84 protein-coding genes and 5 tRNA genes are annotated in these 92,767 nt (G+C 72.5%); 74 read left to right on the top strand and 15 right to left on the bottom strand.

Features of this window, described 5'->3' with window-relative positions:
• From AB0P03_RS28180 to AB0P03_RS28155, 6 genes are all read left to right on the top strand, one after another.
• On the top strand, positions 1-184 hold a 184-nt coding region (locus AB0P03_RS28180), incomplete at its 5' end, for a hypothetical protein (protein WP_363631493.1).
• Positions 185-295: 111 nt separating this feature from the next.
• Positions 296-367 (top strand) — tRNA-Gln (locus AB0P03_RS28175).
• Positions 368-404: 37 nt separating this feature from the next.
• Positions 405-477 (top strand) — tRNA-Glu (locus AB0P03_RS28170).
• Positions 478-504: 27 nt separating this feature from the next.
• Positions 505-577 (top strand) — tRNA-Glu (locus tag AB0P03_RS28165).
• Between the two features lie 26 nt (positions 578-603).
• A tRNA-Glu gene (locus tag AB0P03_RS28160) sits at positions 604-676 on the top strand.
• A 49-nt stretch (positions 677-725) separates the two neighbouring features.
• A tRNA-Gln gene (locus tag AB0P03_RS28155) sits at positions 726-800 on the top strand.
• Between the two features lie 104 nt (positions 801-904).
• Here AB0P03_RS28155 and AB0P03_RS28150 read toward each other — a convergent pair.
• Entirely contained in the window at positions 905-1,618 is a 714-nt protein-coding gene (locus AB0P03_RS28150) for an IclR family transcriptional regulator (RefSeq protein WP_063347714.1), read from the bottom strand.
• A gap of 232 nt (positions 1,619-1,850) precedes the next feature.
• Here AB0P03_RS28150 and leuC point away from each other — a divergent pair, with 232 nt between their 5' ends.
• From leuC to AB0P03_RS28130, 4 genes are all read left to right on the top strand, one after another.
• Complete coding sequence (leuC, locus tag AB0P03_RS28145) at positions 1,851-3,287, top strand: 3-isopropylmalate dehydratase large subunit (protein ID WP_363585715.1); 1,437 nt, start codon at positions 1,851-1,853, stop codon at positions 3,285-3,287.
• A 5-nt stretch (positions 3,288-3,292) separates the two neighbouring features.
• A complete protein-coding gene (gene leuD, locus AB0P03_RS28140; protein ID WP_363585716.1) occupies positions 3,293-3,889 on the top strand; it encodes a 3-isopropylmalate dehydratase small subunit in 597 nt (198 codons plus the stop codon).
• A 340-nt stretch (positions 3,890-4,229) separates the two neighbouring features.
• The gene (locus tag AB0P03_RS28135) at positions 4,230-4,418 is read left to right on the top strand and encodes a hypothetical protein (protein ID WP_079135607.1); all 189 of its coding nucleotides are present in this window, start codon (positions 4,230-4,232) and stop codon (positions 4,416-4,418) included.
• Between the two features lie 133 nt (positions 4,419-4,551).
• Positions 4,552-5,265 carry an HU family DNA-binding protein gene (locus AB0P03_RS28130; RefSeq protein WP_350882962.1) on the top strand — a complete coding sequence of 238 codons (714 nt, stop codon included), beginning with the start codon at positions 4,552-4,554 and terminating at the stop codon, positions 5,263-5,265.
• Between the two features lie 207 nt (positions 5,266-5,472).
• Here AB0P03_RS28130 and AB0P03_RS28125 read toward each other — a convergent pair whose 3' ends face one another.
• Together AB0P03_RS28125 and cofC are read right to left on the bottom strand one after the other, a co-directional pair.
• Positions 5,473-5,694, bottom strand: a complete 222-nt coding sequence (locus tag AB0P03_RS28125) for a hypothetical protein (RefSeq protein ID WP_063347710.1) — start codon at positions 5,692-5,694, stop codon at positions 5,473-5,475.
• A gap of 56 nt (positions 5,695-5,750) precedes the next feature.
• Positions 5,751-6,434, bottom strand: coding sequence for a 2-phospho-L-lactate guanylyltransferase (gene cofC, locus AB0P03_RS28120; protein WP_363585717.1), 684 nt, complete (start codon positions 6,432-6,434; stop codon positions 5,751-5,753).
• A 232-nt stretch (positions 6,435-6,666) separates the two neighbouring features.
• Here cofC and AB0P03_RS28115 point away from each other — a divergent pair, with 232 nt between their 5' ends.
• From AB0P03_RS28115 to AB0P03_RS28105, 3 genes are all read left to right on the top strand, one after another.
• On the top strand, positions 6,667-7,491 hold the full coding sequence (locus tag AB0P03_RS28115; RefSeq protein ID WP_350882958.1) for a lysophospholipid acyltransferase family protein: 825 nt from the start codon (positions 6,667-6,669) through the stop codon (positions 7,489-7,491).
• Positions 7,492-7,505: 14 nt separating this feature from the next.
• Positions 7,506-8,489, top strand: a complete 984-nt coding sequence (locus tag AB0P03_RS28110; RefSeq protein ID WP_079135606.1) for an NAD(P)H-dependent glycerol-3-phosphate dehydrogenase — start codon at positions 7,506-7,508, stop codon at positions 8,487-8,489.
• Between the two features lie 110 nt (positions 8,490-8,599).
• Positions 8,600-9,745, top strand: a complete 1,146-nt coding sequence (locus AB0P03_RS28105) for a D-alanine--D-alanine ligase family protein (RefSeq protein WP_350882957.1) — start codon at positions 8,600-8,602, stop codon at positions 9,743-9,745.
• Between the two features lie 67 nt (positions 9,746-9,812).
• Here the strand turns inward: AB0P03_RS28105 and AB0P03_RS28100 are convergent, their stop codons facing one another.
• Both AB0P03_RS28100 and AB0P03_RS28095 read right to left on the bottom strand, forming a co-directional pair.
• Positions 9,813-10,331, bottom strand: coding sequence for a DUF3515 domain-containing protein (locus AB0P03_RS28100; RefSeq protein WP_363375955.1), 519 nt, complete (start codon positions 10,329-10,331; stop codon positions 9,813-9,815).
• Positions 10,332-10,351: 20 nt separating this feature from the next.
• Positions 10,352-10,585: an Lrp/AsnC ligand binding domain-containing protein gene (locus AB0P03_RS28095; RefSeq protein ID WP_363375953.1), complete on the bottom strand. Its 234-nt coding sequence runs from the start codon at positions 10,583-10,585 to the stop codon at positions 10,352-10,354.
• Positions 10,586-10,790: 205 nt separating this feature from the next.
• On the opposite strand from AB0P03_RS28095, the gene AB0P03_RS28090 reads away from it, so the two are divergent.
• From AB0P03_RS28090 to thiD, 3 genes are all read left to right on the top strand, one after another.
• On the top strand, positions 10,791-11,756 hold the full coding sequence (locus AB0P03_RS28090) for a thiamine-phosphate kinase (RefSeq protein WP_363585718.1): 966 nt from the start codon (positions 10,791-10,793) through the stop codon (positions 11,754-11,756).
• A 196-nt stretch (positions 11,757-11,952) separates the two neighbouring features.
• A complete protein-coding gene (locus AB0P03_RS28085; RefSeq protein ID WP_363626126.1) occupies positions 11,953-12,978 on the top strand; it encodes an ATP-dependent 6-phosphofructokinase in 1,026 nt (341 codons plus the stop codon).
• A gap of 65 nt (positions 12,979-13,043) precedes the next feature.
• The gene (thiD, locus tag AB0P03_RS28080; RefSeq protein ID WP_363585720.1) at positions 13,044-13,889 is read left to right on the top strand and encodes a bifunctional hydroxymethylpyrimidine kinase/phosphomethylpyrimidine kinase; all 846 of its coding nucleotides are present in this window, start codon (positions 13,044-13,046) and stop codon (positions 13,887-13,889) included.
• 177 nt (positions 13,890-14,066) lie between these two features.
• Here the strand turns inward: thiD and rpmB are convergent, their stop codons facing one another.
• The gene (gene rpmB / locus AB0P03_RS28075) at positions 14,067-14,252 is read right to left on the bottom strand and encodes a 50S ribosomal protein L28 (protein WP_014138233.1); all 186 of its coding nucleotides are present in this window, start codon (positions 14,250-14,252) and stop codon (positions 14,067-14,069) included.
• 299 nt (positions 14,253-14,551) lie between these two features.
• Here rpmB and AB0P03_RS28070 point away from each other — a divergent pair, with 299 nt between their 5' ends.
• From AB0P03_RS28070 to mutM, 10 genes are all read left to right on the top strand, one after another.
• Positions 14,552-16,183 carry a DAK2 domain-containing protein gene (locus AB0P03_RS28070; protein WP_363624916.1) on the top strand — a complete coding sequence of 544 codons (1,632 nt, stop codon included), beginning with the start codon at positions 14,552-14,554 and terminating at the stop codon, positions 16,181-16,183.
• Between the two features lie 51 nt (positions 16,184-16,234).
• Positions 16,235-18,451 carry an ATP-dependent DNA helicase RecG gene (gene recG, locus AB0P03_RS28065; RefSeq protein WP_363624914.1) on the top strand — a complete coding sequence of 739 codons (2,217 nt, stop codon included), beginning with the start codon at positions 16,235-16,237 and terminating at the stop codon, positions 18,449-18,451.
• Between the two features lie 105 nt (positions 18,452-18,556).
• On the top strand, positions 18,557-19,090 hold the full coding sequence (locus tag AB0P03_RS28060; RefSeq protein WP_363585723.1) for a hypothetical protein: 534 nt from the start codon (positions 18,557-18,559) through the stop codon (positions 19,088-19,090).
• Positions 19,091-19,222: 132 nt separating this feature from the next.
• Positions 19,223-19,807: a 16S rRNA (guanine(966)-N(2))-methyltransferase RsmD gene (gene rsmD / locus AB0P03_RS28055; RefSeq protein WP_363585724.1), complete on the top strand. Its 585-nt coding sequence runs from the start codon at positions 19,223-19,225 to the stop codon at positions 19,805-19,807.
• Between the two features lie 49 nt (positions 19,808-19,856).
• On the top strand, positions 19,857-20,348 hold the full coding sequence (coaD, locus tag AB0P03_RS28050) for a pantetheine-phosphate adenylyltransferase (RefSeq protein ID WP_363585725.1): 492 nt from the start codon (positions 19,857-19,859) through the stop codon (positions 20,346-20,348).
• Between the two features lie 206 nt (positions 20,349-20,554).
• Positions 20,555-21,766, top strand: a complete 1,212-nt coding sequence (locus AB0P03_RS28045; RefSeq protein ID WP_363585726.1) for a cell division initiation protein — start codon at positions 20,555-20,557, stop codon at positions 21,764-21,766.
• Between the two features lie 172 nt (positions 21,767-21,938).
• Positions 21,939-22,583 carry a DUF177 domain-containing protein gene (locus AB0P03_RS28040; protein WP_063347695.1) on the top strand — a complete coding sequence of 215 codons (645 nt, stop codon included), beginning with the start codon at positions 21,939-21,941 and terminating at the stop codon, positions 22,581-22,583.
• Positions 22,584-22,585: 2 nt separating this feature from the next.
• Positions 22,586-22,759 (top strand): 50S ribosomal protein L32, encoded by a 174-nt coding sequence (gene rpmF / locus AB0P03_RS28035; protein WP_030056747.1) that lies wholly within the window; start codon positions 22,586-22,588, stop codon positions 22,757-22,759.
• Between the two features lie 20 nt (positions 22,760-22,779).
• A complete protein-coding gene (gene rnc / locus AB0P03_RS28030; protein ID WP_350882931.1) occupies positions 22,780-23,571 on the top strand; it encodes a ribonuclease III in 792 nt (263 codons plus the stop codon).
• 51 nt (positions 23,572-23,622) lie between these two features.
• A complete protein-coding gene (gene mutM, locus AB0P03_RS28025; protein WP_363631492.1) occupies positions 23,623-24,501 on the top strand; it encodes a bifunctional DNA-formamidopyrimidine glycosylase/DNA-(apurinic or apyrimidinic site) lyase in 879 nt (292 codons plus the stop codon).
• A 31-nt stretch (positions 24,502-24,532) separates the two neighbouring features.
• Here mutM and AB0P03_RS28020 read toward each other — a convergent pair whose 3' ends face one another.
• Positions 24,533-25,453: a hypothetical protein gene (locus tag AB0P03_RS28020; RefSeq protein WP_363585728.1), complete on the bottom strand. Its 921-nt coding sequence runs from the start codon at positions 25,451-25,453 to the stop codon at positions 24,533-24,535.
• A 293-nt stretch (positions 25,454-25,746) separates the two neighbouring features.
• On the opposite strand from AB0P03_RS28020, the gene AB0P03_RS28015 reads away from it, so the two are divergent.
• From AB0P03_RS28015 to ftsY, 5 genes are all read left to right on the top strand, one after another.
• On the top strand, positions 25,747-27,090 hold the full coding sequence (locus AB0P03_RS28015) for a hypothetical protein (protein WP_363631491.1): 1,344 nt from the start codon (positions 25,747-25,749) through the stop codon (positions 27,088-27,090).
• 121 nt (positions 27,091-27,211) lie between these two features.
• Positions 27,212-27,511 carry an acylphosphatase gene (locus AB0P03_RS28010; protein WP_350882923.1) on the top strand — a complete coding sequence of 100 codons (300 nt, stop codon included), beginning with the start codon at positions 27,212-27,214 and terminating at the stop codon, positions 27,509-27,511.
• A 402-nt stretch (positions 27,512-27,913) separates the two neighbouring features.
• The gene (locus AB0P03_RS28005; RefSeq protein WP_063347689.1) at positions 27,914-28,117 is read left to right on the top strand and encodes a hypothetical protein; all 204 of its coding nucleotides are present in this window, start codon (positions 27,914-27,916) and stop codon (positions 28,115-28,117) included.
• Positions 28,118-28,307: 190 nt separating this feature from the next.
• Positions 28,308-31,958: a chromosome segregation protein SMC gene (smc, locus tag AB0P03_RS28000; protein ID WP_363631490.1), complete on the top strand. Its 3,651-nt coding sequence runs from the start codon at positions 28,308-28,310 to the stop codon at positions 31,956-31,958.
• Positions 31,959-32,197: 239 nt separating this feature from the next.
• On the top strand, positions 32,198-33,436 hold the full coding sequence (gene ftsY, locus AB0P03_RS27995; RefSeq protein ID WP_363631488.1) for a signal recognition particle-docking protein FtsY: 1,239 nt from the start codon (positions 32,198-32,200) through the stop codon (positions 33,434-33,436).
• Positions 33,437-33,613: 177 nt separating this feature from the next.
• Here ftsY and AB0P03_RS27990 read toward each other — a convergent pair whose 3' ends face one another.
• A complete protein-coding gene (locus AB0P03_RS27990; RefSeq protein ID WP_363585732.1) occupies positions 33,614-34,291 on the bottom strand; it encodes a bifunctional DNA primase/polymerase in 678 nt (225 codons plus the stop codon).
• Positions 34,292-34,895: 604 nt separating this feature from the next.
• Here AB0P03_RS27990 and AB0P03_RS27985 point away from each other — a divergent pair.
• From AB0P03_RS27985 to ftsH, 7 genes are all read left to right on the top strand, one after another.
• Positions 34,896-36,350, top strand: coding sequence for a hypothetical protein (locus AB0P03_RS27985; RefSeq protein ID WP_350882914.1), 1,455 nt, complete (start codon positions 34,896-34,898; stop codon positions 36,348-36,350).
• Positions 36,351-36,659: 309 nt separating this feature from the next.
• On the top strand, positions 36,660-38,096 hold the full coding sequence (locus AB0P03_RS27980; RefSeq protein WP_363631486.1) for an ammonium transporter: 1,437 nt from the start codon (positions 36,660-36,662) through the stop codon (positions 38,094-38,096).
• Positions 38,093-38,431, top strand: a complete 339-nt coding sequence (locus tag AB0P03_RS27975) for a P-II family nitrogen regulator (RefSeq protein WP_363631485.1) — start codon at positions 38,093-38,095, stop codon at positions 38,429-38,431. Before AB0P03_RS27980 ends, AB0P03_RS27975 begins: the two co-directional genes overlap by 4 nt.
• A 189-nt stretch (positions 38,432-38,620) precedes the next feature.
• On the top strand, positions 38,621-41,044 hold the full coding sequence (locus AB0P03_RS27970; RefSeq protein WP_363631483.1) for a [protein-PII] uridylyltransferase: 2,424 nt from the start codon (positions 38,621-38,623) through the stop codon (positions 41,042-41,044).
• A 222-nt stretch (positions 41,045-41,266) separates the two neighbouring features.
• On the top strand, positions 41,267-42,832 hold the full coding sequence (gene ffh / locus AB0P03_RS27965; RefSeq protein WP_350882982.1) for a signal recognition particle protein: 1,566 nt from the start codon (positions 41,267-41,269) through the stop codon (positions 42,830-42,832).
• A gap of 59 nt (positions 42,833-42,891) precedes the next feature.
• A complete protein-coding gene (locus AB0P03_RS27960; protein ID WP_363375916.1) occupies positions 42,892-43,434 on the top strand; it encodes a GNAT family protein in 543 nt (180 codons plus the stop codon).
• 195 nt (positions 43,435-43,629) lie between these two features.
• Positions 43,630-45,573, top strand: coding sequence for an ATP-dependent zinc metalloprotease FtsH (gene ftsH / locus AB0P03_RS27955; protein ID WP_363585735.1), 1,944 nt, complete (start codon positions 43,630-43,632; stop codon positions 45,571-45,573).
• A 185-nt stretch (positions 45,574-45,758) separates the two neighbouring features.
• Here ftsH and AB0P03_RS27950 read toward each other — a convergent pair whose 3' ends face one another.
• On the bottom strand, positions 45,759-46,463 hold the full coding sequence (locus tag AB0P03_RS27950) for a methyltransferase domain-containing protein (protein ID WP_363585736.1): 705 nt from the start codon (positions 46,461-46,463) through the stop codon (positions 45,759-45,761).
• A 394-nt stretch (positions 46,464-46,857) separates the two neighbouring features.
• Here AB0P03_RS27950 and proS point away from each other — a divergent pair, with 394 nt between their 5' ends.
• From proS to AB0P03_RS27860, 18 genes are all read left to right on the top strand, one after another.
• Entirely contained in the window at positions 46,858-48,270 is a 1,413-nt protein-coding gene (proS, locus tag AB0P03_RS27945; RefSeq protein WP_363585737.1) for a proline--tRNA ligase, read from the top strand.
• Positions 48,271-48,668: 398 nt separating this feature from the next.
• Positions 48,669-49,247 carry a hypothetical protein gene (locus AB0P03_RS27940; protein WP_063347677.1) on the top strand — a complete coding sequence of 193 codons (579 nt, stop codon included), beginning with the start codon at positions 48,669-48,671 and terminating at the stop codon, positions 49,245-49,247.
• A 469-nt stretch (positions 49,248-49,716) separates the two neighbouring features.
• Positions 49,717-50,145 (top strand): 30S ribosomal protein S16, encoded by a 429-nt coding sequence (rpsP, locus tag AB0P03_RS27935; RefSeq protein WP_063347676.1) that lies wholly within the window; start codon positions 49,717-49,719, stop codon positions 50,143-50,145.
• Positions 50,146-50,147: 2 nt separating this feature from the next.
• Positions 50,148-50,387 carry an RNA-binding protein gene (locus tag AB0P03_RS27930; protein WP_030056773.1) on the top strand — a complete coding sequence of 80 codons (240 nt, stop codon included), beginning with the start codon at positions 50,148-50,150 and terminating at the stop codon, positions 50,385-50,387.
• A 129-nt stretch (positions 50,388-50,516) separates the two neighbouring features.
• The gene (gene rimM / locus AB0P03_RS27925) at positions 50,517-51,158 is read left to right on the top strand and encodes a ribosome maturation factor RimM (RefSeq protein ID WP_363631482.1); all 642 of its coding nucleotides are present in this window, start codon (positions 50,517-50,519) and stop codon (positions 51,156-51,158) included.
• A gap of 35 nt (positions 51,159-51,193) precedes the next feature.
• Positions 51,194-52,012, top strand: a complete 819-nt coding sequence (gene trmD / locus AB0P03_RS27920; protein WP_063351119.1) for a tRNA (guanosine(37)-N1)-methyltransferase TrmD — start codon at positions 51,194-51,196, stop codon at positions 52,010-52,012.
• A gap of 154 nt (positions 52,013-52,166) precedes the next feature.
• Positions 52,167-52,517 carry a 50S ribosomal protein L19 gene (gene rplS / locus AB0P03_RS27915; RefSeq protein ID WP_063347674.1) on the top strand — a complete coding sequence of 117 codons (351 nt, stop codon included), beginning with the start codon at positions 52,167-52,169 and terminating at the stop codon, positions 52,515-52,517.
• Positions 52,518-52,840: 323 nt separating this feature from the next.
• Positions 52,841-53,557 carry a signal peptidase I gene (gene lepB / locus AB0P03_RS27910; protein ID WP_363631480.1) on the top strand — a complete coding sequence of 239 codons (717 nt, stop codon included), beginning with the start codon at positions 52,841-52,843 and terminating at the stop codon, positions 53,555-53,557.
• Positions 53,558-53,768: 211 nt separating this feature from the next.
• Complete coding sequence (lepB, locus tag AB0P03_RS27905; protein ID WP_363585740.1) at positions 53,769-54,626, top strand: signal peptidase I; 858 nt, start codon at positions 53,769-53,771, stop codon at positions 54,624-54,626.
• 240 nt (positions 54,627-54,866) lie between these two features.
• Positions 54,867-55,883, top strand: coding sequence for a signal peptidase I (lepB, locus tag AB0P03_RS27900; RefSeq protein WP_363631478.1), 1,017 nt, complete (start codon positions 54,867-54,869; stop codon positions 55,881-55,883).
• Between the two features lie 145 nt (positions 55,884-56,028).
• Positions 56,029-56,784 carry a signal peptidase I gene (gene lepB, locus AB0P03_RS27895; protein ID WP_363585742.1) on the top strand — a complete coding sequence of 252 codons (756 nt, stop codon included), beginning with the start codon at positions 56,029-56,031 and terminating at the stop codon, positions 56,782-56,784.
• A 112-nt stretch (positions 56,785-56,896) separates the two neighbouring features.
• Positions 56,897-57,370, top strand: coding sequence for an NUDIX domain-containing protein (locus AB0P03_RS27890; protein ID WP_363585743.1), 474 nt, complete (start codon positions 56,897-56,899; stop codon positions 57,368-57,370).
• Positions 57,371-57,425: 55 nt separating this feature from the next.
• Positions 57,426-57,752: a DUF2469 domain-containing protein gene (locus tag AB0P03_RS27885; RefSeq protein ID WP_030056781.1), complete on the top strand. Its 327-nt coding sequence runs from the start codon at positions 57,426-57,428 to the stop codon at positions 57,750-57,752.
• A gap of 168 nt (positions 57,753-57,920) precedes the next feature.
• A complete protein-coding gene (locus AB0P03_RS27880; protein WP_363631477.1) occupies positions 57,921-58,490 on the top strand; it encodes a YraN family protein in 570 nt (189 codons plus the stop codon).
• A gap of 1 nt (position 58,491) precedes the next feature.
• The gene (locus AB0P03_RS27875; protein ID WP_363631475.1) at positions 58,492-60,345 is read left to right on the top strand and encodes a YifB family Mg chelatase-like AAA ATPase; all 1,854 of its coding nucleotides are present in this window, start codon (positions 58,492-58,494) and stop codon (positions 60,343-60,345) included.
• 8 nt (positions 60,346-60,353) lie between these two features.
• Positions 60,354-61,520, top strand: coding sequence for a DNA-processing protein DprA (dprA, locus tag AB0P03_RS27870; RefSeq protein ID WP_363631474.1), 1,167 nt, complete (start codon positions 60,354-60,356; stop codon positions 61,518-61,520).
• Positions 61,521-61,825: 305 nt separating this feature from the next.
• A complete protein-coding gene (gene whiG, locus AB0P03_RS27865; protein ID WP_363631472.1) occupies positions 61,826-62,803 on the top strand; it encodes an RNA polymerase sigma factor WhiG in 978 nt (325 codons plus the stop codon).
• A gap of 272 nt (positions 62,804-63,075) precedes the next feature.
• Positions 63,076-63,660 carry a helix-turn-helix domain-containing protein gene (locus tag AB0P03_RS27860; protein ID WP_363631495.1) on the top strand — a complete coding sequence of 195 codons (585 nt, stop codon included), beginning with the start codon at positions 63,076-63,078 and terminating at the stop codon, positions 63,658-63,660.
• A gap of 48 nt (positions 63,661-63,708) precedes the next feature.
• On the opposite strand, the gene AB0P03_RS27855 is transcribed toward AB0P03_RS27860, so the two are convergent.
• Complete coding sequence (locus tag AB0P03_RS27855; protein ID WP_363631470.1) at positions 63,709-64,284, bottom strand: M23 family metallopeptidase; 576 nt, start codon at positions 64,282-64,284, stop codon at positions 63,709-63,711.
• A 663-nt stretch (positions 64,285-64,947) separates the two neighbouring features.
• On the opposite strand from AB0P03_RS27855, the gene rpsB reads away from it, so the two are divergent.
• The 6 genes from rpsB (at position 64,948) to rlmN (ending at position 71,212) form a co-directional block, all read left to right on the top strand.
• Complete coding sequence (gene rpsB / locus AB0P03_RS27850; RefSeq protein WP_363631468.1) at positions 64,948-65,880, top strand: 30S ribosomal protein S2; 933 nt, start codon at positions 64,948-64,950, stop codon at positions 65,878-65,880.
• Between the two features lie 129 nt (positions 65,881-66,009).
• Positions 66,010-66,849: a translation elongation factor Ts gene (gene tsf, locus AB0P03_RS27845; RefSeq protein ID WP_363585748.1), complete on the top strand. Its 840-nt coding sequence runs from the start codon at positions 66,010-66,012 to the stop codon at positions 66,847-66,849.
• 261 nt (positions 66,850-67,110) lie between these two features.
• Positions 67,111-67,875, top strand: coding sequence for a UMP kinase (pyrH, locus tag AB0P03_RS27840; protein WP_030056790.1), 765 nt, complete (start codon positions 67,111-67,113; stop codon positions 67,873-67,875).
• A 98-nt stretch (positions 67,876-67,973) separates the two neighbouring features.
• Positions 67,974-68,531, top strand: a complete 558-nt coding sequence (gene frr / locus AB0P03_RS27835) for a ribosome recycling factor (RefSeq protein WP_063347665.1) — start codon at positions 67,974-67,976, stop codon at positions 68,529-68,531.
• A gap of 263 nt (positions 68,532-68,794) precedes the next feature.
• Positions 68,795-69,979 carry a phosphatidate cytidylyltransferase gene (locus AB0P03_RS27830; protein ID WP_363631494.1) on the top strand — a complete coding sequence of 395 codons (1,185 nt, stop codon included), beginning with the start codon at positions 68,795-68,797 and terminating at the stop codon, positions 69,977-69,979.
• Positions 69,980-70,111: 132 nt separating this feature from the next.
• Positions 70,112-71,212, top strand: coding sequence for a 23S rRNA (adenine(2503)-C(2))-methyltransferase RlmN (rlmN, locus tag AB0P03_RS27825; RefSeq protein WP_363585749.1), 1,101 nt, complete (start codon positions 70,112-70,114; stop codon positions 71,210-71,212).
• Between the two features lie 58 nt (positions 71,213-71,270).
• On the opposite strand, the gene AB0P03_RS27820 is transcribed toward rlmN, so the two are convergent.
• From AB0P03_RS27820 to AB0P03_RS27805, 4 genes are all read right to left on the bottom strand, one after another.
• Complete coding sequence (locus tag AB0P03_RS27820; protein ID WP_363585750.1) at positions 71,271-72,422, bottom strand: hypothetical protein; 1,152 nt, start codon at positions 72,420-72,422, stop codon at positions 71,271-71,273.
• 27 nt (positions 72,423-72,449) lie between these two features.
• Entirely contained in the window at positions 72,450-73,205 is a 756-nt protein-coding gene (locus AB0P03_RS27815; protein WP_363631467.1) for an ATP-binding cassette domain-containing protein, read from the bottom strand.
• 211 nt (positions 73,206-73,416) lie between these two features.
• Positions 73,417-74,811 (bottom strand): aspartate aminotransferase family protein, encoded by a 1,395-nt coding sequence (locus AB0P03_RS27810; protein WP_350882875.1) that lies wholly within the window; start codon positions 74,809-74,811, stop codon positions 73,417-73,419.
• Positions 74,808-75,281 carry an Lrp/AsnC family transcriptional regulator gene (locus tag AB0P03_RS27805; RefSeq protein WP_030243538.1) on the bottom strand — a complete coding sequence of 158 codons (474 nt, stop codon included), beginning with the start codon at positions 75,279-75,281 and terminating at the stop codon, positions 74,808-74,810. The genes AB0P03_RS27810 and AB0P03_RS27805 overlap by 4 nt, the downstream gene beginning before the upstream one ends.
• A gap of 301 nt (positions 75,282-75,582) precedes the next feature.
• Between AB0P03_RS27805 and AB0P03_RS27800 the strand changes: the two genes are divergently transcribed.
• The 3 genes from AB0P03_RS27800 to AB0P03_RS27790 all read left to right on the top strand — a co-directional run bounded on the left by AB0P03_RS27800 (position 75,583) and on the right by AB0P03_RS27790 (position 79,914).
• Entirely contained in the window at positions 75,583-77,028 is a 1,446-nt protein-coding gene (locus tag AB0P03_RS27800; protein WP_363585752.1) for a gamma-aminobutyraldehyde dehydrogenase, read from the top strand.
• Positions 77,029-77,287: 259 nt separating this feature from the next.
• Positions 77,288-78,646: an aspartate aminotransferase family protein gene (locus AB0P03_RS27795; protein WP_363585753.1), complete on the top strand. Its 1,359-nt coding sequence runs from the start codon at positions 77,288-77,290 to the stop codon at positions 78,644-78,646.
• Positions 78,647-78,714: 68 nt separating this feature from the next.
• Positions 78,715-79,914: a spermidine/putrescine ABC transporter substrate-binding protein gene (locus AB0P03_RS27790; RefSeq protein WP_063347658.1), complete on the top strand. Its 1,200-nt coding sequence runs from the start codon at positions 78,715-78,717 to the stop codon at positions 79,912-79,914.
• Between the two features lie 18 nt (positions 79,915-79,932).
• Here AB0P03_RS27790 and AB0P03_RS27785 read toward each other — a convergent pair whose 3' ends face one another.
• On the bottom strand, positions 79,933-81,588 hold the full coding sequence (locus AB0P03_RS27785) for a PucR family transcriptional regulator (RefSeq protein ID WP_363631465.1): 1,656 nt from the start codon (positions 81,586-81,588) through the stop codon (positions 79,933-79,935).
• A gap of 356 nt (positions 81,589-81,944) precedes the next feature.
• Here AB0P03_RS27785 and AB0P03_RS27780 point away from each other — a divergent pair, with 356 nt between their 5' ends.
• The 9 genes from AB0P03_RS27780 to AB0P03_RS27740 all read left to right on the top strand — a co-directional run bounded on the left by AB0P03_RS27780 (position 81,945) and on the right by AB0P03_RS27740 (position 92,470).
• Positions 81,945-83,456, top strand: coding sequence for a gamma-aminobutyraldehyde dehydrogenase (locus AB0P03_RS27780; protein WP_363585754.1), 1,512 nt, complete (start codon positions 81,945-81,947; stop codon positions 83,454-83,456).
• A gap of 67 nt (positions 83,457-83,523) precedes the next feature.
• Positions 83,524-84,774 (top strand): spermidine/putrescine ABC transporter substrate-binding protein, encoded by a 1,251-nt coding sequence (locus AB0P03_RS27775; protein ID WP_363585755.1) that lies wholly within the window; start codon positions 83,524-83,526, stop codon positions 84,772-84,774.
• Between the two features lie 46 nt (positions 84,775-84,820).
• Positions 84,821-85,963 (top strand): ABC transporter ATP-binding protein, encoded by a 1,143-nt coding sequence (locus tag AB0P03_RS27770; RefSeq protein ID WP_363585756.1) that lies wholly within the window; start codon positions 84,821-84,823, stop codon positions 85,961-85,963.
• Positions 85,960-86,889 carry an ABC transporter permease gene (locus AB0P03_RS27765; RefSeq protein WP_350882859.1) on the top strand — a complete coding sequence of 310 codons (930 nt, stop codon included), beginning with the start codon at positions 85,960-85,962 and terminating at the stop codon, positions 86,887-86,889. Before AB0P03_RS27770 ends, AB0P03_RS27765 begins: the two co-directional genes overlap by 4 nt.
• Positions 86,889-87,692 (top strand): ABC transporter permease, encoded by an 804-nt coding sequence (locus AB0P03_RS27760; RefSeq protein ID WP_363585757.1) that lies wholly within the window; start codon positions 86,889-86,891, stop codon positions 87,690-87,692. Before AB0P03_RS27765 ends, AB0P03_RS27760 begins: the two co-directional genes overlap by 1 nt.
• Before the next feature lie 63 nt (positions 87,693-87,755).
• Positions 87,756-89,150, top strand: coding sequence for an FAD-dependent oxidoreductase (locus AB0P03_RS27755; RefSeq protein ID WP_363585758.1), 1,395 nt, complete (start codon positions 87,756-87,758; stop codon positions 89,148-89,150).
• A gap of 152 nt (positions 89,151-89,302) precedes the next feature.
• On the top strand, positions 89,303-89,734 hold the full coding sequence (locus AB0P03_RS27750) for a hypothetical protein (protein WP_363585759.1): 432 nt from the start codon (positions 89,303-89,305) through the stop codon (positions 89,732-89,734).
• Between the two features lie 70 nt (positions 89,735-89,804).
• The gene (locus AB0P03_RS27745) at positions 89,805-90,617 is read left to right on the top strand and encodes a nucleotidyl transferase AbiEii/AbiGii toxin family protein (RefSeq protein WP_363631463.1); all 813 of its coding nucleotides are present in this window, start codon (positions 89,805-89,807) and stop codon (positions 90,615-90,617) included.
• A 329-nt stretch (positions 90,618-90,946) separates the two neighbouring features.
• Positions 90,947-92,470: a CoA-acylating methylmalonate-semialdehyde dehydrogenase gene (locus AB0P03_RS27740; RefSeq protein WP_350882849.1), complete on the top strand. Its 1,524-nt coding sequence runs from the start codon at positions 90,947-90,949 to the stop codon at positions 92,468-92,470.
• Positions 92,471-92,767 lie beyond the last annotated feature (297 nt).

Raw genomic sequence — 92,767 nt, 5'->3', positions numbered from 1 at the left:
CCCGCGTCCTGCTGGACATCCCTCCCTGCGCGCCGTGCTGGCGGCCCACCTCACCGACCCCCACTTCGACGCCCGCCTCGAAGCCGCCGCAGCTGCCCGGACGTCACCGCCCGGACGTCACTGCCAGGACGCCCGGCCGCTGCCTGGGGTTATCGATTTTGGAGCCGGGGCCGGCGTCGGGTAATGTTCTTTCTGCGCCGCCCGGGAGGGAACGGACGAGGGAGCGAAACCCTCCACCCGGCCCCGAACGAGAGGCGCAACGCCTGAGAAGGCCCCGACAGGGGTTCAACTCTGGTGGGGTATGGTGTAATTGGCAGCACGAGTGATTCTGGTTCATTTAGTCTAGGTTCGAGTCCTGGTACCCCAGCGCAGTACGCAAGTCCAGCAGTACAAGTGAAGAACAAGCCCCCGTTGTGTAGCGGCCTAGCACGCTGCCCTCTCACGGCAGTAGCGCCGGTTCGAATCCGGTCGGGGGTACCGATCCCGCAAGGGATCACCTGGAAAGCCCCCGTTGTGTAGCGGCCTAGCACGCTGCCCTCTCACGGCAGTAGCGCCGGTTCGAATCCGGTCGGGGGTACTGATCCCGCAAGGGATCGCCAGGAAGCCCCCGTTGTGTAGCGGCCTAGCACGCTGCCCTCTCACGGCAGTAGCGCCGGTTCGAATCCGGTCGGGGGTACTCCAGAGCATGAAGCCGGTGGGTTATCCCATCGGCGCTTGCTTTGTGTTGGGGTATGGTGTAATTGGCAGCACGAGTGATTCTGGTTCATTTAGTCTAGGTTCGAGTCCTGGTACCCCAGCCAGAAATTGGAAGGCCCCGGTTTCCGGGGTCTTTTTTGCATTTCCCGGAGCATTCCGAAGGGCCCCGCGCGGTGGTGCTGCGCGGGGCCCTTTCCGGGTGCGGCGGTCAGCCGCGGCGGAGGGCCTCGGTGAGCCGGTTCGCGGCCTCGATGATGGCCTGGGCGTGCAGGCGGCCCGGGTGGCGGGTCAGCCGCTCGATCGGGCCGGAGACGGAGACGGAGGCCACCACGCGGTTGGAGGGGCCGCGCACGGGAGCGGAGACGGACGCGACGCCCGGCTCGCGCTCGCCGATCGACTGGGCCCAGCCGCGGCGGCGGACGCCGCTGAGCGCGGTGGCGGTGAAGCGGGCGCCCTGGAGGCCGCGGTGCAGCCGCTCGGGCTCCTCCCAGGCCAGCAGGACCTGGGCGGCCGAGCCGGCCTTCATCGGCAGGGTGCTGCCGACCGGGACGGTGTCCCGCAGACCGGAGAGCCGCTCGGCGGCGGCTACGCAGATCCGCATCTCGCCCTGGCGGCGGTAGAGCTGTGCGCTCTCGCCGGTGACGTCGCGCAGGTGGGTCAGAACCGGGCCCGCGGTGGCGAGCAGCCGGTCCTCGCCCGCCGCGGCGGAGAGTTCGGACAGACGGGGGCCGAGGATGAATCGCCCCTGCATGTCCCTGGTGACCAGACGGTGGTGTTCGAGTGCGACGGCGAGCCGGTGGGCCGTGGGGCGCGCCAGACCGGTGGCGGCGACCAGCCCCGCCAACGTGGCGGGGCCCGACTCCAGTGCGCTCAGCACCAGAGCGGCCTTGTCGAGAACGCCGACGCCGCTAGAGTTGTCCATGCGCTAAGACTGCAGTCTCATTCCGCGAGACGCAAGTTCAATCTTCCGGGAAAAGCGCCACTCTGGATGCAGCAGCCCGGGAGGCATCCAGGATGCGACCTCACCAGAGTGTCCGCATCGTGGACAGCGATCCGGCGTGCAGGTCGCGAGAACGCGCCCGCCACAGGGCGGCGGGAGCTCCGACCTCGACGACACGAGAAGGCCGGCAACGCGGCCGGCTGGAGGGAATCCGATGGGACGGACACTCGCAGAGAAGGTCTGGGACGACCACGTCGTGCGGCGCGCGGAGGGAGAGCCCGACCTGCTCTTCATCGACCTCCACCTGCTCCACGAGGTGACCAGCCCGCAGGCCTTCGACGGGCTGCGGCTGGCCGGCCGGACGGTCCGCCGCACCGATCTGACGATCGCCACCGAGGACCACAACACCCCCACCGTGGACATCGACAAGCCGATCGCCGACCCGGTGTCCAAGGTGCAGCTGGAGACGCTGCGCCGCAACGCCGCCGAGTTCGGTGTCCGGATCCACTCGCTCGGCGACATCGAGCAGGGCGTCGTGCACGTGGTCGGCCCGCAGCTGGGCCTGACCCAGCCCGGCATGACCGTGGTCTGCGGCGACTCCCACACCTCGACCCACGGCGCCTTCGGCGCACTGGCGTTCGGCATCGGCACCAGCCAGGTCGAGCACGTGCTGGCCACCCAGACGCTGCCGCTGGCGCCGTTCCGGACCATGGCCGTCACGGTCGAGGGCGAGCTGCCCGAGGGCGTCACCGCCAAGGACCTGATCCTGGCCGTGATCGCCAAGATCGGCACCGGCGGCGGCCAGGGATACGTCCTGGAGTACCGCGGTTCGGCGATCCGGGGCCTGTCCATGGAGGCCCGGATGACCATCTGCAACATGTCCATCGAGGCCGGCGCCCGGGCGGGCATGATCGCCCCGGACGAGACCACCTTCGGCTACCTCAAGGGCCGTCCGCACGCCCCGCAGGGCGAGGACTGGGACGCCGCCGTCGCGTACTGGTCGACCCTGGGCACCGACGAGGACGCGGTCTTCGACCACGAGATCTTCGTCGACGCGGCCGCGCTGACCCCGTTCGTCACCTGGGGCACCAACCCCGGCCAGGGCGCCCCGCTGGGCTCCGACGTGCCGGACCCGGCCTCCTTCGCCGACCCGCAGGAGCGCGCGGCCGCCGAGAACGCCCTCGCCTACATGGGCCTGGAGGCCGGCACCCCGCTGCGCGAGGTCACCGTCGACGCCGTCTTCGTCGGCTCCTGCACCAACGGCCGGATCGAGGACCTGCGCGCCGCCGCCGCCGTCGTGGAGGGCCGCCGGATCGCCGACGGCGTACGGATGCTCGTCGTCCCCGGCTCCGTCCGGGTCGCCCTGCAAGCCGTGGAGGAGGGCCTGGACAAGGTGTTCACCGCGGCCGGCGCCGAGTGGCGCCACGCGGGCTGCTCGATGTGCCTGGGCATGAACCCCGACCAGCTCGCCCCCGGGGAGCGCTGCGCCTCCACCTCGAACCGCAACTTCGAGGGCCGGCAGGGCAAGGGTGGCCGGACCCACCTGGTGTCCCCGCAGGTCGCCGCCGCGACCGCCGTCCTGGGCCGTCTGGCCGCACCGTCCGATCTGCCCTCCGACCTGGCGGACACCAACGTGGCTGTGGAGGCCTGAGAACCATGGAGAAGTTCACCACCCACACCGGCCGGGCCGTTCCGCTGCGGCGCTCGAACGTGGACACCGACCAGATCATCCCGGCCCACTGGCTCAAGAAGGTCACCCGTTCCGGTTTCGAGGGCGGCCTTTTCGAGGCCTGGCGCAAGGACGAGTCGTTCATCCTCAACCAGCCCGAGCGGCAGGGCGCCACGGTCCTGGTGGCCGGCCCGGAGTTCGGCACCGGCTCCTCCCGCGAGCACGCCGTCTGGGCGCTGCAGAACTACGGCTTCCACGCGGTCATCTCGTCGCGCTTCGCGGACATCTTCCGTGGGAATTCCCTGAAGAACGGACTGCTGACGGTCGTCCTGCCGCAAGAGACCGTGGAACAGCTCTGGGCGCTCACCGAGAGTAACCCTTCGGCCGAGATCACCGTTGATCTGGAAGCCCGCGAAGTCCGGGCCGAGGGCGTCACCGCGTCTTTCGAACTGGACGACAACGTCCGGTGGCGGCTGCTCAACGGGCTGGACGACATCAGCATCACCCTGCGGAACGAGGCCGACATCGCGGCCTTCGAAGCGACCCGTCCGACCTTCAAGCCCCGTACTCTGCCGGTTGCCTGAGATCCCCTCAGAACAAGCATTCTGGCGATCCACCGGATGGCCCGCCTCCCCTTCGGGGGGGCGGGCCATCCGCCGTTCCGGAGCACGAGTTAGCGCCGCGGCCCACCCCGGATTGCCCATTTGGCTTTGCCGGAGAGGGCCCCGCGCAAGTACAACTGCGGGTAGATGGCACAATCAGTACATGCACCGGCACCATGAACCTCCGTACGCGGGCGGCGAACCCGCGGCTCCGGAGTCCGTGGGCCGGGGATCCGAACGCCGAATTGACGATCGGCCGGACGTCGCCTCCGCACCAGCTGAGGGGCCGGACGACCAGGAAGTCGCAGCGCTCTACGCGCTTGTGGCCGAGCGGTTGAAGCAAGCTCACGCCCGCGTGCATGCGCTGAACGTGTCTGCCGATGCAAAGACCGCTCTCTCCCGTCAACTCCTCATCGTCACCGAGACCGCCAAGCGCGATCTTCCGGAGGCGGCAAGGCGGTTGAGTCGCTTTGTACATGACCTCGACGAGGGGCGCCCGCCCGTCGCCTGAGGTCGCCGACGCGCAAATCCATTGCGACACTAGGGTGATTCGCGCGTTTGGTAATTGAAAGTCCGCAGATACATACCTAACGTGCGAAAAGAACGGATGGAATCATCCGGCGCCCGTTTCCGAAGGGGAAGACGTGAACAAGGCTCAGCTTGTCGAAGCGGTGGCCGAGCAGCTGGGCGGTCGCAAGGCTGCCGCAGAGGCCGTCGACGCAGTGCTCGACACCATGGTCCGTGCCGTTGTGGCCGGTGACCGGGTTTCGGTCACTGGTTTCGGCACCTTCGAGAAGGTGGAGCGCTCCGCGCGCTTCGCCCGCAACCCGCAGACCGGCGAGAAGGTCAAGGTCAAGAAGACCTCGGTGCCCCGCTTCCGTCCCGGCCAGGGCTTCAAGGACCTGGTCAGCGGCAGCAAGAAGCTGCCGAAGGAAGGCCCCTCGGTGAAGAAGGCCCCCAAGGGCTCCCTCACCCCGGGCAAGAGCGGCGTCGCCGCCACCCCGGCCGCCAAGCGCGCCGCCACCAAGCGTGCCGCCACGGCCGCCGCCGCCGCTCCGGCCAAGAAGGCCGCCGCCAAGAAGACGGCGACCACGGCCGCGGCCAAGAAGGCGACCACCACCGCCGCCGCGAAGAAGGCGACCGCCACCAAGAAGGCGACCACCACCGCCGCCGCGAAGAAGACCACCGCGACCGCGACCAAGAAGACGGCCGCCGCCGCCAAGAAGGCGACCACCACCGCCGCCGCCAAGAAGACCACCGCGACCGCCAAGAAGGCGACCGCGACGGCCAAGAAGACGGCTCCGGCGAAGAAGACCGCCACCCGCAAGACCACCGCGCGCAAGACCTCTGCCAAGTAGTCCCGCGCAGCGGTCCTCGGACGGCCTTCGGCAGAGAGCCGCGGCACCCCCCCTCCGTGAATTGCGGAGACCGGGTCGCCGCGGCTCTTTCGATTTCCGGGCGCTTAGTCAGGATTCTGCGACCGACGGTGACCAGGCACGGAACGCGGCGGCGGGCGTGCCGGACGGCGGGGGAGGACCAGCGGGGGGACGGTCAGCGGAGGACGGTCAGCCCGCGGCCGGGTCGGGGAAGGTCTGCAGCGTCACGAAGACCACCCGGCGGGCCTCGCCGGCGCCCTCGGTGCGGATCCGCACCCGCTGGCCCGGTCGCAGCAGCCGCAGACCGCCGGCGTCGAAGGCGGCCGCGTCGAACGGCACCGGGGTCCCGTCGTCGAGCAGCACGGAGCCGGCCCGGGTGGCGGGGTCGAAGGTGAACGCGGTGGCCTGCATGGCAGCAGCATAGCGAGCGGCCCCGGCCGACCGGGCGGCGTCCCGCGGGGCGCCGGTCAGGCCCGCGCCAGCCGGGCGAACAGGACGCTGGTGTACGGGCCGAGGCCGAGCGCCGCGGCCTCGCCGAGGTCCGCGCCGGTGTCGACGTCCCGGCGCACCGACTCCACGTCCGCCAGGCGAAGTTCGAGTGCTCCGCCGGCCGCGTGCCGGGCCCGCGAGCCGTCCCCGAAGGCGGGCGAGAGCGGGCGGCCGGGGGTACAGGCGAGCAGCGTGGTGCCGAGGCCTGGGGAGTCCGGCAGGAAGGCCCGGCCGTCCGGCGGCACCGCGCCCAGCACCCGGGCCAGTTCGACCGGGCGCAGGGCCGGCAGGTCCGCCGAGAGGGCGGCCAGCGGCGAGCGCGGGGCGAGCGCCAGGGCGGCCGCCGTGCCGTGCACCAGCGCCTCGTTGAGGCCCTCGCCGGGTTCGTCGGCGACCACCACCGCGCCCAGTGCCGCCAGCCGGGCGCCGGCCGCCGCGTCCCGGGTGACCACCAGGACCCGGGCGACGCCCGGGGTGGCCAGTGCGGCGGTGGCGGTGTCGAGCGCGAAGGACAGCGCGAGGTCCGCCCGGTGCGGCCCGGCGTACGGGGCCAGTCGGCTCTTCGCGAGGGCGAGCGGCTTGAGCGGCAGCACCAGCGACCAGTCGGTGGCGGGTGCGGGGGGCGCGACGGGCCCGTTGGGGCGTACGGTGTCCTGGGTCATCGGCGTCATTGTGACGCCGGTCCCGGAGCCCTCGCCAGGCCGTCCGATCTGTGCGGACGTGCGTTTGATCACGCCTGCCGGGCGGGTTGGTGCGGTCGCTCGACAGCCGGTGAGCAGCCGGGCGAGACTGTTCCGCGCCCGTCACCCGGGCACCGGTCCCGTACCGGTGCGCGGCACCGGGAGGTTATGACCGCGGCACCCCACGTGCCGCTTCGGATGAGGAGGACCTGGGGTGGCCCGCCGCTCGTACGCCAAGTTCGGCAACGCCGACTACGGCATCTGGTACCGCTTCGCGGCCGTGCTGGTGAAGCCGGTGACGACCGCGCTGGTGAAGCCCGACTGGCGGGGCTGGGAGCACCTTCCGAAGGAAGGCGGCTTCATCGCCGCGGTGAACCACAATTCGATCATCGACCCGGTGATCTACGCGCACTGGCAGTACAACAGCGGCCGTCCGCCGCGCATTCTCGGCAAGTCCTCGCTGTTCTCGATTCCCTTCATCGGATTCATGCTGCGCAAGACCGGCCAGATTCCGGTGTTCCGCGAGTCCACCGATGCCGCGCAGGCTTTCCGGGCCGCTATCGACGCCGTCAACGGCGGCCAGTGCGTGCAGTTCTACCCGGAGGGCACACTCACCCGGGACCCGGACCTGTGGCCGATGACCGGCAAGAGCGGCGTCGCCCGGGTCGCGCTGATGACCGGCGCGCCGGTCATCCCGGTCGCACACTGGGGAGCGCACGAGATCATCCCGCCGTACGGCCGTCCGGGCTTCGGGAAGGGCAAGTTCAACCTCTTCCCGCGCCACCGGGTCACCGTGGCGGCGGGGCCCGCGGTGGACCTGAGCAAGTACCGGGGCCAGGAGCTCACCGCCCAGGTGCTCAACGACGCCACCGAGGACATCATGACGGCGATCACCGCCGTGCTGGCCGACGTCCGCGGCGAGGAGCCGCCGGCCGAGCGCTACGACATGCGCAAGGCCGCCCGGAACCGCGCCGCCGCGGCCGCCGCCGAACGCCGGCGCGCCAAGGGCGGCAACGACGACGAGGAGGGCGGCCGGTGACCCGCTGCGCAGTGATGGGGACGGGCTCCTGGGGCACCGCCTTCGCGATGGTGCTGGCCGACGCGGGCAGCGACGTCGTCCTGTGGGCCCGCCGCCAGGAACTCGTCGACGCCATCAACACCACGCACGAGAACCCGGACTACCTGCCGGGCGTGCCGCTGCCGGGCTCCGTCCGGGCCACCACCGACGCCGCCGAGGCGCTGGCCGGCGCCGACTTCGCCGTCCTGGTGGTGCCCTCGCAGACGCTGCGCGACAACCTGGCCGCCTGGACGCCGCTGATCGAGCCGCAGACCGTGCTGGTGAGCCTGATGAAGGGCATCGAACTCGGCACGGCCAAGCGGATGAGCGAGGTGATCGACGAGGTCACCAAGGTCGGCCCGGAGCGCGTCGCGGTGGTCAGCGGGCCCAACCTGGCCCGGGAGATCGCCAACCGGCAGCCCGCCGCCAGCGTCGTCGCCTGCGCGGACGAGGCGGTCGCCAAGCGGCTCCAGGCGGCCTGCCACACGCCGTACTTCCGCCCGTACACCAACACCGACGTGCTGGGCTGCGAGCTCGGCGGGGCGGTCAAGAACGTGATCGGCCTGGCGGTCGGCATGGCGGCCGGCATGGGACTCGGCGACAACACCAAGGCGACGCTGATCACCCGCGGGCTGGCCGAGACCACCCGGCTCGGCGAGGTGCTCGGCGCCGACCCGCACACCTTCGCCGGGCTCGCCGGGATGGGCGACCTGGTCGCCACCTGCTCCTCGCCGCTGTCGCGCAACAACACCTTCGGCATGAACCTGGGCCGGGGCATGTCGCTCGCGGAGACCATCGCGGCGACCCGGCAGACCGCGGAGGGCGTCAAGTCCTGCGAGTCGGTGCTCGACCTGGCCCGGCGCAACGGCGTCGACATGCCGATCGTCGAGGCGGTGGTGGATGTCGTGCACAACGGGCGGCCCACCCAGGAGGCGCTCCAGGCCCTGATGTCCCGTTCGGCGAAGGCCGAGCGGCGCTGAGCGGTGCCGAGTGGTGCCGAGCGGCGCTGACGGCGAGGCGGTGGTCCGGGGCGGTGGTCGGGGGCGGCTGACGCCCCGGAAACCCTTCGCACGGTAGTCTCAAACCCGATATGAGCATCGAACAGTCCTCCCCGAACCCGTCCGCTGCGAAGCCGCGCGTCGCGCTGGTCTTCGGCGGACGCAGCTCCGAGCACGGCGTCTCGGTGGTCACCGCCGGCAGCGTGCTCAAGGCGATCGACCGCGAGAAGTACGAGGTGCTCCCGATCGGGATCACCCCCGAGGGCCGCTGGGCGCTGGTCAGCGACGAGCCCGCCCGGATGGCGATCACCGACGGCCGGATGCCGGACGTCCCGGGCGTCGCCGAGTCCGTGGACGGGCAGGTCGCGTTGCCGATCGCCCCGGGCGACCGGGAGGTCGTCCTGAGCGAGCCGGGGAGCACCCCCAAGGCCCTCGGCGAGGTCGACGTGGTGTTCCCGCTGCTGCACGGCCCCTGGGGAGAGGACGGCACCCTGCAAGGCCTGCTGGAGCTGTCCGGCGTGCCCTACGTCGGCAACGGCGTGCTGTCCAGCGCGGTCGGCATGGACAAGGAGTTCACCAAGCGGATCCTGGCCTCGCACGGCCTGGGCGTCGGCCGGTACACCATCGTGCGGCCGCGCGACTGGGAGAGCGAGGCCGGCCGCGCCGCGGTGCGCGAGCGGGCCGCCGAGCTCGGCCTGCCGCTGTTCGTGAAGCCCTGCCGGGCCGGCTCCAGCATGGGCATCACCAAGGTCAAGGACCTCGCCGACCTCGACGCCGCGATCGAGGAGGCCCGCCGGCACGACCCCAAGCTGATCATCGAGGCCGGCGTGAGCGGCCGCGAGATCGAGTGCGGCGTGCTGGAGACCGAGGACGGCCCGAAGGCCAGCCTCCCGGCCGAGGTGCTGGTCGGCGACGGCTTCGACTTCTACGACTTCGAGGCCAAGTACATCGACTCGTCCGAGGTGCAGATCCCGGCGAAGCTCGACGACGAGCAGACCGCCGAGATCCGCCGCCAGGCGGTGGCCGCGTTCGACGCGCTCGGCTGCGAGGGCCTGGCCCGGGTGGACTTCTTCCTGCTGGAGGACGGCACCTGGATGGTCAACGAGATCAACACCATGCCCGGCTTCACCCCGATCTCGGCCTACCCGAAGATGTGGGAGGCCACCGGGCTGTCCTACCCGGAGCTGATCGACCGGCTGCTCCAGGCGGCGCTGCGCCGCTCGACCGGCCTGCGGTAGCCGCGCGCGAACGACGGAGGGCGGGCCGGGAAGCTCCCGGCCCGCCCTCCTCGGCGCGCTCGCGGGCTCAGCCCGGGACGGTGGCCTTCACCGCGCCGGTGAGGGCGGCGGCCGGGTCGAAGGGGTTGGCCGCAGCACCGGCCGGGACGGTCACCTCGACGTAGGCGGCGCGCATGGTCGTCACGAAGCGGTAGCCGCCGTCGGTGAGCTTCTGCGACCACCAGGTGACGTCGTCCACGGTCGGCGACCAGTCCTTGGCGTGCTCGCCGTCCAGTTCCTCCGGACGGTCGATGCCGCAACGCAGCACCGTGCGGGGCGAGCTGGCCCACGCGGCCACGTACGGCGAGGCGGGCGACGGGTCCTTGCGGGCGTGGCCGAGCAGCTCCTGCGGCAGGGCCGCGGCCAGCGCGCGGCAGTACTCGGCCGCCTTGCCGCCCGGCCGGGGGGCCGCCACCGATTCGTCGGCGGAGCCCCAACTGCCGAGCAGCACGACGACCGTGCAGGTCAGGGCGAGCGGCAGGGCCAGCCAGCGGACGGGCGCCGGCAGTGCCGTCAGCGCCCGGGGGATTCGGAGTTCTCTGGCCACCCGCCGATGGTAGCCGGGTCTTACAGGTGCACCACCGGACAGGTGAGGGTGCGGGTGATGCCCTCGACCTGCTGGACCTTGGCCACCACCAGGCGGCCCAGGTCGTCCACGGTGTCGGCCTCGGCCCGGACGATGACGTCGTACGGGCCGGTGACGTCCTCGGCCTGGAGGACGCCGGGAATCTCGGAGATCGACTGGGCCACGGCGGTGGCCTTGCCGACCTCGGTCTGGATCAGGATGTATGCCTGTACCACGGGGACCTCCGGCGGCCGGTTACGGGGATCGCCGCCGTGATCGCCCGGACGGTCGTCGGGGTGGGAACGGGCTCACCGGCAGTCTGATCACCACGCTACCGCGCGGTGGGCCGGGGAGGGGAGACCCCGACACCCCGGAAGGGCGTACGCTGCGCGCGGGGGCGCGACGGGGACGAGTTCAGATGGACATGCGAGAGGACGGCAGATGCAGGGGACCGTGGGCGAGCTCGGCGAGTTCGGTCTCATCAGGGAGCTGACCGCCCGGGTGCCGCTCACCGACGCGGTGGACCTCGGCCCCGGTGACGACGCCGCGGTGGTGAAGGCCCCGGACGGCCGGGTGGTGGCCACCACGGACGTCCTGATCGAGAACCGGCACTTCCGCCGGGACTGGTCCACCGCCTACGACGTGGGCCGCAAGGCCGCCGCCCAGAACCTCGCCGACGTGGCCGCCATGGGAGCGGTGCCCACCGCGATACTGCTCGGCCTGGTCGCCCCCGCCGACCTGCCCACCACCTGGGCCACCGAGCTGATGGACGGGCTGCGCGACGAGTGCCAGGTGGCCGGGGCGACGGTGGTCGGCGGCGACGTGGTGCGCGGCGACACCGTCACGCTGGCCATCACGGCGCTCGGGGACCTCCAGGGGCGCGCGCCGGTGACGCGCGCCGGCGCGCAGGTCGGCGACGTGGTCGCGGTGACCGGCTGGCTCGGCTGGTCGGCCGCCGGACTCACCGTGCTGCAACGCGGCTTCCGCTCCCCGCGCGCCTTCGTCGAGGCGCACCGCCGGCCCGAGCCGCCGTACCACGCGGGCCCGGGCGGCGCCGAGTTGGGCGCGACCTCGATGATCGACGTGAGCGACGGACTGGTCGCCGACCTCGGCCACGTGGCCCGGGCCAGCGCGGTGGACATCGACCTGAAGGCCGCCGACTTCGACGTCCCGGCGCAGATGGCCGACATCGGACAGGCGGTCGGGGTGGACCCGCTCGTCTGGGTGCTGTCCGGCGGCGAGGACCACGCGATCGTGGCGACCTTCCCGCGCGGGGTCCAACTCCCGGCCCGCTGGCGGGTGGTGGGCGAGGTGACCGGCCGCCCCCGGGGCAGCCGCAGCGGCCGGGTGACGGTGGACGGCGCGCCCTGGGACCGGGTCGGCGGCTGGGACCACTTCGCCGAGTGACGGGCGGCCGCGCCGATTGTCGTACGGCACACGGCGGGTGACCCCCGGACACCGGCGCGCGGCGGGCGGCGCGTGACCCCCGGACTCGCGGCGCACGGGCTTCGCGGGTCCGTTTTGCGTAGGCTGGCGACAACCGAGCCCGCCCGCCGTCTGGTGTGGGTGGTCTGAACCACTGCGAGCGGGAGCGCACCCAGTCATGCGTATCGGTGTACTGACCAGCGGCGGCGACTGCCCCGGCCTCAACGCGGTGATCCGCTCCGTCGTGCACCGGGGCACGGACGTGCACGGCGACGAGATCGTCGGCATCCTGGACGGCTTCCTCGGCCTGATCGAAGGCCGCACCCGGCCGGTCTCGCACGACGACGTCACCGGCCTGCTCACCCTCGGCGGCACCGTCCTGGGCTCCGCCCGGGTGCAGCGCGAGCGGATCTCCTGGGCGGTGGAGAACGCGAGGACGCTGGCCCGGGACATCGGCATCGACGCGCTCATCGCGATCGGCGGCGAGGGCACGCTGACCGCCGCCAGGCTGTTCAGCGACGCCGGACTGCCGGTCGTCGGGGTGCCCAAGACCATCGACAACGACATCAACGCCACCGACGCCACCTTCGGCTTCGACACCGCGGTGCACGTCGCGACCGAGGCGATCGACCGGCTCAAGACCACCGCGGAATCCCACCAGCGCGTCATGGTCGTCGAGTTGATGGGCCGTCACACCGGCTGGATCACCCTCACCGCGGGCATGGCCGGCGGCGCGCACGGCATCCTCATCCCGGAGAAGCCCTTCGACATCGAGGCGGTGGCCCGGATGGTCGACGACCGCTTCGACCGCGGCAAGAAGTTCGCCATCATCGCCGTCGCGGAGGGCGCCGCCCCGATGCCCGGCACCATGCGCTTCGACCACGGCGAGGTCGACCAGTACGGCCACCGGACCTTCGGCGGGATCGGCAACCGGCTCGCCCACGAACTGGAGAACCTGCTCGGCAAGGAGGCCCGCCCGGTCATCCTCGGGCACACCCAGCGCGGCGGCACCCCGACCGCCCGGGACCGCGTGCTCGCCACCCGCTTCGGCTGGCACGCCGTCGAGGCCGTCCACCAGGGCGCGTTCGGCCACTTCACCGCGCTGCGCCGGACCGGGATCGAGCTGGTGCCGATCGCCGACGCGGTGACCAGGCTGAAGACGGTGCCGGAGGACCGTTGGGTGGAGTCCGAGGCCGTGCTCTGAGGCCGTGCTCTGGTCGCGCGCAGGTAGGGTGCCGCGCTCCGAACGCGCGCAGGTAGGTTGACCTCATGGCCCACCCGTCTCCCACCCCCGCCCCTGGCCGACGCGCTGCGCGCGGCCCCTCCACCGCCCCTCCCCGCGTGCTCACCGTCGCCGGCTCCGACTCCGGCGGTGGCGCCGGCATCCAGGCCGACCTCAAGGCGATGCTCGCTCTCGGCGTCCACGGCATGAGCGTGATCACCGCCGTCACCGCGCAGAACTCGCTCGGCGTCCAGGGCTACTGGGAGCTGCCCGCCGAGGCCGTCCGGGCGCAGTTCCGCAGCGTGGTCGACGACATCGGGGTGCAGGCCGTGAAGACCGGCATGCTCGCCTCGATCGAACTGGTCGAGACCGTCTCCGAACTGCTGGCCGGGGTGGACGCCCCGGTGGTCGTCGACCCGGTCGGCGTCTCCAAGCACGGGGACGCCCTGCTGGCCGCCGAGGCCGTCGCCACCGTCCGCGAACGGCTGCTGCCGGTCGCCACCCTGGCCACCCCCAACCTGCACGAAGTGACCCAGCTCACCGGCCGGACGGTCGAGGACGAGGGGCAGATGCTGGACGCCGCCAAGGCGTTGCTCGACCTCGGGCCGCGCTGGGCGCTGGTCAAGGGCGGCCACCTGGAGGGTGAGGCCGCGGACCTGCTCTACGGCGGGCCCGGCGAGGTGCACTGGTACCGGGCGCCGCGCTACGACAACCGGCACACCCACGGCACCGGTTGCACCCTGGCCAGCGCGATCGCGGCCGGGCTGGCCAAGGGCGAGTCGCTGCCGGAGGCGGTCGGCTCGGCCAAGGCCTACATCACCGGCGCGATCGCCGGCGGCTTCGCGCTCGGTGCCGGGATCGGCCCGGTCGACCACGCCTGGCGCTGGCGCTGACCCGGCCGGTGGGCGGGCCCCCGGGCCCGCCCACCACCACGGATGTGGCGGGGAACACGGGTGCGGCGGGAAGCCGGCCGGAAATCAGCGGCCGGAAAGCGCGGCGGAAAAACAGTGAAGCCGGTTCATCCGAGGATGAACCGGCTTCACTGGAGGACCGGCATGCCGGTCTGCGCGTCAGCGCGAGACCTTACCGGCCTTGATGCACGAGGTGCAGACGTTGAGCCGCTTCGGCGTCCGCCCAATCACAGCGCGCACCGTCTGAATGTTGGGGTTCCAACGACGGGGGGTACGGCGGTGCGAGTGGGAGATGCTGTTGCCGAAGCCCGGCCCCTTGCCGCAGACGTCGCAGTTGGCAGCCACAGGAGTCACTCCAAGACTTCAGATCATTTACGTTCGACAACCCCGCTGGACCAGCGGAGCACTCGCGTGAACCTGACCGGACCGAGGGGTGAGCCTGGATTGTTCCAGGCAACCGGAAGAGCATACAACGCCTGTTCCGGTTCAACGAAACTACCATGTCCGGCAGGGTGATCGCTCCGGTCGCCGGTCCGGGCGACCCTCCCCGGCCCCCGATAACCTGCCGGTATCACCCCTCGCCGCGGCCTTGGCCGTGCTGCTGCCCCGCAGGCCGTCGCGGCGTCCCACCCGGAGGAGACCTGGTGCTGCACACGCTCGACGCCCCGGCCGTGCGCACCTGGTGCCAGCTCGCCCTGCGTGCGCTCGGCCAGGCCCGCGAGGAGATCGACGCGCTCAACGTCTATCCCGTCCCGGACGGTGACACCGGCACCAACCTCTACCTGACCGTCGAGTCCGCCGCCGCCGAGGTGGAGAGCCGCTTCGCCGACCCCGCCGCCGACCCGGCCCCCGGCCTGGCCGACACCGCACGGGCGATGGCCCGCGGCGCGCTGGTCGGCGCCCGCGGCAACTCCGGGGTGATCCTCGCCCAATGGCTGCGCGGCACCGCCGAGACGCTCGCCGAGGGCGGCGGCGCCGACCAGCTGCGGGCCGCCCTGCAACGGGCCGCCGACTCCGCCTACCAGGCCGTCGCGGAGCCCGTCGAGGGCACCCTGCTGACCGTCGCCCGGGTCGCCGCCCGGGAGGCCGTCCGGGCCGGGGACGGGCTCGCGCAGGTCGCCGACACCGCCTACCGGGCCGCCCGGGACGCGCTGCGGCACACCCCCGAACAGCTCGCCGTGCTGGCCGAGAACGGGGTCGTGGACGCCGGCGGACGCGGCCTGGTCGCCGTGCTCGGCGCGCTCGCCGACGCCGTCGCCGGGCAGCAGCCGATGGGCCCGGTCGCGCTGCGCGGGGACGTCCGGGAGGTCGACAGCTGCGCGGTGCACCTGAGGCCGCCGGGCCCCGGCCACCCCGCGTTCGAGGTGATCTACCTGCTCGACGCGCCCGACGAGGCCCTGCCCGCGCTGCGCGAGCGGCTCGGCGCGCTCGGCGACTCCCTGGTGGTCGGCGGCGGCGACGGCCTGTGGAACGTGCACGTCCACGTGGACGACGCGGGCGCCGCCGTCGAGGCCGGGGTCGAGGCCGGGCGGCCGCACCAGATCCGGATCACGCACTTCGCCGAGGCCGCCGCCCGGGCCGGCAGCGCCGCCGAGCGCGGCGAACGCCGGGACCGGGCCCGCGCGGTGCTCTGCGTGGTGTCCGGCGGGGGACTGGCCGAGTTGTGCGAGCAGGCCGGCGCCGTCGCCCTGCACGCCGACCCGGACCGCCCGCCGGCCAGTGCCGAACTCGCCGCCGCCGTGCGCCGCTCGGCCGCCCGCGAGGTCGTCCTGCTGCTCAACGACCCCGAACTGCGCGCCGCCGCCGGGGCCGCCGCCGACCAGCTGCGCGAGGAGGGCGTGCGGATCGCCGTGCTGCCGACCCGCTCGCCGGTGCAGGGCCTGGCGGCGCTCGCGGTGCACGAGGGCGGGCGCCGCTTCGACGAGGACGTGGTCGCCATGACCTCCGCGGCAGGTGCCACCCGGTACGCCGAACTCGCCGTGGCCGAGGGGGAGTCCTGGACGATGGCCGGGGTCTGCCAGGCCGGGGACGTGCTCGGCCTGATCGACGGCGACGTCGCGGTGATCGGCACCGGGCTGGCCGAGGTCGGGGCGAGCGTGCTGGACCGGATGCTCGGCGCGGGCGGCGAACTCGTCACCCTGGTCCTCGGCGAGGGCGCCGACGAGGCGCTCGCCGACCGCCTGGTGGCACACGCCCGGCACCGGCGGCCCGAGGTCGACGCGGTGGTCTTCCACGGCGGCCAGGAGTCCGCGCCGCTGCTCATCGGGGTGGAGTAGGGCACGCCGCGGAGCCCGGAATGTCGGCCCCGTGGTGTAAACAGGGGCCTGATGGGCGCTCTCGATGAACCACTGACCAAACTCGTCGGCGACCGCACCGCGAAGGTGCTCGCCGACAGCCTCAAGCTGCGCACGGTCGGGGACCTGCTGCACCACTATCCGCGCCGCTACGTCGAGCGCGGCCAGCTCACCAGCCTGGACGAGCTGGAGATCGACGAGCACGTCACCGTGCTGGCCCGGATCGAGAAGGTCACCCTGATCCCGTTCCGCGGCCGCAAGGGCGACCGGCTGGAGGTCGTCGTCACCGACGGCCGCAGCCGGCTCTCGCTGGTCTTCTTCAACCAGGGCTGGCGGCAGAAGGAGCTCAAGTCCGGCGCCCAGGGCCTGTTCGCGGGCAAGGTCGGGGTCTTCAACCGCAGCCGCCAGCTGGTCTCGCCGGACTACCAGCTGCTCGACGAGGAGGCCGGGTCGGACGCCGCCCGGCAGTTCGCCGGTCGGCTGATCCCGGTCTACGGCGCCAGCGCGCAGATGCCCAGCTGGAAGCTGTCGATCTGCGTCGAGACGGCCCTCACCAAGCACCTGGGCGACGTCGGCGAGCCACTGCCCGCCGAACTGCGCGAGCGGCACGGGCTGATCCCGCTGCCCGAGGCGCTGGAGCTGATCCACCGCCCGCGCGGCCAGGCCGACCGCGAGCTCGCCCAGAGCCGGCTGCGCTGGGACGAGGCCTTCGTCCTCCAGGTCGCCCTGGCCCAGCGCCGGGCCGCCGAGTCCGCGCTGCCCGCCGTCCCGCGCAGGGCCCGCGCGGGCGGCCTGCTGGACGCCTTCGACGCCCGGCTGCCGTTCACCCTCACCGAGGGCCAGCAGAAGGTGTCCGCCGAGATCGCCGCCGATCTCGCGAGCGAGCACCCGATGCACCGGCTGCTCCAGGGCGAGGTCGGCTCCGGCAAGACCCTGGTCGCGCTGCGCGCCATGCTCGCCGTGGTCGACGCGGGCGGCCAGGCCGTGCTGCTCGCGCCCACCGAGGTGCTGGCCCAGCAGCACCACCGCTCGATCGTCGAGATGATGGGCGACCTGGCGGAGGGCGGCATGCTCGGCGGCTCCGACCTCGGCACCCGGGTGGTGCTGCTGACCGGCTCCATGGGCGTCCCGGCCCGCCGCCAGGCGCTGCTCGACATGGCCTGCGGAGACGCGGGCATCGCCATCGGCACCCACGCGCTGATCGAGGACAAGGTCCAGTTCCAGGACCTCGGCCTGGTCGTGGTCGACGAGCAGCACCGCTTCGGCGTCGAACAGCGGGACGCCCTGCGCGCCAAGGGCGAACAGCCGCCGCACCTGCTGGTGATGACCGCCACCCCGATCCCGCGCACCGTCGCGATGACCGTCTTCGGGGACTTGGAGACCTCCGTCCTCGACCAGCTGCCGGCCGGCCGCTCGCCGATCTCCACCCACGTCGTCCCCGCGCTGGAGAAGCCCAACTTCCTCACCCGGGCCTGGGAGCGCGTACGCGAGGAGGTCGCCAAGGGCCACCAGGCGTACGTGGTCTGCCCCCGGATCGGGGACGAGGAGCCCGCCGCCGAGCCGAAGAAGAAGCGGAAGGCGGCCGAGGAGGACCTGGAGGACGTCTCCGACGCCGGTGCCGGGAGCGACGAACGGCGGCCCCCGCTCTCGGTGGTGGAGACCGCCGGGAAGCTGGTCGGGGGGCCGTTGCAGGGCCTGCGGGTGGAGATCCTGCACGGCCGGCTGGCCCCGGAGGCCAAGGACGAGGTGATGCGCCGCTTCACGGCCGGCGAGGTGGACGTGCTGGTCGCCACCACCGTCATCGAGGTCGGCGTCAACGTCCCCAACTCCACCGCGATGGTCATCATGGACGCCGACCGCTTCGGTGTCTCCCAGCTCCACCAGCTGCGCGGCCGGGTCGGCCGCGGCAGCGCCGCGGGCCTGTGCCTGCTGGTCAGCGACATGCCCGCGGGCAGCGCCGCCCGGGCCCGGCTGGACGCGGTGGCCGGCACCCTGGACGGCTTCGAGCTGTCCCGGATCGACCTCGAACAGCGCCGCGAGGGCGACGTGCTGGGCCAGGCGCAGTCCGGGGTGAAGTCCTCGCTCAAGGTGCTCTCGGTGCTGGAGGACGAGGAGGTCATCCTCACCGCCCGGACGGAGGCCACCCGGCTGGTCGCCGAGGACCGCGAGCTGACCGCCCACCCGGAGCTGCGCACCGCGCTGGAGAGCCTGCTCGACGAGGACCGCGCGGCCTACATGGAGAAGGGCTGAGCGGCCGCCGCCGGCCCCGGAATTGTCAGACCCCCGCGAGAGAATGAAGGTGTTCAGGGCGCACCCCCAAGGTGCGTACCTGGCACGACATTTGGGGGTCCTGCCATGGCATTCCGTCATCTCAACGAGCTCCCGCTGGGCGACAAGGTCTTCCGGATCGAACTCGCCAGCGACGACGACCGCGAGGTCACCCTCACCCTGACCGGCTGGCGCGAGGGGGCGGCCGCCCAGCCGCTCGCCTCGGGCAAGCTCCGCCTGCCGGTCGAGGACGTCGCCTCGCTGCGGATCGCGCTCAACCGCGCGCTGCGGGCGCTGGCGATCGTCGCCGACGTCTCCGAGCCCATCCCCGACCGTGACGTGCTGCGCGAGCTGTACCCCGGCCACGGCGCCCCCTGGGTCCCGCAGCACGAGGAGGAGCTGGTCCGGCGCTTCCACGACGGCGAGACCGTCGCCCGGATCGCCGCCCGCTTCGGCCGCACCCCCGACTCCGTCCGCACCAAGCTGCGCGAGCTCGGGCACGACCCGCGCCGCCCCGAGTTCTGCCCGCCCGACGGCTGCCTGTCCTGGTCCCGCTACGCCTCGCCGGCGCTGCTCGGCGCGGCCGTCCCGACCCCGCCGGCGGGCTCCGAGGCGAGCTGAGACGCGCCCCGGGGCCGGCTGAGGCGGGCTCCGGGGCGGGCTGAGCCGTGACCCGGGGGCCCCACCGATCCGTCGGTGGGGCCTCGACCCGTATAGCGTGGTCGGGCAGCGACGAAAGGACCTTCCCCCACCATGACCCGCGTGATCGCCGGGCTGGCCGGCGGCCGCCGGCTGGCCGTACCGCCAGGCCGGGGCACCCGCCCGACCTCCGACAAGGCCCGTGAGGCGATGTTCTCCACCCTGGAGGCGCTGCGCGGCACCCTGCACGGGATCCGGATGCTCGACCTGTTCGGTGGATCGGGCGCGGTCGGCCTGGAAGCGCTGTCGCGCGGCGCCGAGCACGTCCTGCTGGTCGAGGCGGACGGCCAGGCGGCCCGGGTGATCCGGGAGAACGTCCGCACGATCGGCCTGCCGGGCGTGGAGGTGAAGGCCGCCAGGGCCGAGCAGGTGATCGCGGGCCCGCCCCCGCAGACCCCGTACGACCTGGTCTTCCTCGACCCGCCGTACGCCGTGACGGACGACGAGCTGCGCGAGATGCTGATCACACTCCTGGCCGGGGGCTGGCTCGCGGAGGACGCACTCGTCACCGTGGAGCGCAGCACCCGTGGCGGCGACTTCGGCTGGCCCGAGGGCTTCGAGGTGCTGCGCTCGCGCCGCTACGGCGAGGGCACGCTCTGGTACGGTCGCGCCGCCGCCGAGACCAGTCAGCACGAGTAGCGGGCCGAGGCCCGCAGCAGCCGTCACCCCACGAGGGAGCACCCACGCCATGCGCCGCGCCGTCTGTCCCGGTTCGTTCGACCCGATCACCAACGGTCATCTCGACATCATCGGGCGGGCCTCGAAGCTGTACGACGTCGTGCATGTCACGGTCCTGATCAACCGCAACAAGCAGGGCATGTTCAGCGTCGAGGAGCGGATGGGCCTGATCGAGGAGGTCACCGCGGACTTCGGGAACGTGGTGGTCGAGTCGTACCACGGCCTGCTGGTGGACTTCTGCCGGGAGCGCGGGATCCCCGCGATCATCAAGGGCCTGCGCGCGGTCAGCGACTTCGACTACGAGTTGCAGATGGCCCAGATGAACCACGGCCTGTCCGGGGTGGAGACGCTGTTCGTGCCGACCTCCCCGACGTACAGCTTCCTCTCCTCGACGCTGGTCAAGGAGGTCGCCTCGTACGGCGGGGACGTCTCCCACCTGCTGCCGGAGACGGTGCACCGGCGGCTGGTCGAGCGGATCGCGGAGCGCAGGGCCCAGCAGTAGGCGGGAGCGTCGGCATCGCGGGGCGGGCGTCCGTTTCTGCTGGTTCGTCATGACTTGTCCGATGCCCGGTCGACCGGTTCGGCTCGGGCGTTGTGACCACGCCGCGCGGTGGCCGTACAGTCTGTATTCCTGCCCCTGCGGTGAGGTTCACCGCGTCGGGCCTGCCTCCGCCGGACCGTCGGCGGCACACGGAAAGACGAAGCCCCGTGGACGTGCAGAACAAGGTCGACGAGATCGTCGCGGCGGTCGAGAACGCCCGCTCGATGCCGATGTCGGCCTCCTGCGTGGTGAACCGGGCCGAACTGATCGGCCTGCTCAACGCCCTCAAGGCGGAGCTGCCCGCCGAACTCGCCCAGGCCCAGTCGATGATGGCCGACCACGAGCAGGTGGTGGCCGGGGCCCAGGCCGAGGCCGACCGGATCATCCAGGGTGCGCACGCCGAGCGCGGCTCGCTGATCTCGGACACCGAGGTGGTCCGCCGGGCCCAGGCCGAGGCCGACCGGATCCTCGCCGAGGCCCGTGGCGAGACCGAGGCCAAGCGTGCCGAGGCCGACGACTACGTGGACAGCAAGCTCGCCAACTTCGAGGTCGTGCTGACCAAGACGCTCGGCGCCGTCGGCCGCGGCCGGACCAAGCTGCGCGGTGACTCCAGCGTCTTCGAGACCGAATTCGACGGCGAGACGGACGGCGAGGAGTTCCAGCCGCAGCGGATCACCCCCAGCCCCGAGGTCGACGAGTACGTCGATGTGAAGCTCGCCACGCTGGAGAACGTCCTCAGCGCCACCCTGGAGGCCGTCGGCAAGGGCCGCGACAAGCTGCTCGGCAAGCGGCCGATCGACGAGCTGGGCGCCTACCTGGCCGCAGCCGACGAGGCGCAGCAGGCCAAGGAGCGCGCCGAGGCGGTGGCCGCCGGCTTCGCCACCGACGCCGAAGCCAACGGCGACGACATCGCCTGGTACCGCGAGGACGTCCCGCAGCAGCAGACCTGGCCGGAGCAGACTCCGGCCGCGGCGGGCTGGCAGGCCCCCGGCGTCGACCAGTACGCGGCCGCCCAGCAGCAGGGCGGGCAGCAGCAGGGGCAGTACGCCGAGGTGTACGCCGGCGGCTACGACCCGGCCGGCCAGGGCGACCCGTACGGTGCCCAGTGGGGGCACCAGCAGCAGGGCGCCGCGGACGGCTACCCGCAGCAGCAGCACCCGGACTACGCGGCCCAGCAGCAGCACGGGGACTACGGCTATCCGCAGCAGCAGCAGCCGGGTTACGGCGCGCAGCAGTACGACGCCTACACCTACCCGCAGCAGCCCGCCGCCCCGCCGGCGGTGCCGCAACAGCAGCAGCAGCCGGGTCTGGACGAGACCAGCTTCTTCGACACCAGCATGATCGACATGACCCGGCTCCGGGAGCTGGGCGGCCGCTGAGCCGGCCCCGCGCGGGCCCGGCGGAAGCTCCTGACGGGAGCGAAGTTGGGCCTGGCGGGAGACTCCGGTAGGCTGACCACTCCGGCCTTTTCGTGTCGGACTGTCGGCTTGCCCGCGCACCGTTGGTGCGGTGGCACCGCGATCGAAGATTCCCCATGGAAGTCAGGACACCTTGAACCGCCTCGACCACCGCGACCCCCTCGTGTTCGACACGCACGAGCTGGGACGTCGCCCGGGCTCGCTGCGCAAGGTGTCCCGCACTCTGGAGGCCCCCGCGGGCCTGGGGATCATCGACGTGATCGGCGTCCCCGAGAAGAGCGAGCTCCGGCTGGAGCTCCGCCTGGAGTCCGTGGTCGAGGGCGTGCTGGTCACCGGCACCGCCGAGGCCCAGGTCGAGGGCGAGTGCGCCCGGTGCCTGGAGCCCGTCGAGGACGACCTCGACGTCGACTTCCAGGAGCTGTACTACTACCCGGAGTCCGACGAGCGTCACCGCGCCCGGACCGCCGGGGCCGAGGACCTCGACGAGGACTCGGAAGAAGATACTTACCGCCTGGAGGGCGACTTCTTCGACCTCCAGCCGGTGCTGCGTGACGCGGTGGTGCTCGCACTGCCGCTGCAGCCGGTGTGCCAGGAAGACTGCCTGGGTCTGTGCTCCGAGTGCGGAGCGCGCCTGAGCGACGACCCGACGCACCACCACGACGCCGCCGACCCCCGGTGGGCGGCTCTGCAGGGACTCTCCGCCGCCCCCGGCGACGAGGGTGACGGGATCAAGAACAGCGACACCCGTGAGGGTCTCGCCGAGAACCAGGAGAAGTAGCCGTGGCTGTTCCGAAGCGGAAGATGTCGCGCAGCAACACGCGCCACCGTCGGTCCAACTGGAAGGCCGTTGTTCCGGCCCTCGTGGCGTGCGACCGCTGCCACGAGCCGAAGCTGGGTCACATCGCGTGCCCGAGCTGCGGCACGTACAACCGTCGCCAGGTCCTCTCGGTCTGATCGGCGGGGTGCACGGATCGATGTCGGACGGTAACTCCACCCGCAAGGCGTCCTCCGCCCCGAAGGGTTCCTCTTCGGGCGGTGGCAAGGCCGGTGGGCCGGCTTCGACCGAATACGACGTCCTGGAAGGGCGCCTCGGGTACACACTCGAGCGCGCCCTTCTGGTGCGTGCCCTGACCCACCGCTCGTACGCGTACGAGAACGGGGGTCTGCCCACCAACGAGCGCCTGGAGTTCCTCGGCGACTCGGTGCTGGGCCTCGTGGTGACCGACACCCTCTACCGCGTCCACCCGGACGTGCCGGAGGGCACGCTCGCCAAGCTGCGCGCCGCGGTGGTGAACTCCCGCGCGCTCGCGGACGTCGGCCGGGGCCTGGAACTCGGCACGTTCATCCGGCTCGGCAAAGGCGAGGAGGGCACCGGCGGCCGCGACAAGTCGTCGATCCTCGCCGACACGGTCGAGGCCGTGATCGGGGCCGTCTACCTGGACCAGGGTCTGGACGCGGCCACCGAGTTCGTCCACCGGCTGTTCGACCCGCTGATCGAGGAGTCCTCCCAGCTGGGCGCCGGCCTGGACTGGAAGACCAGCCTCCAGGAGCTCACCGCCTCGGTGGGCATCGGGGTGCCCGAGTACGTGGTCATGGAGTCCGGTCCGGACCACGAGAAGACCTTCACCGCGGCGGCCCGGGTGGCCGGCGAGGACTTCGGCAGCGGCGTCGGCCGCTCGAAGAAGGAGGCCGAGCAGAAGGCCGCCGAGAGCGCCTGGCGGGCGATCAAGGAGAAGTACGCCGACCGGCTGCCCGCCGGGGCGTGAGGGAGCAGTAGCCTTCCTCCTGCTGATCCCTTCCGCAGGAGGCCTGTTCCCGTGCCCGAACTTCCCGAGGTCGAGGTCGTCCGCCGCGGTCTGGCGAACTGGGTCGCCGGGCGGACCGTCGCCGACGTCCAGGTGCTGCACCCGCGCGCGGTGCGCCGCCAGCCCGCTGGCGCCGCGGACTTCGCCGCCCGGCTGACCGGCACCACCCTCGGCACCGCGCAGCGGCGCGGCAAGTACCTGTGGGTGCCGCTGGCGGGGTCCGGCGCGGGCTTCTCGCTGATCGGCCACCTCGGCATGAGCGGCCAACTCCTCGTCCAGGACCCGTCCGTACCCGACGAGACGCACCTGCGGGTGCGGCTGCGGTTCACCGACGGCGGGCGCGAACTGCGCTTCGTCGACCAGCGGACCTTCGGCGGCCTCGCGGTCGAGGAGGCCGAGGACGGCGACCCGGAGGGCACGCCGCTCTCCATCGCGCACATCGCCCGCGACCCGCTCGACCCGCGCTTCGACGACACCGCCTTCGCGGCCGCGCTGCGGGCCAAGCGCACCACCGTGAAGCGGGCGCTGCTCGACCAGACGCTGATCAGCGGGGTCGGCAACATCTACGCCGACGAGGCGCTCTGGCGCTCCCGGCTGCACTACGACCGCCCGACCGCGACGCTCACCCGCCCGCAGGCCGCCGAACTGCTGGCGAACGCCCGCGAGGTGATGACGGCGGCGCTCGCCGTCGGCGGCACCAGCTTCGACAGCCTGTACGTCAACGTGAACGGCGAGAGCGGCTACTTCTCCCGCGACCTCGACGCGTACGGCCGCGAGCACGAGCCCTGCCGCCGCTGCGGCACCCCGATCCGGCGGGCCGCCTGGATGAACCGCTCCAGCTACTTCTGCCCCCGCTGCCAGCGGGTGCCGCGGGCCCGCAGCGGGGGCTGACAGCGAGGGCTGGAAGCGGGGGCCGGGGAGCTCAGTGCTTGGCGAGTTCCGGCTGGTCGGCGGCCGCCTCGCCGGGGGAGCCGTGGGTGTCCTGGCCGAAGTAGGCGACCCCGACCGCGGACACCACCGCGAGCAGGAAGCCGACCACGCCGAGCCAGCCCAGGCCGGACTTGGAGGAGTCGCCGAGCCAGAGCACGCCGATCGCGCCGGGCAGCACCGTCTCGCCGACCACCAGCGCCGCCGTCGCGCCGTTCACCGAGCCGATCTGCAGCGCCACGGTGTGCACGTACATGCCGCCGAGGCCGCCGACCAGGATCGCGTACAGCGCCGGGTCGGAGAGCAGCTTGGCGACGTCGAACGGGTCGATGCCGTTCAGGATGCGCACGCCGACGCCCAGCGCGCCGAAGCCCAGGCCGGAGAGCAGGCCGGCGACGATCGCGCCCTTGGAGCCCATCCGCCGCACCAGCAGGCCGCCGCCGACCAGCAGCACGGTGGTGACCAGCAGCAGGCCCCAGTGGAAGGACATCGACGCGTGGTGGCCGCCCTCCGGGCCGGCCGAGACGGCCAGCAGCACCAGCGCCGAGCAGAGCACGCCGATCGAGGCCCACTCCAGTTGCTTGAGCCGGATGCCGAGCAGCTTGATGCTCAGCACCGCGGTGATCACCAGGTTGGCGCTGATGATGGTCTGCGAGAGGAACAGCGGCAGCAGCCGCGCGGCCAGCGCGCCCAGCCCGAAGCCGATCAGGTCGAGCACCGTGCCGACGATGAACTCCCAGGTGACGGCAGCCTTCGCGGTGGAGGACAGGCTCGGCCCGCCGTGCTCGGTGGTGGCGCCGGCGGCGCCCTTGGCGGCCTCCTCGCGCGCGGAACGACGGGATCCGACGGCCTGGAGGACTGAGCCGGTGCCGTAGCAGGCGGATGCCGCCACGGCGGTGACGAGGCCGATGATCACCGGGTGCTCCGATCGGGAGATGGGTCAAGAACAGGTAATGGGACCAGTGGTCCGGGACCACTATGCCCGTCCGCGCGGTACGGTCGGCGCACCGCCCGGAACACCCTGGGCCCGCCGGGACGTACGTCCGGGCGCCGGCCGCAGTTCCCGCGCACCACCCGCATCAGGGGCGAGTGGGGGAAACATCATCCCCGAGGAGGGGCGCGGCCCCGGCGGTCGGCGGGGAATCCTGTCACTACCAGTATGCGAAGGGTATGCCGTGCCTCGACGCCCGTCGGGGTAGCGTCGAGGGCATGAGAACCCTTGCACGACGTTCCCGGGGCGCCGGGCCGCTTGCCCTGGTGGCGGCGCTGCTGGGGCTGCTGCTCCTGCTCGCACCGACGGCCTCGGCCGCGGGCGGGCTGGACGACGCGGCCTCCACCCTGAAGCAGGGTCGGGTCTACGTCGACCCGGCGATGACCAGCCGATTCAGCCAGAGCCAGGCCGACGCCCTGACCGAGAAGATCAAGAAGGCCGACAAGCCGATCTTCGTCGCGGTCGTCCCGGCCAGCGCCCCCTACGGCGAGCGGACCGTCTTCAACGACCTGCGCACCAAGGTCGGCATCGACGGTGCCTACGCGATCTGGCGCGGTGACCAGTTCGCGGCCAAGGCAGACCGCGGCGCGATGTCGCAGGGCAGTGCCGAGCGGATCGCCGGCGCCGCCTTCCGCTCCCACAACGGCGACATCGACGCCACCCTGAACGAGTTCGTCGACAGCGCCGCCCCGCAGGCCAAGGGCACCGGGGTGAACCACAGCACCTCGATCGCCTGGGTGGTCATCCCGGTCGTGCTGCTCGCGCTGGCCGGTGCCGGCGTCTTCCTCCTCTTCCGCCGCGCCAAGACGCGCAAGGAGGAGCAGGCCCGGGCCGAGCTGGAGCAACTGCGCCGGGTGGTCGACGAGGACATCACCGCCTTCGGCGAGGAACTGGACCGGCTCGACTTCAACCCGGCCGCGACCGGCGCCGACGACACCCAGCGCACCGACTACACCCACGCCCTGGACTCGTACGAGAAGGCCAAGCGGCTGATGGACGAGGCCAAGCGGCCGGACGACGTCAAGCCGGTCACCGAGGCGCTGGAGGACGGCCGGTTCGCGCTGGCCACCCTGGCCGCCCGGCGGGAGAAGCGCCCGGTGCCCGAGCGCCGTCCCCCGTGCTTCTTCGACCCGCGCCACGGCCCGTCGGTCAAGGACGTCGATTGGGCCCCGGCCGACGGCGCCGCCCGCACCGTCCCGGTCTGCCGGTCCGACGCGGACCGGCTGGCCTCCGGCCTCGACCCGGCCATCCGTACCGTCGAGACCGAGCACGGCCCGCAGCCGTACTGGAACGCCGGCCCGGCCTACGCCCCCTGGGCGGGCGGTTACTTCGGCGGATTCGGCGGCGGCCTGCTGCCGGGCCTGCTGGTCGGCACCATGCTCGGCTCGATGATCAGCAGCCCGGCCTACGCCGCGGCGCCGATGATGGACCAGGGCTACCAGGACCAGCACGAGGGCGGCGACTTCACCGGCGCCGACTTCAACTCCTCCGACTTCAGCGGCGGCTTCGGCGACGGCGGCGGATTCGGTGGCGGGGACTTCGGTGGCGGCGGCGACTGGTGACCCGCTGAGCCCCACCGCGACACCCCTGCGGCCCCGCCGGACCTCCTCCGGCGGGGCCGCTCCGCGTGGTCGACGGCCCCGTGGACCTGTGACCGTCCGTCGCGTTGGTTAGGCTCGGGGCATGCACGGTCGCGACGCCCACAGTGAGGAACCGGTCCGGGTGACCGCCTGGGTCCGGGGGAAGGTCCAGCAGGTCGGGTTCCGCTGGTGGACCAGGGCACGGGCGCTGGAGACCGGCCTGACCGGCTACGCGAGCAACCTCGGGGACGGCCGGGTGCAGGTGGTCGCCGAGGGCCTGGCCGCCGACTGCGAACTGCTGCTGGACCTGCTGCGCGGCCCGGACACCCCGGGCGAGGTCAGCGGCGTCACCGAGATCTGGACGGCCGTGGGCCCCGGCTACGAGGGCTTCGAGATCCGCTGAGCCCGGCCACACCCGCGCGGGCCGGAACTGATCCGCAACTGCCGGTGTCATGCGGTTGCCATTCGGGCAGACTCGTGGTTGACTCCGCATCGAACGATGATCCACGAGCAGCTGGTGGACCCGGCCCGAGGCCCCCAGGCGTGACGACACCGCCAGGCAGGTGACAGGGTCGCGGTAGCGTGCGGTGATCGTGTTGACCCTTTCCGTCTTTGGTGAGACGCTGGAAACCCGCGCACACGACCGCGTTTTCCCGGCAGGCGTCTGCCCTCGTGAGCCCAGCTCACGATGGTTGTGCCGTAAGTGCCCAGCCAGCACTACCGGTGACGCGCCGCGCGTGCGTCCCCCTTCCCCCTAGACCTGTACCGTTCCGGTTCGGTCACTCAGCGTGGAGGACCATTCATCATGGCAAAGGCGCTTCTCGGGTACGTCGGCGGCCCCGACCCGCGAATGCTCTCCGAGATGCGACGGCTTCAGCAGCGCGTCCAGGACCTTGAATCCGAGCTCCTTCGGATGCAGGCCGAGAACGACGCGCTCGCCGCTGTCGCTGACGGGCACTCGCTGCTCAACAGCATCGATCTGGATCAGCGGGAGCCGGCTCTCACCTGAGTCCCGCCCGGTCCTCGCAGATCGACGCCGCTGTGCACTGAGCCGCTCCGAAAGGGACGCAGCTTGCAAGGGACGCCCGGTTGTGGCGTCCCTTCGTCGTGTCCGGGCCCGGGGCTCGCGGCCCGCCGGGGATACAGTCGCCGTTGACGACAGGCCCTGGGCCCTGGCGAGCGACGAGGAGACCGGCCGCGTGCACCTGAAGAGTCTGACGCTGCGCGGGTTCAAGTCCTTCGCCTCCAGCACCACCCTGCGCTTCGAGCCCGGCATCACCTGCGTGGTCGGCCCGAACGGCTCCGGCAAGTCGAACGTCGTCGACGCGCTGTCCTGGGTGATGGGGGAGCAGGGCGCCAAGTCGCTGCGCGGCGGCAAGATGGAGGACGTCATCTTCGCCGGGACCAGCGGGCGCGCCCCGCTCGGCCGGGCCGAGGTCAGCCTCACCATCGACAACGCCGACGGCGCCCTGCCGATCGACTACTCCGAGGTGACCATCACCCGGACCATGTTCCGCAACGGCGGCAGCGAGTACGCGCTCAACGGCGAGACCTGCCGCCTGCTGGACATCCAGGAGCTCCTCTCCGACTCCGGCATCGGCCGCGAGATGCACGTCATCGTCGGCCAGGGCCAGCTGGACTCCGTCCTGCACGCCGACCCGATGGGCCGCCGCGCCTTCATCGAGGAGGCGGCCGGCGTCCTCAAGCACCGCAAGCGCAAGGAGAAGGCGCTGCGGAAACTGGACGCGATGCAGGTCAACCTCAACCGCGTCCAGGACCTGGTGGCCGAACTGCGCCGCCAGCTGGGACCGCTCGGCCGGCAGGCCAGGATCGCCCGCCGCGCCGCCGGCATCCAGGCCGACCTGCGCGACGCCCGGCTGCGGCTGCTCGCCGACGACCTGCTGGCCCTCCGGCAGGCCGTCGAGGCCGAGATCGCCGACGAGCTGGCACTGCGGCTGCGCCGCACCACCGTCGAGCAGGAGCTGGCCGGTGTCGTCCAGCGCGAGGCCGTGCTGGAGGCACAGGTCCAGCAGCTCGGCCCGAGCCTGGAGGGCGCCCGGCAGACCTGGTACCGGCTCTCCGCGCTCGCCGAGCGCACCCGCGGCACCATCGGGCTGGCCGAGGCCCGCGCCCGGCACGCCGCCGCGGGCGGGCAGGCCGAGGAGCGGCGCGGCCGCGATCCCGAGGAACTGGAGCGGGAGGCCGCGCGGGTCCGCGAGGACGAGGCCGCGCTGGCCGAGGCGCTGGAGGAGGCGCAGTACGCGCTGGCCGAGGCGGTCGAACGCAGGAGTGGACTGGAGCGCGGGCTGGCCACCGAGGAACGTCGGCTGCGGGACGCCGCCCGGGCCATCGCGGACCGCCGGGAGGGCCTGGCCCGGTTGCAGGGGCAGGCCGCCGCCGCCCGCTCCAAGGCGGCCTCCGCCGAAGCCGAGATCGGCCGGCTGACCGAGGCCGGCGGCGAGGCACTGCTGCGGGCCGAGGCCGCGCAGGCCGAGTACGAGGAGCTCCAGCGGCAAGTCGGCGGCCCCGCCGGGGACGACGAGCGGGCCGAGGCCGCCCACCAGGAGGCCCGGGAGCGGCTCGCCGCCGTCGAACGCGACCTCGCCGCCGCCCGGGAGTCGGCCGGCGCCGCCGAGCGCGAACGGGCCGGGCTCACCGCGCGGCACGAGGCGCTCTCCCTCGGACTGCGCCGCAAGGACGGCACCGGCGCCCTGCTCGACGCGGGGGAGCGGCTGAGCGGACTGCGGGGCCCCGCGGCCGCGCTGCTGCGGATCGCCCCCGGGTACGAGGTGCCGGTGGCGGCGGCGCTCGGTGCGGCCGCCGACGCGATCGCCGTCGACTCGCCCGGCACCGCCGCCGAGGCGCTGCGGCTGCTGCGTGCCGAGGACGCCGGCCGGGCCGCGCTGCTGATCGAGGGTGCCGGCCGGGCCGCGCTGCCGATCGGGGGTGCCGGTGAACCGCTCGCCGGCGTCGGAGAGTTGCCGGAAGGAGCCCGCTGGGCCGCCGAACTCGTCGACGGGCCGGCCGGGTTGGTCGGTGCCGTGCGGGGCCTGCTGGCCCGGGTGGCGGTCGTCGGCACCCTCGACGAGGCGCTGCGGCTGGTCGCCGACCACCCCGGGCTGACCGCCGTCACCGCCGCCGGGGACCGGCTCGGCGCCGACTTCGCGCAGGGCGGCTCCGACGGTGTGCCGAGCCTGCTGGAGATCCGGGCGGCGGTCGAGGAGACCGCCCGGGCGATCACCGAACTCGCCCTCCGTTGCACCGAGTCGGCCGCACGCCTGGCCGAACTCGCCGAGCAGCGGCGGGAGTCGGACGCCGCCGTGGAGCAACTCGCCGAGCAGCGGCGGCGGCAGGAGAAGGAGCGCGCCCAGGTGGCGGGCACGCTCGGCCGCCTCGGCGGGCAGGCCAGGGCCGCCGCCGGCGAGGCCGATCGGCTGTCCGCCGCCGCCGCGCGGGCCGACCAGGGCCTGGCGGAACTCCTCGCCACCGCGGAGGAGTTGGCCGAACGCCTGGCCGCGGCCGAGGACTCGCAGGACTCCGGAGAGGACGAGCCGGACACCGCCGAGCAGCAGCGGCTGGCCGAGGCCGCCACCGGCTCCCGGCAGGCCGAGCTGGAGGCCAGGCTCGCGGTGCGCACCCACGAGGAGCGGGTCCGCGCGCTCGCCGGCCGGGCGGACCAGCTGGACCGGGCCGCCCGCGCCGAGCGCGAGGCGCGTGCCCGGGCCGCCGAGCGCCGCCGACGCGCCGAGCACGACGCCGGGGTGGCGAACGCCGTCGCGGCGGGCGCCCGACAGCTGCTGGCCTGCCTGGAGGTGTCGCTGTCCCGCGCGGACGCCGGGCGGGCGGCGGTCGAGCAGGCGCGCGCCGAGCGCGAGACCGAACTGCGGGCGCACCGCGAGCACGGACGCGGTCTCAAGGAGGAACTGGACAAACTGGTCGACGCCGGCCACCGGGACGAGGTGCTGCGGGCCGAGAAGCGGCTGCGGATCGAGCAGCTGGAGGCCCGGGCGCTGGAGGAGTTCGGCATCGACGGCGGCGAACTGCTCGCCACCTACGGGCCGGACCAGCCCGTCCCGCCGTCGACCCCGGAAGAAGGACGGGAGCCGGGCGAGCCGCGCCCGTACGACCGGGCCGAGCAGGAGAAGCGGCTCAGGGCGGCCGAGAAGGCGTACCAGCAACTGGGCAAGGTCAACCCGCTGGCGCTGGAGGAGTTCGCGGCGCTGGAGGAGCGCCACCAGTTCCTCGGGGAGCAACTGGACGACCTCAAGCGCAGCCGGCGCGACCTGCTGGACATCGTCCGGGAGGTGGACGAACGGGTCGAGCAGCTGTTCGCCTCGGCGTACCACGACACCGCCGCCCAGTTCGAGGGCGTCTTCGCCCGGCTGTTCCCCGGCGGCGAGGGGCGGCTGGTGCTGACCGACCCCGACCACATGCTCACCACCGGCGTCGAGGTGGAGGCCCGCCCGCCGGGCAAGAAGGTCAAGCGGCTGTCGCTGCTGTCCGGCGGCGAGCGCTCGCTGACCGCGGTGGCACTGCTGGTGGCGATCTTCAAGGCCAGGCCCAGTCCGTTCTACGTGATGGACGAGGTGGAGGCGGCGCTCGACGAGACCAACCTGCGCCGGCTGGTCGGGATCATGGAGGAGCTGCGGGAGAGCTCCCAGCTGATCGTGATCACCCACCAGAAGCTGACCATGGAGTCCGCGGACGCCCTCTACGGCGTGACCATGAAGGGCGACGGCATCTCGCAGGTGATCAGCCAGCGGCTGCGCGAGGGGCGCCGGGAGCGAAGGGCGCGCCCGATGCCTCCTCGGCGGCGCGACGAGGCTGTTGTCTCCGGGTCGACAGACTGATCCACCGGCCTGGCCCGGGCAGATGCTCCCGGACGCTCCGATCACGGATACTGGAGCGGTTGTGACTCCTCCCCCTCGCTCGCGAGGGGGCTTCTCGTTCAGCCGTTTGACGACCTCATGACGGCCAAGCCCTGACCGGTGCCGCACGGCACAGCGGTCAGCGTAAGGGAGGCGGCGACGCTCCGTGCGTCGGTGACCGAAGGATCACTCTGTCGTGGGATCCCGAGAAGGAGATTTATGTGGAATACGTGATCCTTGCCGTAGTCATCGCCGTGGTCGCCATCGGCGCGATCGCCGGCCTCGTCGTTTCCGGCAGACGACGCCAGCAACTGCCCCCGAAGTCGCAGTCGCCGGTCATCACGGCGCCGCCGACCACCCCGCAGGAGCCCCAGGTCGGCGAGGAGGCCGCGCCGCCGACCGAGGAGCCCCGCCGCACCGTCGAGGAGGTGCAGCTCCCCGAGACCGAAGCCTCGACCGGAGCCCCGGCCACGGCCCCGACCGAGGTCGAGGTCGAGGCCGCCGAGGCCGAGACGGCACCCGCCGTCGAGGTCCCCGAGCCCACCGCGGGCCGACTGGTCCGGCTGCGCTCCCGGCTCTCCCGCTCGCAGAACTCGCTCGGCAAGGGCCTGCTCTCGCTGCTCTCCCGCGAGCACCTGGACGAGGACACCTGGGAGGAGATCGAGGAGACCCTGCTGACCGCCGACGTCGGCGTGGCCCCCACCCAGGAGCTGGTCGAGCGGCTGCGCACCCGGGTGAAGGTGCTCGGCACCCGGACGCCCGACGAACTGCGCGCGCTGCTGCGCGAGGAGCTCGTCGAGCTGATCGGCAAGGACTCCGACCGCACCGTCCGCTCCACCAAGCACGCGGAGGGGCCGGCCGTGGTCCTGGTGGTCGGCGTCAACGGCGTCGGCAAGACCACCACCACCGGCAAGCTCGCCCGCGTCCTGGTCGCCGACGGCCGCAAGGTGGTGCTCGGCGCCGCCGACACCTTCCGGGCCGCCGCCGCCGACCAGCTGCAGACCTGGGGCGAGCGGGTCGGTGCGCGCACCGTGCGCGGCCCGGAGGGCGGTGACCCGGCCTCGATCGCGTTCGACGCGGTCAAGGAGGGCATCGCCGAGGGCGCCGACACCGTGCTGGTGGACACCGCCGGCCGGCTGCACACCAAGACCGGCCTGATGGACGAGCTGGGCAAGGTCAAGCGGGTCGTCGAGAAGCACGGCCCGGTGGACGAGGTGCTGCTGGTGCTGGACGCCACCACCGGCCAGAACGGCCTGATCCAGGCCCGGGTGTTCGCCGAGGTGGTCGACATCACCGGCATCGTGCTGACCAAGCTGGACGGCACCGCCAAGGGCGGCATCGTGGTCGCGGTCCAGCGCGACCTGGGCGTGCCGGTCAAGCTGGTCGGCCTGGGCGAGGGTGCGGACGACCTGGCGCCGTTCGAGCCGGGCGCGTTCGTGGACGCGCTGATCGGGGACTGAGGCCCCGTACGCACGAAGGGTCCGCTCCGCGAGGGGCGGGCCCTTTCGCGTTGCCGCCCGGGGGCCGGCGGGGTGCCCGGGACCGGAGGAGCGTGCCGAGGCGGAGGAGCGCGCCGAGCTGGAGGGGCGCGCCGAGCTGGAGGGGCGCACGCCGAGACGTGCGGGGCGCGCGGAGGCCTACGAGGCGAGCCAGGCAGGTTCGGCGGTGCGCTCGCGGCCGCGGTGGCAGGCGTAGGCGAGGGTGCCGAGCAGCAGCCGGGCCTCGGGCGGGCAGCCGGCGTTGTCGCGGGTGGGGCGGCGCAGCCAGCGGACCGGGCCGAGCGCGCCGAGCACGGTGGGCGGGGCGGCGACGTAGCTGCCCTCGCCGTGGCAGGTGAGGTCGAGCGCGGCGTCGTCCCAGCCCATCCGGTAGAGCAGGTCGGGCAGTCGGCGGGCGGCGCCGGCGGCGACCAGGAACTGCAGCCGGCCGGTGGGCGGGGCGAGCACCGGGCCGACCTGGGTGCCCATCCGCTCCAGCCGGACCAGCGCCTGTAGTCCGGCCTGCTCGGGGACGTCCAGGACGTCGAAGGCGCGGCCGGTGGGGAAGAGAACCGAGCCCCCGGCGCCCGCTTCCCGGGACCGGTCCTCGCCGCCCGGTACGGGATGCAGGCCGGGTGCGGCGCAGCGGTCGGAGCCGCAGGGACAGCGGGTCGGGGCGGTGGCGGAGCCGGCCGGGGCGCCGGTGGCGACCGTCCAGCCCCAGCGGCCGGTGTACTCCGCGGCGGCTTGGGACGCGGTGACCTTGGTGCGGCGGCGCGCGCCCAGCGGAGTCAACCGCAGGTGTCCCAGTCGAAGTTCGCCGAACAGGTTGTCCATGCCTCCCCCAACAGGTTCCCGTCGCCGATGGTTACGGGATGGTGACTGTGTGTTGATTGTCCGTTGCGTGGTGCGTTGTGCGGTGGCGGCGTGCAGCGCCCGGTGTGCGCCTGTCATGGTGGTGCGCCTCGGGCGCCGCCTTGTGGCTGGCGGCACCGATGCCGGATCGTGGGGTGGGCGAGGCGGCCGCCGATCAGGGTGGGCGTCGAACTCGCCTGTGACTGCGGTGGGTTGCCGGGGCTGCCGGGTTTCGCCGGAGGCCTTGGCGGCCCGCATATGCCGGGCCGTCGGACTTCCTAGTGAAGCGCGTGGGCCGTGGCTTCGGTTCACTCGTGGGGGTGGCGAAAGGTGGCGTTTCGCCAGGGCCGCTCCCGTGGGCGCCGCGCGGGGCATTACGTTCAGCACACGGACGTCATCGTGGAATCGACTCCGGTCCGCCAGGGCGCGGGAGTTGGGAATCTGACGGTCCGTCCGTAACGATGGCACACCAGTGCGAGAGCGTGGTACGGCAACACCTCAGGCACGGTACGTCTGGCAAGGGCCCGAAACCGTCGGGCGTCACGATCGGGGCCCCGAGGGGGCCGGGCGGGATGGGGACGTTCCCATGGCAGAGAAGCAACCCAACGAGAAGCTGACCACCTGGTTCGCCCGCAGCGGCTGGTCCAAGGGCGAGTTGGCCCGTCAGGTCAACCGCCGGGCCCGGCAGATCGGTGCCCACCACGTGTCCACCGACACCTCGCGGGTGCGCCGATGGCTCGACGGCGAACAGCCCCGCGAGCCGATTCCCAAGATCATGTCGGAGCTCTTCTCCGAGCGCTTCGGCTCGGTGGTCTCGATCGAGGACCTCGGCCTGCGCGCCGCGATCCCGGTCTCCACCGTGGGCGGCGGCGTCGACCTGCCGTGGAGCGCGCCGCAGACCGTCCAGCTGATCAGCGACTACTCCCGCAGCGACCTGATGCTCAACCGCCGGGGCTTCCTCGGCACCTCGCTCGCGCTGACCGCCGGCGCCGCGCTGATCGAGCCGATGCAGCGCTGGCTCACCCCAGGCCCGACCGGCGCCCCCACCCCGATCCTCGCCGCGGCCAACGGCGGCGATCCGTTCACCGGCCGGCTGTCCGAGCCCGAGCTCGAACTGCTGGAGCAGACCACGGTCATGTTCCGGCAGTGGGACGCGCAGAACGGCGGCGGGCTGCGCCGCAAGGCCGTCGTCGGCCAGCTCCACGAGGTCACCGACCTGCTCCAGGAGACGTACAACGAGAACACCACCCGGCGGCTGTTCCGGCTCACCGCCGAACTCGCCCACCTGGCCGGGTGGATGTCGTACGACGTCGGAATGCACCCGAGCGCGCAGAAGTACTACGTGCTGGCCCTGCACGCCGCCAAGGAGGCCGGGGACCGCCCGTTCGGCGCACTCATCCTCACCGACATGAGCCGCCAGATGATCCACCTCAACCGGGGCGAGGACGCCCTGGAGCTGATCCACCTGGCGCAGTACGGCAGCCGGGACACCGCCAGCGCGCGCCAGCAGTCCCTGCTGTACGCGATGGAGGCGCGCGCCTACGCCACCATCGGCGAGGTGAACCGCTGCGCCCGGGCCGTCCGGCTGGCCGAGGACACCTTCACCGACATCCGCGAGGGGGAGGAGGAGCCGGACTGGCTGAAGTTCTTCTCGCCGGCCGAGCTGAACGCCGAGAACGCGCACTCCTTCCGCGACCTCGCGTACCACTCCGACAACGCCCAGCTGTACGCCTCGATGTCCGCGCCGGTGATGGAGCGCGCGGTCGACCTGTTCCGCCAGGACGGCGACCACGTGCGCTCGTACGCCTTCAACCTGATCGGCATGGCCAGCGTCCACCTGTTGCAGCGGGAGGCCGAGCAGGCCGCGGTGATGGCCGAGCAGGCGGTGGACATCGCCACCAAGGTGCGCTCGGAGCGGCTGAACTCCCGGGTCCGCAAGACCACCGAGGCCGCGGCCGCCCGGTTCAAGGGCGTGGACGCGGTGAGCCGGCTCAAGGAGCGCGTCGTCCAGGACATCCCCGAGTACGTCTCGGTGGTCTGAGCACCCCGAGCCCGTGGGCCGCGGATCCGGCCCGAGGACCCCGCCGACCGTGACGGCCGCCGCCGCCACGGTCGGTGGCCGTCGTGCCACCGGCCGTCCCGTTCGGCGGCACGGTAACCCGTTCGGCCCTGCGGCACGGCCGTCGTTCACGAAGGCGTAACCCGCGCGTCGTACGCGTCACGGCCGCGAAACAACGGGCCGCACTGGCCGAAACCAGCCTTCGGCACTCTCCTCTTCATCGCCGACACCCCGGGTGGCACGGGACGGGTAATCCGGGTTTGGATCGGCTTCCACGCAGAGGAGACGCCGATGCCGGACGGCTTCAGCGCGGGCGACACCGCCTTCGTGCTCATCAGTGCGGCCCTGGTCATGGTGATGACCCCGGGCCTGGCCTTCTTCTACGGGGGCATGGTCAGGGCCAAGAGCACCCTGAACATGCTGGCGATGAGCTTCCTCTCGCTCGGCATCGTCAGCGTGCTCTGGGTCCTCTACGGGTACTCGCTCAGCTTCGGGCCCGACTCCTTCGCCGGCCTCATCGGCAACCTGGACTTCCTCGGGATGCGCGGCATCGGCCTGAACGACCTCACCGGGACCATCCCGGTCACCGCGTTCGCCACCTTCCAGCTGATGTTCGCGATCATCACCCCGGCGCTGATCAGCGGCGCGATCGCGGACCGGGCCAAGTTCGGCGCCTGGGGCCTGTTCATCGCGCTCTGGGTGACCGTCGTCTACTTCCCGGTCGCGCACTGGGTGTTCTTCTTCGACGGCGGCCACGGCGGCTGGCTGGGCGACCGCAACGGCGTGATCGACTTCGCCGGCGGCACGGCCGTGCACATCAACGCGGGCGTGGCCGGCCTCGCGCTCTGCCTGGTGCTGGGCAAGCGGGTCGGCTTCAAGAAGGACCCGATGCGCCCGCACAGCCTGCCGCTGGTGATGCTCGGCTCCGGGCTGCTGTGGTTCGGCTGGTTCGGCTTCAACGCGGGCTCGGCGCTGGCCGCCAACGGCGTCGCCGCGATGGCGATGGTCAACACCCAGGTCGCCACCGGTGCGGCGCTGGTCGGCTGGCTGGTCTACGAGAAGCTCAGGCACGGCGCGTTCACCACGCTGGGCGCCGCCTCCGGCGCGGTGTCCGGCCTGGTCGCGATCACCCCGGCCTGCGGCTCGGTCAGCCCGCTGGGCGCGGTGGCGATCGGCCTGATCGCCGGCGCGGTCTGCGCCGCCGCGGTCAGCCTCAAGTACCGCCTCGGCTTCGACGACTCGCTCGACGTGGTCGGCGTGCACGCGGTGGGCGGCGCGATCGGCTCGCTGCTGATCGGCCTGTTCGCCACCGGCGGGGTCGGCCAGACCGCCAAGGGCCTGTTCTACGGCGGCGGGCCGGCGCAGCTCGGCAAGCAGGCGATGGGCGTGGCCGTGGTCGCCGCGTACTCCTTCGTCCTCTCCTGGCTGCTGGCGAAGGCGATCGACAGGACGGTCGGCTTCCGGGTCGCCGAGGAGGTCGAGGTGGCCGGCATCGACCAGGCCGAACACGCCGAGTCCGCCTACGATTTCAGCGCGGTGGGCGCGGGCCTGGCGCGGGCCCTGCCGGGCCTGGTCGGCGCCGCCGCGGCCGCGAGGTCCGCGGAGAGGCCCGCCGCCGGGAAGGCCGCCGCCGAGCCCTCCGCCGAGCCAGCCGCCACGGCCGCCGGGAAGGCCGCCGACACGACCACCGCCGAGCCCACCGAGAAGACCGAGGTCGACGCCCGATGAAGCTCATCACCGCCGTGATCAAGCCGTACCGCCTGGACGAGGTGAAGGCCGCCCTACAGGCCTTCGGGGTGCACGGCCTGACCGTCACCGAGGCCAGCGGTTACGGCCGCCAGCGCGGCCACACCGAGGTCTACCGGGGCGCCGAGTACACCGTGGACCTGGTCCCCAAGGCCAGAATCGAGGTGCTGGTCGAGGACGAGGACGCCGACGAGCTGATCGAGGTCCTGGTGAAGGCCGCCCGGACCGGCAAGATCGGCGACGGCAAGGTCTGGAGCGTCCCGGTCGACACCGCCGTCCGGGTCCGGACCGGAGAGCGCGGGCCGGACGCCCTCTGAGGGCCCTTCGTCGAGGGCCCTGAACCGTAGGACGCGCCGCAGGCGGGCCCGCCGTCCCCGAGGGGTCGCGGGTCCGCCGACGGCGCATCGGCGCCAGGCCGCCCGGGCCGTCCGCAGATCTCCCATCGGCCGCCCGCAGGCCGTCCGGCGCCGCCCGCTCAACCGCACGACGGACGGGACCAAAACGCCATGACCACCGAGACCAGCCCTCCCGACTACGGCGCCGCCCGGGCCGCGCTGCTCGCCGGCCCCGGCCCGGCCGGGCGGCCCCGCCGCGCGGCTCTCGCCCGGCTCACCGACGACTGGCTGGCCGGTCTGCTCGCGGCCGCCGGCGGCCCGCCCGGCGTCGCGCTGGTCGCGGTCGGCGGATACGGGCGCGGCGAGCTGTCCCCGCGCAGCGACCTCGACGTCCTGCTGCTGCACGACGGCCGGCTCGACCCCGACCTGCCCGAGCGGATCTGGTACCCGGTCTGGGACGCCGGCGCCGCGCTCGACCACTCGGTGCGCACCGTCGCCGAGGCCCGATCCGTCGCCGCCGCGGACCTCAAGGCCCAGCTCGGCCTGCTGGACGCCCGCCACCTCGCCGGGGACCAGGAGCTCACCGCCGCCCTGCGCTCCGCCGTGCTCACCGACTGGCGCGCGAGCGCCCCCGCGCGCCTGCCGGAACTGCGCGACCTCGGGCGGGAGCGGGCCGAGCGGCACGGCGAGCTGTCGTTCCTGCTGGAGCCCGACCTCAAGGAGGCCCGCGGCGGCCTGCGCGACGCCGTCGTGCTCAACGCCGTCGCCGCCACCTGGCTCGCCGACGCCCCCCGGGACGGCCTGGACGCCGCCGCGCTGCGGCTCGCCGACGTCCGCGACGCGCTGCACCTGGCCACCGGCCGGGCCACCGAGCGGCTCGGCCTCCAGGACCAGGACCAGGTCGCCGAACGGCTCGGCGTGCTGGACGCCGACACCCTGCTGCGCCAGGTCTACGAGGCCGCCCGCACCGTCGCCTACGCGAGTGACGTCACCTGGCGGGCGGTGGAGCGGGTGCTCGCCGCCCGGTCCGGCCGGGGCCGCCGGGCCGCCCGGCTGGCCTTCCCGTTCACCGGCGCCGGGCGTGGCGCGGGCGCGGTGGCCCGGGGCACGGTCGCGCGCCGGCCGCTCGCCGAGGGCGTGGTCGAGCAGGACGGCGAGGCGGTGCTCGCCCAGGGCGCCCGCCCGGCCGCCGACCCGGTGCTGCCGCTGCGCGCCGCGGCCGCCGCCGCGCAGAACGGGCTCACCGTCTCGTACGCGACGGTGCGCCGGCTGGCCGCCGAGTGCCGCCCGCTGCCGGTGCCCTGGCCGGACGAGGCGCGCGAGCAACTGGTCACCCTGCTGGGCGCGGGCGAGGCGGCCGTCCCGGTGTGGGAGGCGCTGGAGGCGGAGGGACTGGTCACCCGGCTGCTGCCGGACTGGGAGCGGGTGCGCTGCCGTCCGCAGCGCAACGCCGTGCACCGCTGGACGGTGGACCGGCACCTGGTGGAGACGGCGGTGCGGGCCGCGGCGATGACCCGCCGGGTGGCCCGGCCGGACCTCCTGCTGGTCGCCGCGCTGCTGCACGACATCGGCAAGGGCTGGCCCGGCGACCACAGCGAGGCCGGCGAGGTCATCGTCCGGGACGTCGCCGCCCGGATGGGTTTCGGCCCCGAGGACACCGAGACCCTGGCGGTGCTGGTCCGCCACCACCTGACCCTGGTCGACACCGCGACCCGACGGGACCCGGACGACCCGGCCACCGTCGAGGCGATCACCAAGGTGGTCGGCACCGCGGCCCAGCTGGAGCTGCTGCACGTGCTCACCGAGGCGGACGCGCTGGCCACCGGCCCGGCCGCGTGGAGCGGCTGGCGGGCCTCGCTGGTGGACGGCCTGGCGGCCCGGGTCGCCGCCCGGCTGGCCGGCGCCTACGCCGCGCCCGTGGAGACCGCGCCGACCGCCGCGCAGGAACGGCTCGCGGTGGAGGCCGCCCGGACCGGCGGGCCCGCCCTGTCGCTGCTGGCGCGGTCCGAGGGTGCGGAGCCGGGCGCCGAGCCGATGGGCGTCGAGCTGACCCTGGCCGTCCCGGACCGGCCCGGACTGCTCGGCACCGTCGCCGGGGTGCTCGCGCTGCACCGGCTGGCCGTGCGCTCGGCCGGTCTGCGCGAGCTGGACCCGATCGGCGCCGGCCCGGTGCTGCTGCTGTCCTGGCGGGTGGCCGCCGAGTTCGGCGAGCTGCCGGAGGCCGCCCGGCTACGGGCCGACCTGCGCCGGGCGCTGGACGGCTCGCTGGACGTCGCGCGCCGGCTGGCCGAGCGGGACGCCGCCGCCCCGCGCCGCCGGGGCATCCCCACCCCGCCGCCGGTGGTCGCGGTGGCGCCTGCGGTGGCCTCGGCGACCGCGACCGTCCTGGAGGTCCGCGCGCACGACGCGCCGGGGCTGCTGCACCGGATCGGCCGGGCGCTGGACGGGGCGGGCGTGCGGGTGCGGACGGCGCACGTCTCGACGCTGGGCGCGGAGGCCGTCGACTCCTTCTACCTGACCGACGGGGAGGGGCGGTCGCTCTCCGCCGGGCGGGCCGGGGAGGTGGCGGCGGCGGTTCGGGCGGCGCTGGGCTGAGCCGTACCGGGGGCCTTCGGGGCTCGCCGGGGTGCGGTTCCGCCGGGTTCCGCCGGGGCCCGCCTGGGGCTGCCGGGGGTCGGCCCGCCGGGGCCCGCCGGCGCCTGCCGAGGTCCGTTCCGAGGTCGTGGCAACCCGGGTGGAGACCGTACCCGGGGCGGCCGGATACCCTGGGGGGCGACGACCGTACCGATACCGATGCCGCAGAGGACCCGCGACGACGTGTTCGACACTCTTTCCGATCGCCTCGCAGCGACGTTCAAGAACCTCCGGGGCAAGGGCCGCCTGAGCGAGGCGGACATCGACGCCACCGCCCGCGAGATCCGCATCGCGCTGCTGGAGGCGGACGTCGCGCTGCCGGTCGTGCGGGCCTTCATCAAGCAGGTCAAGGAGCGGGCGGCCGGCGCCGAGGTCTCGGGCGCGCTCAACCCCGCGCAGCAGATCATCAAGATCGTCAACGAGGAGCTCATCGCGATCCTCGGTGGCGAGACCCGCCGGGTCCGGTTCGCCAAGAACGGCCCGACGGTGATCATGCTCGCCGGTCTGCAGGGTGCCGGTAAGACCACCCTCGCGGGCAAGCTCGGCCACTGGCTGAAGAGCCAGAAGCACACCCCGCTGCTGGTCGCCTGCGACCTCCAGCGGCCCAACGCCGTCAACCAGCTCCAGGTGGTCGCCGACCGCGCCGGCGTGGCCTTCTACGGCCCGCAGCCGGGCAACGGCGTCGGCGACCCGGTGCAGGTGGCCAAGGACTCGATCGAGTACGCCAAGCAGAAGCAGTACGACGTCGTCGTCGTCGACACCGCCGGACGCCTGGGCATCGACGCTGAGCTGATGCAGCAGGCCGCGGACATCCGCGCCGCGGTCAACCCGGACGAGGTCCTGTTCGTCGTCGACGCGATGATCGGCCAGGACGCGGTCACCACCGCGCAGGCCTTCCTCGACGGCGTCGACTTCACCGGTGTCGTGCTCTCCAAGCTCGACGGCGACGCCCGCGGCGGTGCCGCCTTGTCGGTCGCCCACGTCACCGGCCGGCAGATCATGTTCGCCTCCAACGGCGAGAAGGTCGACGACTTCGACGCCTTCCACCCCGACCGGATGGCCTCGCGCATCCTCGGCATGGGTGACGTCCTCTCGCTGATCGAGAAGGCCGAGCAGACCTTCTCGCAGGAGGAGGCCGAGAAGATCGCCGCCAAGCTGCGCGGCGGTCCGAAGGCGTTCACCCTGGACGACTTCCTGTCGCAGCTGGAGCAGGTCCAGAAGATGGGCTCGATCTCCAAGCTGCTGGGGATGCTGCCCGGGATGGGCCAGATCCGCGACCAGATCAACAACATCGACGACAAGGACGTCAACCGGGTCGGCGCGATCATCAAGTCGATGACCCCGGCCGAGCGCGCCGAGCCGGAGCTGATCAACGGCTCCCGCCGGGCCCGCATCGCCAAGGGCTCGGGTGTCCAGGTCGGCGAGGTGAAGAACCTGGTCGAGCGGTTCTTCGACGCCCGCAAGATGATGTCCGCGATGGCCTCCGGCAAGGGCGTGCCCGGCATGCCGGGGATCCCGGGCATGGGCGGCGGCGCCAAGAAGTCCGGCAAGAAGGCCCCGCAGGCCAAGGGCAAGCGCAAGAGCGGCAACCCGCTCAAGCGGGCGCAGGAGGAGGCCGCGGCCGCCCAGCGCCGCGCGCTCGGCCCGGGCGGCGACCAGGACCCGGCCGGCGGCGGCGCGTTCGGCCTCGGTGCGGGCAAGGGCCCGGCCGACTTCGAGCTGCCCAAGGAGTTCAAGGACCTGCTGTAGACCGGTCCGTCGTTCGAGCGGCCCGCCGTCCGGGACCTTCCGGGCGGCGGGCCGCTCGCATGCCCGATGATGGTGGTGTGCGAGTGACGATCAGGGCCCCGCGGGCCGAGGACAAGGACGTGTACGCCGAGGCGGTCCGACGGTCCGCCGACCACATCGGGCGGTGGAACCCGGTCGAGCCGGACGGCCTGGCCGAACTGCTGGACCGCCAGGGGCCGGGCCTGCGCACCTTCCTGATCGTCGACCGGGACACCGGCGGGCTGGTCGGCAAGGTGAACGTCGCCAACATCGTGATGGGCCGGTTCTGCAACGGCGCGCTGGGCTACGACGCGTACCTGCCGTTCGCCGGCACCGGGCGGATGACGGAGGGGCTGCGGCTGGTCCTGGACCGCTGCTTCGCCCCGCAGTCGGCCGGCGGGCTGGGCCTGCACCGGCTGGAGATCAACGTGCAGCCGGACAACGAGCGGTCGGTCGCGATGGCCAAGCGGCTGGGCTTCCGGCACGAGGGCTTCACCCCCCGGATGCTGTTCCTCCAGGGCGACTGGCGGGACCACGAGCGGTTCGCGCTGACCGCCGAGGAGTGGCCGGGCGCGGAGGCGTAGCCACGGGCGGGGCGCTGCGCGGCCACTGACGGGGCGGCGAGGCCTCTGAGCCACGGGCGGGGCTCCGGGCGGCACGGCCACTGACGGGGCACCGGTGCTCAGCCACTGGCGGGGCCCCGTCGAGGCTGGTCAGGGGCGTGCTCGGCGCGGCGTTTCGGGTGGCTCGCCCGAGCCCGCGTCCGTATCGTCCGATGGGTGACCGAACCCGTGCCGCCGCGCCAGACCCCCGACCAGCCCTGGCGGTCCGAGGGCGCCCCGCCCCCGCCGCCGCCCCGCCGCCGGATGCCCGGCGGCTGGATGGGGCTCGCCCTCACCGCGCTCGTGGTGTTCCTGATCTCCGACCTGCTGCTGTCCTTCTTCGGCAACGCCGGCGCCACCACGATCTCCTACACCGAGTTCAACAACCAGCTGAACAAGGGCAACATCACCAAGATCTACTCCAAGGGCGACGCGATCGAGGGCACCCTCAAGAGCGCCCAGCCCAAACCGGACGGCGGCAAGGGCGACTACACCGACTTCGCCACCCAGCGGCCGTCCTTCGCCAACGACAACCTGTGGACCACGCTGCAGCAGCAGGGCGTCGAGGTCACCGCCACCTCCCCGGTGGTCCAGCAGCGCAGCTTCCTCGCCAACCTGCTGATCTCGCTGGCCCCCATGGTGCTGCTGATCCTGATCTGGGTGCTGCTCGCCCGCCGGATGGCCGGCGGGCTGGGCGCCGGCGCGCTCGGCCGCAAGGCCCCGCCCAAGCCGGTCACCGCCGACCAGGGCAAGCGCACCACCTTCGCCGACGTGGCCGGCATCGACGAGGTCGAGGCCGAACTCACCGAGGTGGTCGACTTCCTGAAGAACCCGCAGCAGTACCGCAGGCTCGGCGCCAAGATGCCGCGCGGCGTGCTGCTGAGCGGCCCGCCCGGGACGGGCAAGACCCTGCTCGCCAGGGCCGTCGCCGGCGAGGCGGACGTGCCGTTCTTCTCCGCCTCCGCCTCCGAGTTCATCGAGATGATCGTCGGCGTCGGCGCCAGCCGGGTCCGTGAACTGTTCGCCGAGGCCCGCAAGGTCGCCCCGGCGATCATCTTCATCGACGAGATCGACACCATCGGCCGCCAGCGCGGCGCGGGCGGCGGCATGGGCGGGCACGACGAGCGCGAGCAGACGCTCAACCAGATCCTCACCGAGATGGACGGCTTCACCGGCTCCGAGGGCGTCATCGTGATCGCCGCGACCAACCGCGCGGACGTGCTCGACCCGGCGCTGCTGCGCCCCGGCCGGTTCGACCGGCGGATCACCGTCAGCCCGCCCGACCGGGACGGCCGCGCCGCCATCCTGCGCATCCACACCCGGACCGTCCCGCTGGCCGGCGACGCCGACCTCACCCGGCTGGCCAAGGTCACCCCCGGGATGACCGGCGCCGAACTCGCCAACCTGGTCAACGAGGCCGCCCTGCTGGCCGTCAAGCGCAAGCAGGACGCGGTGAACGAGCGGGACCTCTCGGACGCCCTGGAGAAGGTCCAGCTCGGCGCCGTCCGGCCGCTGGTGATGCCGCAGGAGGAGCGCGAGCGCACGGCCTACCACGAGAGCGGGCACGCGCTGCTGGGCATGCTGCAGCCCGGCGCCGACCCCGTCCGCAAGATCACCATCGTGCCGCGCGGCCGGGCGCTCGGCGTCACCCTGTCCACTCCGGAGAACGACCGCTACTCGTACACCGAGCCCTACCTGCGCGGCCGGATCATCGGCGCGCTCGGCGGGATGGCGGCCGAGCAGGTGGTCTACGGGGTGATCACCACCGGGGCGGAGAGCGACCTGGAGCAGGTCACCAACATCGCCCGCGGGATGGCCGGCCGGTGGGGGATGAGCGAGCGGGTCGGGCGGCTGACCGCGGTGCCCGCCGACCCGCAGGGCGCCTACGGGCTCTCCGCCGCGCCGACCACCCTCGACGCGGTGGACGAGGAGGCCCGGCGGATCGTCGCCGAGTGCTACGAGGACGCGGTGCGGCTGCTGACCGAGCAGCGGGCCCGGCTGGACGCGCTGGCGGCGGCGCTGCTGGAGGGGGAGACGCTGGACGAGGAGCAGGCGTACCGGGCGGCCGGGGTGCCGCGGAAGGGCTCCGGCTCCGACCAGAAGTCGCTCGACCAGGCGTGAACCGGCGGGCCGGGGGCGCTCGCCGCGCTGGCGGGCGCCCCCGGTTTCGTCGTTGCCGGATCTGTTGTCGCCCGGGGCCGTTCCGATCGCCGTCGGGGTCTCGTTCCCAGTGCCGTCGGGGTCTCGTTCCGGGCGTCGCCGTGGGCCCCGTTCCCAACGCCGTCGGGGTCGGCCGCCGCCAGCCGCTACCGGGGCCGTTCGGCGATCAGGTAGCGGAAGACGTTCTCCATCCGGACCGAGCCGTCCGCGCGCAGGTACGGCTGCAGCGCCTCCTCCAGCTCCTTGGCGACCAGCGACGCGCCGGAGAACTCCTCGGCCGCCTCGAACAGACCGGTGGAGAGCAGACCGCGCACCGCGCTGTCCAGGTCCGCGTAGGCGAACGGGCAGCTCACCCGCCCGCTGCCGGCCGGGCGCAGGCCGGCCGGGGCGAGCAGGTCCTCCAGCGTGCCGGGCGTGCTCAGCTCGAACGGGTCGCGCGCGGTGGTCCGGCCCGCCCGCCGACGCGCCACGTCCAGCACCGGGGCGCTCTGGCAGCGCTCCGGAGGGCCCCAGGCGGCCAGCACCACGTGCCCGCCCGGGAGGGTCAGCCGGGCGGCCTCGACGACCACCGCACCCGGCTCGGCGCAACCGGGCAACTGCTCGAACACCGTCACCAGCGAATGGGCCGAGCGGGGGACGGCAGCGGTCGGCCGGGCCCCCGCGCACACCCGCAGCCGACGGTCATGGGCCAGCTCGCGCAGCTCGTCCCGCGGCTCCTGGCCGGTGACCTGGGCACCGCGCCCGGCGGCGAGCAGCAGCGCCAGTCCGGACCGGCAGCCCAGGCCCAGCACGCTGGTCGCCGGGCCGACCTCCAGCCGGTCGTGGACCGCCTCGTAGAGCGGCACGAGCATGCGCTCCTGGATCTCCGCCCAGTCGCGCGCCCGCGCGGGCCGCGCCGCCCCGGGCTGCGGGTGGTGCGGTCGTGCGCCTGTCGGTCGTACGGTCGTGCCGGTCGTCCGAGCTGAAGCCATCGCGGCCTCCCATCCGGTCCTTCGGTGTGCTGCTACGGCTCCCCCAAAGTCCCGCCCCACTCCAGCGAACAGCGGGTCGGGCCCGGCGTCCAGAGGGGTGCAGGGTGGTGCGCGCGTGTCGCGGTCGTGCGCCCCCTGCGGTCGGCGGGTGCCGCCTCCTGCCGCCGGCGGGTGCGCGGTCGCCCGTCCGGCGGGTGCGGCGGTCGTCCGTCCGGCGGCCGCGGGCGTGTTATCGATTCGAAGTCAGGGGGCCGCGCCCCGTACCATTCGGGCCATGGCTAAGGCACCCGTTCTCACCCCTCAGGCGGAAGACTTCCCGCGCTGGTACCAGGACCTCATCAACAAGGCCGAGCTGGCCGACAACGGTCCGGTGCGCGGCACCATGGTCATCCGACCGTACGGCTACGGCCTGTGGGAGCGGATGCAGCAGGAGATGGACGCGCGGATCAAGAAGGCCGGCGCGCAGAACGCCTACTTCCCGATGTTCATCCCGCAGTCCTACCTGACCAGGGAGGCCGAGCACGTCGAGGGCTTCGCCCCCGAGCTCGCGGTGGTCACCCACGGCGGCGGCAAGCAGCTCGACGAGCCGGTCGTCGTCCGGCCCACCTCCGAGACGATCATCAACGAGTACTTCTCGAAGTGGGTGCAGAGCCACCGCGACCTGCCCCTGCTGATCAACCAGTGGGCCAACGTGGTCCGTTGGGAGCTGCGCCCGCGCGTCTTCCTGCGCACCACCGAGTTCCTCTGGCAGGAGGGCCACACCGCCCACGCCACCTACGAGGACGCCCGCGCGTACGCGTCGATGATCCACACCCAGGTCTACGGCGACTTCATGACGAACGTGCTCGGCATCGACGTCGTGCTCGGTCGCAAGACGGCCAAGGAGCGGTTCGCCGGCGCCATCAACACCCTCACCCTGGAGGGCATGATGGGCGACGGCAAGGCGCTGCAGATGGGCACCAGCCACGAGCTGGGCCAGAACTTCGCCAAGGCGTTCAACACGACCTACCAGCTCCAGGGCGGCGAGCGCGAGCACGTCTGGCAGACCTCGTGGGGCGTCTCGACCCGCATGGTCGGCGGCCTGATCATGTCCCACGGCGACGACAACGGCCTGCGGGTGCCCCCGCGACTGGCCGCCGTCCAGGCCGTCGTGCTCGCCATCAAGGGCGACGACGCGGTCATCGCCAAGGTGCGCGAGATCGGCGCCACGCTGGAGGCCGCCGGTGTCCGGGTGGTCGTCGACGACCGCACCGACACCCCGTTCGGCCGCCGCGCGGTGGACTGGGAGCTCAAGGGCGTGCCGCTGCGCATCGAGGTCGGCCCGCGCGACCTCGAGAACGGCACCGCGATGCTGGCCCGCCGGATCCCCGGCGGCAAGGAGCCCGTCTCCATCGACTCCCTGGCCGCGCTGGTCCCGGGCATCCTGGAGGAGGACCAGGCGCTGCTGCTGCGCCAGTCCCGCGAGCGCCGCGAGGCCCGTACCGTCGACGTCAAGACCATCGAGGAGGCCGCCGAGGCCGCCGCGACCGGTTGGGGCCGGATCTCCTGGGCCGACCTCGGCCCGGAGGGCGAGGCCAAGCTGGCCGAGCAGGGCGTTTCGGTGCGCTGCATTGTCGCGGCCGACGGCTCGGTGCCGCTGGCGGACGACCAGGACGGCAATATCGCGATCGTCGCCCGCGCGTACTGATGCCTGTTACCAGCAGGTAATGACCGTTGCCGGCGACATTTGCCCGGAATGCGGATGAGTAAGAATCCGGTAACTGTCCGAGGGGCGCCCCGACCGCGGACATCCCTACTGGCCGGTCAACTGCCGGTATTAACGCAATAGCGGTACGGTGTACGGCCCGTGGCCCTGTCAACTCGACGGGTCCACGGGCCGTACGTCCAGGGGGCGACAGCCCGCCCCCGGACGGAATTCACGAGGCCCGCCGAGCTGCGGCGAGCCGAAACCGGCAGGGGGTTGGTCTTGCGTCAGATCCGGAACGCGCAATTCGCGCGCGACCATGCATTCCTGGGAGTTTCCTGGGAATTCCCGAAGAACGAGAACATGCGGAACATCGGCTCGCACTCCATCGTTGGTCTAGCGTGAGCACGACACAGCCCCTCGTCCTCGCGGCCGAACTGGCCGCCGCCTGGAGTGACATCCAGGCCCACCACCAGGACCTCCCCGACCTGGCCTCGCCCGAGGCCCTGATCGGCGAATCCTCCTCGGCCTGTGGCACCCGGCTCGGTTTCGAGCGGCTCCTCCACGAGGCTGCCCACGGTCTGGCCGCGGCCCGGGACATCCGGGACACCTCGCGAGCCGGCCGCTACCACAACCGGCGCTTCCTGCTGCTCGCCTCCGAGCTCGGACTGGCGCACCCGGTCGAACCGCACGCGAGCAGCGGCTTCTCCCAGGTGACCATGCTCAAGGAGACCCAGGAGCGCTACGCGGAGACCATCGAGCGACTGGACCGCGCCCTCGGCGCGCACCAGGAGGCGGTGGCCGGCGACGGTACGACGCGGGCCTTCCGCGGCCCGGCCGCCCGGCACGGCTCCTCCGGGGGCGGCGTCCGGGTCAAGGCGGTGTGCGGCTGCGGACGGAACGTCCGGGTCGTGCCGTCGGTGCTCGCCCAGGCGTCCATCGTCTGCGGCGCGTGCCAGCAGCCGTTCAAGATCTCGTGACCGATCGGTCCACCGGACCGGGAGATCGTTAGACCGGAACACCAGAAGACGGGGAAGGCCGGCGGACGGCTGTGCGGGCAGCGGATCCGGCCGGAGCGAGCGGTACATCGGTGAGTTCGTGGGCGGACCGGGAGCGAGGGCTCCCGGTCGCGCCTTGTGGACGGGCCTGCGGAGGCGGTCGGGGGGCGGCCTCCGGAGGGTCGTGCGCGGCCCGCGGACGGCCGGGCGCGCCGCTGGGGCACGGCTGGGTGCGCGGCCGGGGTACGGCTGGGATGCAGCCGGGATGCCTCCTGCGGATGGCCGAGCGAAGGCGGTTCGCGCCGGTATGGCAGAATGGACAGCTGAGTACTCGGCAGCCGAGCAGGACCCCTCTCTCCTACGGCTGGCGTGTCCCTTGAACGGCCCACGGCGCAACCCCACGCGACGGCGCGGCCGCTCACCCACGTCAACACCAGGAGAATCCACTCCCGTGGCAGTCAAGATCAAGCTCAAGCGTCTCGGCAAGATTCGCTCCCCGCACTACCGCATCGTCGTCGCCGACTCGCGCACCAAGCGTGACGGCCGCGCGATCGAGGAGATCGGCATCTACCAGCCGACCTACAACCCCTCGAAGATCGAGGTCGACACCGACCGGGCCCAGTACTGGCTGTCCGTCGGCGCCCAGCCGACCGAGCCGGTGCTCGCCATCCTCAAGCTGACCGGCGACTGGCAGAAGTTCAAGGGCCTCCCGGCCCCGGCGCCGCTGCTGGTCGCCGAGCCCAAGGTCGAGGACTTCTCGCACCTGTTCGCGAAGGCCGTCGCCGGCTTCGAGGACGCCACCACCGGTGTTGCCATCACCCCGAAGGCCAAGAAGTCGGACAAGGTCGAGGCTGAGGCCGACGCCGCCGCCGAGGCCTGAGCGTGATCGAGGACGCCCTCGACCACTTGGTGAAGGGCATCGTCGAGCACCCCGACGAGGTGCAGGTGCGCTCGCGCAACCTGCGTCGGGGCAACACCATCGAGGTGCGAGTGCACCCCGATGACCTCGGCAAGGTGATCGGCCGGGGTGGCCGCACGGCGCGCGCACTGCGCACCGTGGTCGGCGCCCTCGGCGGTCGCAACGTCCGGGTCGACCTGGTCGACGTGGACAACATTCGCTGACGCAGCTGCTCGTTCAGCCGTCAGGGCTTGTGAGGCCGGCCGGGACGCATGTCGTCCCGGTCGGCCTTTCGCGTTTCTCGCGCTTCCCGCATTCCGTCCCGCTTCAGGAACTCCAGGAGAACGATCACCGTGCAGCTCGTCGTCGGCAAGATCGGCCGCGCCCACGGCATCAGGGGGGACGTCAGCGTCGAGGTCCGCACCGACGAGCCGGAGCTCCGGCTCGGCCCCGGTGCCGTCCTGTTCACCGACCCCGCGTCGGTGGGCCCGCTGACCATCGAGTCCGGCAAGGTGCACAGCGGCCGGCTGCTGCTGCGCTTCGCCGGCGTCAAGGACCGCAACGCGGCGGAGGCGCTGCGGGGCACGCTGCTCATCTCCGAGGTCGACCCGGAGGAGAGCCCCGAGGACCCGGAGGAGTACTACGACCACCAGCTGATCGGCCTGGACGTGGTGCTGCTCGACGGCACCCTCGTCGGCGAGCTGACCGAGGTCGTCCACCTGCCGTACCAGGACCTGCTTACGGTGGAGAAGGCCGACGGGACGGAGGTGCTGGTGCCCTTCGTCCGCCAGATCGTGCCGACCATCGACCTGGAGAACCAGCGTGCCGTGATCACCCCGCCGGTCGGCCTGATCGAACCCGAGCAGGCCGAGGTCGCCCGTGGTGCCTCCGCCGAGGGCGAGGACGCCGAGGATGCTGAGGGTGTCGAGGACGCTGAGGGTGTCGAGGGCGCCGAGGGTGCGGCCGGCGCCAAGGGCGCGGAGGGGTCGGAGTGACGGTGGAGGAGGGCGTCGCGCAGGTCCAGGACGGGATGCGGATCGACGTCGTCTCGATCTTCCCCGAGTACCTGGAACCGTTGAACATCTCGCTGGTCGGCAAGGCCCGCTCCCGCGGCCAGCTGGACGTGCACGTCCACGACCTGCGCGAGTGGACCCACGACGTGCACCGGACCGTGGACGACAGCCCGTACGGCGGCGGCCCCGGCATGGTGATGAAGCCCGAGCCGTGGGGCGAGGCGCTGGACGCGGTGGTCGCCGGCGGGCCCGAGGGTCAGCTGCCGACGCTCGTCGTGCCCACCCCCAGCGGGCGGCCGTTCACGCAGGAACTCGCCCAGGAACTGGCGAGCCGCCCCTGGCTGGCGTTCACCCCCGCCCGGTACGAGGGCATCGACCGGCGGGTCATCGAGGAGGCGGCCACCCGGATGCCGGTGGTCGAGGCCTCGATCGGCGACTATGTGCTGGCCGGTGGCGAGGTCGCCGTGCTGGTGATGGTCGAGGCGATCGCCCGGCTGCTGCCCGGGGTGCTCGGCAACGCCGAGTCCCACCGGGACGACTCCTTCGCGCCCGGTGCGATGGCCGACCTGCTGGAGGGCCCGGTCTACACCAAGCCCGCCGAATGGCGCGGCCGGACCGTGCCGGACGTGCTGCTCAGCGGAAACCACGGCCGGATCGCCCGCTGGCGGCGGGAACAGGCCTTCGCCCGGACCCTGGCGAACCGCACCGACCTGGTCGAGCGCTGGCGCTACGGAGCCTTCGACAAGAAGGACCGGGAGGCGCTCAGCATCCTCGGCCTGGCCTGGGACGAGGAGCTCGGCCGATTTCGGTCCGTGGCCGTCGGTGTGGAAGAATAGGCCGCTGCTGTCTGTTGCTGGGCCCCCTTCGTAGGGGCCACGTGGACCGGCGCCCTCGCCACGGGGGGATCGTCGTCAGCCGATGCGGCCCGCAGCAAACCCCATTGTGACGAACTTCCGTGGGCGGCCCGTGGCGCCTGCGATGGAGAGCAACATGAGCAACAAGCTCGCTGCTGTCGACGCGGCCTCGCTGCGTAGCGACATTCCGGCCTTCCGCGCCGGTGACACCCTGAAGGTCCACGTCCGGGTCATCGAGGGCAACCGCTCCCGCGTCCAGGTCTTCCAGGGCGTCGTCATCCGCCGCCACGGCGCCGGCGTCGGTGAGACCTTCACCGTTCGCAAGGTCAGCTTCAACGTCGGCGTGGAGCGCACCTTCCCGGTGCACACCCCGGTCGTCGAGAAGATCGAGGTCGTGACCCGCGGTGCGGTTCGCCGCGCCAAGCTGTACTACCTGCGTGACCTCCGCGGCAAGGCCGCGAAGATCAAGGAGAAGCGCGACCGCTGATCCACCGTCCCCCGGCCTCGCCGGGGGATCGGATCGCTCTGAGGGGCCGGGCCGCCGCACGGTAAGCTCAGCCCCCGATGAGCACGCACGAACCACCCGCGGACCGCGACGGCAGTCCCGTACCCACCGGTGCGGACTCGCTGTCGCGGTCCGCGGTCGTTTCGGGGGCCGTCCCGGGGCCCGGTGGGGAGGGATCCGGCCCCGGTGGGGACCCGCGGGCGGACGCCGGGGGTGCGCCGGAGGGCGAGGCCGCTTCCGAGGACGAGGACGCACCAGAGGGTGAGAACGCGCCGGAGGGCGAGCGTGCACCGGAAGGTGGGGGCGTGCCGGAAGGTGAGCGCGCGCCGGGGGATGAGGATCCGGGCCACTCGCGCTCGCGGGACCTGTTGCTGCTCGTGGGGATCTGCCTGCTGGCCCTGCTGCTGGTGAACGCCTTCGTCGCGCGCCCGTTCTCGGTGCCGTCCGGTTCGATGGAGGAGACCCTGCGACCGGGCGACCGGTTGATCGCGAACCAGCTCGCTTATGCCTTCGGCGGCCACCCCCAGCGGGGCGACGTCGTGGTCTTCGACGGGACGGGCTCCTTCCTGCCGGGGTCGGGCGGGCCGACCGGCTTCTGGGACGGGCTCAGCTCGCTCGGCCGGGACCTCGGGCTGGCCCCGGCCGGGAACACGGTCTACGTCAAACGGGTGATCGGCGTCGGCGGGGACCGGGTGACCAGCACCGGCCCGGGCGGGCCGATCACCGTCAACGGGGTGCCGATCGACGAGTCCTCCTACCTGGCCCCGGGGGACCAGCCGTCGAGCGTGGCCTTCGACGTGGTGGTGCCGACCGGCAAGCTCTGGGTGATGGGGGACCACCGCAGCGCCTCCCGTGACTCCCGCGACCACCTCGGCGAGCCCGGCGGCGGCTTCGTGCCCGAGAGCAGGGTGATCGGCCGGGCGGACTGGGTGGTCTACCCGTTCTCGCGCTTGACCGGCCTGGACCGGCCCGCAGCCTTCGCCGCGACTGCGGGGACGGGCGGTCATGGGGAGCAGAGATAGCAGGGGCAGGGGCCGGGTGGCGGACCGCCCGGCCCCGGAGCCTGGCGCCGGCGGACCGGTCGGCGCCGGATCCGCAGGTGCCGGACCTGCGGAGGCCGGACGTGTGGATACCGGGCGTGTGGAGGCCGGGCGTGTGGAGGCCGACCCCGCGAGTGGCGGATCTGACGGTGCCGGACCAGGAGACGCCTCCCCCGGGGGTGCGGGCCCAGCCGTGGTGTTGCCGGTCCGGGGCCGGGCCGATCGCCGCCGCAGCGCCCGACGCGCGGCCCGGCGGCGCAAGCGGTCGCTGCTGAGGGAGTTCCCGCTGATCATCGTGGTGGCGTTGCTGGTCGCGCTGGTGATGAAGACCTTCCTGCTCCAGGTGTTCGTGATTCCCTCCGGCTCGATGGAGCAGACCATCCAGGTCGGGGACCGGGTGCTGGTGGACAAGCTGACCCCCTGGTTCGGCAGCGAGCCGCAGCGCGGCGACGTGGTGGTGTTCAAGGATCCGGGCGGTTGGTTGGAGGGCGACCACAAACCGTCCGGCGACGGTCCGGTGCTGGGGGCGGCCAAGCAGGTCCTCACCTACGTCGGGCTGCTGCCGTCGGACAGCGAGCAGGACTTGATCAAACGGGTCATCGGCGTCGGCGGGGACACCGTGGAGTGCTGCGATACGCAGGGCCGGTTGAGCGTCAACGGCACGCCGGTGGACGAGCCGTACCTCGCGCCCGCCAACCCGCCGTCCCGGCAGCCCTTCAAGGTGCGGGTGCCGCAGGGCCGGCTCTGGGTCATGGGCGACCACCGGGACGTGTCCGCCGACTCCCGCTTCCACATGGGGAACCCGGGGCAGGGGACCATCCCGCTGAGCGGTGTGGTCGGCCGGGCCTTCATGAACGCCTGGCCGCTGGACCGCCTCCATCAACTTGGCGTGCCGAGTTCACTCTCCTCGTTGGCCCGGGCTCCGCAGGCGCGCGGAACTGCGCCGGAATCCGTGGGCGTTGGGCCGGTTCCGATGGAACCTCCGCTCGTTATGGGTGTGTTGGGCATCCTTCCGGCCGTCGTTCGCCGGCCAGGGCGGCCGCCCGAGTGAGCCGGGCCGGGCGTCTCGCGGCCGGGCCGCGCGCGTGGGACCGCGAGCCGGATGCCTTGGAGTGATAGAGAAGTGCAGGTGCGGCCGGGAGGTCCCGGTCGTGCGTCGAGGCTGTGCTGGTGTCAGGGGAGCCCGCGATGGGCAGTCCCGAAGCGTCCATGGTCGTGGTGAGCGTGGTGCCCGCTGTGCGGCACTGTGAGCGCGGGCGCGCGGGCGTCCGCACAGCAGGGAGGAGACGTTGTGGGGGATGTGGTGATCGGCGCCCGCTCAGGTGCCGGCGAGCCCGAGGGCTCTGGCGGTCGAGCGGCCCGGTCCGCCGAGTCCGGTGCGTCCTCGGCCTCGGTCGAGGACGCGGCGGCCCAGACCGCCGACGAGCATGGCGACGGGACGGAGGGCCCCACCGGGGGCTCTTCGGAGTCCCACCGGCCCGACGCCGAGTCGGCGGACCAGTCGGAGTCGCAGGCCCCCGGCAAGCAGCGCAAGCAGCGTTCCTTCTGGAAGGAACTGCCGATCCTGGTCGGCATCGCGCTGGTCCTGGCGCTGGTGATCAAGACCTTCTTCGTCCAGGCCTTCTCCATTCCGTCGGAGTCGATGCAGAACACGTTGCAGGTCGGTGACCGTGTCCTGGTGGACAAGCTGACCCCCTGGTTCGGAGCGGAGCCCGAGCGCGGTGAGGTCGTGGTGTTCCACGACCCGGGCGGCTGGCTGAACGACGAGCCGACCCCGCAGAGCAGCAACTCCTTCGTCCGGGGCGTCCAGGACGTGCTCAGCTTCGTCGGTCTGATGCCGTCGGCCAACGAGAAGGACCTGATCAAGCGGGTCATCGCGGTCGGCGGGGACACCGTCGAGTGCCAGGGCACCGGGCCGGTGAAGGTCAACGGTGTCGCGCTCAACGAGCCGTACGTCTACCAGGGCAACACCCCCTGCGGTGACCACCCGTTCGACCCGGTGAAGGTGCCCAACGGCCGGATCTGGGTGATGGGCGACCACCGCGCCGACTCGCTGGACTCCCGCTTCCACATGGACCAGCCGGGTGGCGGCACCGTTCCGGTGGGCAACGTGATCGGGCGGGCCTTCGTCGTGGCCTGGCCGGTCGGCCACTGGTCGACGCTCTCGGTGCCGAACACCTTCGACCAGAAGGGTCTGGCGGTGGCCGCGCCTCTGGCGCCTCCCGTGGCCGGCGCGGTGGGCGCGGTCGCGCTGCTTCCGCTGGTGCGTCGGGTGCGGGAGCGGAGGGACGGCCGGAAGGACTCCTGAGCTCCACCGGGTTCTCCCCAGCCCTTGCGCGGGCCGTGGTACCGACGAGTAATCTGCTCGGACGTGCCACGGCCCGTCGGCTTTTCCGCCGGTGCCCCCGGCGTGCCAGTGGTGTTCTCCGGTCGGCCAGAGGTGGACGGATTCGATGAGCGGTGTCGTTGATCAGACGGCCGACCACCCGGCTTCGCCCGCCCGTCCGGGCCGCCGGCCCGCGGCGGTGCTGCAGGGCGTCGCGATCGCGCTCGGGCTGGTGCTGATGATCGGCGGCTTCGCCTTGATCGCGATCGACTACCGGCCGTACAGCATCCCGACCGCCTCGATGTCCCCCACGCTTCGGATCGGGGACACCGTGCTCGCCCGGAAGATCGACGGCGGGGCCGTCGGCCGGGGGGACGTCGTGGTCTTCCGGGACCAGGACTGGGGTGGCGAGCTCATGGTCAAGCGCGTGGTCGCGGTCGGCGGGGACACCGTCGCGGCCACCGGCAACGACCACCGGCTGACGGTCGACGGACAGACGGTGGAGGAGCCGTACCTCGCGGCGCAGGGCCCGCAGGGCTCCTCGTTCAGCGTCACGGTGCCGCCGGGGCGGCTGTTCCTGCTCGGCGACAACCGGTTGGGCTCGCTCGACTCCCGCACCCACCTGGAGGTCGACGGCGGGACCGTCCCGGCCGGCGCGGTGGAGGCCAGGGTCGAGGCCACCATGATGCCGTTCGGCCGGGTGGGCGACCTCGGCCGGACCGCGGCCTTCGACGGGCTTCCCGGACCGAAGGCCGGTGCGCCCGGGCCGCTGCAACCGGCCGCCTTCGCGACCGTTGCGGGCGCGGCGCTGATCCTCGTGACTTCGGCGGTGGGCGGGGTGGCGGGCCTGGCCCGCCGGCTCAGCCGGGGGCGCAGCTCCTGATCGCGGTCGTCGCAGCCCGGGCCGCTCTGCCGAACATCGCCCCGGACGGCGGCGCCGGGTGGCAGGATCGGTAGCGCCACCGATGCGAACGGAAGGAGCGTGGAGCGCTGCCATGACGGCACAACGGCGCAGGGCGGCGCGGATCCTGCTGCTGGACGGGCAGGACCGCATCCTTCTCTTCCTGGGCTCCGACCCGGCGACGCCGGGGGAGGCGTGGTGGTTCACGCCCGGCGGCGGCTTGGAGCCCGGGGAGGACGTGCGGGAGGCCGCCGCGCGGGAACTCGCGGAGGAGACCGGCCTGCGGGGTGTGGACCTGGGGCCCTTGGTGGCGTACGGCACGGTGTCGTTCTCCTTTCAGGGACGGCGTTACGAGCAGGATCAGTGGTTCCATCTGGCCCGGACCACGGAGACGGGGCTCGACCACTCGGGGATGGGCGAGGAGGAACACGCCCAACTGCTCGCGGCGCGCTGGTGGACGGTCGAGGAGCTGAGGGGGACCGCCGAGACGGTCTACCCGGCCGGATTGGCGGACTTCCTGGAGCGACTGCTGGCCGAGGGCCCGCCGGTCGCCCCGGTACGGCTCTGAGCGTGGGTGCGGTGGTCCACAATGGGTGGACGTGACAAGTTGAGGGGACGCCTGGATGAGTGCCGAAGATCTCGAGAAGTACGAGACCGAGATGGAGCTCAAGCTCTACCGGGAGTACCGGGACGTCGTCGGCCTGTTCAAGTACGTGATCGAGACCGAGCGACGGTTCTACCTCACCAATGACTACGAGCTGCAGGTGCACTCGGTGCAGGGCGAGGTCTTCTTCGAGGTGTCGATGGCGGATGCGTGGGTCTGGGACATGTACCGGCCGGCCCGGTTCGTCCGTAAGGTCCGGGTGCTGACCTTCAAGGACGTGAACATCGAGGAACTCGCGAAGAGCGATCTGGAGCTGCCCTCGGACGAGTCCGGCTTCGGGAACTGACGTTGGACTGCTCGGACCGGCGTTGTCCAGCGGAATTTCGCGCGATCGGGGCGTCTCACTCCTGCGGGTGACAAAAGTTATCCACAGGCTCGAGTTATCCACAGGGAACCGGAAATCCCCGGCCCCGCCGTGCGCGACGGTGCAACCTCCACGGCGGAGGTGGTCACCGTGCAGAACACGATCACGCAGGACCAGGCCGTACCGGGTGCGGCCGTACTGGACCAGGCCGCAGCGGCCGCAGCCGTGCGGGACGGCACGAAAGACGACACGAGGGACGGAACCGGACCGGGCCCGGGCCGCAGTGCCGGCGGCCGCAGTACCAACAACGGGCTCGGCCGCTACGGCGAGCGGGTCGCCGCCCGCCGTCTCACGGAGGCCGGGCTCCGCATCCTGGACCGCAACTGGCGCTGTGTCGAGGGTGAGTTGGACATCGTCGCCCTCGACGGCGACACCGTGGCGGTCTGCGAGGTGAAGACCCGCTCCGAGCGGGGCTTCCAACAACCCAGCGAGGCCATCGGCCAGGCCAAGGCCGCCCGGTTGCAACGCCTGGCGGAGCGCTGGATGGCCGAACGCTGGCCGGGCCACTTCGCGCGGCTGGCCGGTCCCGGGTACGACCCCGGGCCCACGGACCCGCACTGGCCGCCCGCTCCGCCCGGGGGCGTGCGGATCGACCTGGTGGCCGTGGTCAACCGGGCCCGGGGTGCGGCCCTGGTCGACCACCTGCGGGGGGTGGTCTGAGATGGCCTTCGCCCGTACCTGTTCCGTCGCGCTGGTCGGCGTCGACGGAGTGATCGTCGAGGTCCAGGCCGACCTGGAGCCCGGGGTGGCCGCGTTCACCCTGGTCGGCCTGCCCGACAAGGCGCTGTCCGAGGCCCGCGACCGGGTGCGCGCGGCCGTGGTCAACAGCGGTGAGGCCTGGCCGCAGCGCAAACTGACCGTCGGGCTCAGTCCGGCCTCGGTGCCCAAGAGCGGCAGTGGCTTCGACCTCGCGGTGGCCTGTGCCGTCCTGGCCGCGGCCGAGCGGCTCGACCCTTCCTCCATCGCCGAGCTGCTGATCATCGGCGAACTGGGGCTGGACGGCCGGGTGCGGCCGGTCCGCGGGGTGCTGCCGTCTGTGCTGGCCGCAGCCGACGCGGGATACCAGCGGGTCGTGGTCGCGGAGCAGACCGCGCCCGAGGCCTCGCTCGTCCCGGGCGTGACCGTGATCGGCGTCCGCAGCCTGCGGCAGCTGATCGCCGTCCTGACCGGCGCGCCCGCGCCGGAGGAGCCGCCCGACCCGATCGGCGGCCGGCCGGATCCGCTGATGGCCGGCCTGATGCTGCCCAGCGCCGGCGTCCGGGGACTGTCCGACGACAAGTCGGCGCGCCTCGACCTGGCCGACGTGGCCGGACAGTACGAGGCCCGGCGCGCCCTGGAGATCGCCGCCGCCGGAGGTCACCACCTGTACCTCAAGGGCCCACCGGGCGCGGGCAAGACGATGCTGGCGGAGCGGCTGCCCTCGCTGCTCCCGCCACTGACCCAGAAGGAGGCTCTGGAGGTCACCGCCGTGCACTCGGTGGCCGGGCTGCTCCCGGCAGGGCGCCCGCTCATCGACACGGCGCCGTACTGCGCCCCGCACCACTCCACGACGATGCCGGCGATCGTCGGCGGCGGCAGCGGCCTGCCGAGACCGGGGGCGGTCTCGCTGGCCCACCGGGGCGTGCTGTTCCTGGACGAGGCGCCGGAGTTTCCGGTCCGGGTGCTCGACTCACTGCGCCAGCCGCTGGAGTCGGGCGAGGTGGTGATCGCCCGCTCGGCCGGCTCACTCCGGCTCCCGGCCAGGTTCCTCCTCTGTCTGGCCGCCAACCCCTGCCCGTGCGGTCGGCATTCACGGCGGGGTGAGGGCTGCGAGTGCACTCCTACGATGGTCAGCCGCTACCAGGGGCGGCTCTCAGGGCCGCTGCTGGACCGGGTCGACCTCCAGGTCCAGGTCGCCCCGGTGACGAGGATCGAACTCATGGAACGGGACGCCACGGCGGAGAACACCGAGACCGTCGCGGCCCGGGTGCTGGCCGCGCGGGAACGGGCGGCGGCCCGGCTGGCGGCCACCCCGTGGCGGACCAACGCGGAAGTCCCGGGCCACGAACTGCGGACCCGCTGGCAGCTCGCCCCCGGCGCACTGAACGATGTCGCCCGCCAGTTGGAGCGAGGGGTGCTGACCGCCCGCGGCCTGGACCGGGTGCTCCGGGTCGCCTGGACGGTCGCCGACCTCGCCGGTCGCGATCGGCCGGACCAGCGGGACGTCCGCACCGCACTGGTCCTGCGTACCGGCGTCGAGCAGGGGCTGCCGCTGGGCGAGCGGGTCTACGGCCGACTCGGTGGCATCCCGGCCCAGCGCAGCGGGCCGGTCGACGAGCCGCCCGAAGGGCAGAGCCGGTCGGGCCGGTTCGAGAAGCCCGATCGTCCCGACTGCCCTGGCCCGGAGAGTCCTGGCCCGGAGAGTCCTGGTCCGTCGGACCGCCCCGATGCCCCTGGCCGATCCATCCGGTCCGGCTCCGCCAAGCGGTCCGGGAAACGCGACCAGCATCCGGCGAACGAGGGCGGTGAGGCATGAACCCGATGATGACGCACCTTCAGCCTCCCGGTCGGGCAGAGCCCGAGTCCGGTCCCGAACCGGAGCGCCTCGCCCGCGCCGTACTCAGCCGGCTGAGCGAGCCCGGGGACGCGGTGGTCGGCCGGTGGCTCGGTCAGCTCTCCGCAGCCGACGTCGTCCGGGCGATCCGCGACGGGACGGTGCCCGCGCACCCTGGGCTGGACGGCCCCCGGCTGGCCGGCTACCAGGCGAGGCTCCCCGGTCTGGACCCGGCCGAGGACCTGGAACGGGTACGAGCCGTCGGTGGACGCTTCATCATTCCGGGGGACACGGAATGGCCCAGCCAACTGGACGATCTGGGCGACGGGCGCCCGATCGGGCTCTGGACGACCGGCACGGGTTCGCTGCGGCTGCTCGCGCTCCGCTCGGTGGCGATGGTCGGCTCCCGGGCCTGCACGGCCTACGGCGCCCACGTCGCTGGGGAACTATCGGCCCAACTGGCCGAGCGAGGTTGGGTCGTGGTGTCCGGAGCCGCCTACGGGATCGACGCGGCCGCCCACCGAGGGGCGCTCTCCGTCGGCGGGATGACCATCGCGGTGCTCGCCTGCGGGGTCGACGTGGCTTACCCGAAGGGGAACGCCGAACTGATCCGGCGGATCGGCGCCCAGGGGCTGCTGGTCAGCGAACTCCCGCCCGGGGAGCACCCGAACCGCTTCCGCTTCGTGCTCCGCAACCGGGTCATCGCGGCGCTCACCCGGGGCACGGTGGTGGTCGAGGCGGCGATGCGCAGCGGCGCGCTGAGCACGGCCAGACGGGCGCGGGACCTCAACCGCCACACCATGGGCGTCGCCGGCCCGGTGACCTCGGAACTCTCGGCCGGGGTGCACGCCCTGATCCGCAGCGGCGGCGCCACGCTGGTCACCGACTCCGCCGAGATCGCCGAACTGATCGGGGCGATCGGGGACGACCTGGCGCCGCAGCGCAGCGGCCCGGTCCTGCCCAGGGATCTGCTGGAGCCGGCGGTGGCCCAGGTGCTGGAGGCCGTCCCGGCGACGGCGGAGGGCGCGCCGATCGAGCGGTTGGCCCGACAGTCCGGACTCCCCCCGGACGAAGTACTGCAGCGGCTCTACGAGTTGGGCTCGCTCGGTTACGTCGAGCGGCACGGCGCGCACTGGCGCCTGGTGCGGAGGAGGTGACGGTCGGAATGAAGCGCACATCCGTGCCGTGGAGAGGGAGTGTCGGAATCGCCTGGCTGACCTGCTGCTCCGGTTCGTCCGTTCGCGTGCCCGGATCCGGTGGCGCGAACGCCACCGGATCGGGGGACGACCGAGTGGCGGTAGCGCATTGCAGCGAGTCGGTCACGCTACGCTCCACATGCCTTCCCTATCAGCACATGACTCGGCAGAACGGCGCAGACCAACGCATGCCCACACACATTCCCGGACACAGAGTGACCGGTGGCGCCCGGTCCTCGGGAGGGCCGCGGACCGAGCGGCGCCCCGTGACTGAGTTCCCGCCCAAGGCGACGGGGACGATGGGGGGCCTGTCGCGCCAGGGCGGCCGGCCGACGGCGGTGCCGGGCCAGCCCGCCGACGCGGTCGCCGCCGCCACCGGCGACGGCGCAGCCCGCCCGATCGCTGCCGGTGCCCTGCCACCGGACGGCACCCCCCCGCCAGGCCCGGAGCAGGGGCCGAGCGGTCAGGGCCCCGGAGCCCAGGGGCGCACCGCGCTCGAAGAGCTCTGGCGCTCCTACAAGGAGACCGGCGACCAGCGGCTGCGCGAGCAGCTGATCCTGCACTACTCACCGCTCGTCAAGTACGTGGCGGGGCGGGTCGGGGTCGGCCTGCCCTCCAACGTCGAGCAGGCCGACTTCGTCTCCTCGGGGGTCTTCGGGCTGATCGACGCGATCGAGAAGTTCGACGTCGACCGCGCGATCAAGTTCGAGACCTACGCGATCAGCCGGATCCGCGGCGCGATCATCGACGAACTGCGTGCCCTGGACTGGATCCCGCGCTCGGTGCGGCAGAAGGCGAAGGCCGTCGAGCGGACGTACGCGACGCTGGAGGCCCGGCTGCGCCGTACGCCGCACGAGCCCGAGGTCGCGGCCGAGATGGGCATCGCGATCGAGGATCTGCACGCGATCTTCAGCCAGCTGTCCCTGGCCAACGTGGTGGCCTTGGACGAACTGCTGCACCCGGTGGGGGAGGGCGGCGACCGGCTGAGCCTGATGGACACCCTGGTGGACCACGGTGCCGACAACCCGGTCGAGGTGGCCGAGGACCGCGAGCTGCGCAGGCTGCTGGCCCATGCGGTCAACACCCTCCCCGAGCGGGAGAAGACCGTGGTGACGCTCTACTACTACGAGGGCCTCACCCTCGCCGAGATCGGCCAGGTGCTGGGGGTGACGGAGAGCAGGGTGAGCCAGATCCACACCAAGTCCGTCCTCCAACTGCGCGCCAAGCTGTCGGACATCCGGTAGCGAGGGCCGGGGCCCGTCCCGGCCCGGCCGACCTCCGGGTCGCGACCCCGACCACGCCGCCGGTCCGCACCCGCCCGGCCGCGTGCCCGGTCCGCACCTGCCTGGCCGGAACCCTGGGCCGTTACTCCGGGCCGGACCCCGGGTTGCGCGCCCACTCGCACGCCTCGCCGCGCGCCTGCGCGCCCTCGCTCCCCGGCCAGATGCGCGGCGCCGTACCGGCCGAAGGTAGGGCTCCGTACAGTGGGAGCGTGCCGAAGATCCGAGCGGCCACGGTGGCCGAGCATCGCCAGCTGCAGCGCGCAGCCCTCCTTGACGCTGCCCGCACCCTGCTCACGGAGGGCGGCATGGAGGCGCTGACCTTCCCCGCGCTCGCTGCGCGCACCTCCCTGGCGCGCTCCTCGGTCTACGAGTACTTCCGCTCCCGGGCCGCCGTGGTCGAGGCGCTCTGCGAGGTGGACTTCCCGCTCTGGGCGGCCGAGATCGAGGCCGGGATGGAGAGCTGTGACAGCGCGGCCGACCGGATCGAGGCGTATGTCCGCGGCCAGCTGGCGTTGGCCGCGGACCCGCGCCACCGGGCGGTGGTGGCGATCTCCGCGCTCGAACTCGACGAGGCCGCGCGCGAGCGCATCCGGGCGGCGCACGGCAAGCTGGTCGGCCTGGTCGTCCAGGCCCTGGAGGATCTCGGTCACGCGCAGCCCCGGCTCGCTGCGGCGCTGCTCCAAGGGGTCGTGGAGGCGGCCGTGCGCCGGGCCGAGCAAGTGGCGGCGGGGGGCCGCGCCGGGTGTGCGGCCGAGCGCCCCGAGCTGATCGCGGACGCCGCGGTGGCCATGGCCCTGCACGGCCTCGACCGGGCCTGAACCGCCATTCGGCCCGGTTCGTCTGGTTCATCCGGTTCAGCTGATTCATCAGGTGCGCCCAGCGCCGCCCAGCGGCAGCAGCCGCGCCGCTCCCGCGCCGAACAGGGCCAGCGGGTCGAGGTAGCGTCCGCCGCGCAGCAGCCCCCAGTGCAGGCAGTGCCGCGCTGGGCAGTGCCGCCCGTCGGGGGCGAGCCGCCCGATCACCTGTCCGGCGGGTACCTCGGTGCCGACCGGGGCGGTGCCGGCGACGGGCAGGTAGGTGGTCCGCAAGGGGGGTGACCCCGAGCCGGGGTGGGTGACGGTCACCACCGGGCGCCCCGCCACCAGCCCGGAGAAGGTGACCACCCCGGCGGCAGCCGCCCGTACCTCCGCCCCGGGTGCGGCGGCGAGGTCCACTCCCCGGTGTCCGGCGGCCCACGGCGCGGCCGGTGGTTCGAATCGCCCGAGCACCCCGCCGGGCCCGCCCACCGGCCAGGCCCGCGCACCGCCCGAACCGGTCCGGCCGGTCTCGCCGCCCCCGCCAGCACCTCCGGCACCCCCGCCCGGACCTGGGCCGACACCCCCACTGAGAGCGGCGCCCCGCGCCGCGCCGCCCGAGACCAGCAGCACCAGTGTCACCAGCACGGCGACCACCCCCCGCAGCACACCAAACGAGCGCGGCCCCAACCGGTCCGGCCCCAAGCGGGCCGGACCGACGGCGGACAGAACCGGGTACCCAGCGCGAGCAGTCATGCCCCGAGGCTTGCTGCGCCGCCGCCCCGGTGCCACCCACTTCCGGACTCCTGTGGACAAACCGCCCTCGTGGCCGGATCCCGTCCCTCCAGCGGGTGTACGGATGCCGCCATCCGGTGTACAAGCACCGCAGCAGCGGCGCTCCCAGGGCCCGGCCGACCCGCCTCCGCCCAGCTCCCGCCAGCGCTGATCCGCCCGCCCAGGGCCCCCGCCGGTCGCGGAGTCGCCCGCCCCGCAGCGCTTCCCGTACACTTCACACGCGACCCGGTCCGCCGGGTCGACTTCGCACGCCCCGCCACCGGTGGACGGACGCGGCCCGGCCGCTGCCCCCGCCAGGTGCGAGTGCCGCTCGGTCCGCCGAGCCCGCCTGGTCCCCGGACCGTGTGGGTTCAAGCGGCTCGGCACGTTCGGGGCGTCAGGCGTGGCTGTCACCTGGCTGCCACGGACAAACCGAGCCTGACCCGGCCGGACGCACCGCGCGAGCGGGGAGCGCCACCGCGCGAACCCGCCGTCCGTTGCGCGACCGCCGGGCCGTAACACCTGAGGAGCACGGCTATGGCCGTCGTCACGATGCGGGAGCTGCTGGAGAGCGGCGTCCACTTCGGTCACCAGACCCGCCGTTGGAACCCGAAGATGAAGCGCTTCATCATCACGGAGCGCAACGGCATCTACATCATCGACCTCCTGCAGTCGCTGAACTACATCGACCGCGCCTTCGAGTTCATCAAGGAGACCGTTGCCCACGGCGGCAGCGTCCTCTTCGTCGGCACGAAGAAGCAGGCCCAGGAGGCCATCGCCGAGCAGGCCACCCGCGTGGGCATGCCCTACGTGAACCAGCGCTGGCTCGGCGGCATGCTGACCAACTTCTCGACCGTCTACAAGCGCCTGCAGCGCCTGAAGGAGCTCGGCGAGCTGGACTTCTCGGACGTGGCCGGTTCCGGCCTCACCAAGAAGGAGCTCCTGGTCCTCCAGCGCGAGCACGACAAGCTGGAGAAGACCCTCGGCGGTATCCGTGACATGCAGCGCGTTCCCAGCGCCGTGTGGATCGTGGACACCAAGAAGGAGCACATCGCGGTCGGCGAGGCCCGGAAGCTCAACATCCCGGTCGTCGCCATCCTCGACACCAACTGTGACCCCGACGAGGTCGACTACAAGATCCCGGGCAACGACGACGCGATCCGCTCCGTCACCCTGCTGACCCGCGTGATCGCCGACGCCGTGGCCGAGGGTCTGAAGGCCCGCGCCGGTGTCGCCAAGGGCGACGTCAAGGCCGAGCCGGGCGCCGACCAGCCGCTGGCCGACTGGGAGAAGGACCTCATCGAGGGCGAGAAGAAGGCCGAGGAGGCCCCCGCCGCCGCTGAGGCCCCCGCCGCCGAGGCTCCGGCCGCTGAGGCCCCCGCCGCCGAGGCTTCGGCCGTCGAGGCCCCCGCCACCGAGGCAGCGGCCACCGAGGCTGCGGCCACCGAGGCGCCGGCCGAGCAGGCCTGACGTACCAAGGGTGAGGGGCACCCGCCGGTACGACACCGGTAGGTGCCCCTCTCTCCCGCGCCGGGACCGAACCATCGGTCCCGGCGTCTCCCCACGCAGACACGCGAGACGCGAGAAGAGATTCACACCATGGCGAACTTCACCGCCGCGGACGTCAAGAAGCTCCGTGAGCTCACCGGCGCCGGCATGATGGACTGCAAGAAGGCCCTGGACGAGGCCGAGGGCAACGTCGAGAAGGCCGTCGAGTTCCTGCGCATCAAGGGCCAGAAGGGCGTTGCCAAGCGCGAGGGCCGTGACGCCTCCAACGGCGCCGTCGCCGCGCTGATCGCCGAGGACAAGAAGTCCGGCGTTCTGGTCGAGCTGAACTGCGAGACCGACTTCGTCGCCAAGGGTGACAACTTCGTCAAGGTCGCCGACGCGATCGCCGCTCACGTGGCCAAGACCGCCCCGGCCGACCTGGACGCCGCCCTGGCGTCCGAGATCGAGGCCGGCAAGACCGTCCAGCAGTTCGTCGACGAGGCCAACGCGACCCTGGGCGAGAAGATCGTCTTCCGTCGCTTCGCCCAGTTCGACGGTGACGGCTTCGTCGCGGTCTACCTGCACAAGACCAGCCCCGACCTGCCGCCGGCCGTCGGCGTCCTGGTCGAGCTGGACAAGGAGAACGCCGAGGTCGCGAAGGACGTCGCGCAGCACATCGCCGCGTTCGCGCCGAAGTTCCTGTCCCGCGCGGAGATCCCGGCCGAGGACCTCGAGAACGAGCGTCGCGTCGCCGAGGCCACCGCGCGCGAGGAGGGCAAGCCCGAGGCCGCCCTGCCGAAGATCGTCGAGGGTCGCGTCACCGGCTTCGTCAAGGAGAACTCCGTCCTGGAGCAGGCCTTCGCGAAGGACAACAAGAAGACCGTCGCCAAGGTCCTCGAGGAGAACGGCGTCGCCCTCAAGCGCTTCGCCCGCTTCCGCGTCGGCGCCTGAGCCACGTTCCACCTGGTCCCCGGCGCCCTTACGCTGGGAACCGCCCCCGCCCGTTGACCGGGGCGGGCGGAACGCCGAACGGGCTCACCCAGTGCCAACCGTCCACGGGCGGGCCGCGTCGGCACCATGAACGACGAGGAGGCCATTGCCGTGCAGGACACCGAACCGGTTCCCGCGGCAGTGGCCTCCTCTCGCGTACGCGCAGGCCGGGCATCCGCACACCCGCGCCTGTGAGCCAGTAGGTGCAAAAAGGAGAAGTCCATGCAGGAGACGCAGGAGACCGCGCAGGACCCCAAGGCCGGCTCGCGCCGCCGGGTGCTGCTCAAGCTGTCCGGTGAAGCCTTTGCCGGTGGTGGCGGACTCGGCGTTGACCCGGACGTCGTGCACGCGATCGCCCGGGAGATCGCCACCGTCGTCCGTGCCGGTACCGAGGTCGCGGTGGTCATCGGCGGCGGCAACTTCTTCCGGGGCGCCGAGCTGCAGGTCCGCGGCATGGACCGGGCGCGCTCCGACTACATGGGCATGCTCGGCACCGTGATGAACTGCCTGGCGCTGCAGGACTTCCTGGTCAAGGAAGGCATCGAGACCCGGGTCCAGACCGCGATCACCATGGGCCAGGTCGCTGAGCCGTACCTGCCGCTGCGGGCCGTCCGGCACCTGGAGAAGGGCCGTGTGGTGATCTTCGGCGCCGGTATGGGCATGCCGTACTTCTCGACCGACACCACCGCCGTCCAGCGGGCCCTGGAGATCCACGCCGACGTCCTGCTGATGGGCAAGAACGGCGTGGACGGCGTCTACGACTCGGACCCCCGGACCAACCCGGACGCGGTGAAGTTCGACGCGCTGGAGTACTCCGAGGTCATCGCGCGCGACCTCAAGGTCGCCGACCTCACCGCGATCACGCTGTGCAAGGACAACAACCTCCCGATGCTGGTCTTCGAGCTGCTGGCGGAGGGCAATATCGCGCGCGCGGTGAAGAGTGAGAAGATCGGCACACTCATCAGCCAGGATTCTGTCCGGGCCTGAGCAGCAATCAGCCGTACGGGACGGCGCCGTCGCCGTGACCGGCCTCGACGCCGACACCGGTCGGGACAATCGCAGATGAACCGGACAGGGAGATCACAGTGATCGAAGAGACCCTCCTCGAAGCCGAGGAGAAGATGGAGAAGGCCGTCGCCGTCGCCAAGGACGACTTCGCCGCCATCCGCACCGGCCGTGCCCACCCGGCGATGTTCGCCAAGATCGTCGCCGAGTACTACGGCACCGTGACGCCGATCAACCAGCTGGCCTCGTTCTCGGTGCCGGAGCCCCGGATGGCGGTCGTCTCGCCGTTCGACAAGACCGCGCTGAAGGCGATCGAGCAGGCGATCCGCGACTCCGACCTGGGCGTCAACCCGTCCAACGACGGTTCCCTCATCCGGGTGGTGCTGCCCGAGCTGACCGAGGAGCGCCGCCGGGAGTTCATCAAGGTGGCCCGGGGCAAGGGCGAGGACGCGAAGGTCTCGATCCGCGCGGTGCGCCGCAAGGCCAAGGACGCCATCGACAAGCTGGTCAAGGACGGCGAGGTCGGCGAGGACGACGGCCGCCGCGCCGAGAAGGAGCTCGACGACACCACGGCCAAGTACGTGGCCGCCGTCGACGAGCTGCTGAAGCACAAGGAAGCCGAGCTGCTCGAAGTCTGATGAACGACGCCCCTGACGCCCCTGGCTACTGGGGCCCGTCCGACCAGCAGTTCCAGCCCTACCGCCCGGCGCCGCAGCCCCGGCCGCAGGCTCCTCTGCAGCAGGCGCACCCGGCGCCGGGGTACGGCGAGTACCCGGCGCCGCCGCAGGCCCAGGGCTACCCCGGTCACCCGGGCGGCGCGCCGGGTGACCCCGGCCACCGTTCGGATCACTCGCAGCAGCCTCCGGTGTACTGGGGCGGCGACGCGGAGGAGACTCAGGTCATGCCTCCCGTACCGGCGGGCCCCGGCCCGTTCCCCGGCGTGCCGGACCAGGGCCCGTCGGCGGGCTCCGGCCGGCCGGGTGACCCCGCCGCCGGTCAGTCCCGGGAGGCCGGTCGGCTGAGCGGCCCGCTGTTCCGGGACGACCGGTCCGAGGCGGCGGTGCCGGGCGTGACGGAGACGGTCGTGCTGCGCGCGATAACCGATGACGCCACCCCCGGCCGCGGCGCCCCGCCGCGCCCCGGGGCCTCGGTGCCTCCCGCGCCGCCGTCGAGTTACCCGGCGGCCGGGCAGCCCCACTTCGTGCCGTCGTCCCATCCAGGGCAGGAGACACCCGTGGCCGCCCAGTCCGCCCCGCAGCCGCAGCCGCGCAAGCAGCGCGGTGGCCGTAACCTCCAGGCCGCGATAGGCGTGGGGGTCGGTCTCGGTGCGGTGATCATCGCCTCGCTGTTCGTGGTGAAGGCGCTGTTCCTGTTCGTCGTGATGGCCGCGGTGTCGGTCGGCGTCTGGGAGCTGACCAGTCGGCTCGCCGAGCGCAAGCAGATCAAGGCGCCGCTGGTGCCGCTGGTCGCGGGCGGCATCGCCATGATCGCCACCGGCTACTGGGCCGGGGTGCAGTGGGCCGCGGCCTCGCTCGCGCTGACCGGGCTGGCGGTGATGGTCTGGCGGATGGCCGAGCCGCCGGAGGACTACCTGCGGGACATAACGGCCGGGGTGTTCACCGCCTTCTACGTGCCGTTCCTGGCCACCTTCGTGGCGTTGATGCTGGCGGCCGACGACGGCCCGCAGCGGATCGTGCTGTTCCTGATCGTCACGATCTGCAGCGACACGGGCGCCTACGCGGTGGGCTACAAGTTCGGCAAGACCAAGCTCGCCCCGACGATCAGCCCCGGCAAGACCCGTGAGGGCCTGGCCGGCGGCATCGGCCTGTCGATGCTGGCGGGCGCCGTGCTGATGGAGCTGATCATCGACGGCGGCAGCTGGTGGCAGGGCCTGATCCTGGGCGGCTGCGCGGCGGTCACCGCGACCCTGGGCGACCTGGGCGAGTCGATGATCAAGCGCGACCTCGGCATCAAGGACATGGGCACGCTGCTGCCCGGCCACGGCGGCATCATGGACCGGCTGGACTCGCTCCTGCCGACCGCCCCGGTGGTCTGGCTGCTGCTGGCGGCCTTCGTCGGCAGTTAGGGCCTGTCCGGCCCTCGGACAGGTCCTCGACCCGGCCTCCGGCCCGAGCGGCGGAAGGGCCCCGGACGTCTGCGCGTCCGGGGCCCTCGCACGTCCCGGCCCGCTCCCGGCGTCTGCGACACTGGATGAACCATGCCTAAGCCCGGAGAACTCACCTTTGTCGCGCCGCGCGGCGCCAAGCCCCCGCGACACCTCGCCGACCTGAGCCCCGCCGAGCGCAAGGAGGCCGTCGCCGAGCTGGGCGAGCAGCCGTTCCGCGCCAAGCAGCTCTCCAACCACTACTTCGGCCGGATGTCGAACGACCCGGCGGGCTGGACGGACATCCCCGCCGCCAGCCGGGAGAAGCTCACCGGGAGCCTGCTGCCGGAGCTGATGTCGGTCGTGCGGCACGTGTCCTGCGACGACGACAGCACCCGCAAGACGCTCTGGAAGCTCTTCGACGGCACGCTCGTCGAGTCGGTGCTGATGCGCTACCCGGACCGGGTCACCATGTGCATCAGCTCGCAGGCGGGCTGCGGCATGAACTGCCCCTTCTGCGCGACCGGCCAGGCCGGGCTGACCCGCAACCTGTCCACCGCCGAGATCGTCGAGCAGATCGCCGCCGGGATGCGCGCGCTCAAGGCCGGCGAGATCCCCGGCGGCGAGGCGCGGCTGTCGAACGTGGTCTTCATGGGCATGGGCGAGCCGCTGGCCAACTACAACCGGGTGCTGGCCGCGATCCGCCGGCTGACCGACCCGGCGCCGGACGGTTTCGGCCTGTCCCAGCGTGGTGTCACGGTCTCCACCGTCGGCCTGGTCCCGGCGATGAACCGGCTGGCCGACGAGGGCCTCAGCTGCCGCCTGGCGCTGTCGCTGCACGCCCCGGACGACGAGCTGCGCGACGAGCTGGTGCCGGTGAACACCCGCTGGAAGGTCGCCGAGGTGCTGGACGCCGCGTGGAACTACGCGGAGAAGTCCGGCCGGCGGATCTCCATCGAGTACGCGCTGATCAAGGACATCAACGACCAGGCGTGGCGGGCGGACCTGCTCGGCCGGCTGATCAAGAACCACCGGGTGCACGTCAACCTGATCCCGCTGAACCCGACGCCGGGCTCCAAGTGGACCGCCTCCCGGCCCGAGGACGAGCGCGAGTTCGTCCGCCGGCTCCAGTCGCACGGGGTGCCGACGACCGTCCGCGACACCCGTGGCCAGGAGATCGACGGCGCCTGCGGCCAGCTCGCCGCGGCGGGCTGAGCCGGCGGGCTGAGCCGGCGGGTCACCGCAGGCCGGGCAATCACCGCAGGCTGGGAAGTCAGCGCAGGCCGGCGGCTGCCAGTGCGGCGGTCGCCCCGCCGGTCACCAGCAGCGTGGTGCCCACCGCCAGGGTGCGCAGCGCGACCGCGCCGAACAGCAGCCGGGGCGAGGTGCCGAGGCGCAGCAGCACGTCGGTGACGTCCCGGCGGTCGGTGCGGACCTCGGCCAGCCGGGCGGCCACGGCGGCGGCCGCGCAGCCGAGCACCAGGCAGGCCTCGACGGCGGGCAGCACGTCGGCGCTGTCGGGCGTGCCGATCCAGTAGCGGATGGTGGTGAGCACCAGCGCGAGGGCGAGGGTGAGCACGGCCAGCGGAGGGCCGAGGCGGCGGGCCTGGGCGGTGAGTCCGCGGCCGGCCAGCAGCCGCAGCGGGGTGGGCCGGCCGAGCGCGAGCAGCCGTCCCGTCCAGGACAGCAACGGGCCGGTGAGCAGGGCGAGTCCGACCGCGCTGGCGGCCCAGCCGCCGAGTGCGGCGGTGCTGGTGCTGCCGAGCCCGGCGGGCAGGTGGATCGGCCGGCCGTCGGCGGCGGCGCCGGGCCGCAGGGCGATGAGTTCGAGGGCGAGGCCGATCACGGCGAGCCCGACCGGCAGGGCGACCCGCAGCGCGCCGAAGCCGGTGCCGCGGTGGGTGCGGCTGCCGGGCAGGTACTCGGTGGGCGGGACGGCGCAGGCGGCGGCGATCCCGGCGGTGAGCGGGACCAGGGCGAGCAGGGCGACCGGCGCGACGGCCGGCAGCGGTACGCCCATGCCGAGATCGGGGGCGAGCGCGGGCCCGGCGATGTCGTTGCGCAGGACCAGGAAGACCAGCAGGGTGAGCACGCTGCCGAGGGTGCAGGCGAGCACGACCTCACCGGCGATCAGGGTGCGGATCCGGCCGGTGCCGGCTCCGGCGGCGCGCAGGCCGGTGATCCGTTCGGGCCGCTGGGCGGGTACGGCGCGGGCGGTGACGGCCGCGAACCAGGCGACGGCGGCGAGCGGGGGCAGGCACCAGAGCAGTCGCACCAGCGCGTCCTCGCCGCCGAGCGGGTCGCTCATCGCCCGGCCGAGGGAGCGCAGCAGGAAGGCGGAGACCACGGCGGCGGCCAGCACGGTGAGCAGCCAGCGGCCGAGGTCGGGCACCCGGTAGCCCCGGGCCAGACGGAGATAGAACACGTCGACTCTTTCAGCGGCTCGGCGTCGTCAGCGGCGGGTGGCCGAGACGGCGGACGCGCCGGCCGCCCCCGGGACGGCGGGGCCGCGCGGGACGGGGGCGGCGGGGGCGGTGAGCCGTCCGTCGACGAGGGCGACGGCGCGGTCCGCGAACCGGACGAGCTCGGGGTCGTGAGTGGCCAGGACGAGGGTGAGCTGGTGCGACCGGGCCGCGCTGGTCAGTATCCGCAGGACCTGGTCGGCGGCCTCTCGGTGGAGCGGGGCGGTGGGGTCGTCGGCGAAGACGACGGGCGGCAGCGGGGCGAGGGCGCGGGCGACGGCGATCCGCTGGCGCTGGCTCTGGAGCAGCCGGTCGGGGCGCTGCCGGGCGACCTCGCCGACGTCGAGGCGTTCCAGCCATTCGTCGGCGGCGGTGTAGGCGGCCTTGTTGCCGGCGCCGGCGAGCAGCAGCGGCAGGGCGACGTTCTCCCGGGCGGTCAGTTCGGGCACCAGGTGGGGTTCGGAGCCGACGAAGCCGAAGCGGTCGCGGCGCAGCCGTTCGCGCCCGGCCCGGCCGAGGGTGTGGACGGGCGCGCTGTTGAACCAGACCTCGCCCTCGTCGACGGTGAGGAGGGCGGAGAGGCAGCCGAGGAGGGTGCTCTTGCCGGAGCCGCGCGGTCCGGTGACGGCGAGCACTTCGCCCTCGCGGACGCCGATCGAGATGCCCCGCAGGGCGGGGGTGCCGTGATGGGACTTGACGATCCCCCGGGCCCACAGCACGTCGTTGTCAGGCGGTGCCGCTGACATGAGGTTCCATCCTGGGTGGCCGCAGGGATATGACAGTCGTCAGATTAGAACGACTGGGGCCTGGCGCGGTTGCGGCGCTCTGGTCCATCGCGGGCAAATCACCCGCAATCAGGCATGTTTGATCGGCTGTCCGCGCCGGAAAACGCCGAAGGGCGGTCCCGGGGGAGTGGGACCGCCCTTCGGCGGAGGGTGGGGAAGGAGGATCAGGGGGTCAGATCTTCGCCCACGCGTCGGTGAGGCTGGTCCGCAGGATCTGCTCGATCTCGTCGAAGGTCGACTGGTTGGAGATCAGCGGCGGGGCCAGCTGGATGACCGGGTCGCCACGGTCGTCGGCGCGGCAGTACAGGCCGTTGTCGAAGAGGGCCTTCGACAGGAAGCCGTAGAGGACGCGCTCGACCTCGTCGTCGTTGAACGACTCCTTGGTGACCTTGTCCTTCACGAGCTCGATGCCGTAGAAGTACCCGTTGCCGCGGACGTCGCCGACGATCGGCAGGTCGCGCAGCTTGTTCAGGGTGCCCAGGAACGCGGCCTCGTTGTCGAGGACGTTCTGGTTCAGGCCCTCGCGCTCGAAGATGTCGAGGTTGGCCAGCGCCACCGCGGAGGAGACCGGGTGGCCGCCGAAGGTGTAGCCGTGCAGGAAGGTGTTGTCGCCCTTGTAGAACGGCTCGGCGAGGCGGTCCGAGATGATCGTGGCGCCGATCGGGGAGTAGCCCGAGGTCATGCCCTTGGCGCAGGTGATCATGTCGGGCTGGTAGCCGAACTTGTCGGCGCCGAACATGGTGCCCAGGCGGCCGAAGGCGCAGATGACCTCGTCCGAGACCAGCAGCACGTCGTGGCGGTCGCAGATCTCGCGCAGGCGCTGGAAGTACCCGGGCGGCGGCGGGAAGCAGCCACCGGCGTTCTGCACCGGCTCGACGAAGACGGCGGCGACGGTCTCGGCGCCCTCGTTGAGGATGGCCACCTCGATCTCGTCGGCGCACCAGCGGCCGTAGGCCTCGGGGTCGACCGTGCCGTCCGGGCCTTCGAGGAAGGCGGGGGCGCGGTAGATGTTGGTGTTCGGGGCCTTGTGGGTGCCCGGCACCAGCGGCTCGAACGGGGCCTTCAGGCCCGGCAGGCCGGTGATCGACAGGGCGCCCTGCGGGGTGCCGTGGTAGGCGACGGCGCGCGAGATGACCTTGTACTTGGTCGGCTTGCCGGTCAGCTTGAAGTACTGCTTGGCGAGCTTCCAGGCGGTCTCGACGGCCTCGCCGCCACCGGTGGAGAAGAAGACCTTGTTCAGGTCGCCCGGGGCGTAGTTGGCCAGGCGCTCGGCCAGCTCGACGGCCTTCGGGTGGGCGTAGCTCCACACCGGGAAGAAGGCGAGCTCCTTGGCCTGCTTGGCGGCGGCCTCGGCCAGCTCCTCGCGGCCGTGGCCGGCCTGGACGACGAACAGGCCGGCGAGGCCGTCGAGGTACTTGCGTCCCTTGTCGTCCCAGACGTAGGTGCCTTCGCCCTTGACGATCGTCGGCACGGGGGAGTTCTCGTACGACGACATGCGGGTGAAGTGCATCCACAGGTGGTCGTAGGCGGTCTTGGAAAGGTCCTTCTGCGCCGGGTCGGCTGTCATCGGGTGCCCCAGGTGTAGGTCTGTTTCCGGAGCTTCAGGTAGACGAAGCTCTCGGTGCTCCGCACGCCGGGAAGCGCGCGGATGCGCTTGTTGATCAGTTCGAGCAGGTGCTCGTCGTCCTCGCAGACCAGTTCGGCCAGGAGATCGAACGAGCCTGCGGTGCAGACGACGTAGTCGACCTCGTCGAGGGCGGCCAGCGCGTCGGCGACGGGCTCGATGTCGCCCTCGACCCGGATGCCGACCATCGCCTGGCGGGTGAAGCCGACGGTGAGCGGGTCCGTGACGGCGACGATCTGCATCACGCCCTGGTCGAGCAGCTTCTGGACGCGCTGGCGCACGGCCGCTTCGGACAGGCCGACGGCCTTGCCGATGGCGGCGTACGGGCGGCGTCCGTCCTCCTGGAGCTGCTCGATGATCGCCTTGGAGGCGGCATCGAGGGGAACGCTCGCGTTCCGGTCGCGGTTGGCCACGCCGCCACTGTGCCTGATCGTTCTCCTGTTCGCAAGCGAGGAATCTGCTGATTTCGTCGTGATCTTGGAATCCGCGTACGGATTTCATCGCCTACGTGCACTGCACCTGTCGATACCAGCAGTCATGCGGCTACCCTGGCACGGTACGCGCGCAGCCCCGCAGCGCAGCGCGCGTTCCCCCAAACCAGTGGACCGCGCCGTCCAGGGCCCGGCCACCCGACACCCTTCGTGCGCCGGACCCGCCGACGTACCATGGCGCCGGAAACTGCAACGCCGCAGGCCCAGACCGAGGAGAGACCCCGTGAGCGACCTTCGCACGCTGCGCAACTACATCAACGGTGAGTTCGTCGACGCGGCGGACGGCCGCACGCTCGACATCGTCGACCCCACCACCGGTGAGGTCTACGCGACGTCCCCGCTGTCCGGTGCCTCCGATGTGGACGCCGCCATGGCCTCGGCCGCCGCCGCCTTCCCGGTCTGGCGCGACGCCACCCCGAGCACCCGCCAGAAGCTGCTGCTCAAGATCGCCGACGCGGTCGAGGCCCGGGCCGACGAGCTCGTCGAGGCGGAGGTCCGCAACACGGGCAAGCCGCGCGGGCTGACCCTCTCGGAGGAGATCGGTCCGATGGTGGACCAGATCCGCTTCTTCGCCGGTGCCGCCCGCATGCTGGAGGGCAAGGCCGCCGGGGAGTACATGGACGGGATGACCTCGATCGTCCGCCGCGAGCCGGTCGGCGTCTGTGCCCAGGTCGCGCCGTGGAACTACCCGATGATGATGGCCGTCTGGAAGTTCGCCCCGGCCATCGCCGCGGGCAACACCGTCGTCCTGAAGCCCTCGGACACCACCCCGGCTTCCACCGTCCTGCTCGCCGAGATCATCGGCGGCGTCCTCAAGGACCTGGAGCTGCCGGCCGGCGTCTTCAACGTGATCTGCGGCGACCGCGAGACCGGCCGGCTGATGGTCGAGCACAAGACCCCGGCGATGGCCTCCATCACCGGTTCGGTCCGGGCCGGCATCCAGGTCGCCGAGTCCGCCTCCAAGGACGTCAAGCGCGTCCACCTGGAGCTGGGCGGCAAGGCCCCGGTCGTGGTCTTCGAGGACGCCGACATCGCCGAGGCCGTCGAGGGCATCTCGGTCGCGGGCTACTTCAACGCCGGCCAGGACTGCACCGCCGCCACCCGCGTGCTGGTGCACGAGTCGATCCACGACGCCTTCGTCGAGGCGCTGGCCAAGGCCGCGGCCGAGACCAAGACCGGCGGCGTGGACGACGAGGACGTGCTGTACGGCCCGCTGAACAACGCCAACCAGCTGAAGCAGGTGGCCGGCTTCATCGAGCGGCTGCCCGCCCACGCCAAGGTCGAGGCCGGTGGCCACCAGGTCGGCGAGAAGGGCTACTTCTACGCCCCGACCGTCGTCTCCGGCCTGCGGCAGGACGACGAGATCATCCAGAACGAGGTCTTCGGCCCGGTCATCACCGTGCAGAAGTTCACCGACGAGGACCAGGCCGTCGACTACGCCAACGGCGTCGACTTCGCGCTGGCCTCCTCGGTGTGGACCAAGGACCACGCCCGCGCCATGCGGATGTCGCGCCGGCTGGACTTCGGCTGCGTCTGGATCAACACCCACATCCCGCTGGTCGCCGAGATGCCGCACGGCGGCTTCAAGAAGTCCGGCTACGGCAAGGACCTCTCCGCGTACGGCTTCGAGGACTACACCCGGGTGAAGCACGTCATGACCGCGATCTAGCGGGTCGTGACGGTCGGGCGCTGTATGACCGCGATCTAGCGGGTCGTGACGGTCGGCGCTGTATGACCGCGATCCAGCGGGTCGTGACGATCGAGCGCTGTATGGCCGCGATCTGATCGCGCGTCCATCGTGTGAACGGACAATGGGCCCGGGTCCTTTCGACCCGGGCCCGGTGTCTTTGCATCCTGTCGGCCGTTCGCGTGACCGGCTGACAAGATGAAACTGCACTTCGGGGCCGCGACTCCCTAGCCTTACCGGCATGAGCATCCCCACCGCTGACTCAGCCGCCGGCCAGGCGGTCAAGGCCGCCGACCGCGCGCACGTCTTCCACTCGTGGTCCGCCCAGGCGCTGATCGACCCCCTCGCGGTGGCCGGCGCCGAGGGCTCGTACTTCTGGGACTACGACGGCAACCGCTACCTCGACTTCTCCTCGCAGCTGGTCAACACCAACATCGGTCACCAGCACCCGAAGGTGGTCGCCGCGATCCAGGAGCAGGCGGCGAAGCTCTGCACCATCGCCCCCGGTTTCGCGGTCGAGGCGCGCAGCGAGGCCGCCCGGCTGATCGCCGAGCGCACCCCCGGCGACCTCGACAAGATCTTCTTCACCAACGGCGGCGCCGAGGCGGTCGAGAACGCCGTCCGGCTGGCCCGGCTGCACACCGGCCGGCAGAAGGTCATGTCCGCCTACCGCTCGTACCACGGCGCCACCGCCAACGCGATCGCCCTCACCGGCGACCCGCGCCGCTGGGCCAACGAGACCGGCGTCTCCGGCGTGGTGCACTTCTGGGGCCCGTACGCCTACCGCTCCAACTTCCACGCCGAGAACGAGGCACAGGAGTGCGAGCGCGCGCTGGAGCACCTGGAGCAGGTGATCGCCTTCGAGGGCCCCGGGACGATCGCGGCGATCATCCTGGAGACCGTGGTCGGCACCGCGGGCATCCTGATCCCGCCGGCGGGCTACCTGGCCGGGGTCCGGGAGATCTGCGACCGCTTCGGCATCGTGTTCATCCTCGACGAGGTGATGGCCGGCTTCGGCCGCACCGGCGAGTGGTTCGCGGCCGACCACTGGGGTGTCACCCCGGACCTGCTGACCTTCGCCAAGGGCGTCAACTCGGGCTACGTCCCGCTGGGCGGCGTGGCGATCAGCGCCGAGATCGCCGCCACCTTCGCCGAGCGGGCGTTCCCGGGCGGGCTCACCTACTCCGGCCACCCGCTGGCCTGCGCCTCGGCCGTCGCCACCATCACCGCCATGGCGGAGGAGGGCATCGTCGAGAACGCCAAGCACATCGGCGAGACCGTGCTCGGCCCCGGCCTGCGGGAGCTGGCCGAGCGGCACCCCTCGATCGGCGAGGTCCGCGGCCTCGGCGTGTTCTGGGCGCTCGACCTGGTGAAGGACCGCGGGACCCGCGAGCCGCTGGTCCCGTACAACGCGGCCGGCGCCGCCAACGCGCCGATGGCCGAGCTGGCCGCCGCCTGCAAGCAGCGCGGGCTCTGGCCGTTCGTCAACATGAACCGCCTCCACGTCGTCCCGCCGTGCACCGTCACCGAGGAGGAGGCCAAGACCGGTCTCGCGGTGCTCGACGAGGTGCTGTCGCTCGCCGACGCGCACACCGTCTGACGTACCGACCGGACGGCCCCGGGTGTCGCGCACGCCCGGGGCCGTCCCACGCTCCGGAGGCCTTCCCCATGCCCAGCAGCACCACCCCGACCCGCCCCCACAACTCCCGTACGATCCGCCGGCGTTCGGTGCTCGGCGGGGCCGCGCTGCTCGGCGCCGGCACGCTGACCGGCTGCGGCATCCCGTCCGCGTACGTCGCCGAGGACCGCCGCTCGGTCCAGGACCGTTCGGACCGCGAGCAGCGGCTCGCCTTCTCCAACTGGACCCAGTACATCGACACCGACGACCAAGGGCACCGGCCGACCCTGGACGCCTTCACCGAGCGGACCGGCATCGCGGTCACCTACACCGAGGACATCAACGACAACGACGAGTTCTTCGGCAAGATCAGCCCGGTGCTCACCCAGGGCGCCGACCCCGGCCGGGACCTCATGGTGGTCAGCGACTGGATGGCCGGCCGGTACGTCTCGCTCGGCTGGGTGCAGGCCATGGACCGGGCCAACCTGCCCAACGTCACCGCCAACCTGGACCCGCAGCTCGCCGACCCGGCCTTCGACCCCGGGCGCCGGCGCAGCGTGCCCTGGCAGTCCGGGATCACCGGCATCGCGTACAACCGCAAGGCGCTCGGCCGGGAGCTGAAGTCGACCGCGGACCTCTGGGCGCCCGACCTCAAGGGCCGGGTCACCCTGTTCGCCGGGCTGGACGAGGCGCTCGGGCTGCTGATGCTCGCCCAGGGCGCGGACGTCTCCCGGTTCGGTGAGGACGACGCGCACCGGGCGATGGACACCGTGCAGAAGATGGTCGACACCGGCCACATCCGCCGCTTCACCGGCAACGACTACACCAGCGACCTCGCCTCCGGCGCCGCCGTCGCCTGCCAGGCCTACTCCGGCGACGCCGTCCAACTGACCGCCCAGAACCCGGACATCGAGTTCGTGGTGCCGCAGGAGGGCGGCGAGCTGTGGGCGGAGAGCCTGATGATCCCCAACCGGGCCCGGCACAAGCGCAACGCCGAGCTGCTGATCGACCACTACTACCAGCCCGAGGTGGCCGCCGAACTCGCCGCGTTCGTCCAGTACATCTGCCCGGTGCCGGCCGCCCGCGAGGTGCTGGCGGCCAGCGGTGACAAGGACAAGGCCGAACTGGCGGAGAACCCGCTGCTCTTCCCGACCGACGAGATGCGCGCCCGGCTGCACACCATGCGCGACGTCACCTCGGCGGAGCGGCCCGAACTGCACAAGGTCTGGGGGCGCATCACCGGCGTGTAGGCCACCGGCGTGCAGCGGTCAGCGGCGGACGGCGTCCAGGGCGAGCAGTGCCACGTGCAGGGAGAGGCAGGACTCCACCTGGTCGAGGTCGACGCCGAGGATCCGCTCGACCTTGTGCAGGCGGTCGTAGAAGGACGGCCGGGACAGGTGCGCGGCGTCGGCCGCCGCCGACTTGTTCCGGCCCTGCTCCAGGTAGATCCGCAGCATCTGCACCAACTGGCCGTTGTGCTCGGCGTCGTGGGTCAGCAGCGGGCCGAGCTCCCGCTCCACGTAGGTCTGCAGCCGGGCGTCGTCGCGCAGCAGGTGGAGCAGGCCGCGCAGCCGGACGTCCGGCAGCCGGTAGTACGAGGCGGCCCGGCCGCCGGGCGCGTCGTGCAGGGCCGCGTCGGCGACCTGGGTGGCCTCCAGCAGGGTGCGCCGGGCGTCCCGGACGGAGCCGACCGAGGAGCCGACCGCGACCACCGGGGCCGGTGCGGCGGCGGCGTCGTCCCGGCCGGCCTCGGCCGACATCCGGCGCAGCGTGGCCGAGAAGGCGTCCAGGGCGGCGTGCTCGTCCTGCTGGGTGCCGAGCGTGATCAGCACGCCGACGCCCTCGTCGTCCAGCGCGCCGACCAGGGCGGAGAGCCGGCAGGCCCGGACGGCTCCTGCGGCGAGCTCGGTGAAGTCGCGCAGCCGGGCCTGCGCCTCCAGGGCGGCCGGGATCGGGCCGCGCCGCTGCCGCAGCACCACCCCGACCAGCCGGCGGCCCTCCAGCGGGACGCCGAGCGCCTGGGCGCGCAGGGCCACCTCGGAGACGGTCAGCGCGTGGGTGAGGATGCCGGACAGCAGGGTGCGGTGGGTCTGCCGCTCCAGGCTCTCCCGGTCGCGCACCACCAGCCGGTTGAGTGCCAGCGCGGAGGCGCCGCGCTCCAGCAGCATGGTGTGCGGGTGGGCCTCGTTCTCGGGCAGCGGGCCCGGATCCTGCACCAGTACCAGCCGGCCCCAGTCCTGGCCGCGGGCGCCGACCGTGGTCACCAGCCAGCCGCTGCGCGGGTCGTGCCCGGTGCGGCCGGGCGGGCGGACCCCGCGGGAGCGGCGCTCCCAGTCCTCCAGCAGTTCGACCTCCGGGCGGCCGGCGGTGTCGTGGGCGAGCACCTGGTGCGCGAGGTTCTCCAGGACGACCGGCGCGCCCGCCATCCGGGCCACCTGGCGGATCACCTCGGGCGGCTCGGCGCCCTCCACCACCAGCTCGTTGAACACCTGGTGGACGGCCTCGGAGACGCGCAGCTGCTCCAGCTGGGCGTTGACCACCAGCGCGTGCACGGCCTCGGTGACGGCGACGAAGCGCAGCTCGCGGCGGAGCGTGATGAGCGGCAGGCCGCGCTGTTCGGCGGCGTGCACCAGGGCGCGGGGCAGCGAGTCGAAGTAGCGCCGGCCGTACTCGACGACCAGGCCGGCGACCCCCACCTCGTCCAGTTCGCGGACGTAGCGGGCCAGGCCCTCGCGGTCGTCGGGCAGCGCGATGCCGGTGGTGAGCACCAGTTCGCCGCCCTGGAGCATCCCGGCGACGTCGGGCAGTTCGCTCACGTGGACCCAGCGGACGGGCCGCTCCAGGTGGTCGGCGCCGGCGACGACCTGGGGCAGGCCGCGCCGCATCACCTCCAGGTCGAGCACGCGGGCGACGGTGGGGAGCATCGCGGGCCTCCAGGGCCTTGAGGGACCAGAGTGTCAGGTAAATCATCCATCGCGGCGACGACCTGTCGCCCTCGGTGAACCCTTGCACCCTGTAAGGCCCTACCCGCCGAGGTTGTCGCAGTGACCCTTGTCACGCCGGGGCGGTAGCGGGCATGGTCAGCGGGTCGGCTGTGGCGAAAAACAGACCTCACGCCGGAATCCATCGCGTTGCCGGAATGCAACAGCGGAATCCCTTGTTCGGAGTCCGCCGGACTGCCAGGATCGCGCAACCCCGGTGATCAGCCGGTCGGATTCCCCCACGGCACAACCGTGAGAATCGCCGTGGCAGTCGACCCACCGGCACTTGGAGGAACCAGATGGACCTGACCGACTTCGGCGCGGGCGCGCAGTACATCGCGGGCCGTCAGACCCGGGGGAGCGGCGAGCCCTTCCAGGTCGTCAACCCCGCGGACGGCAGCGTGGTCGAGCAGGTCGCCCTGGCCACCACCGGCGAGGTCGACGCGGCCGTGGCCGCCGCGAAGGCGGCCCTGCCCGGCTGGTCCCGCGCCACCCCCGGTGCCCGCTCCGAGGCGCTGACCGCACTGGCCGCCGTCCTGGCATCGGCGAGCGCCGACCTCGCCCGGGTGGAGACCGCGCAGACCGGCAAGCCGGTCAAGCTGGCCACCGAGTTCGACGTCCCCGGCACCATCGACAACGTGGCGTTCTTCGCCGGCGCCGCCCGCAACCTGGAGGGCAAGGCGGCCGGCGAGTACTCCGGCGACCACACCTCCTACGTGCGCCGCGAGGCGATCGGCGTGGTCGGCTCGATCTCGCCGTGGAACTACCCGCTGCAGATGGCCGCCTGGAAGGTCCTGCCGGCGATCGCGGCGGGCAACACCATCGTGCTCAAGCCGTCCGAGCTGACCCCGCTCACCTCGCTGATGTTCGCCCGGGCCTGCACCGAGGCGGGCATCCCGGACGGCGTGGTCAACGTGGTCACCGGCGCCGGACGCACCACCGGCGAGCACTTGGTCGCGCACCCGGACGTCGCCATGGTGTCCTTCACCGGCTCCACCCCGGTCGGCCGCAGGGTCGCCGAACTCGCCACCGCGAGCGTCAAGCGCACCCACCTGGAGCTCGGCGGCAAGGCCCCGTTCGTGGTCTTCGACGACGCCGACCTCGACGCCGCCGTGCACGGCGCGGTCGCCGCCTCGCTGATCAACGGCGGCCAGGACTGCACCGCCGCCACCCGCGCGTACGTCCAGCGCCCGCTGTACGACGCGTTCGTGGCCGGCGTGGCCGAGCTGTACGCCGCGATCCGGATCGGCGACCCGCTCAACCCGCACACCGACCTCGGCCCGCTGGTCTCGTACACCCACCGGGACCGGGTGGCCGGCTTCGTCGAACGCGCCCGCTCCTACGCCACCGTGGTCACCGGCGGCCGCGCGCCGGAGAAGGGCCACGACGGCACCGACCTCACCCGCGGCGCGTACTACGCGCCCACCCTGATCACCGGCGCCGCCCAGGACAGCGAGGTGGTCCAGGGCGAGATCTTCGGCCCGGTGCTGGTCGTGCTGCCCTTCGACACCGACGACGAGGGCCTGCGGCTGGCCAACGACACCCCCTACGGCCTGGCCGCCTCCGCCTGGACGGGCAACGTGCACCGCTCGCTGCGCGCCACCCGGGAGATCGCGGCCGGGTGCGTCTGGGTCAACGACCACATCCCGATCATCAGCGAGATGCCGCACGGCGGCTACAAGGCGTCCGGCTACGGCAAGGACATGTCCCAGTACTCGCTGGACGAGTACACCCAGGTCAAGCACGTCATGTTCGACACCACCGCGGTCGCCCGCAAGGACTGGCACCGCACCGTCTTCGGAGACAGATAACCCCTGCCCAGGGGCGCCGCCCCCAGGGCGCCCCGATTCGACCTCTTACCCCCAGGAGGCCCGTTCCATGGCGTTCAACGAGTTCACCGACGGTCTGCCCGAACCGGTCCGCAAGGCCTGGGAACGCAGCCTGACCAGCGGCCGGGCCGCGATCGGCCGCCGCACCCTGCTGCGGGCCGCCGCGCTGACCGCCGGTGCGGGCACGCTGGCCGCCTGCGGGATCCCGGCGGCCAGGACCGTCGGCGGCGACTCGACCGCCAACGCCGCCAAGGACCTCTCGGACAGCGAGAAGGTGGTCAACTTCTCCAACTGGCCGCTGTACATCGACACCGACGAGAAGGACAAGCAGAAGCACGGCACCCTGGACGCCTTCACCGCGGCCACCGGCGTCAAGGTCAGGTACAACGAGGACGTCAACGACAACGTCGAGTTCTTCGGCAAGGTCAAGCCGCAGCTCGCGGCCGGCCAGGACACCGGACGCGACCTGATGGTCCTCACCGACTGGATGGCCGCCCGGCTGATCCGGCTCGGCTGGGCGCAGAAGCTCAACCCGGCGAACGTCACCACCGCGATCACCACCATCGACTCCCGCTTCCGCGCCCCCGACTGGGACCCGGGCCGGCTGTACTCCTACCCGTGGGCCGGCATCCAGGTCGTCATCGCCTACAACAAGAAGGCGACCAAGGGGAAGGAGGTCACCAGCGTCTCCCAACTGCTGGACGACCCCGACCTCAAGGGCCGGGTCACCTTCCTCTCCGAGATGCGCGACAGCATCGGGATCACCCTGCTGGACCTGGGCAAGGACCCGGCGAAGTTCACCGCCGACGACTACGACGCCGCCGTTGCCCGGCTGCAGAAGGGCGTCGACAGCAAGCAGATCCGCCGCTTCACCGGCAACGACTACGGCCAGGAGCTGTCCTCCGGCGACATCGCGGCCTGCGTCGCCTGGGGCGGCGACCTGATCCAACTGCGCGCCGACAACCCGGACATCGAGTTCGTCATCCCGGAGAAGGGCTACGTCTCCTCGACGGACAACATGCTGATCCCGGCCCGGGCGCAGCACAAGGCGAACGCGGAAAAGCTCATCGACTTCTACTATCAGCCGAAGATCGCGGCGCAGCTGGTCGCGGGCATCGGCTTCGTCTCCGCCGTGACCGGGATGAAGGACGAACTCGCCACCCTCGCCCCGGACAGCGCGGCCAACCCGCTGGTCGTACCCACCCCCGAGATGGCGGCCAAGTCGCACGTGTTCCGCACCCTCACCGAGACCGAGGAGAGCGACTTCGAGCAGAAGTTCTCCAAGCTCATCGGCGCCTGACCCCCACGCGCGGCCCACTCCCGGCAGAGAACCCAGGAAGACACCCATGACAGACCAGCAGCGCGACGCGGCCGCCGGCGGCGACGTCCGCCTCACCGGCATCGGCAAGACCTACGGCGCCTTCACCGCCGTCCACCCGCTCGACCTCACCGTCCCGCAGGGCTCCTTCTTCGCCCTGCTCGGCGCCTCCGGCTGCGGCAAGACCACCACCCTGCGCATGATCGCGGGCCTGGAGGAGCCCACCAGCGGCACCGTCCTGATCGGCGGCCAGGACGTCACCGCCCTGCCCCCGTACAAGCGGCCGGTGAACACCGTCTTCCAGAGCTACGCGCTCTTCCCGCACCTCGACATCTTCGAGAACGTCGCCTTCGGCCTGCGCCGCCGCGGCCGCAAGGACGTCAAGAAGCAGGTCGAGGAGATGCTGGAGCTGGTCGAACTCGGCCAGTACGCCCGGCGCAAGCCGCACCAGCTCTCCGGCGGCCAGCAGCAGCGCGTCGCCGTCGCCCGCGCCCTGATCAACCACCCCCAGGTGCTGCTCCTCGACGAGCCGCTCGGCGCGCTCGACCTCAAGCTGCGTCGCCAGATGCAGCTGGAGCTCAAGCGGATCCAGACCGAGGTCGGCATCACCTTCGTGCACGTCACCCACGACCAGGAGGAGGCCATGACGATGGCCGACACCATCGCGGTGATGAACGGCGGCCGGGTCGAGCAACTGGGCGCCCCCGCCGAGCTGTACGAGAACCCCGCCACCACCTTCGTGGCCAACTTCCTCGGCCAGTCCAACCTGCTGCCCGCCGAGGTCACCGGCACCGACGGCGGCGACCTGCTGCTCAGCGCGGCCGGCGTCCGCCTCGCCGTGCCCAAGGCGCGCTGCGCCACCGAGGCCAGGCAGGTCCACCTGGGCGTGCGCCCGGAGAAGATCACCATCGCGCACGCCTCCGCCGAGGTCGCCGACGGCCGCAACCGGCTGGCCGGCACCGTCCTCGACTCCAGCTTCATCGGCGTCTCCACCCAGTACGTGGTGCGCACCGACGGCGGCCAGGAGGTCACCGTCTTCGAGCAGAACATGGAGCGCGACGCCCGGATCGTCCCCGGCGCGCCCGTCCTGCTGCACTGGAACCCGGCGCACTCCTTCGCCCTGGACGCCGCGCAGGCGATCGACGCGGGCACCGCGGAGGAGGCCGCATGACCACCACCACCCCGGCCGCCCCGTCACAGGTCATACCGCTCGCGGAACCGGCGCGGAAGCCGAAGCGCAAGCTCACCGCGTACTGGCTGCTGCTGCCCGGCATCGCCTGGCTCGTCGTCTTCTTCGCCGTCCCGATGGTCTACCAGGCGTCCACCTCGCTGCAGACCGGCTCGCTCGAAGCGGGCTTCAAGGTCACCTGGCACCTCGCGACCTACTGGGACGCCCTGGTCGAGTACAAGTGGCACTTCGTCCGCTCGTTCTCCTACGCGGGCATCGCCACCGTGCTCTGCCTGGCCGTCGGCTACCCGCTCGCGTACACGATCGCCTTCAAGGCCAGCAAGCGCTGGCGCAACGTCATCCTGATCCTGGTCATCGCGCCGTTCTTCACCAGCTTCCTGATCCGCACGCTGGCCTGGAAGACCATCCTGTCCGACGGCGGGCCGGTGGTCGGGGTGCTCAACACCCTGCACGTCCTGGACGTCACCAACGCGCTCGGCCTCACCTCCGGCGACCGGGTGCTCGCCACGCCGCTCGCCGTGGTCTGCGGTCTCACCTACAACTTCCTGCCGTTCATGATCCTGCCGCTGTACACCTCGCTGGAGCGGATCGACCCCCGCCTGCACGAGGCGGCCGGCGACCTGTACGCCCGGCCGTTCACCACCTTCCGCAAGGTCACCTTCCCGATCTCGCTGCCCGGGGTGGTCGCCGGCACCCTGCTCACCTTCATCCCGGCCTCCGGCGACTACATCAACGCCCAGCTGCTGGGCTCGCCGAGCGAGCAGATGGTCGGCAACGGCATCCAGAAGCAGTTCCTGAACGTGCTCGACTACCCCACGGCTGCCGCACTGAGCTTCATCCTGATGGCCCTGATCCTGGGCATGGTGACGGTCTACATGCGCAAGGCCGGGACGGAGGAACTGGTCTGATGTCCCGGATTACCAAGTGGATACGCGCCCACCTGGTGGTGCTGGCCGGCCTGCTGGCCCTCGCCTACCTGGTGCTGCCCAACCTGGTCGTGCTCGCCTTCTCGTTCAACAAGCCGGTCGGCAAGTTCAACTACGAGTGGAACGAGTTCTCCACCGACGCCTGGACCAACCCCTGCGGCGTGGCCGACATGTGCCAGTCGCTCTCGCTCAGCCTGCAGATCGCGGTGCTCGCCACCATCGGCGCCACCGTGCTCGGCACCATGGTCGCCTTCGCGCTGGCCCGCTACCGCTTCCGCGGCCGCTCGGCCACCACCGCGATGATCTTCCTGCCGATGGCCATGCCCGAGGTGGTCATGGCCGCCTCGCTCGGGACGCTGTTCCTCAACATGCGCATCCCGTTCGGCTTCACCACCATCCTCATCGCGCACATCATGTTCTGCCTCAGCTTCGTGGTGACGGCCGTCAAGGCCCGCGTGATGAGCATGGACCCGAGGCTCGAACAGGCCGCCCAGGACCTCTACGCGACCCCCACCCAGACCTTCCTGCGGGTCACCCTGCCGCTGGCCTCCCCCGGCATCGCGGCGGGAGCGCTGCTCAGCTTCGCGCTCTCCTTCGACGACTTCATCATCACCCAGTTCAACTCGGGCCCGACCACGGTCACCTTCCCGATGTTCGTCTGGGGCGCGTCGCAGCGCGGCATCCCGGTGCAGGTGAACGTCATCGGCACCGCGATGTTCATCGCCGCCGTCGCGCTGACCGTCGGCGGCCAGTGGCTGGGCAACCGCCGGAAGGCCACCGCCTGACGTACGGTCGGGTGTGGTGGCCGAACAAATCATCGCCTAAGTACAGAAAGTGGCTGATAATGCATGGACTCCGCCCGCGCACTCAGTGACGCCAGGCCCACCCCCTTCTGGCTGGAGGACCCGGGCCGGCCGGCGGCGCTGCCCGCCCTGGTCGGCGACACCACCTGCGACCTGCTGGTCGTCGGCGGCGGCTACTCCGGCCTCTGGACCGCCCTCATCGCCAAGGAACGCGACCCCTCGCTGGACGTCGTGCTGGTTGAGGGCAACGAGGTCGGGTGGGCCGCGTCCGGGCGCAACGGCGGATTCTGCGCGGCCAGCCTCACCCACGGCTTCGGCAACGGCCTGCAACGCTGGCCCGCCGAACTCGCCCAGCTGGAACGCCTCGGTGCCGCCAACCTGGACGGCATCGAGGCCACCCTCAAGCGCTACGGCATCGACGCCGAGTGGGAGCGCACCGGCGAGATCGACGTCGCCACCCAGCCGCACCAGGTCGAGGAACTCCACGAGATCGCCGAGGCCGTCGCCCGGTACGGCTTCGACATCACCGTCCTGGACGCCGACGAGTTGCGCGCCGAGGTCGACTCGCCGACCTTCCTCGGCGGCCTCTGGGACAAGGAGGGCGTGGCGATGGTCCACCCCGCCAAGCTCGCCTGGGGCCTGCGGGACGCCTGCCTCGGCCAGGGCGTGCGGATCTTCGAGCACACCCGGGCCACCGACCTGCGGGAGTACGGCAGCGGCATGGCCGTCCGCACCCCGTACGGACGGGTCTTCGCCCGGCGCGTCGCACTCGGTACCAACGTGTTCCCGTCGCTGGTCAAGAGGGTCCGGCCGTACGTCGTGCCGGTGTACGACTACGCGCTGATGACCGAGCCGCTCAGCGACGAACAGCTCGCCGCGATCGGCTGGCGCGGCCGGCAGGGACTCGGCGACAGCGCCAACAAGTTCCACTACTTCCGGCTCTCCGCCGACAACCGGATCCTGTGGGGCGGCTACGACGCCGTCTACCACTACGGCGGCCACGTCCGGCACGAGTACGACCAGCGGCCGGAGACCTTCCGCACGCTGGCGAACCACTTCTTCCGCTGCTTCCCGCAGCTGGAGGGCCTGCGGTTCACCCACGCCTGGGGCGGCGCCATCGACACCTGCAGCCGGTTCTCGGCGTTCTTCGACACCGCCTACCGGGGCAAGGTCGCGTACGCGGCCGGGTACACCGGGCTCGGCGTCGGCGCGACGCGCTTCGGCGCCGAGGTGATGCTCGACCTGCTGTCCGGCGAGCGCACCGAGCGCACCTCGCTGGACATGGTGCGCAGCAAGCCGCTGCCGTTCCCGCCCGAGCCGGTGCGCTGGGCCGGGATCGAGATCACCACCCGCTCGCTGGAGCGCGCGGACCGCAACGGCGGCCACCGCAACCTCTGGCTGCGCACGCTCGACCGCATGGGGCTCGGCTTCGACAGCTGACCCCGTTGTCCGCGTTATCCGTGTCATCCGTGTTATCCGTGTAAGAGAGACCCGCCGTCCGCCTCTCCTTGGTGACGGCGGGTCTCGGTCTCCCCGCCGCGTCCCGACCGGGACGACCCGACCGGAACCAGCGGCAAGAAGCGGGGACAGACATGGAGAGCACCGGACTGCACTGGCTCGCCCAGGTGGCACCGGACCCGGAGGCCTTCCGGGAGCAATGGGAGCGCACCGGACTGGGGCTGATGCTGCTACCGGCCGGCCGCCGCTGGGACGTCCTCTCCGTCCCCGGACGGCTCGGGCGCCCGGCCCTGGAGATCCTGGACACCGGCTCCTGCGGCCCCGTCCTCACCGACTTCGGGGACGAGCACGTCAGCTTCCTGGTCCCCGTCGGCACCGCCGCCCGCTGGATCGGCACGGGCGTGCGCAGCGCGGGGGAGGGCACCTGGATCGTCGTCCCGCACCCCGAGCGCCGCAGCCGCGGGGTGCGCTGGCTGGTCCCGCCCGACGGCTCCGGACGGCTCAACGACCCGGTGCTGCTGGAACTCGCCCTGCACGAGGCCGCGGCCGGGCTCAGCGGCTGGTGATCCCGCGGTCCGGGCTCCGGCCCCGGCCGGCGGTGGCGCGCGGGGCGGGCGGTCGCGTCAGACTGGAAACGTGACCACCGCCCCGGACGCCGTCGACGCGCCCCTTCGACCGGGCCCGGCCCAGCTGCGCCTCGCCGCACTGGCGGCCCCAGTCTGCGACCGGTACGGGCTCGCCCTGGCCGGCGGGCACGCGCTGCGCGCCCACGGCGTCGCGGCCTGCCCGCAGGACGGCCTCACCCTGGTGACCGGCAGGGCCGACCTGCCGGAGGTGGCCGCCGCGCTGGGCGAGGCCTACCGCGCGGCCGGCGGCGGGGTCGCCGAACGCCCGGGCACGCCGCGACTGGAGCAGCTCACCGTCCGGCTCGCGCTCGGCGGGCGGTCGCACTCGGTGGAGCTGCGGAAGGAGCCGCTGGCCCACCGGCCGGTGCGCTTCGACCTTGCCGCGCCCCCGCCCGGCGAGCCGGCGGTGGCGCTGTCGGCGGTCCCGCCGGTGGCGCTGCCAGTCGTCCTGCCGGTGGTCCTGCCGGTCGTCGCCCTGGAGGACGCCGCCGCGCTCACCACCGCGCTGCTGGTGGACCGCGGCATGCCGCGGGACCTGGTCGATGTGCACGCCCTCACCGACTGCTACCGGGAGGGCGAACTCCTCGCACTGGCAGCCGAATTGGACGCAGACTTCCAGCCCGCGGCGCTCGCCGACCGGCTGGAGACGCTGGCCGAGGCGGCGGACGGCCGGTTCCGGGCCCGGGGTGTCGCGGCACGAGCGGTCGGCGGGCTGAAGCGGTGGGCGCTCGCCTGGGCCCAGGACCTGCGGCTGGACCTGCTGGAGACCCAGGAGGCGGCCGACGGTCTGCACGACCCGTACCTGGAGGACGAGGAGTCCTGAACGCGGGGTGGCGGCGCTTCGTCCTTGCGCGCTCGTCTTGCGGGTTCGTTGCTGCGCGTCCGTCCTCGCGTGTTCGTCCTCGCGCGTTCGTCCTTGCGGGTCCGGCTTCACACGTTCGTGCTCTCTCACGCGTTCGGCCGAGCAACCGGACGACCTGTAAGGCTGAATCCGCGATCCCCGTCAGCCTGTTCGTTGAGGCCTGGCGCGGCGGCCACCAGACTGGAGACGAGCGCGGTAGCCCCGTGAATCCCGTCGCCCGGCCCACTCGCGGGCGGCGCCAGACAGGACCGGCGGCAGGACGCCGCCCGGGACTTCGGAGGCAGACGGACTTGAGCAAGCACATCACTCACTGGATCGGCGGCGAGCCCGTCGCCACCGCCGGCGCGGCGCCCCGCCGCGGTGACATCTTCGACCCGGCCACCGGCCAGGTCGCCGGCCAGGTCGACTTCGCCGGGATCGCCGAGGTCGACCAGGCCGTGGCCGCCGCCGCCTCGGCCTTCGCCGAGTGGCGCACCGCCTCGGTCGCCAAGCGCACCACCGTGCTGTTCGCCTTCCGCGAGCTGCTGAACGCCCGCCGCGACGAGCTGGCCGCGATCATCGTGTCCGAGCACGGCAAGGTCCACTCCGACGCGCTCGGCGAGATCGCCCGCGGCCTGGAGGTCGTCGAGTACGCCTGCGGCATCCCGCAGCTCGTCAAGGGCGGCTTCACCGAGCAGGCGTCCACCGGCGTCGACGTCTACTCGATCCGCCAGCCGCTCGGCCCGGTCGCGATCATCTCGCCGTTCAACTTCCCGGCCATGGTGCCGATGTGGTTCTTCCCGCTCGCCATCGCGGCCGGCAACACCGTCGTCCTGAAGCCCTCGGAGAAGGACCCGTCCGCCGCCAACTTCCTCGCCGGGCTGTGGAAGGAGGCCGGCCTGCCGGACGGCGTCTTCAACGTCGTGCACGGCGACAAGGCCGCCGTGGACCGCCTGCTGGAGCACCCGGACGTCAAGTCCGTCAGCTTCGTCGGCTCCACCCCGATCGCCCGCTACGTCTACGAGACCGGTACGCGCTACGGCAAGCGCGTGCAGGCCCTGGGCGGCGCCAAGAACCACATGCTGGTCCTGCCCGACGCCGACCTCGACCTGGCCGCCGACGCCGCCGTCAATGCGGGCTTCGGCGCGGCCGGCGAGCGCTGCATGGCCGTGTCCGTCCTGGTCGCGGTCGACCCGATCGGCGACGAGCTGGTCGACAAGATCAAGCAGCGGATCGCCACCCTGAAGGTCGGCCCCGGCTGCAACGGCGACTCCGAGATGGGCCCGCTGGTCACCGGCCAGCACCGCGACAAGGTCACCTCCTACGTCGAGTCCGGGGTCGCCGACGGCGCCGAGCTCGCCGTGGACGGCCGCAAGCACCCGGTCACCGCCGAGGACGAGAACGGCGCCCCGACCTCGGATGGCTTCTGGCTCGGCCCCACCCTGTTCGACCACGTGAAGCCGGGCATGTCCGTCTACAACGACGAGATCTTCGGCCCGATCCTCTCCGTCGTGCGCGTCGCCTCCTACGACGAGGGCCTGGCACTGATCAACGCCAACCCGTACGGCAACGGCACCGCCCTCTTCACCAACGACGGCGGCGCGGCCCGGCGCTTCCAGTTCGAGGTGGAGGTCGGCATGGTCGGCATCAACGTGCCGATCCCGGTCCCGGTCGCCTACTACTCCTTCGGCGGCTGGAAGGCCTCCCTGTTCGGCGACGCCCACGCGTACGGTCCGGACGGCGTGCAGTTCTTCACCCGCGGCAAGGCCGTGACCCAGCGCTGGCTGGACCCCTCGCACGGCGGTATCAACCTCGGCTTCCCCACCAACAGCTGATCCCCCGCCCCGCCGTCGTGCCGGCCGGACCCCTCTCCCCGGGGTCCGGCCGGCCCTTTGCACCCCGTTTGCATCCGGTCGCGATCACGCGTAGAGTTCTTCGAGCTGCCTGGCTGGGAGCACCGGACACGCATCTCCGCGCGGACGGTCCCGGGACAGCCAATCCTTTTGAAACACCATTTCCCGGTTCGGGCTGGGTCGCGTCTTGTCGCGGCTTGGTTCCTATTCGGCGTGTTCGTTTTATTGGATTGCGGTCGATTCGCTTTTCGGAGTAGGGATCGGCTAGAGTTTGAAACG

It is taken from the genome of Kitasatospora sp. NPDC088779 (assembly GCF_040685395.1).
In the GTDB taxonomy this organism is placed as follows: Bacteria; Actinomycetota; Actinomycetes; order Streptomycetales; family Streptomycetaceae; genus Kitasatospora.
This window is presented reverse-complemented; position numbering and strand designations above follow the sequence as displayed.

Excerpts from the sequence above, each read along its gene's own strand:
- AB0P03_RS28150 (WP_063347714.1), bottom strand. The coding sequence starts at position 1,618 with ATGGACAACTCTAGCGGCGTCGGCGTTCTCGACAAGGCCGCTCTGGTG.
- leuC (WP_363585715.1), top strand. The coding sequence starts at position 1,851 with ATGGGACGGACACTCGCAGAGAAGGTCTGGGACGACCACGTCGTGCGG.
- leuD (WP_363585716.1), top strand. The coding sequence starts at position 3,293 with ATGGAGAAGTTCACCACCCACACCGGCCGGGCCGTTCCGCTGCGGCGC.
- AB0P03_RS28125 (WP_063347710.1), bottom strand. The coding sequence starts at position 5,694 with ATGCAGGCCACCGCGTTCACCTTCGACCCCGCCACCCGGGCCGGCTCC.
- cofC (WP_363585717.1), bottom strand. The coding sequence starts at position 6,434 with ATGACCCAGGACACCGTACGCCCCAACGGGCCCGTCGCGCCCCCCGCA.
- AB0P03_RS28110 (WP_079135606.1), top strand. The coding sequence starts at position 7,506 with ATGGGGACGGGCTCCTGGGGCACCGCCTTCGCGATGGTGCTGGCCGAC.
- AB0P03_RS28105 (WP_350882957.1), top strand. The coding sequence starts at position 8,600 with ATGAGCATCGAACAGTCCTCCCCGAACCCGTCCGCTGCGAAGCCGCGC.
- AB0P03_RS28090 (WP_363585718.1), top strand. The coding sequence starts at position 10,791 with ATGCAGGGGACCGTGGGCGAGCTCGGCGAGTTCGGTCTCATCAGGGAG.
- AB0P03_RS28085 (WP_363626126.1), top strand. The coding sequence starts at position 11,953 with ATGCGTATCGGTGTACTGACCAGCGGCGGCGACTGCCCCGGCCTCAAC.
- thiD (WP_363585720.1), top strand. The coding sequence starts at position 13,044 with ATGGCCCACCCGTCTCCCACCCCCGCCCCTGGCCGACGCGCTGCGCGC.
- recG (WP_363624914.1), top strand. The coding sequence starts at position 16,235 with ATGGGCGCTCTCGATGAACCACTGACCAAACTCGTCGGCGACCGCACC.
- AB0P03_RS28060 (WP_363585723.1), top strand. The coding sequence starts at position 18,557 with ATGGCATTCCGTCATCTCAACGAGCTCCCGCTGGGCGACAAGGTCTTC.
- rsmD (WP_363585724.1), top strand. The coding sequence starts at position 19,223 with ATGACCCGCGTGATCGCCGGGCTGGCCGGCGGCCGCCGGCTGGCCGTA.
- coaD (WP_363585725.1), top strand. The coding sequence starts at position 19,857 with ATGCGCCGCGCCGTCTGTCCCGGTTCGTTCGACCCGATCACCAACGGT.
- rnc (WP_350882931.1), top strand. The coding sequence starts at position 22,780 with ATGTCGGACGGTAACTCCACCCGCAAGGCGTCCTCCGCCCCGAAGGGT.
- AB0P03_RS28015 (WP_363631491.1), top strand. The coding sequence starts at position 25,747 with ATGAGAACCCTTGCACGACGTTCCCGGGGCGCCGGGCCGCTTGCCCTG.
- AB0P03_RS28010 (WP_350882923.1), top strand. The coding sequence starts at position 27,212 with ATGCACGGTCGCGACGCCCACAGTGAGGAACCGGTCCGGGTGACCGCC.
- AB0P03_RS28005 (WP_063347689.1), top strand. The coding sequence starts at position 27,914 with ATGGCAAAGGCGCTTCTCGGGTACGTCGGCGGCCCCGACCCGCGAATG.
- AB0P03_RS27990 (WP_363585732.1), bottom strand. The coding sequence starts at position 34,291 with ATGGACAACCTGTTCGGCGAACTTCGACTGGGACACCTGCGGTTGACT.
- AB0P03_RS27985 (WP_350882914.1), top strand. The coding sequence starts at position 34,896 with ATGGCAGAGAAGCAACCCAACGAGAAGCTGACCACCTGGTTCGCCCGC.
- AB0P03_RS27980 (WP_363631486.1), top strand. The coding sequence starts at position 36,660 with ATGCCGGACGGCTTCAGCGCGGGCGACACCGCCTTCGTGCTCATCAGT.
- AB0P03_RS27975 (WP_363631485.1), top strand. The coding sequence starts at position 38,093 with ATGAAGCTCATCACCGCCGTGATCAAGCCGTACCGCCTGGACGAGGTG.
- AB0P03_RS27970 (WP_363631483.1), top strand. The coding sequence starts at position 38,621 with ATGACCACCGAGACCAGCCCTCCCGACTACGGCGCCGCCCGGGCCGCG.
- AB0P03_RS27960 (WP_363375916.1), top strand. The coding sequence starts at position 42,892 with ATGCCCGATGATGGTGGTGTGCGAGTGACGATCAGGGCCCCGCGGGCC.
- AB0P03_RS27950 (WP_363585736.1), bottom strand. The coding sequence starts at position 46,463 with ATGCTCGTGCCGCTCTACGAGGCGGTCCACGACCGGCTGGAGGTCGGC.
- proS (WP_363585737.1), top strand. The coding sequence starts at position 46,858 with ATGGCTAAGGCACCCGTTCTCACCCCTCAGGCGGAAGACTTCCCGCGC.
- trmD (WP_063351119.1), top strand. The coding sequence starts at position 51,194 with ATGCGGATCGACGTCGTCTCGATCTTCCCCGAGTACCTGGAACCGTTG.
- rplS (WP_063347674.1), top strand. The coding sequence starts at position 52,167 with ATGAGCAACAAGCTCGCTGCTGTCGACGCGGCCTCGCTGCGTAGCGAC.
- lepB (WP_363585742.1), top strand. The coding sequence starts at position 56,029 with ATGAGCGGTGTCGTTGATCAGACGGCCGACCACCCGGCTTCGCCCGCC.
- AB0P03_RS27890 (WP_363585743.1), top strand. The coding sequence starts at position 56,897 with ATGACGGCACAACGGCGCAGGGCGGCGCGGATCCTGCTGCTGGACGGG.
- AB0P03_RS27885 (WP_030056781.1), top strand. The coding sequence starts at position 57,426 with ATGAGTGCCGAAGATCTCGAGAAGTACGAGACCGAGATGGAGCTCAAG.
- AB0P03_RS27875 (WP_363631475.1), top strand. The coding sequence starts at position 58,492 with ATGGCCTTCGCCCGTACCTGTTCCGTCGCGCTGGTCGGCGTCGACGGA.
- dprA (WP_363631474.1), top strand. The coding sequence starts at position 60,354 with ATGACGCACCTTCAGCCTCCCGGTCGGGCAGAGCCCGAGTCCGGTCCC.
- rpsB (WP_363631468.1), top strand. The coding sequence starts at position 64,948 with ATGGCCGTCGTCACGATGCGGGAGCTGCTGGAGAGCGGCGTCCACTTC.
- tsf (WP_363585748.1), top strand. The coding sequence starts at position 66,010 with ATGGCGAACTTCACCGCCGCGGACGTCAAGAAGCTCCGTGAGCTCACC.
- pyrH (WP_030056790.1), top strand. The coding sequence starts at position 67,111 with ATGCAGGAGACGCAGGAGACCGCGCAGGACCCCAAGGCCGGCTCGCGC.
- AB0P03_RS27830 (WP_363631494.1), top strand. The coding sequence starts at position 68,795 with ATGCCTCCCGTACCGGCGGGCCCCGGCCCGTTCCCCGGCGTGCCGGAC.
- rlmN (WP_363585749.1), top strand. The coding sequence starts at position 70,112 with ATGCCTAAGCCCGGAGAACTCACCTTTGTCGCGCCGCGCGGCGCCAAG.
- AB0P03_RS27815 (WP_363631467.1), bottom strand. The coding sequence starts at position 73,205 with ATGTCAGCGGCACCGCCTGACAACGACGTGCTGTGGGCCCGGGGGATC.
- AB0P03_RS27810 (WP_350882875.1), bottom strand. The coding sequence starts at position 74,811 with ATGACAGCCGACCCGGCGCAGAAGGACCTTTCCAAGACCGCCTACGAC.
- AB0P03_RS27795 (WP_363585753.1), top strand. The coding sequence starts at position 77,288 with ATGAGCATCCCCACCGCTGACTCAGCCGCCGGCCAGGCGGTCAAGGCC.
- AB0P03_RS27790 (WP_063347658.1), top strand. The coding sequence starts at position 78,715 with ATGCCCAGCAGCACCACCCCGACCCGCCCCCACAACTCCCGTACGATC.
- AB0P03_RS27785 (WP_363631465.1), bottom strand. The coding sequence starts at position 81,588 with ATGCTCCCCACCGTCGCCCGCGTGCTCGACCTGGAGGTGATGCGGCGC.
- AB0P03_RS27780 (WP_363585754.1), top strand. The coding sequence starts at position 81,945 with ATGGACCTGACCGACTTCGGCGCGGGCGCGCAGTACATCGCGGGCCGT.
- AB0P03_RS27775 (WP_363585755.1), top strand. The coding sequence starts at position 83,524 with ATGGCGTTCAACGAGTTCACCGACGGTCTGCCCGAACCGGTCCGCAAG.
- AB0P03_RS27770 (WP_363585756.1), top strand. The coding sequence starts at position 84,821 with ATGACAGACCAGCAGCGCGACGCGGCCGCCGGCGGCGACGTCCGCCTC.
- AB0P03_RS27765 (WP_350882859.1), top strand. The coding sequence starts at position 85,960 with ATGACCACCACCACCCCGGCCGCCCCGTCACAGGTCATACCGCTCGCG.
- AB0P03_RS27760 (WP_363585757.1), top strand. The coding sequence starts at position 86,889 with ATGTCCCGGATTACCAAGTGGATACGCGCCCACCTGGTGGTGCTGGCC.
- AB0P03_RS27755 (WP_363585758.1), top strand. The coding sequence starts at position 87,756 with ATGGACTCCGCCCGCGCACTCAGTGACGCCAGGCCCACCCCCTTCTGG.
- AB0P03_RS27750 (WP_363585759.1), top strand. The coding sequence starts at position 89,303 with ATGGAGAGCACCGGACTGCACTGGCTCGCCCAGGTGGCACCGGACCCG.